A 115,343-nucleotide genomic window follows, 5' to 3' on the forward strand; every position below is an offset into this window, starting at 1 on the left:
TTAATTTGCAGCAGGGCAATGTGCTATCGGGGTATCCCTCAACAGGGCGAGTTCCGGACTGAGATGAGTCTATCTACATTTCATGGTTAGCCAGAGCTGCACCGCACGTTGATATCACATCATAAAGCGCACCAGAAAAGCAGGCATTATACTGCATTGCCCCTGCCGTCACACCCCGGATATGCTTAGCATTTGATTCGTCGGCCTTTATCGTAGCGTATCGGACCAGATATTTTGTGCCCAGGCTTGGGCAAAACGACCTTCCATTTCGGTGGCAGTCGACGTCGAACCGCCACCGGGCATGGCACTCATCTGCTTGTCTGCTGCATCAAAAGCAAATACCGCGGCGACGTGGCCCGCCCTCTCAGCATCAACATAGCTGTAACAGGTATTGCCGAATTTGGGACTGGCTTCCACCGGTTGCTGTTTCAACAGAGCAATGACAGCGGCGGCGCAGACTTTGGCTTGTGAATTAGCAATATGGCCGGACTTGGGCAGGTTCGAGGCGACGGCGTCACCAATCACATGCACCCCGGCGACCGCAGTAGATTCGTAGCTTCGGAAATCCACTTCACACCAACGTCGATCTACATTAACCGTACCGGCCAGTTCTGCGACTTTGCCGGCCTTCTGTGGCGGGATCACATTGAGCACATCGGCTTGAAAACGATCAAACAGGCTCTCCACCGAAAGACTGTCGACATCCACGGATTCAAGCGCGTTACTCGGGTAATAATCGATGAGGCCCGGATAGTCATCTTCCCAGGCATTCTGAAACAGGGCTTTTTTGGACACGATCCCCCCGTTAGCATCGAGGATAATAAGCTTGCCGGTAGGATTATACTGCTTGAGGAACAGCGCAATCTGGCAGGCGCGCTCATACGGCCCCGGGGGACAGCGATACGGGGTGGGCGGGATTGTCATCACCACTTTACCGCCCTGCGGCATTGCCTTGAGCTGGTTGAATAACAGCTCGGTCTGCGGTCCGGCTTTCCAGGCATGCGGGATTTTGTTATTGACCACATGCGGGGTCAACATCGGCAACGTGTCGTAAATAAAATCGACACCGGGCGCGACAATCAGACGGTCATAGCCAATCTTTGTGCCATCCTTAAGCTTCACGACATGCTTTTCGGTATCTATTGAGGCCACCGTAGCCTGTAAGGTCCTCACCCGATATTGACGTGATAGCGATTGATAATCATGCGTCAGTTGCTGCAGCGTGCGGCTGCCACTCAACACCATATTGCTCTGCGGACAGGAAACAAAATAGCTGCTTTTTTCGATCATCAGGACATCCAGATCGGGCGCCCACATCTTGAGGTATTTCGCGGCGGTGGCACCGGCAAAGCCACCACCAATCACCACCACCCGTTGCCGTTTGCTGTCAGTTTTGGCAGCCAGTTTCAACTGGGGGAATACAGCCAGCGAACTCGCAGCGGCCACTGTCTGTATCAGCCTGCGTCGGTTAACGGCCATGATTCCTCCTGTCTGTTCAGACTGTTGAACACTTGCCCAGTCTATACCAGGCTGTCCCGCTGTGGGATGTTTCAGCCGCCCTCAATATCAGCCAAATTAAGTTCCGTGAACTCATTGTTATCTGTCAGGGCATCGCCCTCGCCAGCCATCAGGACACTTTTTTACCCTGAGCCTGCAGGTCAGCATGATAGGAAGAACGAACCATGGGTCCACTGGCCACATGCTCAAACCCCATCTGTTTGCCCAGTTCGCCCAGTTCATCAAATTCCGCCGGCGTGACAAAACGATCCACCGGTAGATGATGGCGGCTGGGTTGCAGATACTGGCCCAGCGTCAGCATTCGGCAACCGTGATCACGTAAGTCCTGCATCACCTGTTTGACTTCATCCATCCTCTCACCGAGCCCCAGCATCAGGCCGGATTTAGTCGGCACTTCCGGGTGCAGTTGCTGGAAGCGGCGAATCAAATCCAAAGACCACTGATAGTCAGAACCGGGACGGGCTGCCTTGTACAGGCGCGGTACTGTCTCCAGGTTGTGGTTGAAAATATCCGGCGGACTCTGGGTCAGGATGTCCAGCGCGACATCCATACGGCCACGAAAATCCGGGACAAGCACTTCAATATCAGTCGAAGGCGATTGTCGACGCACTTCATTAATACATTGCACAAAGTGATTAGCACCGCCATCCCGCAGATCATCGCGATCCACCGAGGTAATCACGACGTGTTTGAGGCTCATCGCGGCAATCGTTTTAGCCAGATGCGCCGGCTCATTCTCGTCCAGCGGATCAGGCCGGCCATGTGCGACATCACAGAATGGGCAGCGTCGAGTGCAGATATTACCCATGATCAGGAAAGTCGCGGTGCCGTGGGCAAAGCATTCACCCAGATTAGGGCAGGCAGCTTCTTCACAGACGCTGTGCAGATTATGCTCACGCAGCATATCCTTGATGTGCTGAACGCGCGGGTCACCATGCGATTTAGCCCGAATCCACTCCGGCTTGCGCTTGGGCTGAGTGGGCTCAATTTTGATAGGAATACGGGCAACTTTCGATTCACCCTTGAGCGCGCGAACGTCGCGTTTGCCCTCTGCTGTTTCTGTCATGAATTCATACCTGTCTGCATTTGCTGATTAAATGCAGCGATAAATTGTTGTTTGGCGTCGGCCATATCCAGTGCTATACCCAGTGATGTCAGGTCAATCACTTCCAGGCCTGCCTGGCCGCAGGGATTGATATAACTGAACGGGGTCAGGTCCATATCAATATTAAAACTGACACCATGATAACAGGCGCCGCGTTTGACCCGTAAACCCAGTGAGGCAATCTTGCGCTCATCGACATAAACACCCGGGGCATCTTTTCGGGCATAAGCATTGATATCAAAGGCTGCCAGCATGCAAATCACCGTCTGCTCCAGGCGATTGACCATGTCTCTGACACCGGACTGGTGGCGGCGAAGGTCAATCAAGGGATAAGCGACAAGCTGTCCGGGACCATGGTAAGTGACCTGACCACCGCGATCAGTTGCCACCAGCGGAATATCATGCAGATCAAGCACATGTTCAGCCTGACCGTTGGCGCCCTGAGTGAAGACCGGCTGGTGCTCCAGCAGCCAGAGTTCGTCCTCGGTATCGGCGTCACGGCTCAGCGTAAATTCACGCATCTTATCGACCACCGGTTGATAGTCGACAAGCCCCAGGTCTTTAATGATCATCAGAGCACGTATTTGATGCGGTGATGGCTGGTCAGGTCCTGATAAATCGCATCAAGCTGCGGCTTGCTGGTCGCGCGGATGGTCACCGTAATGGAGGTGAATTTACCACCGGAGCTCTGACGGCTGCTAACCGCACCTTCTGAAATATCTTCCACATGGCGACGGATGATTTCTACCACAATCTGGTCCAGATCCTCACTGGTTTCCCCCATGGCTTTGATCGCAAAATCACAGGGGAATTCGAGCAGGGTTTCCTGTTGTTTATCCTGTTCGCTCATACGCTGCCCTCCGTCTTAAAACGCTGGTAAAGCGCATCAAGCTGCTGCCAGACCGGGCCTGGTTTACCATTACCGACCGGCGCATCATCCAGCGTTGTTACCGGCAACAACTCACGGGTGGAACTGCTGATCCAGATTTCATCGGCCTGTTTCAGCTGCTCGGCTGAGACCGCCTGTTCGCGATACGAAACACCGGCTGAACGGGCCAGTTCCAGCACCACATCCCGGGTGATGCCGGGCAGTACTTTCTCGTCTTTGGGCGCGGTATAAATCACGCCATCCAGTACCGCATAGCTGTTGCTGGCAGAGCCTTCAGTCATATAACCATCGCGGATCAGAATGGCTTCCTGGGCACCGGCATCCTGCGCCTGCTGTCTCAGAAGGCTATTGGGTAACAGGGTAATCGCCTTGATGTCGCATTGAGCCCAGCGAATATCCTTGACTGTAATCGCCTTGATGCCATCCTGTTTATACCATTCAGGCAGCGGCTTGATCGGATTGCTCATGACAAAGGCGGTGGGTTCGACGCCTTCTGGGAAGACATGATCACGTGGCGCAACGCCTCGTGTGACCTGCAGATACACCGCCTGATTCTCACCCTCATTGTCTTTCACCAGGCGAGCGATAATCTCGCTCCACTGTTCGATACTGTAGGGGTTAGCCATGCGAACCCCATCCAGACTGCGTTGCAGACGATGTAAATGCTCATTCAGACAGAATGGCAGGCCCTGATAAACCGGGATAACCTCATAGACCCCATCGCCGAGCAAAAAGCCACGATCAAGCACAGAAACCTGAGCCTGATCAGCCGGCAGGTACTCGCCGTTTAAAAATACGGTTCTCACTAGTTAGCCCCAGATCCACAACAGAATGTGGTCAATCAGACGTCGCCACCAGCTCCCCTGCTCGACCGCATTGAGGGCCACCAGCGGTTGTTTGGCAACCACTTCCTCACCCAGGCGAATCTCAACTTCACCCAGCACAGTGCCCGCTTCGATAGGGGCAATCACCGGTTGCTGAATATTGGTACTGGCAACCAGATCATCATACTGACCGCGTGGCACAGTGACTGATAGGCTCTGCGCTAGACCTAAAGCCAGCGTGTCCTGAGCCCCTTTCCAGACCTTGGTGTCAGTGATGCTGGCATTAGCCTGATACAGCTGATGGGTTTCAAAGAAACGGAAACCGTAATTCAGCAATTTCTGAGTTTCCTGAGCACGGGCGTTTTCACTGCGGGTACCGAGCACAACGGTAATCAACCGCATATCACCCCGCTTAGCGGAAGCGGCGAGACAAAACCCGGCTTCTTCGGTGTGGCCTGTTTTCAGACCATCAACACTGTTATCCCGCCACAACAGTTTGTTGCGGTTATGCTGGGTAATCTCGTTATAGGTAAATTCCTTTTCCGCGTACCACTCGTAGTGTTCGGGAAAGTCACGAATCAGTGCCGCAGACAAAGTCGCAATGTCACGCGCCGTAGTGTAATGATCGGGATCAGGCAGTCCGGTCGCATTCATGTAGTTAGTGTTGTACATACCCAGTTGCTGCGCATATTGATTCATCATCTGCGCGAAGACTTCTTCACTGCCAGCGATATGCTCGGCCAGGGCCACCGCGGCATCATTACCGGACTGCACGATCATGCCGCGCAGCAACGCTTCCACTGACACCTTGGTATTCACCTTGATAAAGCTGCGCGATCCAATCATGCGCCAGGCTTTTTCACTGATCAGGACTTCATCGTCCAGCGCGATATTACCGGCATGCAGCTCATGGGATACCACATACGAGGTCATCAGTTTGGTAATACTGGCGGGCGGCAGTTTTTCATCCGGGTTCTCAGCGGCCAGTACTTTGCCACTGTCGTAGTCGATCAGAATATGGGATTTGGCCGCGACCGCCGGTGCCGAGGGCTTAGGCGCAACGACGCCAGCCTGCACCGAAACAAAAGCAGTCAGAAATAAAAAAAATAAAACAACTTTCGTGTTTTTCAGCATGATGAACTCTCAGGAAAAAAGATTTAATCGACGACGATATGGCTGTCGCGAAAGCCGAGTCCGACCAATCTGGCAGCCAGATCATCACCATAAGCCACACTGGCCAACGGTCCTACTCTGACCCGATACAGGGTACCCTGGACACCACTCACCGGCATGATAGTGACGCTGTCCGCGATATCCTGCTGCAGACGGGATTTAACCTGCTCGGCGCGATTGAGACTACTAAATGCCCCCACCTGCAGAAACATCGCGGCTGAGCTCGCCGACTTTACCGGCTGAGACTCCCGCTTGATCGAGGTCACTCTCTTACTGGCACTACCGGGAGTAATTGCCCGCACTTCCACCAAACCAGTGCCTTTAGCAACAATCCCCAGTTTGGTGGCAGCGCTATATGATAAATCAATCAGACGGTTGTCGTGAAATGGTCCGCGATCATTCACCTTCACAACAACCCTGCGGCCGTTTTCAAGGTTGGTGACCTCCACATAACTCGGTAGCGGCAGTGTTTTATGTGCCGCCGTCATTTCATACATATCGTAAATTTCACCGCTGGAAGTCCGGCGCCCATGAAACTTGGTGCCATACCAGGAGGCTATGCCCTTTTCTCGATAGCCTTCAGCGCTGGTTAGCGTGTAATAACTTTTACCGAAAACTTCGTACTGGGCGGGATTACCGTATTTACTGCGCGGCTCGACCTTGGGTACCGCGTCCGGTATCTGACTGATGTCAGGCACCTTACGTGGTGCACCGTCTTTTTCAGAAACACTGCTGCAGGAAATCAACAACAGATAAGCCAGCGTCAGCGCTGCTCTCCGCCAGAAAACGGTCAATCTCATTACAATTCACCGAATTGATGGCGGATAGCCTCCGCCAGCTGAACCACCGCCATCGCATACATACGGCTGTGATTATAGCGGGTGATGGCATAAAAATTCTGCCGACCCAGCCAGTACTCCTCGCCATCGGGCTGCGTCAGGGCAATGACCGATAGTGAGTCATTACCTGCTGGTAACTGTGCCAGCGAAAAACCGGCTGTAGCCAGTTGCTCACGACTGAATGCCGGTTTCAGGTCGGTGCCATTGATGCCCTCTGGCAGTGATGTATCGAGTTCCGTGCGATGCACAATGCTCTCCCCCGGTACCCAGCCATGCACGGCCAGATAGTTGGCGATACTGCCAATAGCATCAGTGGGGTTATTCCAGATATCCCGGTGGCCATCGCCATCAAAATCCACCGCATAGGCCCGATAGCTGCTGGGCATAAACTGGCCCAGTCCCATGGCCCCGGCATAGGAACCGACTGGTTCCAGCTGGGACATCTGTTCTTCACGGGTGAGGATAAGGAAGTTCTCCAGTTCACTGGTAAAAAAGGGACTCCGCGGCGGGTAACGGAAAGCCAGCGTCGACAGGGCATCGATCACCCGGAAACTACCGACATTACCACCGTAACGGGTTTCTACACCCAGAATTGATACGATGATTTCGGCGGGTACACCGTATTGCTGTTCAGCCTCAGCCAGGGCTTCTTTGTGCTGCTGCCAGAATTCTACACCGCCAGCGATACGCGAACCGGTCAGAAAAATATCACGGTACTCATACCAGGGCTTGCTCTTTTCTGCTGGTCTGGAAATCGCCTTAAGGATGCTGTCCTTGACCTCCACTTCAGCAAAAACCCGTTCCAGCTCCGCTTCGTTAAAACCGTGTTCAGTGACCATTTTGTCAATAAACTGAGGCAGATCCGGTAAGTCCGGATTGGCCATAACAGGCAGAGAAGTCAGACACAACAAAGCACTACTGAACACAAACTGTTTCACGGCGACATCATCCTTCGGTGAGTATGAATAGACATCAGGATACCGAAGCCGGCAAGCAAGGTCACCATCGAGGTGCCACCATAACTCACCAGCGGCAGGGGCACCCCGACCACAGGTAATAAGCCGGTAACCATACCGACATTAACAAACACATAAACCAGGAATGTAATCGAGATACTGCCGGCCAGCAGTCGTGAAAAACTGCTTTGCGCCTGACTGGCAATAAACAGGCCTCGTCCCGCAATCAACAGGTACAGGCACAGTATCAAAGCGGCACCGGCAAGGCCAAACTCTTCGGCAATCACAGCGAATATGAAGTCGGTCGAACGCTCCGGCAGAAACTCAAGGTGAGACTGGGTACCCTGCAGCCAGCCCTGACCGAAGGTACCGCCCGAGCCGATGGCGATTTTCGATTGAATAATGTGATAGCCGGCCCCCAGCGGATCATTTTCCGGATTAAGAAAGGTCAGCACCCGACGCCGCTGATAGTCGTGCATGAAGTACCACAACACGGGCGCCGCCGCCGCGCAGGTACTGATAAAGCCGATAATCAGTTTCCAGCTGATCCCGGCCAGAAAAAGCACAATCAAACCAGAGCTTGCAATCAGTATGGCCGTGCCCAAATCCGGCTGTTTGGCAATCAGAAATGCCGGCAGTCCAATCAGTACCAGGCTCATCAGCACGCGTAATGCTGTGGGAGGTAAGGGACGTTCGGCCAGAAACGCGGCCACCAGAATGGGGACTGCCAGCTTGATAATTTCGGAAGGCTGGAACCGGAAAAAGCCAAGATTGAGCCAGCGTTGTGCCCCCTTTCCTTCATGACCGAACAGTAACACCGCGCCCAGTAGTATCAGACCAAATGCATAGAGCCAGTAGGCGCTGTCACGCATCCTGTCCGGATGAATCTGGGCCACTACCAGCATAGCCCCCATAGCGACACCGAGCCTGACCAACTGGCGGATAATCAGTCCCGTATCCTGACCGCCCGCACTGTATAGCATCATCAAGCCAACACCGAGCAACAGCACCAGGCCGAATAACAGCATCGCATCAATATGCAACAGCTGGAATAGCCTTCCCGGTTGCCAGGATGGCCGCTGTGGTCTGTCACTGATCAGGCTGTGGTTCATCCAGTTCCAATCCGAAATGTTCAATCATCATTTTGCGGGCTATCGGTGCGGCAGTCTTACTACCACTCCCACCATTTTCCACCACCACCGCGACCACAAATTCAGGCTTATCGGCCGGAGCAAAAGCAATAAACAACGCATGATCATGCAGCTTTCTTTCCAGTGTTTCCGCGTCGTATTTCTCATCCTGAGCAATACCGAAAACCTGGGCGGTGCCGGTTTTTCCGGCCACCTTGAATGGCATATCTTTGCCGACATGTCTGGCGGTACCGCGCTCTCCGTGAATCACTTCAACCATAGAGTCTACCACCGCTTCCCAATGCTGACTGTCCTGCATCGGCAGGCTTGTAACACGCTCACTACCACGCAGTTCCATCTCACTTTGCCCTGCTTTACGACTGGCACGAACGACCTGAGGTTCCTGCATGACGCCACGCATGGCAAGGGTTGAAGTGGCATGAGCCAGTTGAATCGGTGTGGTCTGATTAAAGCCCTGCCCAATACCCGAGATCAGCGTCTCGCCCGGGAACCAGGCCTGGTTGCGACTGGCCCGTTTCCACTCTCTCGACGGCGACAAACCGCTGCTTTCACTGGGGATATCGATACCGGTCTGGTGACCGAAGCCAAACAGATCAAGAAAGTTGTGCAAGCGATCAATGCCCAGTGCATGGGCGAGATCATAGAAATAGACGTCACAGGACTGGGCCACCGCGGCGTTCATGTCCATCATGCCGTGACCATGGTGTTTCCAGCAGCGGTAGCGATGATCATGGCCGGGTAAGGTATACCAGCCCGGGCAATAGGTTTTGGAGTGCTCTGTGACCACGCCCAGCTCCAGCCCGGCCAGCGCCACAAACGGCTTTAATGTCGACCCCGGAGGATAACTGCCACGCAAAGCCCGGTCATACAAGGGGCGCTCGGGAGAGTCTCTGAGTGCAGCGTAATCTTTACTGCTGATGCCGGACACAAACAGGTTGGGATCAAAGTCCGGTTTACTGACCAGCGCCAGGACGCCGCCGGTCCGGGGGTCCATCGCCACCACCGAGCCATTGAAATCGGTTAGCGACTCACTGGCGACGCGTTGCAGATTAATGTCCAGATTGAGATATAAATCATCACCCGACTGGGACGAGACGGACATCAGCTCACGAACAATACGACCCTGCACATTGGTCTCAACCTGGCGGTATCCGACATCACCATGCAGGATCTCTTCATATTCCTTTTCTACCCCTGTCTTGCCTATCTGCAAGGTCCCTTTGTAATCCTGCTGGTCGATGATCTGCAGTTCACGCTCATTAATCCGCCCCACATAGCCCACTGCATGGGCAAACAGGTTGCCCTGTGGGTAATGACGTATCAGCCGGCCCTGAACATCAACACCGGGAAAGCGGTAACGGTTGGCAGAAAAGCGGGCAACCTCCTCTTCAGTCAGACGTTGTCTGATCACCACCTGTTGGAAGCGACGGTGTCGCTTGAGACGCGTCTGGAAGTCAGCGATATCTTCATCTGTCAGTGCCAGTAGCTGGGATAATTCATCAAGCGTATGGTCTATATCCTCAACTTTTTCAGGCACCATTTCCAGACTAAAGGTGGGGATATTTTCGGCAATAATTACACCGTTCCGATCATAAATCAGCCCCCGCTGTGGCGGCAGTGGCTCGATATCGACACGATTGCGATTGGAGAGTGAATCAAAATGTTCATATTCGAACACCTGCAACACCACCAGCCTGACAACAACCACGCTGAATACCAGAATCGAGAGCAAGGCAGCGACCAGTAGCCGCCCGTTGATTAAGCGGCTTTCACGGAAATGATCTTTCAGCGTGAAGCGTGTCGACATAAGGTCAGCTTACCTGAAATGTACGACGGATTTTACGCAGCAGGGCATACATCACCGGCCACATCAGCGTACTGGTAATGACTGGCATCCATATAATCCAGCTCATATCGGGACCGGCAGCCAGAATGGCAACGAGATGCACCAGCAATACGACAGAAAAGATCGTCAGTGCCTGCTGCCATAGAGGATACTGCCGAAGCTGCAGGTGGAATCGCGCAATCAAATAAACTGCCAGTGCATAGCTGAATGCCATGATGCCCAGCGTGGTACCCATCATCGCATCCATCAGCAGCCCCGTCAGCCAGCCTACCCCGATGCTGACACGATGCGGCAGGGCCATGGCCCAGTAAATCAGGGTCATCACCACCCATTCAGGACGGAAATAACGCGCCAAATCCGGCAGAGGCACCAGCATCAGCAACATGGCGATAACTAGGGTAATCGCAATCACAAAGCCATTTCTGGACTCAGCGGTTGTCGCCATCGACCGCCTCCTCAGTCTGGGACTCAGGTGTTGTGATAATGACTTCATCCGTAGTGGCCCCCGGTGCCAGAGTCGCTTCGGCCTCGGCAGCAGCAGGTTCCTGTGTCAGCAGTGGTTCGGTCTGAATTTTTTCACCCGGCAACACGAGCATCACTTCACGGCTGGTAGAGAGGTTGGCTGCCGGCTCAACTTTGATGTCGGCAAACGCTTTACCTTGTGGAAAATCAACAGAGACGACTTTGCCGACTGGATAGCCGACAGGAAAACGGCCACCCAGTCCGGAAGTCACCAGCAAATCACCCTGTCTGACATCAGCATTATGCGGCAGGAAATCCATCTGCAGCTTTTCGCCCAACCCACGGCCGGTGACTACAGCCCGAAGCCCATTACGGTTGATTTGAACCGGAATGCTATGGCTGGGGTCGGTCAATAACACAACCCGGCTGGACAACGGTGAAGCCTCAGTCACCTGCCCCATTACACCATGGGCATCGAGCACCGGCTGGCCAATGTAAACCCCGTAGTTATGTCCCTTATCGATAATGACCTGCTGTGAGAAAGGATCCAGGTCTACTGTGAGCAGCTCGGCCACCTGCACCCGCTCCTGCAAACGAAAAGAGGAACCGAGCAACTCGCGCAGACGCATGTTCTCACGTTCCAGCGCCTGCATTTTCTGCAGCCGGATATTCTGCAGTTTATTAGCGGCACTCATCACCGTGATTTGCTCCCGCAATTGCTCGCGATCCTGAAAAAAGTCACCGACCCAATCGGCAAAATTAGTCGGTAAAGAGGCCGTCGCCTGTATCGGGTAAACCAGGGTGGATAAGGTCGAACGTACGGGTTTGAAGTAGTCCAGACGCGAGTCCAGAAAAAACAGCACCAGCGACGCCAGCAAAGCCAGCATCATCCGGGTATTCAGAGACGGTGTGTTGGTAAATAACGGTTTAATGGCTAGCGTCCAAAACTAAAAGACCTTCGCAAATAAAACGCATTTGCAAAGGTCTTAATCTAACGTTTATTGAAGATTATTCAAATGTAAAGACGTCTGTTCCCTTCTCATCGATCATTTCCAGCGCCCGGCCACCGCCACGTGCAACACAGGTCAGCGGGTCTTCAGCGATAATCGCCGGCAGCCCGGTTTCTTCAATCAACAGGCGATCCAGATCCCGCAGCAGCGCACCACCACCGGTCAGAACGATACCGCGTTCAGCCACGTCAGCACCCAGTTCAGGCGGGGTTTGTTCCAGCGCCGTTTTCACGGCAGCAACGATACCGGATAGCGGATCCTGCAGTGCTTCCAGAATTTCATTGCTGTTCAGTGTAAAGCTGCGTGGCACACCTTCAGCGAGGTTTCGGCCACGGACTTCCATCTCTTTAACTTCATTACCGGGATAAGCCGAACCGATTTCTTTCTTAATTTTCTCGGCGGTCGACTCACCAATCAGCGTGCCGTAGTTACGACGCACATAGTTAACAATGGCCTCGTCAAACAAGTCACCACCGATACGGACGGAAGCGGAATAAACAATGCCATTCAGAGAAATCACAGCGACTTCGGTGGTACCACCACCAATATCCAGCACCATGGAACCACTGGCTTCATCCACCGGCATCCCGGCACCAATCGCCGCGGCCATGGGTTCTTCAATCAGAAATACATCTCGAGCACCGGCACCGGCAGCAGATTCACGAATGGCCCGGCGCTCCACCTGGGTGGAACCACAAGGGACACAAACCAGGACGCGGGGACTGGGCTTCAGGAATCGACCTTCATGCACTTTGCGGATGAAGTGCTGGAGCATTTTCTCGGTTACGGTGAAATCAGCAATAACGCCATCTTTCAGTGGGCGGATAGCAGTGATATTTCCTGGGGTCCGTCCCAGCATGCGCTTTGCTTCCACCCCCACGGCGGCAATCGAACGGGGGCCGCCCGGTCCTTTATCCTGACGAATCGCCACCACCGACGGTTCGTCGAGCACGATACCTTTACCGCGCACATAAATCAGCGTATTAGCTGTTCCCAAATCGATCGACAGATCGTTGGAAAAAATTCCACGTAAACGTTCAAACATTGAAGAAACCACACCTGAAAGGGGTAAAAACGATACTTTAGCAATGCTCAGGACTGTTGAGCAAGCTGCTAATGATTTAAACTTGGCGCTTTATTGAAGCAATTAACATTTGGAACTGTCGATGAGTTTAGATAAACACGATGTAGAAAAAATTGCGCACCTGGCGCGCCTGTCTATACAGGAAGAAGACATCCCTCATTACGCTCAGGGTCTGAACAACATCCTCAATCTGGTAGAACAAATGAGCGCCGTAGACACCAGTGGTATACAGCCTATGGCCCACCCACTGGATGCGCATCAACGCCTGCGTCCCGATGAGGTGACCGAAGTCGATCAGCGTGAAGCCTTTCAGGCCATCGCCCCTAAAACCGAGGCCGGTGTTTATCTGGTTCCCAAAGTCATCGAATAAAGCGACACAGGCAAACAAATGCATAACAAATCACTCTCAGAACTCTCGACAGCCCTGCAGAAAGGTGACATCAGCAGTGTTGAACTCACTCAGCATTATCTGGATCGCATCAATCAATACAACGGCGATCTGAATGCCTTTATCACCGTGATCGAAGACCGGGCGCTAGAACAGGCTAAATCTGCTGATAAATTACTGGCCAACAAGCAAGGCGGTCCGCTCACCGGGATTCCGCTGGCACACAAAGATATTTTCTGCACCAAAGGTGTTCGTACCAGTTGCGGCTCAAAAATGCTGGACAAATTCATCGCACCTTACGATGCCACTGTGGTCGAGAAAACCGATGCCGCCGGTATGGTCACACTGGGTAAAACCAATATGGATGAGTTTGCGATGGGCTCTTCCAATGAAACCAGTTATTATGGTCCCGTCAAAAATCCCTGGGACACCGATCGTGTACCCGGCGGCTCATCCGGCGGTTCTGCCGCCGCCATGGCGGCGCGTCTGGCCCCAGTCGCTTCCGGGACCGATACGGGGGGGTCAATTCGTCAGCCCTCCTCTTTATGTAACCTGACCGGACTGAAACCCACCTACGGCCGCATTTCCCGTTATGGCATGATTGCTTTTGCCTCCAGCCTGGATCAGGCGGGCCCAATGGCCAACAGTGCCGAAGATGCCGCCTGGCTGATGAATATCATGTCCGGCTTTGATCCGCGTGATTCCACCAGCGTCGACCGTGAAGTGCCTGACTATACCGCCACCCTGAATGATTCACTGGAAGGCCTGACCATCGGTCTGCCCAAGGAATATTTCGGTGAAGGACTGGATCCACGGGTGGCTGAAGTCGTTGAAACTGCCATCAAGCAATATGAATCGATGGGTGCCAAACTCAAAGAAATCACCCTGCCCAATACACATCTCGCAGTGCCTACCTATTATGTGGTCGCGCCGGCAGAGTGTTCATCGAACCTGTCACGCATGGACGGCGTACGTTTCGGCCACCGCGCTGAAGATCCTAAAGATTTGATGGATCTTTACACCCGTTCACGCGGTGAAGGCTTCGGTGAAGAGGTCAAACGCCGCATCATGATCGGCACTTATGCCCTGTCAGCCGGTTACTACGATGCTTATTACCTGAAAGCCCAGCAGTGCCGCCGCCTGATTCGTGATGACTTCCTCAAGGCCTATGAAGAGGTAGACGTCATCATGGGACCATCAGCACCGACGCCGGCCTTCCGTTTCGGTGAGAAAACCGATGACCCGGTCGCGATGTACATGGAAGATATTTACACCATCAACGTTAATCTGGCGGGTCTACCCGGTCTGTCGTTGCCGGCCGGTTTCATCGACGGCATGCCGGTGGGTCTGCAAATCATCGGTAACTATTTCGATGAAGCCCGTCTGCTCAATGTCGCGCACCAGTATCAGCAGCAAACTGACTGGCACACACGCATACCCGATGCGTTCAAATAGATGCTGACATTAAAAGGGGCTTCGGCCCCTTTTTTGTGTTTAACCACAAAGGCACAGAGTCAAAAAGTAGACTATCCGCAGATTACGCAGATGGACGCAGATATTTGAAGCAGAAGAAGAAAATTGTTGGCGGAAATTTAACCGCTGCTGATAAGGCTCCATCTGTATTTTTGGCTGGTTTATTTCATCTGTGAAAATCTGCGTAATCTGCGGATAAAACCTCTGTGCGCTCTGTGCCTCTGTGGTTCATCATTTATAACCAAGCAGAAACCAGACATAAGCCAATCTGCTATCCTTGCTGCACAACGAAATCGGTTATAAGGAAGCCGCTGCATGAAAGCCGCAGAACTGTTTATCAAAGCGCTGGAAAACGAAGGTGTCGAGTATCTGTTCGGTATTCCCGGTGAGGAAAACCTGGATGTGATGGATGCCCTGCTCGACTCCCCGATTCGCTTTATTACCACCCGTCACGAACAGGGCGCGGCTTTTATGGCTGATGTCTACGGCAGGCTGACCGGCCGCGCCGGTGTCTGTATTGCCACGCTGGGGCCGGGTGCGACCAACCTGATTACCGGTGTCGCTGATGCCAATATGGATCACGCCCCCTTGATAGCCGTGGCTGGTCAGGCTTCCACCCGACGGCTGCACAAGGAATCGCATCAGGTACTGGATCTGGAAGCGATGTTCCGGCCGATCACCAAATACGCCACCCGCATTGTCAGCCCGGAAGTGATTCCCGAGATAGTCCGTAAGGCTTTTAAAGTCGCCCAAACAGAGAAAACCGGTGCCTGCTTTATTGAATTCCCGGAAAATATCGCTGAAATGGAAATCGATGATCTGCCGCTGCGAGTCAAACACGCGACACCACCGGAGCCCGCTGCGGAACATATCGAGCGTGCTGCGGAGATCATTTCCAATGCCAAGAATCCCATTATTCTTGCCGGTAATGGCGTGGTCCGGGCCAATGCCAGCGAAGAACTGGCCGAGTTTGCTGAGAAGCTACGAATTCCGGTGGCCAACACCTTCATGGCCAAGGGTGTCATCCCTTTCCGCCATCCTATGGCGCTGGGCAGTGTCGGTCTGCAGTCCAATGATTATGCCAACTGCGGCTTTGCCAGTGCTGATGTGATTATCTGCGTCGGTTACGACATGGTCGAATATCATCCCTACCTCTGGCATCCGTCACGGGATCGCACCATTATTCATATCGACAGCACCCATGCCGAAGTGGATGCCCATTACAGCGTGGTGTTGGGTATCGTCGGTAACCTGCGCCATAGCCTCAATCGACTTGCTGCTCTGACGACACCGCATGAAGGTAAGGCGCTGCGGATCCTGCGTGACAGCCTGATTGAAGAAATGAATCTGCACCGTGACGACACCGAGTTTCCGGTCAAGCCACAGAAAATCATCTGGGATCTGCGTACCGCGATGGATCTGGAAGATATCGTTATCTGTGATGTCGGCGCCCACAAGATGTGGATGTCACGCATGTTCCGCTGTGAGTATCCCAATACCTGCATTATCTCCAACGGTTTTGCCAGCATGGGCATTGCCGTGCCCGGCGCCATTGCTGCCAAGCTCGCTTATCCTGACAGGAAAGTTGTCGCAGTCACCGGTGATGCCGGCTTTATGATGAACTCACAGGAAATCGAGACCGCGATGCGGCTGCATATTCCGATTGTGATTCTGATCTGGAACGACGCCAGTTACGGTCTGATTGAATGGAAGCAGAAAAATGAATTCGGCCGTACCAGCCATGTCGAATTCACCAACCCGGATTTTGTGCAGTATGCGCAATCTTTCGGCGCGTTCGGTGTCAGAGTCGAGAAGACCGAACAGCTGATGCCAGTGCTGCAGGAAGCACTGGAACGCGACACGGTCACCGTGATTGATTGTCCGGTTGATTACCGGGAAAATCTCAAACTGACAGAAACCCTTGGACAACTGACTTTAACAACATGAAACCTGCAATCAGAAATCTGCTTATTGTTGTGATGGCTGGCGTGGCCGGCCTGATGACCTACACCCTGCTGCCGACTTCAGGACAGCCCATGCCTGAAATCAGCTTCAGCGATATCGACGGGGGTCAGCATCAGCTCACTGACTACAAAGGCCAGCCGATTCTGATGATTTTCTGGGCCACCGACTGCCCCGGTTGCATCAAGGAAATGCCGGAGCTCATCGCCCTGCACGAGGAATATGCTGACAAGGGGCTCGCCATGATCAGCGTCGCCATGCCGCATGATTACCCCGAGCACATCAAGGCCATGCGTGAACAGAAAGGTCTGCCTTATCTCATCACCTGGGATGAAAACGGTGAAATCAGTGCTGCCTTTGATAACGTGCGTGTTACCCCGACCCATTTCCTGATTTCGCCAGAGGGCGAGATTGTGATGCGCAAAATCGGCGTCCTGGATATGGAGCTGCTGGAAGACAGACTCGCCATGATGGGACTTACACCGGTACAATCATAAATTCACTACACATCTAAAAGCTTATATGGTATAAAGTCCGGCTTTAATAGATGCAGGCAGGGGCCTTGGTTGGAACCCTGCGAAGAGTAAAGTTCATCAGGAGCAGGTTCTAAAATGGCCAGAGTATGTCAGGTAACGGGCAAACGCCCAATGAGCGGCAACAACGTTTCGCACGCTCACAACAAAACAAAACGTCGTTTTTTACCCAACCTTCAATCTCACCGTTTTTGGGTTGAGTCTGAAAACCGCTGGGTAAAACTGCGTGTCAGCAACCACGGTCTGCGCATCATCGATAAGAAAGGCATCGATGTTGTACTGGACGAAATGCGTGCTCGCGGCGAAAAAATCTAGGAGATAAGACATGCGTGATAAAATCAGACTCGTTTCGTCTGCCGGTACTGGTCACTTCTACACCACCGACAAAAACAAACGCACCATGCCTGAAAAGATGGAGATCAAAAAGTTTGATCCCGTTGTGCGCAAGCATGTGATGTATAAAGAAGCAAAAATCAAGTAACTACTGCTTGAACGCTGCTTAACAAAAAAGCCCGCCGATGCGGGTTTTTTTGTGCCTGAAAACTGATTAAGATTAGGCTGGAAATTCCTGGAAAACAACTCATGAGCGATAGCGATAATTTCTCTGCAGCCATCATAGCGAGGCAGCCCATCCTGAATCGAGAGTGCGAGCTTATTGCTTATGAATTGCTTTTCCGCCGGAACAGTCAGGATAAAAACGCCGATCTCAGCGAGATGTCAGCCGACATCGCGACAAGCCGTGTCATTAATTATGCCTTTCTTGAGTTAGGCATTGAACGTGTCATCGGTGACCACGTTGCTTTTATCAATCTCACCCGCGCGTTTATCCTTAATGACGAACCGATACCAGCCAGCCAGAATAAGGTGGTGCTGGAATTACTGGAAGACATTGAGGTGGACGATGAGTTACTCGAAGGACTGCGCAGGCTGCGGGCATCGGGTTATACCATCGCGCTGGATGATTTCGTTTTCAATGACTCACTCAAACCGCTGGTAGCGCTCGCCAGTATCGTAAAAATAGATATTCTGGCACTCAGTACCGATCAATTACGTGAACATGTTCAGCTGCTACGACAGTATGATCTCAAGCTGCTTGCTGAGAAAGTTGAGACCCAGGAAGCATTCGACCTCTGTGTGGAACTCGGATTTGATTATTTTCAGGGCTTCTTTTTCTGTAAACCGGACATTATTGAGGATAAGCCGATACCGGTTCGCCAGCAGACTGTGCTTGATTTGATTCAACGGCTGCAGTCACCAGATACCGAGTTTGAAGATATAGAGAGAATTATCAGCAATGATGCCGGACTGACCTATAAGCTTCTACGTCTGCTGAATTCCGCGGCGCTGGCGCTACCCCGTCAGATTGATTCTATCAGGGAAGGTCTGGTGAGATTAGGCCTCAAATCCATCACAACATGGACAACGTTGATAGCGATGAGTGAAATCAATTACAAACCCAGGGAATTACTTGATTACTCTCTCGTGCGCGCCAAAATGTGTGAGTCGCTGGCCAGTGCCTATGGCTGCAGTGCCGAGGGGGGCTTTATTGTCGGTCTGTTCTCCACCATTGATGCCATGCTGGATCGCCGGATGGAGGACGTTATTGATCCTCTTCCATTATCGGAAACAACCAAGCAGGCACTGAAAGCACGATCTGGCCCGCTCGGCATCTTGCTCAGTGATGTATTAGATTACGAGCAGGGCCGCTGGGATGAGATCAGCGAGCAATATGCCTCACTGGAGCAGCTCAGCAAGCATTATATTCTGGCCTCAGAATGGACAATCAATACCAGGAAAGCCATCTGAATATTATGAGTAACAAAATACTACTGGAAGCTTCACAGTTATCACGATACTTCGGCAGCAACCTCGCTGTGGATGATGTCAGTTTCAGTATCAGTCAGGGTGAAGTCGTAGGCTTTCTGGGTCCTAATGGGGCTGGCAAGTCGACTACGATGCGTATGTTGACCGGTAACCTGGCACCGGATCATGGTGAGATCCGTATCAATGATATCGATCTGCTGGATCAACCTGGCCTGGCGAAAGCCCACATCGGTTACCTGCCTGAAACACCGCCTCTATACAAGGAACTGACGGTTCGCGAGTTTCTGCGCTTCTGCGCCCGCCTTAACCAGATTGATGGTAAACAGCAGCATGGTGCCGTCGAGACAGCCATGGCCCGCTGTGGATTGAGCTCGGTGGCGCAAAGACTGATTGGCAACCTGTCCAAAGGCTTTCAACAGCGGGTCGGCATTGCTCAGGCTATTATTCACTCGCCCGCAGTCGTGATACTGGATGAACCCACCTCCGGTCTGGATCCAATCCAGATCCGTGAAATCCGCCAGTTAATCCGTCAGATTGCGGATGAGCATAGTGTCATTCTCTCAACACATATCCTGCCGGAAGTACAGATGCTGTGTGACCGGGTGCAGATCATTTCCCAGGGTCAATTACTGTTTAACGACACGATTGATGAGCTGAGCCTGCAGATGCAGGCGCATACTCTGCTGGTTGAGTTTGAGCAGCCATTGGCAGCCGATCTGCTCAAGCAGATTGAAGGCATCACCTCGGTGGAGACTATTCACCCGTCGCGTTATCGACTCCATTACCGTCCTGAGCATAACCCCACCCAGGCCCTGCTCAGCCACGCAGTCAGTAACAACTGGCATCTGACCCTCTTGATGCCGGAACAACGATCGCTGGAGGACGTATTTATGAAGATCATTCAGAAAGAGAATGCCGATGTTTAATATCGCCCGAAATGAACTGCATCGCCTGTTTCTGTCACCACTGGCCTGGGTCATGCTGGCACTGGCGCAAGTGTTGCTGGCCTATCTTTTTCTGACCCATATTGATTACTTCAGCAGCATTCAGGCCCGCATCTCAGCCATCCCCGGTGCCCCCGGTGTCACTGAAATGGTGGCCATGCCATTACTGACTAATGCTGCCATCATTATCCTGCTGATTACCCCACTACTCACTATGCGCAGCTTGGCAGAAGAACGGCGAAATGACACACTGCCCTTGCTGACATCTGCCCCACTCAGCAGTACTCAGCTCGTACTGGGTAAGTATCTGGGCAATCTGTTATTTTTCCTGCTGATAGCGTTGATGACCCTGTTAATGCCGCTTTCGCTCAGTATCGGCACGCAGTTGGACTGGTATCAGCTCAGTGCCGGTATGCTGGGGCTGAGTTTGCTGATTGCCAGCTTCACAGCGATTGGCATTTTTATGTCGTCCCTGACCCGTCAACCGACCATTGCCGCAGTCAGCACCTTCTCATTGCTTTTTCTGCTCTGGATCATTGATTGGGCGGGTAACAGTGCGGGCGATTATTCGGTCTTAAGCTGGCTCTCCCTGCTAAGTCATTTTGAGCCCATGACCCGCGGTCAGGTCAATACGCAGGATCTGAGTTTTTATCTGATTGTCATCGCCGCATTTCTGCTACTGACTGTTCGTCGACTGGAAAGAGAAAGACTGGACTGATCCCCACTCATTATGAAAATCACTCGTCGCACACAACGCTTATTCCGTCTACAACAGGCCCTGTTTTATCTGTTGCTGATCACCGTGGTCATTTTGCTGGGCAAAATGTCTGTGGATCACAACCATCAGTTCGACTGGACTGCTAATGCCCGCCACACCCTGTCAGACACGACTTTGCAAATGCTCGACAATCTGCAGGACCCCGTTCAGATTCAGGTTTTTGTCAGTCCTGATTATGAATACCGCCATGCAGTCGTGGACCTGGTCACTCGCTACCAGCACCATAGTGACAAACTCAGCGTGGACTACGTTGACCCCAATTTTTCACCGGAACTGGTACGTGGATTGAATATTCAGCAACAGGGAGAAATGGTGGTCAGCCGGGGGGAACAGACTCAGCATGTACTGGATTTATCGGAACAGTCGTTGACCAACGCCCTGATTAGTGTCTCCCGTCAGCAACAACAGTGGCTGGTGTTTATCGAGGGCCATGGGGAGCGCAGCTTGTTTGAAAAAAACAGTTTCAGTTTCGCTACCTGGGCCAGACAGCTGGAGAGCCAGGGCTTTAAACTGCAGGCACAGGACCTGATCACCACACCGCAGATTCCGGCCAATACTGCAGCAGTGGTCATCGCCAGCCCCACCGAGGACTGGCTGCCGGGCGAGGTCGAGCTGGTAAAAGACTACCTCAACGGAGGCGGCAACCTGCTGTGGCTGGCTGATCCGGAGCAGAGTGATTCGCTCATGGCGCTGAGTGAAATGCTGGGCATTGAATTCATCACCGGTACGGTGATGGACCCGACCTCACTCAGCCTGGGACTCGAAGACCCACGTTTTGTCCTGATCAGTGACTACGCCAATCACCCGATTGGGCAGGCAGTCGCCAGTGTGTCCCTGCTTGCGGATGCCATTGCTATTCAGGAAACGGAACGGCTTGAACAGAATCAGCCATGGCGCAGTCTCAATCTGTTGAGCAGCCAACCCGGTGCCTGGGTTGAAACTACGCCGATCAATCAGAGCAACCTGGGGTCACAAGCTTATGATGCCGGTGCTGATGTATCAGGCCCCTTGTCTATGGGCTACCTGCTGAGCCGTCCGTTGGCTGACGGCAAACTGGAACAGAGAATCGCTGTGATAGGTGACAGCGATTTTGCCAGTAATGCCTATATCGGCAATGCCGCCAACCTGGACCTGGCCATGGCGCTGGCCAACTGGCTGGCTGCCGATGACAGACTGATTGAGATCCCGGTAAAAACCAGCACCGGTACTCAACTGGATCTGAGCCGCACCCAGACCATCGTGATCGGTTTTGGCTTCCTGCTGGTGATACCATTACTGTTACTGGCTACCGGCCTGGGTATCTGGTGGCGGAGACGACGTCGATGAAAAGCAGCTATCTGACCAATCTGATTTTACTGGCCATCGTGATTGCTTTGTTGTGGCTTTCACAACGTGAGCAAGCGCCTGAGGAAGAGGCTGCCACCCTGTCAACGCTTGAGACGGAAGACATTGAGCTGATTCAAATCGCGCGCGAGGGCAAAGTCAATTTACGGCTTGAACGACAACAGAGCCAGTGGATTCTCACCGCCCCCTTTAATGCCCGTGCCAATCCTACTCGTGTCAATCTGCTTTTGAGTCTGCTCAAGGCGCCTGTACACGGAGAATTCCAACCCATGGATGAGGCGGCATTGCAACAGTTCGGACTCAGCGATCCCGAAGTGATCCTGAGCATGAACAATGAGCAGTTTGCTTTTGGTGGCGTCGAATCAATCAGTGAGAATCGCTATGTTTTACATCAGGGCATGATTTTTCTGGTTCAGGATGATGTCACCCCACTGCTGACTGCCTCTGCCGGGAGCTTTGTTGACAATCGCCTGATTGCTGAAACCAATCGCTTGAACCGTCTGTCACTCCCCTCAACACTTGATAGCGATGACAGGATCAACCTGTCTTTACAGGACGGTCAGTGGCAAAGTGATAACGTTGAACTCAGTGCCGACGCGATGAAAATGCTGGCAGACAGTTGGCAACATGCCTATGCGATGCAAGTACGTTATCTGAATGACATGGCGTTGAGCCGCTTGCAGGAACCACAAGTCAAGCTCTGGCTTGCCGACCATTCAGAACCGGTTCAGTTGTTGATGCGTCAAAACGGCGACACGCTACAGTTGATTAATCCCGCGCTGCGTCTGCAGTATGATTTCCCGCTGGCCATGCTGAGCCAGTTGCTGCCCTCACCACCGACACCCTGAAATGCCTGAATTACCTGAAGTTGAAACCACGCGCCGTGGTATCCAGCCCTTTATTGAGGGTCAATCCATCAACAGCATGACCGTCCGACACCGTGGCCTGCGATGGCCGGTACCGGATGGCCTGGAACAACTCGTGACCGGTCAGACAGTGCACCAGGTTGCCCGCCGCGCCAAGTATCTGCTGCTGCGATGTGACAGTGGCACACTGATGATTCATCTGGGTATGTCCGGCCGGTTACGGGTGCTCGATAATGACGACAACATCGCTAAACACGACCATGTCGATATTTATTTCACTAACGGCAAGGTGCTGCGTTTTAACGATCCGAGACGTTTCGGTGCGATGCTCTGGTCTGAAGACAATACGGATCAGCATCCCCTGATCCATCATCTGGGTCCGGAACCGCTATCAGAGGATTTTGACGGCGACTACCTTTATCAGCGTGCCAAAGGCCGCAGCAGTAATATCAAAAGCTTTATCATGAATGGCGAGATTGTTGTCGGCGTCGGTAATATTTATGCCAATGAAGCCTTGTTCCTATCCGGCATTCATCCGGCCAGGGCGGCGGGCAAAATCAGTAAAGCCAAAATGCAGAAACTGGTAGAGGCTATAAAACTGGTTTTGGAGAAAGCCCTGCTGGCCGGCGGCACTACGCTGCGTGACTTTCGTAAAAGTGACGGCAAACCGGGTTACTTCACTCAGGAACTGCATGTGTACGGACGGCAGGATCAGCCCTGCCTGCTTTGTGAGCAACCGATTATCTGTATTCGTCAGGCACAGAGGGCAACCTACTATTGCCGGCAGTGTCAGCCTCGCTGACATTATTCTATCCACAGATTACCAGGATGGCCGCTGATGAATTGCATGGATTATCGGCATTCTCGCGCAGAGGTTTTATGTTCGGCGCCATCAATGATGTTGCAGCATCGGACCGAAACAGAAACAGCTGCGAATAGAGCCTCTTTTTGATTGCCGCAGCCTTGATCCGGAAATCGCTATGAACCGCTGTAATCTACAGATAAGCTTACTTATGCTTAGCAAAGAAATCGGCCAGTAAGCGGATTTCTTCTTCGCTGTAGCCGCGGGCATGCTGCATCATCACTGTCGCAGGTCGTTCACCACGCTGAAACAACTGCATTTGCTCAATAAAATAGAGCCTGTCAAGGCCGGCAAGACTGGGCATACCGCCGACACTATGGCCCTGGGTACCGTGGCAGGCTGCACAGCTGGAAGCCAGCAGAGCGGCATTGCGATCTTCAGCCTGCAAAGAGACAGAGGTCAGCAGTAAAAAACAGGCCATGAAAAGCCGGGATAACAACATCCTGCACTCCTAATCCAAACTCTATGCCTAGCCTACGTTATAATTACGCTTTAATCACCTGCAATTGGCCGTTTCCGCCCCCCCTACTATGTCCGAAAAAATTCAACTTGATGATGTTATCCCCGAAGAACTCAATGGCATGCGCCTGGATCAGGCCCTTGCCAGAATGTTTCCCGAGTTCTCCCGTGGCCAGCTGACAAAGTGGATTAAAGCCGGTGATGTCACTGTTGACGATAATCAGCTTCGTCCACGCGACAGTGTTTCCGGCGGTGAGCAGGTCACGATTAACACCACCCTGGAAAAACAGGACGACAGCTGGCAGGCCGAAGCTATCTCGCTGGATATTGTCTATGAAGATGGTGATGTCATCATTCTTAACAAACCCGCTGGCATGGTGGTTCACCCCGGTGCCGGTAATCAGCAGGGTACGCTGGTCAACGCCCTGCTGGCTCATGCACCGCAACTGGCCAATATTCCTCGTGCCGGCATTGTGCACCGAATCGATAAAGCCACCACCGGCTTGTTGATGGTAGCTAAAACCCTGCAGGCGCATAACTCACTGGTGTCGCAGTTGCAGGCCCGCACTGTTATACGTGAGTATCAGGCTATTGCGGTCGGCGTCATGACCGCCGGCGGCACGGTGGACGAGCCCATCGGTCGTCATCATATTGATCGCAAACGCATGGCCATCAGTCAGGGCGGTAAACCGGCCGTCACTCATTACCGGGTCGACCAGCGTTTCCGCGCCCATACCTATATCCGCTGTAAACTGGAAACCGGCCGTACCCATCAGATTCGGGTGCACATGGCACATATCCGTCATCCTCTGCTCGGCGACCCGGTCTATGGCGGCCGATTCAAGATTCCCAAGGGTATGTCGGAAAAGTGCCGTGAAGCGATTCAGGGCTTCCGGCGTCAGGCTCTGCATGCCGGTGTGTTAGGCTTCAAACATCCCTCCACCGGAGAGGATGTCAGCTGGCAGGTGGATTTACCGCAGGATATGCAGCAAATCCTGGCCGAGCTGGCTGAAGACGCTGCACGGGATGAGGAATGACAGCAAAAAGACGTTTTCATGAAAAACTGAGCTGGCTACTCGATAACAGCATACCGCTTCCGGGCGGCTACCGAATCGGGCTCGACGGCTTTATCGGTCTGATTCCTGGCTTAGGTGATTTCTTCAGTGGTCTCCTGGCTTCTCTGATTGTGATTAAAGCCAATCAATTGGGTGTGCCGCGTAGCGTACTGCTGAGAATGGTCATTAATGTACTGATCGATACCGGCGTAGGCAGTCTGCCTGTAATCGGGGACCTGTTTGATTTTGTCTGGAAAGCCAACCAGAAGAACAGTGAATTGCTGGCACATTATGAGCAGGCTCCGCAACAAACTGCACGTCGCTCCTTGCTGGAGAATATGCTGTTTATTCTGGCTGTCGTCATCGTTCTTGCCCTGGTCGTGATGTTAGCAGGCTGGCTGATTGGTCTGTTGTGGTCACGTATCCAGGGCTACTGATATTTTTGAAGGAAGATTTTCATGGATTTTATCCGCGTTCTTATTGCGATCTTATTGCCACCACTTGGGGTATTCCTACAAGTCGGACTCGGTGGCGCCTTCTGGCTTAATATTCTCTTGACCCTGCTGGGTTATATTCCGGGAATCGTCCATGCCGTCTGGATCATTGCCAAGCGCTGAACTTGCAGCGCCCTGCCCTGTCTTTACCCGCTAGTACGGTCTAATTAATCGCAGTCTGAGTTCTGGAATATCACAAATGAATAAAGTTTTAATTTCTGTTTTGGGTAGCGACCAGCCCGGCATCATGGCCACCGTAGCCCGCGTCATCAAAGAGCATAACGGCAATATTGAAAATCTCAGTCAAACCCTGCTGGATAACGTATTCGGCGCCCTGCTGATGGCTAATCTGGCTGAGGATGACAATGCCGAACGATTGCAGCAGTCGCTGCAGCAGCAGACTGAGGGGATGAACCTGTATATCCGGGTCCACCCCTGGCAGACAGCTGCCTCAGATTGGCATCAGAACAAGCCCGAGACTCAGCCCTATATTGTTACCGCGATTGGTCCTGATCGTCAGGGACTGGTCGCCGAAATCGCCGGTGAATTATTCCATCATGGCGTCAATATCACCAATATTCAGGCTATTTTCAAAGGCGGTAAAAATCCAATGGATAACCTCATGGTATTTGAAGTCGATGTGCCCCGCGCTACAGTGATGAACGATCTGCGTGATGCGCTCGACTCGATTGCTGCCAGACTGGAGCTGGAAATCAATGTCCAACACCGCAGGATATTCGAATCTGTCAGCAATATTCTCAACTAATCTTCCGTTAAATCAGGACTCAGCATGCTTACGCCAAAAGAGATTATTTCCACCCTGCAAATGGTCCGTGAGGAAAACCTGGACCTGCGTACCGTCACTGTCGGCATTAATTTAACGGACTGTGTCAGCGATGATATTGAGACGTTCAAACGCAAGATTTACGACAAAATCACCCGTACCGCCGGTCAGCTGGTCGCAACCTGCAACCGTATTGAACGCCGTTACGGTATTGAAGTAGCCAATAAGCGTATTTCGGTGAGTCCGATCGGCGTGGTCGGCGCCCCGTTTAATGCTGATCAAATGGTCGAAATCGCGCTGACGCTGGATAAGGCAGCGATTGAGCTGGGCGTGGATTTTGTCGGTGGTTTCAGCGCGCTGGTCGAGAAAGGCATGAGTCACGGCGACCAGGCGCTGATTGAGGCGATTCCACAGGCTTTGACCGAAAGCCAGCGGGTCTGCTCTTCGGTCAATGTCGCCAGCACCCGGGCCGGCCTCAATATGGACGCCATCAAACGCATGGGGGTCGTGATCAAACAGGCGGCTGAAATGACCGCTCATGATGATGGTCTGGCTGCCGCCAAACTGGTGGTATTTGCTAATATTCCCCAGGACGTGCCTTTTATGGCCGGCGCTTACCTGGGTATCGGTGAAGCCGATGCTGTGGTCAGTGTCGGTGTCAGTGGCCCCGGCGTGGTCAAAGCCGCGCTGGAGCGTGCGATGGTGGAAGAAGACAATATGGATCTCAGCCGCGCTGCCGATGTCATTAAACAGACCGCAGCCCGTCTGACCCGTGCCGGTGAACTGGTTGGCCGTGAGGTCGCTGAGATCCTGGGTCTGCCCTTTGGCATTGTCGATTTGTCACTGGCGCCGACCCCGAATGAAAACGACAGTGTCGGTGAGATCTTTGAAGCTATCGGCCTGCCTGCAATTGGTGCACCCGGTAGCACCGCGTTTCTCGCTATGCTCAATGATGCGGTTAAAAAAGGCGGCGCCTTTGCCAGCTCCCATGTTGGTGGGTTGAGCGGTGCTTTCATCCCGGTCTGTGAAGATCTGACCATCGCCCGCTCAGCCGCAGAGGGCACGCTGGCGCTGGAAAAACTGGAAGCGATGACCGCTGTCTGCTCGGTCGGTCTCGATATGATCGCCCTGCCCGGTGATACCTCAGCAGAAATGCTGTCTGCGATTATTGCCGATGAAATGGCGATTGGTGTTATCAACAAGAAAACCACGGCAGCCCGGTTGATTCCGGCGCCGGGCAAACAGGCCGGTGATCATGTCGTCTTCGGCGGTCTGCTGGGTGAAGGCCCGGTGATGGCAGTGAATATGGGCAGCCAGGAAAATCGTTTTGTGCGATTGGGTGGTCGAATCCCGGCACCTATTCAGAGTTTGGTCAATTAGTTATTGGCGTGCAGGCGGGGCATCACGCCCCCCGCCTGTTTTTAACAGTTTCAGCGAATAGTGATAGAGCCTGTCATGCCCAACTCGGCATGTGTCATACCAGAAGCCTCATCATCGACATGACAATGCAGATCAGTCAGCTCACCGGTCTGCACCGGCACAAACCACCATTCAACCCGATGGCCCGGAAACACCTCGACTTCACTGATGTCGCCTTTAATTTCAGCAGTACGGCTAAACCCTTCCCCGCTTTCTTTCATCACCTGTACCTTGCGCGAGAAGACCCGCTTTGCCAAACCATAGGAGGTGAAATAGTGTTTAACGCTGCTGTTGTTGATTAACACCAGCTTGTAGAGCTTACCGGTCTCAAATTCCAGGTGACTGGGTGAAAACTGATGTGCATTACCCACCCCCAGTTGCACTTCCACAGTGATGGGTTCCTGACGGGTTAAATCACCTTCAGCTATGGCAGTGCTCGCTGGTGTTATCAGGCCCAGCAACATGAGCCATGATAAAAATAGACCGGGATGAATGAGTTGGCTTGGGTTCTGGCGAAACATTTTTTTCTCCTTCTGGCTGTTCAGATCACATTGGTGTCATCCCAGTTTTCGACGTGCTATTTGCTACTTAGTTTCTGAGCATGCTGTGCCAGTCTGCCCAAATCCCCAACATCATTTTGCCAGTCATGCGCTGTTCACAACCCTGTCATTACCCGCGTCCGCTAGCTGGCCTCGTTCGGGCTGTCATGTTGGAAGTAGCGAAGGCATGGTCACAACGAAGAATTTATTGCAGGTTTTCAGTGCGGATACGGTCAGAAAATTCACACAGAAACCGATGATAATTTGAAGGCTGTAAGCCAATATCCGGTATATGCAGCAGGCGTAGCGTCGGCACAATTGAAAAAAATCTGGTCGGAGTGAGAGGATTCGAACCTCCGACCCCTGCCTCCCGAAGGCAGTGCTCTACCAGGCTGAGCTACACTCCGAAGCTGATGATTATAAGAAAAGCGATCCCGGATTAAAATATCCCGTTTCGGTTTTGCCATGAATGCGACAGCCCCCGTATGACAATGTGACATCGCCATACGGGGTGTGCTGTTTCCACTCAATCAGATAGGCTTTAATCCAAACCACCCTGTAGTTTGCTGGCTACTTTGGCGACATGCTCCCCCTGGAACCGGGCAATGACGAGTTCGTTATCCGACGGTTGCCGACTACCGTCTCCACCCGCGAGCGTACTCGCACCGTAAGGCGTACCGCCAGTGATTTCATCCATATTGGTCAATTCCGGTACAGAATAGGGTACACCGACCACCACCATGCCAAAGTGGAACAGATTGGTATGAAACGACGTCAGCGTCGTCTCCTGACCGCCATGTTGACTACCCGTAGAAGTGAAGACACTGCCCACTTTGCCTATCAATTTGCCTTTCGCCCAGAGACCGCCGGTCTGGTCCAGGAACTGTCGCATCTGAGCGCACATATTACCGTAGCGTGTCGGGGTGCCGAAGATGATCGCATCATACTCTGCCAACTCATCCGGGCTGGCGACCGGCGCTTCCTGGTCCAACTTGGCACCGGCTTTTTCGGCCTGCTCTTTGGTCATCAGTTCAGGCACCCGCTTGACTGTCACGTCTGTGCCCTGAACCTGTCTGGCACCATCGGCGACAGCTTTTGCCAGCGTTTCGACATGGCCGTACATACTGTAATAAACCACCAGAACTTTTGTCATGTGACCTCCATTAGATTATTGGTTCAACCACTGCAATGCCTGTTTCGGATCGTCGAAAAATTTCACTTCACCGGAAATAAACCAGCTGCTCAGCCTGGCCGCCACCGACTGCCATTTTTTGTAACCATAAATGGCAATCTTTTCGAACTCGTTACCGTGTTTGAGTGCCAGCTTGAAATCATCCCAGACAGCTCTCGGTTCCCAGCCTTCGAGCTCGACGGCATCAATGAAGGCATTCACTTTCGGCGATGTGATTTCAGCCAGCGCCGCTTCGAGCATCGGCGTCATACTCTGATAATCTTCATGAGTCAGTTTGCCGCTGACTTTTAAAGAAAGATAAAACTGATCACCTGAACGCTCCAAACCGATATTCAAGCCATGCCTTGTGAGTTCCATCGCTGCTCCTGAATCAGGCTTCACATTAACTATGGTGCTTATGAACTCGCTTGGTTCCCTTTATTTCGGGCAAAAAAAAGGGCTGATAAAAAATCAGCCCTTTTAATCGTTCAGAAATAATCAGATTATTTCTTGGCAGCTTCGCGTTCCTGAACTTCCTTAATCACTTCATCAGCCACGTTACGAGGACATGCGCTGTATTGCAGGAATTCCATTGAGAACTGACCACGACCCGAAGTCATGGTACGCAGTGTACCAATGTAACCGAACATTTCGCTCAACGGGACGTCAGCCTTGATACGAACACCTGTAGCGCCCGGCTCTTGTGACTTGATCATGCCGCGACGACGGTTAAGGTCACCGATCACATCACCAACATTGTCTTCAGGCGAGAACACATCCACTTTCATGATGGGCTCCAGCAGCTGAGGACCGGCTTTAGGCATGGACTGACGGTAAGCAGCCTGTGCAGCCAGCTCATAAGCCACTGCTGAGGAGTCAACCGCGTGGAAGGCACCATCCTGCAGATTCACTTTAACGTCAAGGCATGGGAATCCCGCCATCACACCGCGGTTCATCATTTTCTTGAAGCCGCTTTCTACTGCCGGCCAGAATTCGCGGGGTACGTTACCACCAGTAACCGTTGATTCGAATACAAAACCGCTGCCTGCTTCACCTGGCTCGATGGTGTAATCAATACGGGCGAACTGACCGGAACCACCGGTTTGTTTCTTGTGGGTATAAGTGTCAGTAACCGGTTTGGTGATGGTTTCACGGTAGGCAACCTGAGGCTCACCGACAATAACGTCAATACCATGAGTCCGCTTGAGGATGTCGACTTTGATATCCAGGTGCAGCTCACCCATCCCTTTCATGATGGTTTCGCCACTGTCTTCGTCGGTTTCCACACGGAATGACGGATCTTCTTTGATCATTTTACCCAGCGCGATACCGAGTTTTTCAGCAGAACCTTTATCCTTCGGCGCGATCGCAATAGAGATAACAGGATCCGGGAATACCATTGGTTCCAGGGTTGCCGGGTTTTTCGGATCGCAGAGTGTATGACCGGTCTGGGTGTCTTTCATGCCGATAATGGCAACGATATCACCCGCATGCGCATAATCGAGTTCATTACGGTCGTTAGCATGCATTTCCACCATACGACCAACACGTTCGGTCTTGCCGGTGAAGGTATTCATGATGGTGTCGCCCTTGCGGATTTCACCGGAGTAAACACGGATAAAGGTCAGGGCACCGAAACGGTCATCCATGATTTTGAATGCCAGTGCACGCAGTGGACCATTGATGTCAACAGTTGCGACTTTACCGGTTTCATTGCCTTCCAGATCGACTTCTGGTTGTGGGTCCACCTGAGTCGGATCAGGCAGATAATCAACAACAGCATCCAGCAAGAGTTGCAGACCCTTGTTTTTGAATGAGCTACCGCAGTAGGTTGGGAAGAAAGACAGATTCAATGTACCTTTACGGATACAGGCTTTGAGTTCATCGATAGATGGCTCTTCACCTTCCAGGTATTTCTCCATCAGATCATCATCCTGCTCAACCGCAGTTTCAATCAGTTTTTCACGCCATTCAGCGATTTGGTCAGCCATCTCTGCAGGTGGCTCTTCAATGTTGTAGTTTTCCGGATCTTTCTCATCAGGCCAGTACCAGGCTTTCTGAGTCAACAGGTCTACCACACCTTTGAATTCGTCTTCGATACCGATTGGCAGCACCATAACCAGCGGAGTCGCGGCCAGAACATCTTCAACCTGTTTGACGACGCGGTAGAAATCGGCGCCCATACGGTCAAGCTTGTTGACATAGATCAGACGCGATACTTCAGATTCGTTGGCATAACGCCAGTTGGTTTCAGATTGGGGCTCAACACCACCACTACCACAGAATACGCCGATACCACCGTCGAGCACTTTCAGTGAACGATAGACTTCGATAGTGAAGTCAACGTGTCCCGGGGTATCGATCACATTCAGACGGTGATCTTTCCATGCACAGGTTGTCGCAGCAGACTGAATGGTGATACCGCGCTCGGCTTCCTGATCCATGAAGTCCATGGTGGATTCACCTTCGTGAACTTCACCTGTCTTGTGGATTTTACCGGTCAGTTTCAGGATACGCTCAGTTGTGGTGGTTTTACCCGCGTCAACGTGCGCGAAGATACCTATGTTTCTGTACTTGGATAAATCGGAAGCCATAATCCTATGTCTCTAAATTGATGTTAATTGAACAGTGTCGTGCAATTACACGGTAGTTAAACCCGCCAATTCTAAACTAGTTCGACGGGACTTGCATCCATAATTGATGAATCTGGTGACAGATTGTTGTCTATTGCCGTCTGAGGGGGTTTTTTCTTTGCCTGACTGACGTTTAGCGACGCTATCTGCGCTTGGCTATTTGAACTTTTTCTGCATTGGCAGCCATTGATAGCGGTACACCACACCGGGCACTGCCAACACCAGGAACAAGCTCAGGGTAGTGACAAAATATTCCCACTGCTGGATGTAAACATCACCGGAAAAACGAATTTCAAAAGCCATACCGATGAGCAGGCTGACAAAATAATACAGCAACAACTCGATCAGCCTGATCCAGACTGGCTTTGGCTGCATCGGATAAATAAAAAACACCCGATTGCCAATCCATGGCAAATTCGCAATCAGTAAAAATAGCGCAAGCATTAACCAGACAGACATGATCTTGTCATCAATCCTCTATACAAAAATCAGCGAACAAATCTTCATCAAAACGCCGGGCACAATACCCAGGCCCAGCACCATCAGCGCATTGGCACTCAGCATGATTCGCATCGCGCTGCTTGCCTCGAGCTTATGTTCGATCACCGGTTTATCAAAATACATGACCTTTATGACACGCAGATAATAAAAGGCACCGATAACAGATGTGATCACAGCGACCAGTGCTACCAGTAACAGATCGACATCAATCACCGCCTTGATCACGCTTAACTTGGCGTAGAAACCGGCCAGTGGCGGGATGCCGGCCATGGAAAACATCAAAATCAGCATCATCAGTGCAAACCAGGGTTGGCGTTCACTGAGCCCTTTGAAATCATCGATATTCTCGGCTTCAAAGCCCTGCCGGCTCAGCAGTAAGATCATACCGAAAGCACCCAGCGTCATCAGGGCATAAATCAGCGTGTAAAACAGCGCTGCCGAGAAACCTTCCTGTGTTCCGGATAATACCCCCATCAGCAGAAAACCGACATGGGATATAGTGGAATAGGCCAACATGCGTTTCAGATTGCTTTGAGCAACCGCCACCACATTGCCCACGATCATCGATAGCACCGCGAGCATCACTAGCATGTCCTGCCAATGGTGCTGCAAGTCTATCAGCCCTTCTGCCAATAATCGAATGATCATGGCAAAGGCTGCGATTTTAGGTGCTGCTGCGATAAACAGTGTCATAGCCGTGGGCGCACCGTGATAGACATCCGGCAGCCACATATGAAACGGCACAGCGCCAAATTTGAACCCCACCCCGATAACCAGGAACACAATGCCAAAGCTCAGGATGGTCTCGTCACCACTGCCACTGGCCACAGCGTGAGCGATATCGTTCATCGACAAACTGCCGGTCACACCATAAATAATCGACATGCCATAAAGCAGCATGCCTGAGGCGATACTGCCCAGAATGAAATATTTCATCGCCGCTTCCGTGGCGACGGCGGAATCACGCTGCATCGCCACCATGGCATACAGACACAGCGACATCAGTTCCAGGCCGAGATAGAGGGTCAGCATATGATAGGCCGAAACCATGATCAGCATCCCCAGTGTGGAGAAGATAGCCAGCACAAAAAACTCGCCCTGTAATAACTGACGCGCCCTGAGATAAGCCGTTGAATACACCAGCACCAGCATGTTGACCACACAGATAAACAGCTTCAGTAAATCGCTGAGACCATCCTTGATATAGGTATCGGAAAACGTCAGGCCACCCTCGCCGATAAACCAGAGCACCACCAAAGCTGTCGACAACAGTGTCAGTTGACTGAGACCGATCACCCACGCTGTTCTACGCGAGCCGGTAAATGCCACTACCAGCAAAATGACGCAGGCCATGCCCAGCATCAGCATCTCCGGTAACGCAAACAGCATATTGGGAACCTGAAACATGAAGTCTGATCCTCTCTCTACAGCTTGGATTGCGACACTTGGGTCAGTAAATGCTCAACCGAGGCATGCATCACCTCCAACAGGGGCGCAGGCCAGATACCGATAAGCAGCACCACCACCGCCAGTGAGGCCAGCATCCAGAATTCACGGCGGTTAATGTCCGACAAAGCTTGAACTTCCTTGTTAGCCACCTCACCGAAAAACACCCGTTTCACCATCCAGAGAGTATAAGCCGCACCCAGAATCAAAGTGGTAGCAGCGAGGAAAGCAAACCAGAAGTTTGCCTGAAACGCGGCCAGAATCACCATAAATTCACCGACAAAACCGGAAGTGCCCGGCAGGCCGGCATTGGCCATGGCAAAAAACACCGCGAACGCCGCAAATTTAGGCATGTTGTTAACCACCCCGCCATAGGCACTGATTTCCCGCGTGTGCATACGGTCATAAAGCACGCCAACCGCAAGGAACATCGCTGCTGAGATAAAACCGTGCGAAATCATCTGCACCATCGCGCCTTCAATAGCCAGCACAGCGCCACTACCCGTTGAGGCATTGGCAAAAATATCAAACACGATAAACAGGCCCAGTGTCACAAAGCCCATGTGCGCAATACTGGAATAGGCAATCAGTTTTTTCAGATCGGTCTGCGCCAGCGCGACAAAACCGATATAGACTACAGCAATCAGCGACAGGGTAATGATGACCCAGTCCAGCGCCAGGCTGGCATCCGGCGCTATCGGCAAGGCAAAACGCAGGAAACCATAACCACCGATTTTGAGCGTAATCGCTGCCAGGATCACCGAACCACCGGTCGGTGCCTCCACGTGCGCATCCGGCAGCCAGGTATGCACCGGCCACATCGGCACCTTGACCGCAAAGGCAATCAGGAACGCCAGTAGCAGCCAGATCTGTTCATCCAGACTCAGTGCGACAGTGTGGAAATCGAGAATGGCAAAACTGTCGCTGACATGGCGCAGATACAGCAACGCCACCAGCAGAAAAACCGAGCCGAAGAAGGTATAGAGAAAGAACTTCAGCGTCGCATAAACCCGGTTCGGACCACCCCAGATACCGATTACCAGAAACAGCGGGATCAGCATGGCTTCGAAAAACACGTAAAACAGCACCGCATCCAGTGCTGAGAACACCGCAATCATCAGCCCTTCCATGATCAGAAAGGCGGCCAGGTACTGACTGGGCCGGTGTTGAATCACTTCCCAGGCGGCAACCACCACCAGCAGCGTCGATATTGTGGTCAGGATGATCAGCGGCATCGAAAAGCCATCAACACCAAGGTGATAGAAAATATTAAATGTCTCTATCCAGGGCAGCTTTTCGACAAACTGCATCTGATGCGTATTACTGTCAAAGCCGGTGTAAAGTCCGAACGACAGCAACATGGTCACGGCAGCGATGCCCAGCGCGAACGGTTTAAGCAGATCCCGCTGGTCGCCCAGCATGATTGCCACAACCCCGCCCAGAATCGGCAGCCAGATAAGTAGACTCAGTAAAGGTAACTCTGCAAACATGTCAGTCCCTTAACCCACAAACAGGGTCAGCAGCAGCCATACCCCCACAATCATGGCAAACGCATAGTGATACAGATATCCCGACTGCAGATGACGTGCGAACCTGGCTAACCAGTACACCGACTTGGCAGAGCCATTCACCATCGCACCATCGATCAGGAATCGATCGCCGACCCGCCACAGCAGACCGCCCAACCCACGTGAACCTCCGGCGAAGACCTTATCATTGAAATCGTCGAAACCATATTTGTTTTCCAACAGGCGGTGTAAGCCGTGTAATTTGTTCTTGAGCATGCCCGGGCTCTCAGGCCGGTAAAGATACAGATACCAGGCCATCGCAACCCCGGCCAAAGCCAGCCAGAACGGCAACGCCTGCAGCCCATGCAGCATAAAGGCCCAGACACCGTGATAATGGCTGCCCAGTTCACTCAGCACATGATGCGGGCCGGCGACAAAGATAGCATTGCCAAAGAAACGGCCGAACACCACGTCACCAATAAAATACCCAGCCAGCACCGAAGGAATCGCCAGCAGAATCAGTGGCACGGTGACCACTTTGGGAGATTCATGCGGCGCATGGCCGTGGCTGTCAAAGCGTTCTTTACCATGAAACACCAGGAAAAACAGCCGGAAACTATAGAGTGCTGTCACAAAGACCCCGACCAATACCGCAAAGTAGGCAAAATCACTGCCGGCGATTTCAGAAGCGTGCACCGCTTCGATAATGGCATCCTTGGAAAAGAAGCCGGCAAATCCCGGGAAACCGATTAAAGCCAACGAACCGATCAGGCTGGTCCAGTAGGTAACCGGCATATACTTTTTCAGTCCGCCCATCTGCCGCATATCCTGCTGATGATGCAGGGCGATAATCACCGAGCCTGCCGCCAGGAATAACAGTGCTTTGAAAAAAGCATGGGTCAGCAGGTGGAACATTCCGGCAGCATAGGCCGATGCGCCCAGCGCCACTGTCATATAGCCAAGTTGTGACAGTGTGGAATAGGCAATCACGCGTTTGATGTCATGCTGCACCAGGCCCAGCAAGCCCATAAACAAGGCCGTGACGGCACCTATTATCAGAATAAAAGACAGCGCGGTTTCAGACAACTCAAACAGCGGTGACATTCTCGCCACCATAAAGATACCGGCAGTGACCATGGTCGCGGCATGGATAAGCGCAGATATTGGCGTCGGACCTTCCATCGAATCAGGCAGCCAGACATGTAAGGGCACCTGGGCCGATTTACCCATCGCACCGATAAACAGCAGGATGCAGGTGACGGTAATCACCGACCACTGGGCATCACCAAACAGGGCTATCGATTTTTCGGCCATGGTCGGAGCCTGGGTGAAAACCTGGACATAATCGAGACTGCCTGCATACATCAGCACCGCTGCAATACCGAGCAAAAAGCCGAAGTCACCGACACGGTTGACCAGAAAAGCTTTAAGGTTGGCATAGATCGCGGTCGGCTTTTTGTACCAGAAGCCAATCAGCAGATAAGACACAAGCCCGACGGCTTCCCAGCCAAAGAAAAGCTGCATGAAGTTGTTAGCCATCACCAGCATCAGCATGGCGAAAGTAAACAGTGAGATATAACTGAAGAAACGGCAGTAACCGTCATCATCGTGCATATAGCCGATGGTGTAGATATGTACCATCAGCGACACAAAGGTCACCACCGTCATCATCACGGCTGTCAGGGAGTCGACCATAAAGCCGATTTCCAGCGTCAGCGATCCGGCCTGCAGCCATTGATAGATACTGTCATTGAAATAAACACCGTCTGCTACCACCAGCTTGAATACCCACAATGACAGCAGGAAGGCGATGCCAACCCCGGCGATAGTGATGCGGTGCGACCAGTCGCGGCCGATCTGCTTGCCGAAAAAGCCGGCAATAATGCTGCCAATCAACGGGGCAAGAACGATGGCGAGCAGCAAACTTTTCATCAACTACCCCTTCAGCCTGTCGAGATCAGCCACATTAATGGTGCTGAGATTACGAAACAGCAGCACCAGTATGGCCAGGCCAATGGCAGCTTCGGCAGCAGCCACGGTCAGAATAAAGAACACAAACACCTGCCCCGCCGGATCGCCGGAGAAATGCGAGAAAGCGATAAAATTAAGGTTCACCGCCAGCAACATCAGTTCGATGCACATCAGCAGAATGATAATGTTCTTACGGTTGAGAAAAATACCGGCGACCGCCAGACTGAACAGCAGTGCCGCAAGGATGAGATAGTCCGACAGCACAATCACGGGGTGTTATCTCCTTCATCCTGTTTTTGACGCAGATTCACCAGACGAACGCGATCTTCACGGCGCACGGCAACCTGTTTGCTGATGTCCTGCAGTTTGCGACTATGTTCGCGCAAGGTCAGAGTAATCGCGGCGACAATGGCGACGGTCAGAATCACCGAGGCAATCTCGAACGGATAGACATAAACGGTGTAAAGCAAGCGACCCAGTTGCTTGGTGTTGCTCTCTTCCACCACTTCCGGCGCGGCGATATTAAAGGCCGGTGCATTGAGTACCGTGATCATCTCCACCACAATCAGCGCCGCCACCAGAATGCCCAGCGGCAGGTAACGGGCAAAGCCCTCTTTCAGCGGTGCCACATCAATATCCAGCATCATCACCACGAACAGGAACAACACCAGTACCGCGCCGACATAGACCAGCACCAGACTGATGGCAAGAAATTCGGCATGCAGCATCAGCCAGATGCCGGCACTGGTGAAAAACGCCAGCACCAGAAACAAGGCCGCTTTCACCGGATTACGCACGGTAATCACCATCACGGCGGCGAACAGTAAAATGGCAGCGAAACTGTAAAAAATCAGCGCATTCATCTAGCGATACGGTGCATCCGCCTCCCTGTCTGCCGCGATTTGTTTTTCATATTTATCCCCGACCGCCAGCAGCTTGTCCTTGGTGATGATGTGGTCACCACGCTCCTCAAAATGAAACTCGAACTGGCGGGTTTCAACGATCGAGTCCACCGGACAGGACTCTTCACAGAATCCGCAGTAAATGCATTTAAACAGATCGATATCGTAGCGTGTAGTGCGGCGGGTGCCGTCATCACGCGGTTCGGTATCAATCGTGATTGCCAGTGCCGGGCAAACCGCTTCGCAGAGCTTACAGCCGATGCAACGCTCCTCACCGTTGGGATAGCGCCTTAAGGCATGCAGCCCGCGAAAACGGGGCGACTGTGGGGTTTTCTCTTCCGGGTACTGCACCGTGACTTTACGGGCAAACAGATAACGGCCGGTCAACCGCAGACCCTGTATCAGCTCCCACAGGAAAAAACTTTTGAAGAAATGGCGTATCTGACGCATCACGCCCCTCCCGCAGCCAATGCTGCTGTTTCTGTAAACCACGGACCAATATCCATCACCTGAGCGATGGAAATAATCACCAGCCACACCAGGGTGACCGGGATAAACACTTTCCAGCCCAGACGCATAATCTGATCATAACGATAACGCGGGAAAGTGGCCCGTAGCCACAGGTAAATAAACAGGAACAAAGCCGTCTTGGCGAGTAGCCAGATCAGGCCCGGCACCCAGGAAAATAAACCTTCCAGCACCGGTATGCCCTCAAACGGCGACAGCCAGCCGCCCATAAACAGCGTCGCCGCCAGAATAGAAATCAGGATCATGTCGGCATATTCAGCCAGGAAGAACACGGCAAAGGCCATCCCCGAATACTCAACATGGAAGCCGGCCACGATCTCGGATTCCCCCTCAGCGATATCAAAAGGCGCCCGGTTGGTCTCAGCGACGCCGGAGACAAAATAGACGACAAACAGCGGCAACAACGGCAGCCAGTACCAATGCCAGAAACCACCACTCTGTGCCAAAACAATCTCACTCAGGTTGAGGCTGCCAGCGGCCACCAGCACGCCCACCAGCGCAAAGCCCATTGCGATCTCGTAGGACACCACCTGGGCTGCACTACGCAGGCCACCAAGAAACGCATAGCGGGAATTGGAGGCCCAGCCGGCAATCACCACACCGTATACACTCATTGAGGTGATTGCCAGCACGTACAGCAGACCGGCATTGATATCGGCCAGCACCAGTCCGGCATCAAAGGGAATCACCGCCCAGGCTGCCAAAGCTGGACCAATGGCCAGGACCGGCGCGATCAGAAACAGATAAAGATTGGAACGGGCCGGAAAAATGACCTCTTTCATCAACAGCTTGAGACCGTCAGCAATCGGTTGCAACAGTCCCCAGGGACCAACCCGGTTAGGCCCGATCCGGGTCTGAATATAACCAATCACCTTGCGCTCAGCATAGGTCAGGTAGGCCACCGCCAGCATCAGCGGCCCCACAATCAGCATGATTTTAAGCAATGTAGGCAGAATATGATCGAGCAATATGTCCATCATTGGGCTCCAGCCTGACGGACCTGAACCTGGCTGAACAGACTGCCCAATTGAGCACTGACCGGAGTCGCCGCAGCCAGATAGATGCAACCGTCAGCAATATTGTTGTCGATTTCCACCGGCACAGTCACCTGACGATCGTCCTGACTGATCACCACCTCATGCTGAGGATCAAGACCACGATGCTCGGCTTCTTTCGCATTGATGCGGGCAAAATCGTTGGCGTGACTTTCCGGTGTGCGCTGCAGCGCTTGACTGTGACGCACCAGACTGTCCGTGTTATACATCGGAATTTCTGATATCAGCATCAAGTCTGATGTCAGTTCCAGCGAATCGGGTATGAAATGCCCCTGCCTCTTTGCGTTTAACTCATGCATGGGACTGTCGATTTCGTCCACCACATCCTGTGAGGAGATATAGTCGAAGCCTTTGAGCTTACTGACATTGCCCAGCACGCGCAGGATCTTCCAGCCGGGGCGACTGTCGCCGCGAGGGGCGACGGCACCGGCAAACTGCTGAGGACGCTCGTCGATACCGATGAAAGTCCCGGATGTCTCGGCAAAGCATGCCATCGGCAGGATCACATTGGCATATTGTCTCAGCCAGTCACTGTCAAAGCTGTTGATAACAACAACAAAGCTGGCCCGGCGCAGCGCATCACGAACAATCGTGGGCTGAGCAGTATCCAGCATGGGATCGAAGCCCATCATCACATAACCGCGTAGTGCACGCTCCCAGCTCTGTCTGGCATTGAGGCCTATGTCACCCGGGATGGTACCGGCTCGCTGATGCGCGTGACTGTTAGCCGAAGTCAGCATCACCAGCTGGCTATCGCTAAGTTCGGCTACCAACCTCGCCAAGGCGCGCAATTTACTGGCCTGAGGCTGGTGATTGATCAGATCCCCCACAAACAGCGTTGGTTTCATCGCATTCGATAACTGCAGCGCAACATTCTGTTCGAACGGGGATGGTGAACGATCAGGGAGTAAATCCTGCCAGGCCTGGACCTCATGTTTCGCGGCGGCCAGCAGGGCTTTGGCAATGCCCGCGAAGGTCTGCAGCATTTGCTCACTGTTCACCGCCAGCTGTCGGTCCACCGGCATCAGCAAATCGCGGTTGAAGAGACTGATACTGCTGACCGTCGCCCCTGCCAGTGCCGCCTGCCGTATGCGGTGTGCAATGATAGGCTGCTCGGCACGGATATTGGTGCCCAGCAACACAATCGCATCGCTGTCATCGATATCCGCCAGTTGCCAGTCTGCGAGGCTGTCATCGACATCGCTGTCTGCAAAATCCTGCTGGCGCAGACGATGATCAATATTGTCGCAGCCAAGGCCACGCAACCACTTCTGGAACAGGTAGGCTTCTTCCAGGGTAGCCGTGGGAGAAATCAGGCCGGCAACTTCTTCGGCACCAAATTTGTTGATGACGCCCTTGAGACCATCCACCGCCTTTTCCAGTGCCGTTTGCCAGTCAACTACCTGCCATTCATCATCGACCTTGATCATCGGATCTCTGAGCCGGGCTTCGCTGCTCAATCCCAGGTAACTGAAGCGATCCCGATCAGACAGCCAGGATTCGTTGACCGCTTCGTTTTCACGCGGAACCACCCGCATCACATCATTCTTGCGGATATGCAGTTCTATATTGGAACCCACGGCATCATGCGGTGCAATGGATGGGCGCGCCTGCATTTCCCAGGCACGAGCCTTATAACGGAAGGGTTTCGACGTCAGCGCACCAACCGGGCATAAATCAATGATATTGCCTGACAGCTCCGACACCAGGCTGTGTTCGACATAGGTACCGATTTCCATATGTTCACCACGGCCGGTGGCGCCCAGTTCTTTGACACCCGCTATTTCCTGGCCGAAACGCACACAACGGGTGCAGTGAATACAGCGGGTCATATCGGTCCGGATCAATGGGCCGATGTCTTTGTCCTTAACCGCGCGTTTGCCCTCGGTGAAGCGACCCAGTCCCTCGCCGTAGCCCATCGACAGGTCCTGCAACTCGCACTCGCCGCCCTGATCGCAGATAGGGCAATCGAGTGGATGATTAATCAGCAGGAACTCCATCACGCTGCGCTGGGCATCAACCGCGATTTTGGAATCAGTGAACACTTTCATGCCATCCGACACTGGGGTAGAACAGGCCGGCAACGGTTTACGCGCTTTGTCCACTTCGACCAGACACATGCGGCAGTTGGCAGCTATCGACAGTTTCTTGTGGTAACAGAAACGCGGAATATCGATCCCGGCCTCATCCGCGGCCTGAATAATCATTTTGGTGGGGTCCACTTTAAGTGGAATGCCGTCAATTTCGATATTAACCATAAATCTAAGCCGTGTTATCCATGCAGCGTCCATGATCGATGTGATACTGGAATTCATCACGGAAGTGTTTGATAAAGCTTATTACCGGCGCTGCTGCGGCATCGCCCAGCGCGCAGATGGTGTTGCCGTTAATGTTTTCGGCCATATCCACCAGTTTGTCCAGATCTTCCTGCCGGCCCTGTCCTTCCTCAATGCGCTTGATAACGCGATAAAGCCAGCCGGTTCCCTCCCGGCAGGGTGTGCACTGACCGCAGGATTCTTCATAATAGAAATAGGCAATACGCTGCAGTGCTTTGACCATGCAGGTGGTCTCGTCCATGACGATAACGGAACCTGCGCCCAGCATCGACCCGCCCTTGCCGATGCCGTCATAGCTCATATCCAGTTCCATCATGCGTTCGCCCGGCACCACCGGCGTGGAACTGCCACCGGGAATCACGGCCTTGATTTTATTGCCGTTACGCATACCGCCGGCCAGTTCCAGCAAATCGGCAAAGGGCGTACCCAGTGGCACTTCGTAGTTGCCGGGTTTATTCACATGTCCGGTCATGCAGAAAATCTTGCTACCGCCGTTATTGGGCGTACCCAGTTCATGGAACCAGTCGGCACCGTATTGCAGAATCACCGGTATCGACGCCAGACTTTCGGTGTTGTTAATGGTGGTCGGTCTGCCATAAAGCCCATAGCCTGCCGGGAACGGGGGCTTGTAGCGTGGCTGGCCCTTTTTGCCTTCCAGCGACTCCAGCAAAGCGGTTTCTTCACCACAGATATAAGCCCCGGCACCGATATGGGTGTGCAACTCAAAATGAAAACCGCTGCCCAGAATATCCCGGCCCAGATAGCCGGCTTCGCGGGCCTCTTCCAGTGCTGCTTCAAAGCGCTCAATGGGCTCAAAGAACTCGCCGCGGATATAGTTATAGCCGGTCTGCGCACCGATGGCGTAACCGGAAATAATCATGCCTTCAATCAGCTGATGCGGGTTGTAACGAAGAATATCGCGATCCTTGCAGGTACCCGGTTCACCCTCGTCAGAGTTACAGACAATGTACTTATCGCCGGGCAGTCTCCGTGGCATAAAGCTCCATTTGAGCCCGGTCGGGAAGCCCGCACCGCCGCGTCCGCGCAGGGCCGAATTTTTAACCTGTTCGATAATCTCTTCCGGCCGCATCTGGTTGTTGAGCACACTTTCCAGCACCTGGTAACCCCCGACGGAGCGGTAGGCCTCCATTGTCCAGGAAGGCGTCAGATGCGAGGTGCGGAAACAAACTTGATCCAGTTTCATCAGCTAAGCCCGTCCAGAATGTCGTCAATTTTTTCCGGCGTCAGGTATTCGTGGTAATCGCGATCCAGCAACATCATCGGTGCCCCCACACAGGCCCCGAGACATTCCACCTCTTTCAGAGTAAACAGGCCATCTTCGGTGGTTTCACCGGGTTTAATATTGAGCTTGTTCTGCAGGTGGTCCATGATTTTTTCCGAGCCACACAGCATGCAGGAAATATTGGTACAGACACTGATTTTGTGTTTGCCGACCGGTTCCAGTTCAAACATGGTGTAGAAGGTCGCCACTTCATAGACGCTGATAGCCGGCATATCGAGATAATCGGCCAGTGCGTCCATAATGCCACGACTGAGCCAGCCGCCATTGGCATCCTGCAGAATATGCAGACAGGGAATCACTGCCGACTGCGCCTGCCCTTCCGGATACTTGGCAATCCACTTATCCATCTGCTCACGCAAATCGTCGCTGAATAATGCTTCTTTGGAGCCGGTCAGTAACATCTGTGTCATCGATCAATCTCACCAAATACGATGTCCATGGTGCCGATGATGGCGACCACATCGGCCAGCATATGGCCTTTGGCCATTTCATCCATCGCCGCCAGATGCGGAAAACCGGGGGCGCGGATTTTGACCCGGTAGGGTTTATTAGCGCCGTCTGAGACCAGATAAATGCCGAACTCCCCTTTCGGATGTTCGACCGTCGCATACACTTCACCTTCCGGGACGCAGTAACCTTCAGTAAAGAGTTTAAAGTGATGAATCATCGCTTCCATATCGTTTTTCATCACATCGCGTTTGGGCGGCACCACCTTACTGTTAGACGCCTGCACCGGACCCGGGTTAGCACGCAACCAGTCGATGCACTGTTTGATAATGCGGTTGGACTGGCGCATTTCCTCGATCCGGACCAGGTAGCGGTCGTAGCAGTCACCCTCACTGCCGATTGGAATGTCAAAATCCAGCTGGTCATACACCGAATAGGGCTGTTTGCGACGCAGGTCCCACTCAATACCACTGCCGCGCAGCATAGGACCGCTGAAACCCAGCTGTAAAGCCCGCTCCGGGCTCACCACACCGATACCGACAGTGCGTTGTTTCCAGATCCGGTTATCGGTCAGCAGGGTTTCATATTCGTCGACACATGTTGGAAAGCGCTGGGTGAAGTCCTCGATAAAGTCGAGCAGGCTGCCTTCGCGGTTACGGTTTTTGTGCTTCACTTCTTTTTCGCTGTGCCATTTGGAAGCCTGGTACTGTGGCATGCGATCTGGCAGATCCCGGTAAACACCGCCCGGACGATAATAGGTCGCGTGCATACGGGCGCCGGAAACCGCTTCATAGACATCCATCAAATCTTCCCGCTCACGGAAGCAATACAGGAAGACGGTCATCGCACCAATATCAAGACCGTGCGCGCCCAGCCACATCAGGTGATTCAGGATGCGGGTGATCTCATCGAACATGACACGGATGTATTGAGCCCGCAGCGGAATTTCCAGCCCCAGCAGCTTTTCAATCGCCATGACATAAGCATGTTCATTACACATCATCGAGACGTAGTCTAGACGGTCCATGTAACCAATGCTCTGGTTAAACGGTTTGGATTCGGCCAGTTTCTCGGTGCCGCGATGCAGCAAACCGATATGCGGATCAGCGCGCTCAATGACCTCGCCGTCCATTTCCAGAATCAGCCGCAGCACGCCATGGGCGGCCGGATGCTGGGGGCCGAAATTCAGGGTGTAGTTTTTAATTTCCGCCATCTCAGTCTTGCTCCTGCCAATAGCGGTTGTCGTCACGGATGACTTTGGGGACCAGCGTACGCGGCTCGATGCTGACCGGTTCGTAGACCACGCGTTTTTTCTCCGGGTCATAGCGCATTTCCACATTGCCAATCAGCGGGAAATCCTTGCGGAAAGGGTGACCGACAAAACCATAATCGGTCAGGATACGGCGCAGATCCTTGTGGCCGTCAAACAGGATGCCGAACATGTCGAAGGCTTCCCGTTCATACCATTCAGCGCTGTTCCAGACATGGGTGACCGTTTCAATAACCGGCATATCGGCGTCAAGCCTGGCTTTGAGACGGAGGCGCTGATTGTGACGAATAGACAGCAGATGATAAACCACAGCGAAACGATAACCACCGTCGACCGGCTCACTGTGTCCAAGACCATCGACTGCCCGGCTGAAGCCGAACTCTGTGGACTGCTTGGTTTCCCAGCTACTGCCCCCGTAGTCCGAATAATCCACCCCGCACAGATCCATCAGTTGTTCAAAGCCATATTCATCGTGCAGACGACGACAGAGGTGGGTGATATGTTCAGCGACGACAATCAGGGTGAGTTCTCCCCGGTCCAGTTCCGCGTCCAGTAGTGCGTCCGCAAAATCCTGTTCCAGTCTGGCTTTCAACTCTTGCATCATCCCGCTCCTGCTCAACCTGCTGCCGGTTTGGCAATAGTATTGGTTCTTTGGATTTTTTTCTGCAGTTGCAGGATGCCGTATAGCAGGGATTCGGCGGTGGGGGGACAACCCGGCACATAAATATCGACCGGTACGATCCGATCACAGCCGCGTACCACGGAATAAGAGTAGTGGTAGTAACCCCCGCCGTTGGCGCAGGAGCCCATCGAAATGACCCAGCGTGGTTCTGACATCTGATCGTAGACCTTGCGTAGCGCCGGGGCCATTTTGTTAACCAGCGTACCGGCGACAATCATCACATCTGACTGACGCGGACTGGGGCGAAACACGATACCGAAACGATCCAGATCATAACGGGCGGCGCCGGCATGCATCATTTCCACCGCGCAGCAGGCCAGTCCAAAAGTCATCGGCCACAATGAGCCGGTACGGGCCCAGTTGATGAGCTTATCGGCAGAGGTGGTCACCACCCCTTTTTCCAGTACACCTTCTATTCCCACTCAAGTGCCCCCTTCTTCCACTCGTAAATAAACCCGACGACCAGGATGGCGAGAAACAGAAACATCGACAGCAGACCGAATACGCCAATTTCATCAAGCACAATGGCCCAGGGAAACAGGAAAGCGATCTCCAGATCAAAAATAATGAACAGGATGGCGACCAGGTAATAACGCACATCAAATTTGCCATGGGTATCTTCGAAGGGCTCGAAACCGCATTCATAGGCAGAGCGTTTTTCATCATCAGGCTTGCGCGGACCCAGAATAAAACCAGCCAGCAACGGCATCACGCCGAAGCCGATGCCGATGATGACAAACAACAATATCGGGAGATAATTCTCCAGCATACTGCCTTCCTTACGGTCAATTCGTCTGAGCATGATTGAACCTATCCATCATGCACCTGAACATACCCTGCGATGGGCAAATATCGAATCCGATACTACACACTCTCGGGGCTGATGAGAAGCCGGGTCACGGCATAAATATCGGCTTTTTGTTTACTTATTCAAACTGGACAGCCAAAATCCTGTTGTGATGCAATTATGGCTTTTGGCCGACAGATGATTTTTTCTCTACATACCAGTGACATTTCAGGCTGCGTCGTGTTCATGCTGATTGGCAAATTCTATCAATACTCGGGGCGCCACCTATCCAGTGAATAAACACCGGCTGTTTTCCAAACCCGTTGCTGTCGCCGCTTTACTGATTCTGGTGGCTATCGGCTGCGCCAGTATCGCCGCAGCTTACCTGTTTTCACTGATTCAGGCTGACGTCAAAAGTCGGCTCACTGACACGCTGGAAGCCTCAATCAACCGCGCTAAAAATGACATCCATACCCACCAGCGCAATGCACAATACTGGTCAGAAAATCTGACCTTACGCCAGATTACCCAGATTCTTGAGGCCGGTGGCGCAGAGGCTATTGATGACGATCTATATCGACAACTCGACATCACCTTGACCGCGATCATCGAATCCGAACATTACCGTGACTACAAACTGTTTAATCTCAATGGTGAACTGTTACTTTCCGGACGCAATGGCGTTGAAAAGACAGCAAAGCCCTTCAACCTGCCGACGTCAGTATTAGCTAAAGCACTCTCTGGCGAGGTTGTCTTTAGTCGTCCTTTCAAAAGCCAGCAACGCTGGCAGGAGCCCGACGGCCATATCCGTGAAGATCTGGCCACCATGTTGTTTGTGGCCCCCGTGCTTGACTGGTATGGAGAAACGGTCGGCTTTTTCGGCTTTGAGATGAATCCTGATCAACTTTTCCTGCCGGCTTTTCATCAGAACCAGGTAGGCAAGACCGGTCAGACCTACGCCATTAACCGTGAGGGCTTACTACTGACTGAGAGCAAATTCAGCGATCAGCTTATTGCGGCAGGACTGCTCAGCGTGTCTTCTCCGCATGCTGAACTCAACCTCACCGCTCGCCGACCCGATAATAACCTGCTTAAAACCGACAATGTGATAACTGCTCGCCAGTACAGCGAACTGCCACTGACGAGAATGGCACAGTCCCTGACCCGGCAGGCATCCGGTATCGACATAGAGGGCTATCATGATTACCGCGGCGTTGAGGTCATTGGCGCCTGGCGCTGGGACGATCAGTTGGATATGGGTATCGCCACAGAAACCGAGGTAGCTGAAGTCTACAAACTTTACCGCTCGCTACTGTTCAGTGTGATTTTCAGTATTGTGGTCGTCATTGCCATGACCGCGATTGGTACCCTGTTGTACCGGCGTTCCACACTGCAGAGAATGGCGACGCTGCAGCAGCGTGACGCTATTATTAATCAGACTGATGATGGTTTTGTCACCATTGATGATGAGGACAAAATCAGCATGGTCAACCCGGCTGTCTGCGCTCTTTTCGGTTATCGCGAAGAGGAGTTGCTGGGCGAGCCAATAGCCATGCTAATGCCGCTGGACGAACATAGTCAGCACGAATATTATCTCGCCAATTTATCAGAGAAAGCACCCAAAATTATCCACCGCACCCGGGCTTTGCGGGGGCGCCGTAAAGACGGCAGCCTGTTCCAGATTGAACTGAATATCTCACCCATGCAGTTCGGTCATCGCCAGTTTTATATCGGCGTGATCCGAGATATTTCGGAACGTCATCAATATCAGCAGGAGCTGATCAATGCGATGCGACAGGCAGAACAGGCTAACCGGGCCAAAAGTGAGTTCCTCGCCAAGATGAGTCATGAATTACGCACCCCGCTTAATGCGATTATTGGCTTTTCTCAGTTACTGAAGCTGGAGTCGCTTGAAGAGGAACAGCGGGAATCGGTCAATATGATTGAAAGCTCAGGCAGTCACTTACTGAGCCTGATTAACGATGTGCTGGATTTATCACGCATTGAAAGCGGCCACATGACAATTTCAGTAGAGGATGTCGCACTCAAACCGCTAATCGATCACTTGTTACCTCTGGTCGAAGTCCAATTGGCCCCCTTATCGCTGACCCTCGAATCCGATTACCCGGATGACATTGAGTCGCTGTTCATCCGCGCCGACTACGTCAAGCTCAAACAGGTACTTCTCAACTTACTGTCCAATGCCGCTAAGTATAACCGGCCGCATGGTCACATCTGGCTCAAAGTCAGTGTACTCGGGGACAAGATCCGCATCACGGTTGAAGACAACGGTTATGGGATTGATGACAAAATGCAATCACGCCTGTTCGAACCGTTTAATCGCCTGGATAAAGAACGATCCAATATACCCGGTACCGGTATCGGTCTCGCTATCAGTCACGAGCTGGTCAAGCTGATGCAGGGCCGTTTCGGCTTTGAAAGTACGCTGGATGTCGGCTCCAGCTTCTGGGTTGAACTAACAAAAGCCTCGGTCAGGCACGAGAGCAGGCAAATGAATATGCAGTCCGCCTCGAATGAACAGCGTCAGGCGGACGCAGCAGGCGTGTGTCATATTCTCTGTATCGAAGATAATCCCACCAACCTGGATTTGCTCAGGCAATATTTCAGTCGGCGCCCTGATGTCAGACTGACAACCGCTGTGGATGCCGAGTCAGGTCTTGAACTCGCCTTCGATATGGAACCGGATATCATCCTGATGGATATCAATCTACCGGGTAAGGACGGCTACGAAGCGCTCAGGCAGCTCAAACAATCGGCTGTCACCCGCTATATCAAAGTCATTGCCCTGTCTGCCAACGCGATGGCAGAGGATATCGACAAAGGGCTGTCAGCCGGCTTTGATCACTACCTCACCAAACCGATTCATTTCGACGAGTTGGAGCAGACCATCGAGCGTATGCTGGATACGCCTCAGCCAAGCTGACTGAGTAACTCCGTCTCGCTGACAGGTTTACTGAAAAAGTATCCCTGCCCATAATCACAACCAATACCCAACAGAAACTCGCACTGCTCTTTTGTTTCCACCCCTTCGGCCACCACTTTCAGCCCCAGGCCTTCAGACATAGCCACAATGGCATTGATTAATTCCTTATTGGCCGGCTTGTCGAAAATCTCATTGACAAAACTGCGGTCAATTTTCAGGACATCAAAGGGATAACTGCGCAGATAACTCAGCGAAGAATAGCCGGTACCGAAGTCATCCATTGCCAGTGTCACGCCCATCTGGTGCAATGCTTCCAGTGTTTCCTTGACTACTGATGAGCCTCCCAGCAGCACCCCCTCCGTGATCTCCAGTTCTATGTTGGAAGGGCGGATTTGATATTGACGGATTAACTGGTTGAGACTGTCAACCAGACCAAAGTCGCGAAACTGCACTGGCGACAGATTAATCGCCATTCGGAAATGCGGTTTACTCAGTTGAATCTGCGCCAGCACTTTCATCGCCTGTTCCAGCACATAGCGGCCGATAGGCAAAATCAAACTGCTTTGTTCCGCCACCGGTATAAACTCTTCCGGTGACACCTGCCCCAACACCGGGTTATGCCAACGTAACAGGGCCTCCGCACCATTGATACCGTGGTCCTGCAGAGCCACCTGTGGCTGATACATCAGGTTCAGTTCCCCTCTCTCCAACGCTGAATGCAGTTGCTCCTCAATGGTGAAACGGCGAGTGACATCCAGGTTCATCGCCCGGGTGAAATAGCTGCAGCTATTGCGACCACTCTCTTTGGCGTGAAACATGGCAGAATCAGCGTTTCGTAAAAGCTCCGTCGCGGTAGTGCCATCATTGGGATAAATGGCCACCCCGATACTGGCCGTCAACAACATCTCGCGCTGATCAATAACGAACGGTCTTCTGAACAGCGCTTTGACGGCTTCAATCATCGCGGGTAATGCATCGCGCTGTGACGTTTGATGCTGAATGATAATAAATTCGTCTCCGCCCAGACGGCCCAGTATCTGTTCGGTACTGAGTACTTCTTTGAGGCGGGTGACGAGTTGCTGCAGTAGCCGGTCTCCGGTGTCATGTCCCAGCGAATCATTAATTTTCTTGAAGTGATCCAGATCCAGCATCAGTACCGCGACGTGTTCACTGGCTTTTTTGGCGACCTTGATCATCGATTCCAGATTTTCCAGTGCACGAAAACGGTTGGGTAAATCCGTCAGCGGGTCATAATAGGCAAGATGCAGAATCTCCTCTTCCTGCGCGCGCGACTGAGTGATATCGGAAATCACTGAAATAAAGCCCGTCAATGCGCCATCACGATCACGCTGGTAATCCCAACTGACCTCCAGTATTCGCTCCTGCCCGCTGCGGGTCTGATTTCGACTGATAATCGTTTCCGGAGCCGGTTGTTGTCTGAGCAGATAAAAAAAGTAATCCTGCATCTGTTTCTGATCGTGCTGATTAACCTGAAAGTCCCAGATGTGATAGCCAACCAGAGAACCGTTGGGATAGCCCAGAATTTTGTGGTGACCGGGATTACTGTATGTGATTCGACCCTCAAGATCATTTTCCTGGATACCGTCTGGAATGGTGTCGAGTATGAGGTTGAGACGTTGCTGATTGTTGCGAAGCGCATTGATGAGCTCAACCTGACGCCGGAAGTAATATTGACCGAGGACAAACACCAGAATCGAGGTGATAAGAACAAAGAACAGACCTTTCCAGGTCTGCAATGCAGAGAGCATATTCTTACTCAGCGAGATGAGGTCAATTGCACGGTCAGAAAAAACAATCCACAGTGCTGCGAACAAAGCATAAATCAGTGCGATTTTCAGCGCTGGCACCCAGGGCCGCTGTCTGTCACGCTCAGGGTGTTGCAATGCCGGGTGTTTTGCCATGTCTGAATCCTTGACTTTTGCGTTGATGATAACGAACTGACCGCTGTTATCTATGGCTGGATTCTACAACGTCTTTGCTAAGAATAGGTTCACAGATTTCAGACACAAAAAAGCCCGAATAATTCGGGCTTTTGAGATTTGGTACCGACGGGCGGAGTCGAACCGCCACGGGCTATGCCCACCACCCCCTCAAGATGGCGTGTCTACCAATTTCACCACGTCGGCTTTGAAAGCGGGTATTTTACGGTAATTCCGGTAAATCTGCAGGCGTTTGTTCCTGAGTTTGTTCTACCGGTACCGACTCAGTCACACTCTTGGCTTGTTCCGGTCTGTCGACGGAGAAATAAGCTAGCGTCAAACTGGTCGCAAAGAAAATCGCTGCCAGTACTGCACTGCTGCGACTCAGGAAGGAAGCAGAACCACGACTGCCAAACAGGCTGCCGGAAGCACCACCACCGCTGGCGCCGCCACCGAATGCCGCACCGGCATCAGCGCCTTTACCGTGCTGGATCAGTACCAGACCGACCAACATCAGACAGACAATAATATGTATCGTCAAAATTAAAGCGTGCATGTAGTTAACCTAATTTTAAAACTGCGGCCTGACAGATTTTGACAAACTCATCAGCGTGTAGCGATCCGCCACCGACCAGTCCACCATCTACATCAGGTTGTAAGAACAATGGCGCAGCATTATCACTGTTTATGCTGCCGCCGTAAAGTATTCTCAAGTTCTGCGCGATTTTCGCATCATGGCTGGCAACGCGCTGACGCATGAAATGATGCACATCCTGAGCCCACTCAGGGGTGGCTGATCGACCGGTACCGATTGCCCACACCGGTTCATAGGCAAGCACCGTATGCGCAAGCCCTTTGACGCCGGAATAGGCTATGACGGTATCGAGCAGACGCGCCACGACTTCTTCAGTGCGGCCCACAGCATGCTCATCCGGGCTTTCTCCGATGCAGATAATCGGGGTGATACCTTCACGAACCGCCATTTCATATTTTTCAGCAACAATGCGATCCAGCACCCGCTGGTCCAAATCCAACTCGGCGTAGAGACAACGCCGTTCTGAATGGCCGATCAACACATAGTGACATCCAAAGTCAGCCAGCATCGCCGCCGAGATTTCACCAGTGTAAGCACCTTGCTTGAACTGGGACAGATTCTGGGTCCCCCAGTAAAGCCCGGTCCCGCTCAGCGTCTGTTGCACTTGTTGCAGGTAAACCGCGGGCGGAAACAAAGCCACATCGACAGAAGCAAAACTCTCAGCCTGGGCAAGAATACCCGTCAGTAAGGCTTTGTTACTCTCGCTAGAGCCGTTCATTTTCCAATTACCAGCAATTAGCGGCTTACGCACGAATACGGTCTCTCGAAAGTAAAAACAGAAATGAATGCGCCCCGGTTAGCACTGCTAATCCTCTGCAGTCCGGGCTGTGCAATAAGTCCATTCATTGTATAACAATTCTTGGTCAGCAAAAACCTGAAAGGTCAGGCTTTGAGTACCTTCTCAATCACATCGGCGAGTTGCTGCGCCAATTGTTTGGTCAGCGGCGCATCGCGACCTTCGACCATAACCCGGATCACCGGCTCGGTGCCGGAAGGTCTCAATAATACCCGGCCATCACTGCCCAGTTGTTTTTCGACTTCGGCCACCGCGTCGCTAATATCCGGATTGGCATCAATGTCGACCATCTTCTCCACCCGCACATTGATCAACTGCTGCGGATACTTGGTGACCACCGAGCGCAGTGAATGCAGACTATTACCGGTCTGCTGAATTTCAGCCAGCACCTGCAGGGCGGCAACGATACCATCACCGGTTGTAGTCTTATCAAGACAGATAATGTGGCCTGATGCTTCGCCGCCAATCTGACCGCCCACTTGCTGCAGCATTTCCATCACATAGCGGTCACCGACTTTGGCACGGTGCAGCGACATATCGTATTCGGCCAGCGCATGTTCCAACCCCAGATTGGTCATCTGAGTGCCGACGACATCGGTATGCTTGTCGCCACTACGTTGACGGGCACGGGCAATAATAAACAGCAGTTCATCGCCATCGACGATTTCACCACGGTGATCGACCATGATGATGCGATCTCCATCGCCATCGAGGGCGATGCCCAGATCCGCTTTATTCTTCAGCACAGCCTGCTGCAGCAATCGAGGCTCGGTAGATCCGCAGTTCTGATTGATATTAAGTCCATCGGGTTCCGCCCCCATCACCACGACTTCGGCGCCAAGCTCTCGAAACACATCCGGTGCCACGTGATACGTGGCACCATTGGCGCAATCAACGACAATTTTGAGTTTGCTCAGATCGACGCCACTGGGAATGGTGCTCTTGCAGAATTCTATGTAGCGTCCGGCCGCATCACCGATACGGTGAGCTTTACCCAGTCGGATCGACTCCACGGTTTGCAGTGGCTGCTCCAGCATCGCTTCGATTTCAAGTTCGATCTCATCCGGTAGCTTGGTGCCCTGGGCAGAAAAGAACTTGATACCGTTATCATGATAAGGGTTATGTGAAGCACTGATCACGATACCAGCCTGGGCATGGAAGGTGCGCGTCAGATACGCCACTGCCGGCGTCGGCATTGGCCCAAGCAGGTAAATATCAACCCCTGCGGCAGATAAGCCGGCCTGCAATGCAGACTCAAACATGTAACCGGAGATTCGGGTGTCTTTACCAATAATCACACGGCTGTTTTTGCCGTTCGCCAGTACCCTACCCACAGCCCAGCCGAGCTTGAGCACAAAATCGGGGGTCACCACCCCATCACCGACCCGACCACGTATACCGTCGGTGCCGAAATAACGTCTTTGTTTAGTCAAAATCTTCTACCTGCTGCACATGTTGTGTCAGTTTCACTGCCTGTGCGGTCTCACGCACATCATGTGTTCTTATCAGTTTAGCGCCTTGCCACACAGCAATGGAAGCCAGTGCCAGGCTGCCAGCGAGGCGTTCTTTGACATCCACTTTGAGCATATCGCCGATGATCGATTTGCGTGATACCCCCACCAGCACCGGATACGGCAGTGCCGTCAATCTCGACAGATGTTTCATCAACCGTAAATTATGCCGTGCTCTTTTTCCGAAACCAAACCCGGGATCGAGCATAATCCGCTCAGCCGGGATGCCCGCCTGTTCACAGACTGAAACCCGTTCCAGTAGAAAAGCTTCGACTTCACTGACCACATCCTGATAGTCCGGTTCTTTCTGCATGGTCTGAGGCGTACCCTGCATGTGCATCAGACAAACCGGCACCTTAAGTTCCGCAGCGGCTTGTAAAGCACCTTCTCCGCGCAGTGCATTGACATCGTTAATCAGACCGGCACCGACAGCAACCGCTGCGCGCATCACCTCGGCCTTCATGGTATCGATGGAAATGGGCACATTGAGCTCTGAACTGATGGCTTCAATTACCGGTGCAATCCGGTCGATTTCTTCCTGTTCTTGAACCGGCGTTGAACCGGGCCGGGTCGATTCGCCACCAATATCAAGGATATCGGCGCCGTCTTCGACCAGTTTTATGGCTTGACGTATTGCTGCATCGCGTGAAAAAAATTTACCCCCGTCCGAGAAGGAGTCGGGGGTCACATTGACGATGCCCATAATGCGGGGAGCGGACAAGTCCAGAGACTTGCCCGCACAATCAAACAGCATCAATAACAGTCCTTTTAGTGCAGTTGATCAGCCGGTTTGCCGGAAGTTGCCTGCTCATCATCAGACTCCGCTGTGGCAGACGGCGGCGTATTGGAGCGGTCATTCCAGTCTTTCGGTTCACCCGGTTCACGGCCTTCCATGATGGCATCGATCTGATCACTGTCGATGGTTTCGTATTTCATTAACAGCTGCGCCATCTTGTGCAGCTTGTCCATGTTTTCATCCAGCAGGGTCTGGGCACGCTGATAGTTACGGTTAATGACCGCGCGCACATCCTCGTCGATCTGCTTCGCAGTCAGATCCGACATTGCTTTATGTTGGGTCACGCTGCGGCCCAGGAACACTTCACCTTCATCTTCACCGTAGGACATCGGCCCCATATTGTCGGACAGGCCCCACTTGGTGACCATATTATGCGCCAGCTCTGTCGCCCGCTGAATATCATTCGAGGCGCCGGTCGTGACGGCTTCCGGGCCGAAGATCATTTCTTCTGCCAGACGGCCGCCATAGAGACTGGAGATCTGACTTTCCAGTTGTTGCTTGGTGAAGCTGTATTTATCCTCGGTCGGCAGGAACATGGTCACACCCAGGGCGCGACCACGTGGAATGATACTGACCTTGTAGACCGGATCATGACCCGGCACCAAGCGACCGACAATGGCATGACCGGCTTCGTGGTAGGCAGTCAGTTCTTTTTCTTTGTCGCTCATGACCATGGAGCGGCGCTCTGCGCCCATCATGATCTTATCTTTGGCCAGTTCCAGTTCTTCCATACCGACCAGACGCTTATTGGCACGCGCGGCAAACAAGGCTGCCTCATTGACCAGGTTCGCCAGGTCGGCACCGGAAAATCCGGGGGTGCCACGTGCAATCACACGGGCTTCCACATCCTCAGCCGCGGGTACTTTGCGCAGGTGAACGTTGATGATTTGCTCACGACCACGGATATCAGGCAGTGGCACCACCACTTGACGGTCAAAACGACCTGGACGCAGCAAGGCCGGATCGAGTACGTCTGGACGGTTAGTTGCGGCAATAACAATCACGCCCTCATTGCCTTCAAAACCATCCATTTCAACCAGCAACTGGTTCAGCGTCTGTTCGCGCTCGTCATTACCGCCGCCGAGACCGGCACCACGATGACGACCGACCGCATCAATTTCGTCAATAAAGATAATGCAGGGCGCATGCTTTTTAGCCTGTTCGAACATGTCACGAACACGCGAGGCACCCACACCGACGAACATCTCAACGAAGTCAGAACCGGAAATGGTGAAGAACGGGACTTTCGCTTCACCAGCAATGGCCTTGGCCAACAGGGTTTTACCGGTACCGGGTGAGCCCACCATCAAAATACCGCGTGGAATACGACCACCCAGTTTCTGGAATTTGCTTGGATCGCGCAGGAAGTCGACCAGTTCAGCCACTTCTTCTTTGGCTTCCTCGACGCCGGCAACATCTTTAAATGTCACCTTCACCTGGTCATCACTGAGCATGCGGGCTTTGCTTTTACCGAATGACATCGGATTTTTGCCGCCACCGCCCTGCATTTGACGCATGAAGAAAATCCACACGGCAATCAGCAGCAGCATCGGGAACCAGGAGATAAAGATCTGCATCAGCAGACTGGTTTTCTCGACCGGTTCAGCCTGAATGCTGACACCGTTATCCAGCAGGTCACCAATCAGGCCCGGATCATAATCCGGACTGTAGGTGATGAACTTACTGCCATCAGTGAGCTTACCCTGGATTTCCCGACCCTGAATTTCGACATTGGACACACCGCCATTTTTGACGTTGCTGATAAAGGTCGAGTAATCCATTTCATTGGACGAACTGCTTTGCGGGCCAAAATTGTTAAACACAGACATCAGCACAATGGCGATGACAACCCACAAAACAATATTTTTCATCATGTCATTCAATGTTTGGTACCTCTGGTTACCATTAAACGCTATTTTAGGCCGCGACCAAGCAGGTAGACTTCACGACTCCTCGCTCTGGACGCATCAGGCTTGCGGGTGACGACTTTATTGAAGCTGTCCCGCATCGCCTTGAGAAATTCATCAAAGCCTTCGCCCTGAAACACTTTGACCAGAAAACTGCCCTGTTTACTCAGATTGGTGACGGCAAAATCCAGTGCCAGTTCCACCAGATGCATGCTGGCCGGCTGATCAATTGATCCTACCCCTGTCATATTGGGGGCCATATCCGATAAAACAAGGTCTATCTGTCGACCATCAAGTACCTTATTGAGTTCATCGAGCACTTCGTCTTCGCGAAAGTCACCCTGAATAAAGTGAACACCGGTCAGCGGCGTCATTTCGAGGATGTCCAGAGCAACCACAGTGCCTTTGTCACCAACCTTGCCCAGCGCATAATCCGACCAACCACCGGGCGCCGCGCCCAGATCAACTACGCTCATGCCCGGTTTGATCAGCTTGTCCTTGTTATCGATTTCTTCCAGCTTGAAAGTGGCACGCGAACGGTGGCCTGCCTGCTGGGCTTTTTTGACATACTGGTCGTCAAAGTGTTCTTTGAGCCAGCCTTGACTGGATTTACTTCTGGCCATAACTCAGGCTTCGTTGGCTGCTTCAGCACGTTTGTCTGAGGTTAATACCAACATTAACCCAAACAGGCTCAACAGCAAATAGAGATTTTCACTCAGCTTATGCAGATCATTGAAACGTTCGATGTTGCTCCCCTGCTCCAGGCCCAGTTGTTTCAACGCCTGCATTTCCGGCTGGATAAAGCCGGCAAAGGCAAGACTCACCAGCAACATCAGCAGAATCAGCCAACTGCGCCAGTAACGGGGAAATGCCCGCACACCGAAAATAAACAAACGGCTGATGAGCAGAATAGTCGCTGACACCACACCGATAATATTGACCGCATAAAACAGTTTGCCGGCATAATTGCCGGCAATATGCACTTCCAGGTTGGCAAAGGCCATGGGCACGGCCAGATAGCCAATAGCCCAGAGACTGCCCACCCAGAGAGTGAGCAGTAAGCGTTCACCACTGTAACCTGAAAACATCTTAGGATTTAGCTCTCGTAGCTGATATCAACAATTTCATATTCGATATTACCGCCCGGTGCCTGCACTGTCACCACATCATCGATTTCCTTGCCGATCAGTGCACGGGCAATCGGTGACGAGACTGAAATCCGGTTCAGCTTAATATCAGACTCATAGTCACCTACTATCTGATATTTCACCTCAGCATCGTTATCAATATTGAGCAAGGTGACGGTGACGCCGAAAACCACACGACCATCTTTGGGCAAAGAAGCCGGATCAATGATTTGTGATTGTGACAGCGTGCCTTCCAGTTCCTGAATACGGCCTTCAATAAAGCTCTGCTGTTCACGGGCAGCGTGATACTCGGCGTTTTCTTTCAGATCACCGTGCTCACGCGCTTCCGCGATCGCAGCCACGACCTGAGGCCGAGCTACCGTTTTCAGTTGTTTCAGTTCGTCCTTCAGTGCTTCGGCACCGCGCGAGGTAATAGGTACAGCCATTAATTTAATTCTCCATGCAAAGATTGCAATCTGTTCACAGAAACAATGTCTTCACTATTGAGGGCTTGCACTGTTGCACGCGCCGCGGCCAGTGTGGTGGTGTAGTTCACCTGATGGTGCAATGCGGCACGACGAATCTCCCGCGAATCGGCAACGGATTGACGTCCTTCGGTGGTGTTAACAATCAGATTGATTTCGTCGTTTTTGATCATGTCAACAATGTGTGGCTGACCTTCAGCCACTTTGTTGACCGGCTCACAGTCGACACCGGCCTCGGCCAGCACTTTCTGTGTACCACGTGTTGCGAGCAAAGAGAAGCCCAGTGCTGCCAAGTCTTTGGCAATCTGCACGACAGCTACCTTATCAGCCTCACGCACGCTGATAAAGGCTGTACCGTCAGTCGGCAGAACCACTGAGGCTGCAAGCTGTGATTTGGCAAAAGCTTCACCGAAGGTCCGGCCCACGCCCATGACTTCACCGGTGGATTTCATTTCAGGGCCCAGAATCGGATCCACGTTCTGGAACTTGATGAACGGGAACACGGCTTCTTTGACCGAGTAGTAGCTTGGAATCACTTCCCTGGTCACATCCTGGTCCAGCAGCGTACGGCCGGCCATCGCACGTGCGGCGACTTTGGCCAGTGGCACACCGATAGATTTCGAGACATAGGGCACGGTACGGGAAGCACGCGGGTTCACTTCCAGAATAAAGATTTCCTCACCCTTGATAGCAAACTGCGTATTCATCAGTCCTTTGACACCGAGTTCCAGTGCCATCTGACGAACCTGCTCGCGCATCTGATCCTGCACGGCATTGCTCAGACTGTAGGGCGGAATCGCACAGGCAGAGTCACCGGAATGCACACCGGCCTGTTCGATATGTTCCATGATGCCGCCAATCAGGACTTCTTTACCATCACAAATCGCATCGACATCCACTTCAATGGCATCGTCCAGGAAGCGATCCAGGAGCACCGGCGAGTCATTGGAGACTTTGACCGCATTGAGCATGTAGCGCTGCAGTTCTTCCTCATTGTAGACAATTTCCATGGCGCGGCCGCCCAGAACATATGACGGGCGGACCACCAACGGATAACCGATTTCGGCAGCCAGGTTCACTGCATTATCGATGGAATGCGCCAGACGGTTAGGCGGTTGTAACAGACCCAGTTTCTCCACCATCTGCTGAAAACGTTCACGGTCTTCGGCATGGTCAATAGCGTCCGGTGAGGTACCGATAATCGGTACTCCGGCGGCTTCCAATGCACGCGCCAGTTTCAGCGGTGTCTGACCGCCGAACTGAACAATCACACCTTTGGGTTTTTCCAGGTCAACGATTTCCAGCACATCTTCCAGCGTCAATGATTCGAAATAGAGACGATCGGAGGTGTCGTAATCGGTAGAGACGGTTTCCGGATTACAGTTGACCATAATGGTTTCGTAACCGTCTTCACGCAAAGCCAGTGCCGCATGAACACAGCAGTAATCGAATTCGATACCCTGACCGATACGGTTGGGGCCACCACCCAGAATCATGATCTTGTCACGGTCGGTCGGCTCGGCTTCGCATTCGATATCGTAGCTTGAGTACATGTAAGCGGTGGTAGTGGCAAACTCAGCCGCACAGGTATCAACGCGTTTGTAGACCGGACGAACCTGCATTTCCTGACGATATTCACGCACCTGCTTTTCGGTTTTCAACAGCAGCTTGGCCAGTCGGGAATCAGAGAAGCCTTTGCGCTTGAGACGGAACATTTCGTTCTGATCCAGATCGTTCAGCGAACGCTCTTTGAGGCTGTTTTCAATCTCAACCAATTCCTGAATCTGCACCAGGAACCATGGGTCGATATGGGTCAGCCGCTGGACTTCCTCAAAACTGAAACCGTAGCGGAAGGCATCAGCCACGTACCAGAGACGATCCGAGCCAGGCAGGCTCAGTTCACGCCGCAGGGTTTCCTCGACACCTTCTTCAGTCAGGTCCAGGATTTCATTCAGACCGTCACGATCAATTTCCAGACCACGCAGCGCTTTCTGCAGCGACTCCTGGAAGCTGCGGCCAATCGCCATGACTTCACCCACAGATTTCATCTGAGTGCTCAGACGGTTATCAGCTTGTGGGAATTTCTCGAAAGTAAAGCGTGGCACCTTGGTAACGACGTAATCGATGGAAGGCTCGAACGAGGCCGGTGTCGCGTTACCGGTGATTTCGTTCTGCAGTTCATCCAGGGTATAACCCACCGCCAGCTTGGCAGCCACCTTGGCAATCGGGAAGCCAGTGGCTTTGGACGCCAGTGCGGATGAACGAGATACCCGCGGGTTCATCTCAATGATGATCAGACGGCCGGTTTCGGGGTTCACCGCAAATTGTACGTTGGAACCGCCGGTATCAACTCCGATTTCACGCAGTACCGCCAGCGAGGCGTTACGCATGATCTGGTATTCCTTATCGGTCAGGGTCTGTGCCGGTGCGACCGTAATGGAGTCACCCGTATGCACGCCCATCGGGTCCAGATTTTCAATCGAACAGATAATGATGGCGTTGTCCTTACGGTCACGCACCACTTCCATTTCATATTCTTTCCAGCCGATGATCGATTCTTCGATCAGCAGTTCATGGGTCGGGCTGAGGTAAAGACCACGCTGGCAGATTTCGACGAAATCCTGCTTGTTGTAGGCGATACCACCGCCACTGCCACCCATGGTGAATGAGGGGCGGATAATGACCGGGAAACCGAATTTTTCCTGCACTGCCAGCGCTTCATCCAGGCTATGGGCAATGTCGGACTGTGGCATATCGAGGCCAATTTTACGCATCGCTTCACGGAACAGGTCACGATCTTCGGCTTTATTGATGGCTTCGCTGTCGGCGCCAATCATTTCCACACCGAATTCAGCCAGAACGCCGTTTTTCTCCAGATCCAGCGCACAGTTCAGTGCGGTCTGTCCGCCCATAGTGGGCAGGATGGCATCAGGACGTTCGGCCTCAATGACTTTCTTGACCGCCTGCCAGTTGATGGGTTCAATGTAGGTGGCATCGGCCATGTTGGGGTCGGTCATGATAGTGGCCGGATTCGAGTTCACCAGGATGACCCGATAACCTTCCTCTTTGAGGGCTTTACATGCCTGAGCACCGGAATAATCGAATTCACAGGCTTGACCGATAACAATCGGACCTGCGCCCAGAATCAGAATACTTTGAATATCAGTACGTTTCGCCATCGTGAATTATTTACCTGTCGCTTGTTCGAGTAAATCGATAAAGTGATCAAAAAGTGGCGCCGCATCTTGCGGGCCGGGGCTGGCTTCGGGGTGTCCCTGGAAACTGAATGCCGGCTTACTGGTGTGATGAATACCCTGAAGGGTACCGTCAAACAGCGAGCGATGGGTGGCGGTCAGTGTCTCAGGCAAAGAGGCTTCATCAATGGCAAAACTGTGGTTCTGACTGGTGATCATCACCAGGCCTGCCAGCAGTTCCTGTACCGGATGGTTAGCACCATGATGGCCGAACTTCATCTTGACACTCTTGGCACCGCAGGCAAGCCCCAGCAGCTGATGGCCCAGGCAGATACCGAAAATCGGCAGATCTTTTTCCAGTAATGTCTGGATCGCTTCAATCGCGTAATCACAGGGCTCCGGGTCACCAGGGCCGTTGGACAGAAACACGCCGTCCGGATTCAAAGCCAGTACCTCTTCGGCAGAAGTCTGCGCGGATACCACGGTGAGTTTACAGCCGCGCTCCACCAGCATGCGCAGAATGTTTTTCTTTGCACCGTAGTCATAAGCGACCACATGGAAGCGGGGCTCAGGAGCTTTCGATTCACCATCCAGGTGCCAAATGCCCTCATCCCAACTGTAGCTTTCCTTGGTGCTGACCACTTTAGCCAGATCCATACCTTTCAAGCCTTCAAAGGACTTGGCCGCTTCGATAGCGGCATTCACATCGATATCATCACCGGCCACGATGCAACCATTCATCGCCCCTTTCTCACGCAGACGACGGGTCAGCGCGCGGGTATCGATGCCGGCCAGGCCGACCACGTTGTGACGGGTCAGGTAAGCGTCCAGGGACTCTTCACTACGCCAGCTGCTGACAACCGGCGACAAATCGCGGATGATCAAACCACTCGCATAAACCTTATCAGACTCTTCGTCTTCCGCATTCACCCCTGTGTTGCCGATGTGCGGGTAGGTCAGAGTCACTATTTGACGGGTATAGGAAGGATCAGTCAGGATTTCCTGATAGCCAGTCATTGCTGTGTTAAAGACAACTTCACCGACTGACTGGCCAATGGCTCCAATCGATTCGCCGTGATAGACCGTGCCGTCTTCAAGAGCAAGTAATGCACTCGTTCGCAAGGGAGACCTCCACCAGATGTAATAAAGGGACGAACATGACGTTCATCCCAGACAAAATCTTTGCAATTTTATCCCATAAGCGACTATCGCGTCCACGCTAAAACGATGACAAGCCCCGCCGCTGCCGGTACCATTGAGGGATTGTTTATTGCTAGCCAAGGCTTAGGAATGTCTCATTCTGTTTTCCCCCAATCGGGTTTCCCCAGGCATAGACCGCGCCGTATGCGCAAAGATGACTTTTCACGGCGGCTGATGCGGGAACATAGTCTGCAGCTTGATGACCTGATTTATCCCTGTTTTGTGCTTGAGGGTAACAATCAGCGAGAAGCGGTCAGTTCCATGCCCGGCGTTGAGCGTCTGAGCATTGACCTGCTGCTTAGGGAAGCCGAAGCCGTTTCTAAAATAGGTGTGCCTGTCATGGCCTTGTTCCCGGTCACCCCGGTGGACAAGAAAACCGAAGACGCGCGTGAAGCCTACAACCCTGAAGGCTTGGCTCAGCGCGCGGTCAGAGCGCTGCGAAATGAATTCCCGGAGCTGGGCATCATGACGGATGTGGCACTGGATCCTTTCACCACACATGGACAGGATGGACTGATTAATGACAGCGGCTACATTCTCAATGATGAAACCGTCGAAGTCCTGATTAAACAGGCTTTATCCCATGCCGAGGCCGGTGCGCAGATTGTCGCCCCCTCCGATATGATGGACGGCCGCATTGGTGCCATTCGGCAAGCGCTGGAAAATGCCGGTCAGATTCACACCCGCATCATGGCTTACTCCGCCAAATATGCTTCCAGCTTTTATGGTCCCTTTCGTGATGCGGTAGGCAGTGCCGGCAACCTCGGTGGTGGCAATAAATTCAGTTATCAGATGGACCCGGCCAACAGTGATGAAGCGTTGCACGAAGTCGCGCTGGATATCGAAGAAGGCGCCGATATGGTGATGGTCAAACCGGGCATGCCTTATCTCGATGTGCTGTACCGGGTCAAACAGACTTTTCAGAAGCCGACTTTTGTTTATCAGGTCAGCGGCGAATACGCGATGCTGAAATCCGCCGTTATTAATGGCTGGCTGACAGAAGACACGATTATGGAGAGCCTGCTCGCGTTTAAACGTGCCGGAGCGGATGGCATTCTGACCTACTTCGCCAAAGATATTGCCCAGAAACTCAAGCAACAGCGTTAAGCCTTTATGACTGACAAATACGCCGTGATCGGCAACCCGATCAGCCACAGTAAGTCGCCTCTGATCCACAGCGAGTTCGCCAAGCAGACGGAACAGGATCTGGAATACACCGCGATTGAGGTACCACAGGACGCACTGGAAAGTAGCCTGAGCCAGCTACGCGACCTGCTTAAACTCAAAGGCATTAATATCACCGTGCCGTTTAAAGAACAGGCCTGGCAATTGGTTGAAAATCAGTCAAACCGGGCCAAGCGGGCTGGCGCTATTAATACTCTGGTATTTAATGATGATGGTTCGATGTATGGCGACAACACTGACGGTGTTGGCCTGTGTCGGGATCTGACCGATAACAACAGCATTGAACTCAGAGGTAAACGTATTCTGCTTCTGGGTGCCGGCGGAGCCGCAAGAGGGGTGATTGAACCGTTGCTGAATTATGACCCGCTCGAACTGTTCGTGGCCAACCGCACAGCCAGTAAAGCCCACGCGCTGGCGGATCTGTTCAGTGACCTCGGTCATATCCGCGGTGGCGGTTTTGAAGACATCAAACCACCCTATGATGTCGTGATTAATGCCACTGCCGCCAGCCTGCAGGGAGAAGTCCCGCCTTTACCCGATAATCTGCTCGCAGACAATGCGGCCTGCTACGACATGATGTACAGCGATTCCGACACCGCTTTTATCGCCTGGGCCAAACAACATGGTGCGGCTAAGACTATTGACGGTCTGGGCATGCTGGTTGAACAGGCTGCAGAAGCTTTCCAGATTTGGCGTGACGTGAGGCCAGATACAAGAAAAGTGATTGAATGGCTTCGAAGCGCCCGTGCCTGAACAGCCAAGCTGATCACCAACGCTGATGATCAGCCAACGTCAGCGCGATTAGCGCCACACTAGCTAATGCCAACGATCCCCATAGAATGTCACCAAAAAAACCCTGGGCAGCATGGCTACCACACTGCCCAGCCTGCAAGCCTGATCAGCTTAAAAAGCCAAGATTCAGACTTTACTTCACTTCCATCGCAAGCTCGGGATGGGTATGGTGCACATGATGTTTCTGATGTACCGGGCGAATGGTCAGATTCGCTAGAAATGCCAGCACCAGAAGTCCGGCCATCGCAAACATAGTGGTGTTATAAAGACTTGGGGTCGGATCCACGGTACCAGGTGGTGCAATTTCCATCAGTTGCGAAATAGTCACAGTCTTCGTTGCGATCAATTGATCCAGATTGCGGATACTGTCACCGAATTTCTGCATAAAGGCGGCCGGATCAACCTTGGCCGCCAGTTCATGCAAGACTTTATTGAGGGAATGCTCGCGCAATTGGGTAATCGCCAGCGGCCCCAGAATGCCGGCGGTACTCCACGCTGTCAGCAGGCGGCCATGGATGCCACCAACATGCAAGGTACCGAAGATATCGGCGAGATAGGCAGGAATCGTCGCAAAACCACCACCATACATGGTGAAAATGATCATGGTCACCGCATAGAACATAACCAGTGCCGTGACGCTGGGATTGATGCTGGCCTGGGTAGCAATAAAGGGAATCGACATGTACAGAACCGCTCCCAGAACAAAAAAGCAGTGATACGTATTCTTACGACCGATGTAATCAGACGCAGATGACCAGAGAAACCGACCGGTCATATTGAATACACTGATCATCAGGACATAGGTGGCGGCAAAACCGGCATCGACAATAGAGGGCAGGCTGGGACTGAAGATATCCGTAATCATGGTTTTCGCTACACCAATCACACCAATACCTGCAGTCACGTTAAAACACAGCAAAATCCAGAGTTGGTAAAATTGCGGCGTTTTCAGCGCCTGGTCAATATGCACGTGATTATCCGTAATCAGGGCATTTTTGCCTTTTTTCTCAGCGGGTTTTGGCGTCCATCCAGATGGCTTCCAGTCTTTCGCCGGAACGCGGAAGCTGAACGCAGCAATCGTCATCACGATAAAGTAAACAATGCCCAGCGTTAGAAATACACTGGTAGCGCCGGTACTACCGGTGCCGACGACGTAGACGCCTTCAGGCCCCACCACCGGTGCTTTGAGCATATCCGAGGCAGAAGCAATAACCACCTCCACCTGCTGCCCGGCCACTTCGGCGTAACGACGGCCTGCTTCGGTGATGAGATTGACATCACTGACTTTCCCAAGATATTCCGGCGCCTGGTAATACAGGCTAAGCAGGTAGGTTTTTAACGGGGCACCAATCATCGCACCGCCACCAAACCCCATAATGGCAATGCCCGTTGCCATGCCACGTCGATCCGGAAACCAGCGAATCAATGTACTCACCGGTGTCACATAAGCCAGGCCCAGACCGCAGCCGCCAATCGCTCCATACCCAAGATAAATCAGCCACAACTGATGGCTGGCAATTCCCAGACTGCCAATCAAAAAACCGCCACCCCAGAGACAGGCTGCGAGAAAACCGGTTGCACGGGGTCCGACTTCTTCCAGCCACTTTCCGCCCACTGCCGCCGCCAGTCCCAGAAAGACGATAGCAGTGGAAAAGATCCATACCACCGCAGAAAAGCTCCAGTCATCAGCCGCACTGGTGACAACACCGAAATGTTTGGTCAAGGCCGGATTGAAGATACTCCAGGCATAGACTGATCCAATGCATAAATGGATGGCAAGTGCAGCGGGGGCAATCAGCCAGCGGTTGAAACCGGGCTTGGCGACAATATGTTTTTTCCCCAGCTTCGAGGAAAGTTGAGCTAACAACGACATCGAAATACCTCCCTGTAATCAAGGTTTATGCTTGGATGATTGATTTGTTCAGTAACAAATAAACCAGAACACCATTTCTATCAATATGTTAGAGAAAGCATATTTCGGCTAAACAGGCTGTAATCAACCAGTCTCGACCAGAGCGATATCGAGCCCTCAATGCTGACAAACCCGAGTGGCGCTGAGTTGTTAGTCAACTGGCTGGCAGAACAAAAGGTATGGAGACGTCAATGAAATCGACAACATTGCTGACTGAGGGCTGAGGGGGCGGAGAAAAATATCCTCATCACTGCTCAGCCATTGTTATTGGTTGATTATGACTGCTTTCACAGTGAATGAGGATAAGGGGAAAAATTAAGCCCCACAGTGTCGATGCGACGGGGGTTCTTGAACCATCGGGTCCAAGAGGGAAACCGCATGAAGCCGGCAAACTTCCCGTCGAAGCGGGCTTGTTTTTCGACTTCCAGATTTTGGTTTCCTAAGCATTTGCTTATCGGCTCAAGACACACAGTGTCGCTGTCGAGCACCGCAGGGACATAACCAAATGATACGCAATATTAATTCACTAAGTTCAAGTTTTTTACAGTTCAAGCTGGCGATCTTCATCCAGAAATGCACTAACCCGCTCTTTAAGTTGCAAAATTTTGTTGTTCACTTTTTCCAGGTCATGATTTTCATCATGCTGGATTTGAATCAGCTCGTGCGCAATATTCAATGCCGCCATCACCGCGATACGATCGACACCAACCACTTTACCGCTGTGGCGGATCTTTTCCATGTTCTCGTGAACCATACGCGCTGAGGCAATCAAGGCCTCTTTTTCTTCTTCCGGGCAGGCTATTTGATATTCCTTACCCAGAATATTGACTGTCACCGGTGAACTCATAATTCGCTATCCAATTCTTTCAGACGACTGACCATTTTTTCAATACGGTGTCGAGCCACATCGGTTTTTTCAATCAGTTGAGCTCGTTCGCTCAGCCAGGCGGCCTGTTGAGATTTAAGCAGCATATTCTCTTCCCGCAAACGGCGACTGGCACGAAGCAGTTCATCGACTTGCTGTTCCAATTGTTGAATCGCGTGTTTATCCATTTAGTATGAGTTCTAGGCTATGCGAGAATAGAGATGATCAATTTACCCCCATCTGAAGGCAGCATCAAACTTCGCCAGCCTGCGGATTGGGGGGTAACTCGGCTATAACTATAGACGCGCCCTGCCAATCGGGTCAACAACTGTCATAATAGACGCCTGCTCAAGGCTAGCGCGTGATTAACATTGCTGGCCGGCTTATTTTCAAAATCAGGACCTTAAGCTTTATGTCACAACTTTATTTCCCTTCGCTGGCCCCCGACAAACAAACCGGTGATGGCCCCGCTACGCTGGCAGAACTGCAGGGTGCGCTATGTGGTCTGCTATGCATGGATGCAATGGCCGATCGCACCAGTTGGTACACTCGTTTATTTGAAGACTTCCACCCAGGCGAGGAAGAAAAACAGGACCTGTCGCATCTTTTTGATGAAACCATGCAGTCGCTCAACAGTCTTGATTTCGAGTTTGAAATGGAACTGCCGGATGACGATGCGCCTTTAGCATCACGTCTATCAGCCATGGCCGACTGGTGCCAGGGACTGGTTTATGGTCTGGGTACCAGCGGCATGACCAATGAAACCGATTTGTCTGATGATTGTCGTGAATTTGTGACCGATGTCATTAAAATCAGCCAGGTCAGTTTTGATGAAATTCAGGACAGCGAACAGGAAAAAGCCAATTTCGAAGAGCTGGTTGAATATTTGAGAATGGGGTTGTTCCTGCTCTATGGTGAGCTGCAACCGGTCGATCCGACTGAAGAAAAAAACACTGAACACTAATGCTAACCGCCGGCCTCACAACTCTGAGGCGGCCACAATAGTTAAACAGGTTTTATGTTGAAAAAAGAATTCGCCAAACGCCGCCAACGTCTGATGGAAATCATGGGTGAGGACAGTATTGCTGTATTGCCCAATGCGCCGGTTGCCCCGCGTAACCGTGATGTCGACTTTCCCTATCGCAGTGACAGTCACTTTCATTACCTTACCGGTTTTGATGAACCGGAGTCGGTAATGGTGTTGATTCCGGGCCGGGAACATGGTGAATTTATCCTGTTCTGTCGTGAGCGGGATCTGGATAAAGAAATCTGGGATGGCTACCGCGCCGGGCAGGAAGGTGCGGTCGAACAGTTCGGTGCTGACGACTCCTACCCCATCAGCGATCTGGATGATATTTTGCCCGGCCTGCTGGAAGGCAAGGAAAAAGTCTATTACACCATGGGTAATCAGCCCGCTTTTGATCAGCATATGGTGTCCTGGCTCAACCATCTGCGTCAGGCAGCCCGCGCCGGTAAACACTCACCACATGAAATCGTCGATCTGGAATACAGCCTCAATGAACTCCGGCTGTTCAAATCCGGTGCTGAAATCAAGGCTATGCGCCATGCGGCAGAAGCCTCGGTCAAAGCCCATATCCGTGCGATGCAGTTCACCCGTCCGGGCAAATGGGAATATGAAGTCGAAGCGGAGCTGATTCATGAATTCATGAAACACGGCTGCCGCTCCCCCGCCTATCCTTCTATTGTCGGTGGCGGCGAAAACGGCTGCATCCTGCATTACATCGAAAACAGCAGCAAACTGAAAAACAATGATCTGCTGCTGATTGATGCCGGTGCCGAATACCAGTGTTACGCTGCGGATATCACCCGCACTTTCCCGGTCAACGGCAAATTTACCGAGCCGCAGCGCCAGCTGTATCAGGTCGTGCTCGATGCCCAGAAATCCGCCATTGCAGCGGTCAAACCGGGCAATCACTGGAACCAACCACATGAAGCCGCGGTTGAAGTACTCACCCGGGGCCTGATTGATCTGGGCTTACTGAAAGGTGAGTTGCAGCAACTCATCGATGATAACGCCTATCGCGAATTCTTCATGCACCGTACCGGTCACTGGCTGGGCATGGATGTTCACGATGTCGGTGACTACAAGATTGATGAACAGTGGCGGCTGCTGGAACCGGGCATGGTGCTCACGGTTGAACCCGGACTGTATATACGCGACCCGCAGCATATCGATAAGAAATGGCATTTCACCGGTATCCGCATCGAAGATGATGTGCTGGTGACCAAAGACGGCTGTGAAGTCCTGACAGAAGCCGCGCCCAAGGAAATTGATGAGATTGAGGCATTAATGGCTGAAGCCTTTTCAGCCTCAGCTGCTTGAATAAAGAGAAAGCCATGAACCAGGCCGACAGCCCGCCCCGTACCAGTGACAAAGACTTCGATCTGCTGATTGTTGGCGGCGGTATGGTTGGCGCCAGTCTCGCTGTCGCACTGGAACAGTCCTCTCTCAATATCGGTCTGGTGGAAGCGCAGCCCCTGCAAAGCAATAGCCAGCCCAGTTTTGATGATCGTGGTATCGCATTAAGTTATGGCTCTCAGCGGATTTTTCAGCGCATGGGGCTGTGGCCTGACATTGCCCCTTTTGCCACCGCTATCAAACATATTCATATCTCCGACCGCGGCCGTTTTGGCGTCACCCGTCTGTCTGCTGACAAAGAGCGAGTCCCGGCATTGGGTCAGGTGCTGACCGCAAGAGACCTGGGCCGGACCTTGAATCAACGCTTACAGCAAATGACTCGACTGAAACTGCTGTGCCCGGCTCAGGTGACGGCACTGGAGCAGGACTCTGATCATGTGACCCTGACCCTGGACAACGGCGAGACGATTCGAACCCGTGTGGTGGTTGCCGCCGATGGCCGCGATTCCACCATCCGCCAGTTGTTGAATTTAGGGGCCTGGCAACAGGAATATCAGCAGACCGCCGTGACTGCCAATATCAGTACCGACAAGTTGCATCAGGGCTGGGCCTATGAACGCTTTACTGACAGCGGACCGATGGCACTGCTGCCAATGTCTGATAACCGTAGCAGTCTGGTCTGGACCGTTCGCAGCGGCGATGAGCTGGACTTACTGAACCTGAGCGGTGACGACTTTCTTGAAAGGCTTCAACAGCGCTTTGGGTACCGGGCCGGTCGCTTTATCCGGGTCGGTCAGCGCCACAGTCATCCTCTGACGCTGATGCAATCCGATATGCCGGTACAGCAGCGTATCGTGTTTATTGGTAATGCCGCACACAGCCTGCACCCGATTGCCGGCCAGGGATTCAACCTGGGGCTTCGTGATGTGGCCGTACTGGCTGAATGCCTGGCAGATGCCGCTGATGATTGCGGTGAGATGACCCTGCTGCAACGCTACCAGAGTTGGCGCCAGAAAGATCAGGATCAGGTGGTGCAGGCGACTGACAAACTGGTGAGGTTGTTCAGTAATGACATCAGCCTGTTGGGTCATCTGCGTGGAGCGGGGCTGGCCCTGCTCGATACGCTGCCTGCAGCGAAGCATCTTCTGGCTCAGCGAAGTATGGGGCTGGGACAGAAACAACCGCGTCTGGGTAGAGGCTTAAGCTTATGAATCAGACTTTTGATATTGTCATTGTCGGTGGCGGCATGGTCGGCGCCACGCTGGCGGTTGCGCTGGCATCAGAACCCGCACTGAAAATCGCACTGGTTGAGGCGCAATTGCCTGAAGCCCCGGCCGCCGGGTCTCCATACGATCTCCGCGTCAGTGCCCTCACCCGCAGCAGCGAGATTCTGCTGACCAGGCTGGGGCTGTGGTCGCAGCTACCGGGAGAGCGCGTGAGTGCTTTTACCGATATGCGGGTCTGGGAAAATGAAGGTAGCGAGCTGCACTTTAACAGTGCCGATCTGGGTGAGCCCTGGCTCGGTCATCTGCTGGAAAACCGGGTGCTGCAAACCATCAGTCTGGCTGAATGTCAGCGTATGCCCAATATCAAAGTTATCAGCCCGGCACAGCCCAGCCATTATGAGCCCTATCAAGTCACCCTGGATAACGGCGATGTGCTGCAGGCCAGGTTGATTGTCGCCGCAGATGGTGCCCAATCGCCGTTGCGTGAATGGGCAGGCATTAAGCTCAAGGGCTGGTCCTATGATCAGAAGGGACTGGTCGCCACGGTGACCACCGAGCACAGTCACCAGCATACCGCCTGGCAGCGATTTTTGAGCGAAGGCCCACTGGCGCTGCTGCCACTGCCCGAGCTGAATCAATGTTCGATAGTCTGGTCACTCAATAGCAGCAGTGCCGATCGATTACTGGCGCTGTCGGAGGCGGACTTCATTGCAGAACTGAACGAGGCCTGTCAGCTCAAACCTGCCCACATCACCACCATCAGTGAACGTGCTGCTTTCCCACTTCAGCTTCGTCATGCTGACAGCTACATCAAGCCCGGGCTGGCTTTAGTCGGTGATGCCGCCCACATTATTCATCCGTTGGCGGGGCAGGGCGTCAATATCGGTTTGCTGGATGCCGCCACTTTGACCGAAGTCGTTTTGAATGCTCACCAGCATGACCGCGATATCGGCAGCCTGCATACCTTGCAGAAATATCAGCGTCAGCGTCATGCTGATAACCTGCTGATGCAGTTCAGCATGGATATGTTCAAACGGGTATTCAGTAGCCGGCTGGCCCCGGTGAGATGGCTGCGTCAATTCGGCTTGCGTGGCGTCAATCACAGTACCTGGCTGAAAAATCTGTTTATGCATCAGGCGGCAAGCCGCCCATTTGCGACTCCGTCTCTGAGCCAGCCCGAACATCGCCACTGACATCGTCTTAGTGTGAACTGACTCTCATCCGGCATTTGACCGTCGGACCTAACAAGCCAATACTGGCTCTCAACTGCAAACGGAGAACATTTATGATTGGCTTTATTTCCCGCCAGTTCCTGACCGGGCTTATCACGATTCTGCCCCTGACATTAACCGCCTATCTGATTTACTGGTTTATCGTTTCGACTGAAAAGGCGCTCGGCGGTGTGATCAAGTTTATTCTGCCCGATTATCTCTATTGGCCGGGAATGGGCTTTATTGCCGCTTTGCTGCTAATTTTTATGATTGGCCTGATGATGCAGTTGTATGTTTTCAAAGCCCTGTTTCGCTATATTGAACAGCTCCTCTACCACATGCCTCTGATTAAATCAGTTTACGGCGCAATTCGTGACTTCTTTCAGTACTTCTCCCCGACCCGCAAAAGTGAGTTCGAACAGGTCGTTGCTGTTAAGCTGGACAATGGCATGGAACTGATTGGTTTTATCACGCTGGACTCATCAGCGTCCTTGCCGATCGAGTCGGAAGACGGCGAAGAGCGGGTGCTGGTGTTTCTGCCGATGAGTTATAACATCGGTGGCTACCCGGTGATGATGCCCAAAAATCGCCTGCGGCCCGTGAATATGTCCATGGAACAGGCGATGCGTTTCGTGTTGACCGCCGGTGTCGCCGGTCACAACGGCAAGGAAGATTAAATTGGCAGGAATACGACGGTTGCAGCCCTGACCACCACGGTTTTGATAATCCGGCCGGTCTTATGCGAGATGATCTCGGCAAGATTATCCTGGGTCGCAATCATCCGGCCAATCAGTCGCTGATAGCTTAGATTGCGCCGCTCGTCGGCAAGGCTGTCACTAAGCATCAACAGATTACCTTCTTTGTCCCGGCTCTTAGCCAGCAACCACGCCGCAATCTCAATATTGCGGGCACTATTGTAGAGTTTCTGTTGATCGATTGAAGTCAGATAGAAAAACTCGGTGTTATTATCATAGGAAGCCATCAGCATCCGTCGCAGGCCGATGATAAAGGCCAGTACCCGGTCGCCTTGATAGCTCTCATCGAGTGCCAGCCTGACAATATCTGTGGGGCGTCGAATCTGACTGAATTCGGCATAGTTATAATTGAACGGCCGCGAAAAGGTCAGCTCGACACTGGCTTTGATATCGCGGAGCTCGCGGTCGTAACGCAGCCCGGGATTTCGCTTATAGAGCTTGACCATCAGCTTTTTCAAATCACGCATTACAACCTGCTGATGCAGCTCAATGACTTCGTCAATATCGCTCTTAGCCAGTCGCTCTATGCTGTTTTTACTGTTGCCCGCGGCGGTCATACAACCGCTCAACAACAGGGCAAAGAACAGCAGACTACACCATCTCATCCAGCAACTGGCCCCTGTCAGTGGAAGCTTGTGTCGGTAGTTCATTGATATACAGGTATTGCTGCACGGCGCGGGGAAGCAATGTCGCTTGATCGTTATCACCGTCAAAGCGGCGATCACTACTGATAAAATTTCTGACGAAGCGGGCCTGCTGACCGTCTTCACTACTGTTAGGGGCGATAACAACCGACGTGTTATTAGCCCGATCCGGCGTCAGTGAGGTGTTGACTTGCTCAACATCAAAAATAACCGGCGCACGTGCACTGTTCCGGTTATCAACCGGAACCAATGGGTAAAAGTCAGCAGGACGATTACTGTTTATCTGCATGTTTGTTTATAGAGGCTGCGGCCTTGCCCTGGCGGTTTCCCGACCGGCGCGGACGACGACGCCTGCCCCCCTCTCTTTTGCCTCGATGCGGCGCGGTTTTTTTCTCGCTTTTGACCGGCGGCTTGGGCTCGATAAGCGTTTCATCGGCGGTCGAAGCAATAGGCAGTTTATGCTTGATATAAGTTTCAATATCGGGCAGTGAAAACACAAACTCTTCACAGGCAAAGCTGATTGCGACGCCGCTGGCACCGGCCCGGGCGGTGCGGCCGGTACGGTGCACATAATCTTCGACATCTTGAGGCAAATCAAAGTTGAACACATGACTCACTGCTGGAATATGCAGGCCTCGGGCAGCCACATCGGTCGCCACCAGAAACGGAAACTCACCGTCCTGAAAATGCTGCAGCAGTCGTTCGCGTTTTTTCTGTGGCACGTCCCCGGATAATAAAGAAGCCTTATGACCATTGCCTTCCAGGTAGCCCCAGACACGATCGGCAACGTGTTTGGTGTTAACGAAAATAATACTGCGTTCAGGCTGCAGCTTCTCAATCAGCGCAAGCAGAAGCGGAATTTTCTCTTCATTGGCCGGATAATAAACCCATTCTTCGATACGATCGCCCATCATTTTTTCGGGCTCGACCTGTACTTTTTCCGGGTTATTCATATGCTCATAGGCCAGTTCGCTGACCTTGTAGCTCAAGGTGGCAGAAAACAGCATGCCCAGGCGTTGTCCCGGTGCTGGGATCCGGCGCAGGAAATAACGGACGTCTTTGATAAAGCCCAGATCAAACATGCGATCGGCTTCATCCAGCACCACCGCCTCGATATATTTCAGGCTGAAAACGCGTTGCTTGTGATAATCCAGCAGTCGTCCCGGCGTGCCCACCAGCACATCACAGCCTTCATTGAGGGCATCGCGTTGTTTCTGGTAATCCTTGCCGCCGTGCGCAATCGCTATGCGCAGATTAGCTCCGGTGTTGAGCAGCTTGGCGTCCTTCATGATCTGGATCGCCAGTTCACGCGTCGGCGCCAGAATCAAAGCCCGGGGCTGTTTGCCATCCCAGTTGTCCAATGGCGGTGTTTGCAGCAGCCGTTGAAAAGTTGCCAGCAGAAAGGCGATGGTTTTACCGGTACCCGTCTGGGCCTGCCCTGCTACGTCTTTGCCCTCCAGCAATAAAGGCAGGGATTGCGCCTGGATCGGGGTACAGAATTCGAAACCTGCCTGGTCCAGGCCAGCCTGCAGTGCAGGATTCAGGGGCAGGGTTTTGAAGGCCTGGTCAGTTAGATGTGCACTCATATAAATACTTGCATTAGCGTTGATGATAGGAAAAAATGTTAGGCTCTATCGCATGGGAGTATATACCTAAGTCGGCCTGAAATGCAGGTTTGAAGATGCAACCTCGCCAGGCCCGGTATAATCCAACGATACTTTATATACCACTGGAGATGAAACATGAGCGATAACGTCACCAACGTGACCGATGGCGACTTTGACAGCCAAGTACTACAGTCCGACATTCCTGTCTTGGTTGACTACTGGGCAGAATGGTGTGGTCCCTGCAAAATGATTGCACCTGTGCTGGAAGAAATCGGCGGTGAATATGCCGGCAAACTGAAAGTGTGCAAACTGAACATTGACGAAAATCAGGACACACCGCCGCGTTATGGTATCCGTGGTATCCCGACTCTGATGCTGTTCAAGGATGGTGAAGTGGAAGCTACCAAAGTGGGCGCGCTGACCAAGTCCCAGTTGGCCGCATTCCTGGACAGCAATCTGTAATGATGTCCCTTCCCCACACCTGCGGGTGTGGGGCTGCCCTGCAGCCTATGCCGCGCGGAACCCCCGCTTGTCTGCGCCAGTCTGTGATACCGTCGTGCCCGTCTGCCAATCCGGCAACGGCCTCATACAAAAGCCAGTGCAAATCAAAGAATGGATGTTTCCGAGCTACTCAATGATCTGAATAAACCTCAGCGTGAAGCGGTGGCCGCCCCTTTGGGCCATGCCCGTATTCTGGCCGGTGCCGGCAGCGGTAAAACCCGCGTGTTGGTGCACCGTGTTGCCTGGCTAATTCAGGCTGAAGGATTCTCACCGGCCAATATTCTGGCCGTCACCTTCACCAATAAAGCGGCTGCGGAAATGCGTGGACGTATTGAAGACATGCTGGGTTATCCGCCCGGCGGCATGTGGGTTGGCACTTTCCATGGCCTGGCGCATCGCCTTTTGCGGGCACACTGGAAAGATGCCGGTTTGCCGCAAAGCTTTCAGATCCTCGACAGCGACGATCAACTGCGCATGCTCAAGCGCATCATCCGCGCCATGGAACTGGATGAAGCCCAGTGGCCGCCCAAGCAGGCACAGTGGTATATCAATGCCCAGAAAGACGAAGGCCTGCGGGCCAAGGATATCCAGGCCGGACACGATCCCTATTCCCAGAAAATGCTGGCCATCTACAAGGCCTATGAAGAAGCCTGCCAGCGTGCCGGCGTCATTGATTTTGCTGAAATTCTGCTGCGCTGTCATGAACTCTGGCTCAAGCGCGCCGATATACTGGCACAGTATCAGCAGCGTTTCAGCCAGATCCTGGTCGACGAGTTTCAGGACACCAACACCCTGCAATATGCCTGGCTGAGATTATTGGCCGGCGACAGTGGCAAGATGTTCATCGTGGGAGATGATGATCAGTCGATTTACGGCTGGCGCGGTGCACGTATTGAGAATATTCAGCAGTTTGACAAGGATTACCACGGCGCGACCACCATTCGGCTCGAACAGAATTACCGCTCCACCGGCAACATTCTGAAAGCCGCCAATGCCGTCATCGCCAATAACAGCGAACGGCTGGGCAAAGAACTCTGGACCGAAGACGACGATGGCTGTCCGATCCAGATCTACAACGCCTTCAACGAACGTGATGAAGCTTCCTACCTGGTCGGTCAGGTGCAGAAATGGGTCGATGATGGCGGCCGTCGCAGTGACTGTGCCGTGCTCTACCGTTCCAATGCCCAGTCAAGGGTGATTGAGGAAGCCCTTCTACAAGTCGCCATGCCCTATCGGGTCTATGGCGGATTACGCTTTTTCGAGCGCGCTGAAATCAAGGATGTGCTCTCTTATCTGCGTCTGATTGCCAACCGTCAGGATGACGCCGCTTTTGAGCGAGTTGTGAATACCCCGACCCGTGGCATCGGTGCTGCCACCCTGACCCAATTACGTCAGTACGCCCGGGAGCGTGATCTGTCGATGTGGCACAGTGCGCTGGAAATGCTGGAGGCCAAGGCTTTTTCTGCCCGCGCCGGCAATGCGCTGGCCGCCTTTTTGACCCTGATAGACTCGCTGACACCGGAACAACCGGATATGCCACTGCATGAACTCACCCAGTTGGTGATTGACGAATCCGGTCTGCGGCAACACTTTGCCAAAGACAAGAGTGAAAAAGGTCAGGGCCGTATCGAAAACCTGGATGAATTAATCAGCGCCACCCGCCAGTTTGTCCGGCCCCAGGATGAGGAAGAGCAAAATCTCACCGAGTTGGATGCCTTCCTCGCCCATGCTGCACTGGAAGCCGGTGAAAACCAGGGTGATCGCTGGGAAGACTGTGTGCAGTTGATGACCTTGCACTCCGCAAAGGGCCTGGAATTTCCCGTGGTCTTCATGGTGGGCATGGAAGAGGGCCTGTTCCCGGGGCAGAAATCCAGTGATGACCCATTGCGGCTCGCCGAAGAGAGGCGGCTCTGTTATGTGGGCATGACGCGTGCCCGCGAGACGCTCTATCTGCTCTATACCGAACAGCGCTTCCTTTACGGACAGGAACTGATTCAGCGACCGTCAAGGTTTCTCGCTGAACTACCGATGGAATGCATCGAGGAAGTCAGAGCACGCAGTAACCGCATTACCCCCGGCCTGAAAACCATCAGTAATGCCGCCGGCGCTGAACTGAGTGAAGCCGGCCTCAGAACCGGCCAGCAGGTGATGCATCAGAAATTTGGGCCTGGCACAGTCATTGATACCGAAGGTGCTGGTAAAAATGCTAGGGTACAGGTCAATTTCAAACATGCCGGCAGCAAATGGCTGGTGCTGGCGTATGCTAAGTTAGATGTCTTATAAGGAAACAACCATGTCGAAGCCTGCTTTTCTGCGTTATCTGCTGCCGGGTCTGCTGGCATTGCTATTAACTGCCTGTGGCCCGGAAGATGAGGCCGGCACAACAACGGCGATCGACAACAGTAAAACCTATAACTGGAAAATGGTGACCACCTGGCCACCCGGTTTCCCTGTCCTGCAGGAGGGTGCGGAGCGCTTTGCCGAGCATGTAAAGGCGATGTCTAATGGCCGCATTAACATCAAGGTCTATGCTGGCGGTGAATTGATTCCAGCCCTGCAGACTTTTGATGCGGTATCACAGGGCACAGTAGAAATGGGCCATGGCAGTGCCTATTACTGGGCTGGCAAAGTGCCGGAAGCCCAGTTTTTCTCCACAGTGCCGTTTGGCATGACGCCCCGCGGTATGAACGCCTGGCTTTATCACGGCGGCGGCCTGGAACTGTGGCGTGAAGTGTATGAGCCTTTTCACGTAGTGCCTTTCCCTCTGGGTAACACCGGTGTGCAGATGGGGGGCTGGTTTAATAAAGAAATCCATTCCGTCGATGATCTCAATGGTCTGAAAATGCGCATTCCCGGTCTCGGCGGTAAAGTTTTTGCCAAGGCTGGCGGTAACCCGGTACTGCTGGCAGGCAGCGAGGTTTATACAGCACTGGAACGCAACACGATTGATGCGACTGAGTGGATTGGCCCCTATCATGATCAGCGCCTCGGCCTGTATCGTGCTGCCAAACATTATTACTATCCGGGCTGGCATGAGCCGGGCACGGTACTCGAACTCACCGTCAATAAGCGTGCCTGGGACAGCCTGACACCGGATCTGCAGGCGATCATCACGCATGCCGCCGAATCCGAGAACGTGCTGATGCTATCGGAAATGGAACAGAAAAACTTATCGGCGCTGAAAGAACTGCAAGCCCGCGATGATATCGAAATCAAACGATTCCCGGACGATGTGCTGGCCAGGCTACAGTCGATGACTGAAGAAACGTTGGCTGAAGAAGCCGCCGCCAACCCCGACTTCAAACGCATTTATGAGGCTTACCAGGCCTTCCGTGAAAAAGACGATGCCTGGACCGCCATTTCCGAAAAGTCCTATCTCGCGATCGAGAACAATTAATGCTGTTTATTATCTTCACGGCTGAAGGACTGCGTGAGGCGCAACAGGAAGTCCTCACTAATCAAGCCGAGCTGTGGCTGAACCCGGGCCTGAAAGATAAGTCTGATTTAGGGCACTTTGAACAAGCTGGTATTTTGGTACATGTGTTACCGGAAGAGACCGATGCCGCTAATGAGAAAGCAGTGATGGCCGCACTGGCCTATGTCGAAAGCCAGAGCCGCGATAAAGACATTTTTGTTGAGTACTTATGAAGAACTATCTAATTGCTTTAATGATGCTGGTCAGTCTGCCACTGGCTGCTGACAGTGAATGGGACAAGGTCCGGAAAGCATTCACCGAGCCGACTCAAATCACGGTTTATCGCAGCCCGAACTGCCAGTGCTGCCACAAGTGGATTGAGCATCTGCGAAAACACGACTTCAGCGTCGACGATCAGGTCACTCACAACCTGGAAGCGATGGCACCACGCCAGAGGGTACCGACCGTGATGCGGTCCTGTCACACCGCCGTCGTCAATGGCTACCTGATTGAAGGTCATGTACCGGCGCAGGATATCAAGCGTCTGCTGCTCGAAAAACCTTCGGTCATCGGTCTGTCAGTACCGGAGATGCCGGTCGGGACACCCGGTATGGAAATGGGCGCCAAGAAGGATGACTTCACGGTCGTGACTTTCGACAAAGACAATCAATTCCGCATTTTCAACCGTTACGAAGTTGGACCCGATCAGCTATATCAAAGCGTTTCCACCGGGGAGTAATCACCATTGGAAATCCTTGTGGTGCTGGGACGCCTGCTGTTCTCGGCGTTTGCCAATGTTTTTCAGAAACAGCTGACGCACCGGGGACTGCACCCCTTCTTCATTGTTTTTGCATCCTATGTGGTACTGGCAGTCATCTGTCTGCCGCTGCTGTTTACGTTTAATCCGTTTCAGCTATCCAGCCAATTCTGGATCAATATCTTTTTTGCCGCCCTGCTCGATATGGCCGGCACCCTGTTTCTGGTGATGTCATTATCGAAAACCGACCTGTCGGTGTTCGGCCCGCTGAATGCCTACAAGGTGGTCATTTCGATGCTGCTGGCGCTGCTATTTCTGGGTGAAGTACCGAGTCTGCAGGGTTTTGCCGGTGTCTTCATCATTGTGGTCGGCAGTGTCTTTCTGTTCCCCCCAAAATCGCATCAGGGCGGTGTCTGGCAACTTTTTTTTCAAAAAGGCGTGCAGTTTCGTTTTCTGTCAATACTGCTGTTTTCGATTGGCACGCTCCCCCTGAAAAATGCGGTGGTCGCCGGCGGTGCTTTGCCTACCACCGTGTTCTGGTGCCTGATAGGTTTGCCCCTGGCGGGGATCGCCCAGTTACTGTTTGTGCATGACAACTTCAAGGCCGATCTGGCTCTCGCCCGCGATCAGGTCTACCCCTTTGTTTATCTGGGTTGTCTGATTTTTCTGATGCAGTACATGACTATGCTGGTCTTTTCGCAGTTACTGGTGGCTTATTCACTGGCACTGTTTCAACTCAGCATGGTCTTACAGGTATTCCTGGGCTACCGGATCTTCAATGAAAAACATGTGTTGAGACGGCTTGCCGCCTGCCTGGTGATGGTTGGTGGCAGCCTGATGGTATTGAGCGTCTGAGCAGTGATGGCAGGTGCCTGTTATGATGCGTCTATCTAGATTAGGGAGGTAATAATGAAACTTCTATCCATCTTGCTGGCCAGCGTGCTCAGCAGCCCACTGGCCCATGCTTCCACGACATTAACGCCAGCCTGGAAAACCACCACTGAGCTGCAGGCCCCGGAGTCGGTCATTTACCATCCGGGCAGTGATGCTTTGTATGTCTCCAACGTCAACGGCGCCCCCGATGCCGTCGATGGTAATGGCTTTATCAGCCAGCTTTCGGATGAGGGAGAAATTAAAGACCTCTACTGGCTGGATGGGCTGGATGCGCCTAAAGGGCTCGCGATTAAAGACGATCTGCTCTATGTTGCTGATATCAATGAGCTTGTGGTTATTGACATCAACAGCCAGAGCATCACCGCACGCTACCCTGCCGAACAGGCAAAATTCCTCAACGATGTCAGCATCGATCAACAGGGCCGGGTGTATGTCAGCGATATGATGACCAACCAGATTTATCGTCTGGCTGACGGAACGTTTTCATTGTGGATGGATGATCCACAACTGGAAGCACCCAACGGTCTGCTGGTTGAAGGCGACAAACTCATTGTAGGCAGTTGGGGCGAAATGACCGACGGCTTTGCCACCGAAGTCCCGGGCCACCTGAAAATCATTGCTCTGGAAACCCGAGCAATTCAGAGCCTGGGCGACGGTACGCCGGTCGGCAACCTGGATGGGATTGAAGCAGATGGCAAGGGTAATTATCTGGTCACCGACTGGATGAATGGTCGTTTGCTTTTGATCAATCCCAATGGCCACAGTGAAACGCTGATTGAATTTGAACAGGGCAGCGCCGATCACACGGTAATGCCGGAGAAAAACCTGGTTATCGTGCCGATGATGATGCAGAACCAGGTACAGGCATTCAGGATTTCCCATCAATGACTTTTGATGACTTGATGCTCGACCAGCCTCTGCTCGAGGCATTGGCTGCGGAAGGATTTACCACCCCGACACCGGTTCAGCAGCAATCCATTCCGCCCCTGCTGGCTGGTGAAGATGTGCTGGCCTGCGCCGCGACCGGTACCGGCAAAACGCTGGCGTTTGTGCTGCCGCTATTGCAGAAACTGCTGGATGAGCCGGCTGACGGCAAACGTGCCGTGGCCCTGATTCTGGCCCCGACCCGAGAACTGGCTTTCCAGACTCAGCATGTGATTGAGCGTCTGGCCAGTGCCATTTCACCGCGCGTTGCGATGATCACCGGCGGCCAGTCACCAGCGGCGCAGGTCGACTACCTGCAACAGGGCTGCAATATTATCATCGCCACCCCGGGCCGCATGCTACAACTGATTGAACAGGAACAGGCCGATTTATCCGCGGTGGAGTATGTTGTCATTGACGAAGCGGATCGCATGCTGGATATGGGCCAGGGCCCCGATGTTGCCAACGTGCTGGCAGCGATAAAAACCGCTTTCCAGACCTCGCTGTTTTCCGCGACACTGGCTGGTGCCGGTGTTGAGCTGTTTGCCAAAGCGCTGCTGCCCGAAGCTCAGCACATCGAGATTGATGCCGCCAACCAGTATGCCCAGCAGGTCAGTCAGAGCGTCTACCTGGCTGACAACAGAGAGCACAAGCTCGCCCTGCTCAAGGCGACAATTCAGTTGCCTGACTGTCAAAGTGCGCTGGTGTTCTGTAATAAAAAAGAACGGGCAATGGAAGTGACTGATTACCTGCAGTCACAGAATATTTCGGCTCAGGCCATACATGGTGATTATTCTCAGGCTGATCGCCGTGAACGCACCCGCAAATTCCGCCAGGGTACTATCAAGGTTTTGGTAGCCACTGATGTCGCCTCTCGCGGGTTGGATCTGCCACAAGTGAGCCATGTCATCAATTACGACGTCCCGTTTCGCGGTGATATCTACATTCACCGTGTCGGCCGCACCGGCCGCGCTGGTCAGACCGGCAACGCGGTCAATCTGGTCGAACCTAATGATCAGAAAAACCTGCAACGAGTGGAACACCACATTGGTCAGGCTTTACCTGTCCGTAAGATGAAAGGTCTCGCCCCCAAAGCCAAACACAATAAGAAAAAGAGCAAGGACAAAGACAAACCGCGTTATATCGCCAAGAAAGATCGTGCCTGACAAGCTGAGTTCTCACCACAAGCTGATTCTGCTGCGCTGGCTGCTCCTTATCAGCACTGGCCTGCTTGTCGCCGGACTGTTTCTGCCGATGCTGACCATCACCCAGCTTATTGTCATCAGCAACGAGTTTTCGGTGATTTCCGGCATTATCGAACTGTGGAAAGCCGGTCAGTACATCCTGTTTATGGTGATTGGCTGTTTCAGTGTACTGATACCATTCGCCAAAATCGGCTTATTGTTCAAGCTGCTGCAATCCGATGAGAAACCGCACCCGATTAAGATGAAACTGCTTGGTCTGATGCATGATTACGGCCGCTGGGCTATGCTGGATGTGATGGTCGTTGCCATGCTGATTGTTACGGTCAAGATGGGCGCGATTGCCAGTATTCAGATCCATCCGGGTTTGTATGTCTTCGGCGCGGCGGTGTTATTGATTATGTTGACCACGCAGTCGACGGTCAGGCTTCTGGAACAGGAGTCCGCTCCCTCAGATTTCAATCCTCGTTCAAACAACTCAGTCTGAACTTTTTAGCTAGACTAAACGATTCTTTCAGACACATTTCAGATGTGTCTTCTAGCACTGATATCTAAGCGAATTTTCGAGGCCGGTTTCGCCTTGATGGCGAGTCAGGGAAGATATTCGCCACATCCCTGTGGCTCAGGTTGCTTCGCAATTCAAAATCGTTCCTGACGATTTTGTGCGCGCCCATTTCCCTAACAACCCCTGGGCGCCCCAATGTGCTGGCCCCCGGCTTCACTGCGTTGCTCAGTTTATCTGGGAATTGAGCAAAACTCGCTACGCTCACAAATTTGTCTGGAACAAATTTGGACGCCAGAGGAGCCCGAAGGGTGAGTGGCAGGGATGCCACGAATCAGACACTGCTCAATCCTTATCCAGATAAACCTGCGCTACTCGTCAGCACATAAGTGGATAAGTGAATCGGAGCATGATTCGACATGCTGAAGTATTTTGATTTCCTCTAAAGTATCGCCAATGAAAGTGTTGTATTTAATATTCCCTGCATCCCCCGTTTGTGCTGACGAGGAATGCTCTTTATTCAGGTCTGAGGGCGGCTAGTGTTTGAGCGTAGCGAGTTTTAGCCGACCGCCTGAATAAAGAGAATGACGAGTGAAGCCGCAGGCCAGCGCATTGGGGCGCCTTTTGTTTGGTTCGTTTATTTTGGGCGAGCAAAATAAATGAACGCCCAGCGGCAGCTCTCCCAACTCCAATTAAGAAACCCAGTTCCAGGAGATTGCCGCGGCCTAACGGCCTCGCAATGACGGATTGCAAAGTCCGGGCAGATACTAAGACTTACCCGGTATTGCGCATCCCCGCCGAAATCGCACTAATCGTCCGTAATAATGGATCCAGCCAGCGCTGACGATCGTCTTCTGACTGAGCACTATCGCGATAACGCTGCAATAACAGAATCTGCATATAGTTAATCGGATCCAGATAAGGTTCGCGCCGTCGCAGCGAGCTTTTCAGAGAAGGCAGTTCAGCTAGCAAAGAATCCGCTTCCACCACCAGCAGTACCTGTTTAACCGTCTTGTGGTATTCCGCCGCAATCAGTTCAAACACCTGCTGACCCTGGAAAGCATCTTCGCAGAGGGCAGCGTAACGGCGGGCGATACTCATATCGGCCTTGGACAATGACATCTGGGTATTGCTGAGCAAAGCGCGGAAAAACGGCCACTGTCTGACCATCTGCCGCAAAATCGCAATCTTGTCTTCATCGCCCTGATGCCAGGCTTCCAGTGCACTACCGATCCCATACCAGGCCGGCAGTGTGTGCCGGGACTGTGCCCAGGAAAACACCCAGCCGATAGCACGCACCGAGGATTTGGAACGGTCACCGGGTTTGCGGTGGGATGGCCGCGAGCCGATATTCATCATGCCGATCTCGGTGACCGGGCAGACTTCGTAGAAATAATCCAGAAAGCCCGGTGTATTCTCAGTGAGTTTACGATAGCTGGCCTCACCGGTTTGAGTCAGCTTATGCATGATGTCGAGATAAGCCGGTTCCACCTGGCCGATTTCAGTGACCAGGCTGCGGGAGGCTTTCATTAACCCGGACACACCCATGCCCAGTTCGTAGGCTGCCGTCTCAACATTACCGTATTTGAACGACAGTACCTCACCCTGCTCGGTGAATTTAATCTGACCATGCACCGTACCCATCGGCTGCGACAAAATGGCATCATGGGTCGGGCCACCCCCACGACCAATAGTGCCGCCACGACCATGAAACATCCGGCATTCGACTTCATGTTGTTGAGTCAACCGGGTGATTTTTTTCTGCGCGTGAAACAGGTTCCAGCCGGAAGCGAGAATACCGCCGTCTTTACAGGAGTCGGAATAGCCCAGCATCACTTCCTGCAGATTGCCCGAATCTGACAGCAGACGCCGGTAAACCGGGTTTTCCAGCAGAGAAGACATGACCGGCTCAATATGACCCAGATCCTCAATCGTCTCGAACAGTGGTGCGACACGGACGTGGCAGAAGCTGTCTCCGTTCTCATCAACACCACAGAGGCCGGCAAAGCGGGCCAATGTCAGTACTTCCAGAATATGGCTGGCCTCATGCGTCATGGAAATCACATAACTGCCAAAAGCCTTGCTGCTGACTTCACTGTGCAGCCGTCGCATCAATGTAAAGACATTAAGGACTTCCTGATTATCGGAGTCCAGTGTCGGTAGCGCGGGCAGACTGGAGTGTGACAGCAGGTCTGTCAGTAATTGCTGACGCCCTGCCTCATCCAGTTGCAGGTAGTCCTGTTCAAGGTCCGTCGCTGCCAGGACCTCGGCCAGGGTCTCGCTGTGACGGGTTGATTCCTGGCGGATGTCGAGGTGATAAAGATAAAAGCCGAAAGTTTCGACCAGACGGATCAAATCATTGAGTTCTGCACCGGCCAGCTCCCTGTCGCCATTTTCCACCAGCGAATCATAAATCAGATTCAGATCGGCAAGCAGCTCATCTTCATTGGCATAGGCCAGACCCAGTGCGGTCGGCTCCAGATCCGGACGGAAATACTGCTGCAGCAGGCGCAGATTGTCTTCCAGCCGGTGACGCATCATGTAGAGCTTGCGGCGGTAAGGCTCATTCAGAAACCGATCCGGCTTGGCACGGAAAGCGCCGGCATAACGCTTTTCCGACTCGGCGATGTCTTCTGCCAGTGCATCACTGATCCAGCATAAAGGCTGGGAGTGGGTCAGGATATAACTGAGCTTGGTGACATCCTCCAGATAGCGACGTATCACGGTGCGCTTTTGCAATTGAATCGCCATTTCAGTGGTTTCGGCGGTGACAAACGGATTGCCATCGCGGTCACCGCCAATCCAGGAGCCGAACTTCACAAAGCCCGGCACTTTGAAAGCCTGGCCGGCTTCTATCTCGTCGCTGTAAACACGACGAATCGCATTTTCCAGATTACGGTAAGTGCGTGGCACTGCGTCGAACAGACTGACATTGAAGTAATACAGGCCGTTTTTAATTTCATCGCGCACGGTGGGCTTTATCGCCCGCACTTCGTCAGTTGACCACAACAGCTGTATTTGTCTTTTGATTTCCTTGCGAGTGCGCTCCTCGTCAAAAGCAGTGAGCGGTTCGTTGGTCAGCTGTTCGTCCAGCAGGAAGATACGGCGCAGAATTTCCATTACGGTGCGGCGTTTGGACTCGGTCGGGTGTGCGGTGAACACCGGCATATAGACCAGTGAATCAAGCAATGGCTGTAACTGGGCCAGCGACACACCCGCCTGTTTGAACTGACGTAGCGTATCCAGGTAGGAACCTTCCCACAGGTCGCCACCGTTACGCAGTTGCGTCATCCGGTTGTGATAATTAAAAGCCTCTTCCGCCGTGTTGAGCAGGCTGAAGTACATACTGAAAGCGCGAATCACTTCCCGCAATGTGGTTTCATCCAGTGTGTTGAGGAAGCCGAGCAGTTCGGTGCGCAAACCGGCGTTGTCATCCTTACGCAGGTTGATAAAACCTTTACGTAACCGTTCCACGGTCTCGTAAACTTCCCGTCCAGCGCGTTCATCAATCACCTCGCCCAGGATATGGCCGAGAAAACGGACATGCTGGCGCAGTTCCTTGTCGCTGAGCAAAGAGAGTTTGTCGACTGTACTGAGTACAGGCTGATAGTCAGTCATAGATTACCGATTCGCAATATGGTGGTAGAGATCAATATAGGTGTTGGCGCTGTTTTCCCAGCTGAAGTCGTGCTGCATCGCAACGAGCATCATACTGCGCCAGATCCGCGGCCTGGCGAACAATGCGACAGCCCGCAGCAGCGCTTGTTCCAGCGCCGTGACCGAGGCTTCATCAAAACAGAAACCGTTGGCTATACCAGCTTTGCGGTTTTCTTCACTGGCGTCAACCACGGTGTCAGCCAGGCCACCGGTGTTGCGCACGATCGGCAAGGTACCGTAACGCAGGCTATACATCTGATTGAGGCCGCAGGGCTCGAAACGCGACGGCATCAGAAACACATCAGCCCCGGCTTCGATTTCATGCGACAGCGCTTCATCGTAACCTATCGTCACAGCAACCCGGTCCGGGTACTTCGCCCGCAGTACCCGCAAATCCTGCTCAAAACCCGTCTCACCACTGCCGAGACAAACCAGTTGCACATCTTTTCCCGCCTCCAGCAGGCGACTCATCGCGGCAATGGCAAGATCGATCCCTTTTTGCGATACCAGTCGACTGATCAGGCCAATCAACAGCGCATTTTTGGTCTCGGGCAGGAAAAACTGTTTTTGCAGGGCAACCTTGTTCTGCGCCTTGTTGCGCAGTTGATTGACCGAAAAACGTCTGGCGATGAAGGGATCTGTTTCCGGATTCCAGATTTGGTAATCAATACCGTTGAGAATGCCGCTCAGTCGTCCCTGATCGCGGCGATGAGCCAGTAAACCCTCAAGGCCGTAACCAAATTCATCAGTGCAGATTTCTTCTGCATAAGTGGGGCTGACAGTGGTGATCTGATCGGAGTAAATCAGTCCGCCCTTCATAAACGACATCAGGCCATAAAACTCCATGCCTTCCATATGCCAGAGGCTGTCAGGCAAATCCAGCGCCTGGAAAGCCTCATAGGAGAACAACCCCTGATAGGCCAGATTGTGAATGGTAAAAACAGTTTGCGGGCGATTTTTTCTGTCTGCTATCAAGGCGGGAGCAAGTCCAGTCTGCCAGTCATTACAATGAAGGATATCGGGTTGCCAGTTAAGGCCCGCTTCATTCATCGCAATCGCGGCTGCAGCACGCGATAACAGCGCAAAGCGCGCCGCATTATCATGCCAGTCACCGCCGCCAGGTTGGCTGTAAGGACCGCCATCACGGTCATAATGAAATGGTGAGTGCAACAGCCACAACGTGACTTCGCTGTCTGGCAGGGTGGTCGCGAGAATATCGACCGGCAGATGATAGCCATCCAGTTTAATCGAAGTGACCTTTTCTATTTGTTCCAGTTGTTTGAGGCACTGACGGTAGGCGGGCATGATGATGCGCACATCCTGACCATGTTCCTGCAGGGCGATCGGCAGGCTGGCAGAGACGTCGGCCAGGCCGCCTGTCTTCATCAGCGGGTGCACCTCGCTACTGGCAAATAGAATTTTTCGCACGCGAATCTCCCAAAAATTGTACAATTCTGCAAATTATATACGGTCAAAGGCTGAGTTATAGCCTGCAACGGGAGAAATCATGCAATCTTGTACAATTGTTATTTTTGGCGCCACCGGCGACTTATCTAAGAAAAAATTGTTACCGGCTCTGTATCACCTCGATGCAGAGAACAGACTGACCGACGATACCCGCATCATCTGCATGGGTCGTCGCGAAGCGGCACAGGAAGACTGGAAACAACAGGTTGTCGAGTTTGTCTCTCCCAAAGCGCGGGATGGTGTCGATGATGCCACCCTGAACAAGTTTCTGGATCGCGTTCACTACTTCAAATGCGATATCAATGATGCTTTCAGCTACCACGAACTGAAAAAGCTGATTACCAAGGAAAACGGCTTTCCGCAAAACATCGTCTTCTACCTCTCAATCAGCCCGGCGCTGTTCGGCGTAGTGGGTGATCAACTGGCCGCTGTCGGCATGAACAAAGAAGAGGACGGCTGGCGTCACCTGGTGGTTGAAAAACCTTTCGGTTTCGACCAGAAAAGTGCCGAAGAACTGGAAGGCGTGCTGCGCAAAAACTTCACCGAAGAGCAGACTTACCGCATCGACCATTACCTGGGTAAAGGTACGGTTCAGAACATTTTTGTATTCCGTTTTGCCAACCTGCTGCTGGAACCATTGTGGAACCGCAACTACATCGATCATGTTCAGATTACTCACGCCGAACAACAGGGTGTGGGTGGCCGTGCCGGCTACTATAATGATTCCGGTGCGCTGCGTGACATGATTCAAAGCCATTTGATGCAGGTCATGGCCCTGGTCGCGATGGAACCCCCAGCCGATCTGGATGACGAGTCACTGCGCGATGAGAAAGTGAAAGTACTGAAAGCGATCCGCCCTATCACCGAAGACATCGTCGATCAGCACGCTTTCCGCGGCCAGTATGCCGCCGGTGAAGTCAACGGCAAACCTGAACCCGGCTACCTGGAAGATGAAGAAGTGCCTAATGACAGTGTCACTGAAACCTATGCCGCAATGAAGGTTTACATTGATAACTGGCGCTGGCGCGGTGTCCCATTCTACCTGCGTACCGGTAAGTGTATGCCGGAATCCAAAGCCATGATCGCGATTCGCTTCAAGAAGCCGCCGCAGGAGCTGTTTAAAGACACCAAGATCGGTGACAGTCACGCCAACTGGATCGTGATGGGTCTGCAGCCAGACAACACCCTGCGTATCGAACTCCAGGCCAAGCAACCCGGTCTGGAACTGAAAAATCACACCGTGGCACTGGAAACCGTCGAATCAGACGAAACCAAGCACCGTCTGGATGCTTATGAAGCGCTGATCCTGGATGCAATCCAGGGTGACCGTTCTTTGTTCCTGCGTTCCGATGAAGTGAATCTGGCCTGGAAAGTCGTGGATCCGGTTCTCAACAAATGGGCCAAGGACAAAGACTTTATTCACACCTACCCGGCTGGTACCTGGGGTCCGGAAGAAGTCAGCCGTATTCAGGATGATTCCTGTCACGTCTGGCGTAATAACGTCTGAGTGCAAACCGACTGAAACAAAAAAGCCGGCTAACCGCCGGCTTTTTTATGCCTGTTGTTTTCTCCTGAGCCATTTTTCCAGCTCTACCAGCCACAAAATGACCGAGGCAACCAGCACGATTTGCAGCCAGCTGTGCGCATCAATGGCGGCGCTGCCGAACAGGAAATGCATGGCTGGCAGGTAAGTAAAGCCCAACTGGAAGACCAGCAACACCGCCACCGCCAGCAGCGCAATCCGGTTGCCCAGCAGGCCTGCCTTGTTAAGCACCGGTGCAGTCAGAAAGCGGGTATTAAACAGATAAAACACCTCAAACATGACCAGTGTGTTCACCGTCACGGTGCGGGCAGCTTCCAGACTGTGGCCGGAGTCGATATGCAACACAAAAAGAGCAAAGCTGCCCAGCATCATGACCACCGACACAAAAACAATACGGCGGATAAGGTCCATCGTCAGTAAGGGCGTCTGCCTTGCCCGCGGCCTGCGTGCCATCAGGCCTGGCTCGGCAGGTTCAAAAGCCAGTGCCAGTCCCAAAGTGACCGCAGTTATCATATTGACCCAGAGGATTTGCACCGGCGTTATCGGCAGCATGACCCCCATCACAATCGCTGCAATGATAATCAAAGCTTCGCCGGCACTGGTGGGCAGGATAAACAGAATCGCCTTGGTCAGGTTATCGTAAACCGTGCGTCCTTCCTCGACCGCATCCACGATGGAAGCAAAATTATCATCCGCCAGCACCATATCCGAAGCGTCGCGGGCAACTTCAGTGCCGTTGCGGCCCATGGCCGTGCCGATATCGGCACGCTTCAATGCCGGCGCATCATTGACGCCATCACCGGTCATCGCCACCACTTCGTCATTCTCCTGCAGGGCTTTGACCAGTTTGAGTTTGTGTTCCGGCGTCGCTCTGGCAAACACGGACTTGTCTCTGACCACCTGTTGTAAGGCAGCGTCATCCAGTTCTTCTATGTCTCTGCCGCTGATGACCGCTGAGGTCATGCCCATTCTTTCTGCTATGGCGGCGGCGGTATCACTGTGGTCCCCCGTGATCATTTTGATTTCAATGCCGGCATCCTGACACAGTCTGACTGCCTGTACTGCATCCTCCCGCGGCGGGTCCATCATCGCTACCAGCCCGAGCAGCGTCAGCCCCTGCTGGACATCATCAAAATCGAGTTCAGTCTTCTGCCCCTCAAAATCCAGGCTCGCCAAAGCCAGCACGCGCTGGCCTTTAGATGCCAGTAGCTTGACCTGCTGCTGCCAGTGCGCCAGATCCAGCTCATCTCCATGATGCTGATAGCGACACATTTCCAGCACCCGTTCCGGCGCACCTTTGAGATAACAGAAATGGCGGCCCTGATGATCATGATGCAGTGTGGCCATGAATTGATGCACTGACTCGAAAGGAATCACGTCCAGTCTGGGCTGCGCCTCTTCTTCATAATCGCTTTCAAAACCGGCTTTGGCAGCCAGACTGAGCAGCGCGCCTTCAGTGGGGTCGCCTTCACACTGCCAGCGCTCATCCTTGAATATCAGACGGGCATCGTTACATAACAGACCAGCTCTGATCAGCTGTTGCAGTGCTGAGTCTGATTCGACCTCGACCGTTTTATCGCCCTGCCGAACATCGCCATGCGGGTCATAACCACTGCCAGTGACTTGATAATCCTGTCCGGCGGCGGTCAGCATTTCGGTGACCGTCATTTCATTGCGGGTCAGAGTGCCGGTTTTATCGGTGCAGATAACAGTGACCGATCCCAGTGTTTCCACCGCCGGCAGACTGCGGATGATGGCTTTTTTGCTTGCCATTTTCTGCACACCGATGGCGAGGGTAATGGTCATGATGGCCGGCAAACCTTCCGGAATCGCCGCCACAGCCACACTGACCGCCGCCATGAACATGCTGCTCAAGGAAAATTGATGAACGAGGATACCCACCAGCATGGTCAGCACCGCAATCAGCACGATCATGATGCTGAGCTGTCGACTGAATAAGGCGATTTGCCTGAGCAGCGGCGTGGTGATTTCCTGTACTTCTGAAAGCAGGCTGCTGATTCGGCCCAACTCGGTATCTGCCCCGGTCGCGACCACTACGCCGCAGGCCTGACCGAAAGTGACCAGGGTGCCGGAATAAAGCATGCACTGGCGATCGGCAAGTTGTGTGGATTCAGCCATCGTCTCGGCGGTTTTATCTACCGGCATTGACTCACCGGTCAATACCGCTTCCTGCAGTTGCAGGTTTTTTGCTTTCAGCAGCCTCAAATCCGCCGGCACCTTGTCACCCGCCTGCAGAAATACAATATCACCGGGCACAAGCTGGTCGGCTTTTAAAGTGGTTTTACTGCTATCGCGTTTGACTACGGCATTGGCGGTGAGCATCTTACCCAGCGCAGCAATCGCATCTTCCGCCTTACCTTCCTGAACCATGCCAATCAGGGCATTAATCAACACCACCGCCGTGATGACGATGCCGTCCACCCAGTGACCAAGCAGAAAAACAATGATGGCAGCAGCAATCAGCACATAGATAAGTACGTTGTTACACTGCGCCAGGAATCGCTGCCACAGGCCGCGACGAACGCCCTCGGGGAGACGGTTAGGGCCGAAGCGGGTCAGGCGCTCGTCAGCCTGCGCCGCCGACAGGCCCTGTTCATCAGTATCCAGACGCTGCAGGACTTCAGCCACATCCAATGCATGCCAGGCCATTTGTCTGGACGACGTTATATCGGCATGTGGGGGCTGAAGATGTGCCATCTTAATTCATGGCTTGTCCGAGTTTGATGATATCCCCCGCCTGCCAATGGGACTGGAAGGCTTTCATGCCAGGCGGGAGCAGTAGAATCACTGTTGATCCCATATTGAAACGCCCCATTTCCGCCCCCTTAGTCAGACGAATTGATTGTTCATCAGCATAACGCCATTCCTTTATCGCGTCACCGTAAGGCGGAGTGATCTGGCCGGCCCAGACGGTTTCCATACTGCCGACAAATATTGCTCCCACAAGCACCTGCACCAGCGGTCCGAACTCAGTATCAAATACCGTGACAACACGCTCATTACGGGCAAACAGACGGGGTACAGCCCTTGCCGTGCGAGGATTGACTGAAAACAGCTTGCCCGGCACATAACGCATGCTGGTTAAGGTACCCGTCAGTGGCATATGAATACGGTGATAATCGCGCGGCGAGAGGTAGATGGTGGCAAACTGACCGTCAGCGAATGCCTGCGCCAGTGATTGATCGCCAGCCAATAATTCTTCCACCGTGTAGTCACGTCCTTTGGCCTGAATGATGCGTCCATCGGTGACCGGACCCAGTTGACTGATTGCCCCATCGACCGGTGAAACCAATACATCATCGCCTTCAGCAACAGGCCGAATACCAGCCCTGAGTGGTCGGGTAAAAAACGCATTAAAACTGGGGTAATCTTGCAGGTCCGCTGACGTCGCCTCACTGATATCGACTTTAAACCACCAACTGATGAAGCGAATAAAAGCATTTTTGAACCAGCCCACCCGGCTTTGCGTCAGGCGATGCATCAGCACCGACAGCGTATGCTGAGGCAACAAATACTGCGGTACTGTCAGGATACGATCCAGCCAGTTACAGCGCCGTTCTTTTGTGTCGGGTCTGTCAGCCACGTCTTATCCCCTTTAACCTATAGTCCAAGCTTGTCATAATCAACGGCATTATTTCCATTCTTAACAAAAGCGGGAGTATAGCAAGCAATGATTCAGCCCCTCATCTCTATCTGCCTCGCATTGTGCCTGATGCTGTCCTTGCCGCTGAAAGCAGCCGAATCGGCTGATGCTGCGGTTTCACCCTATTTCGCGATTGAAGATCCCTTCACCATTAACTTTCTCAAACAAAGTGATGACAAAATGCGCTACCTGCAAATCAAGGTCGCATTGAAATCTGACGATCCCGCGATCATTCAGAGCGCGCAAACCCATTTGCCGATGATTCAGGACTCACTCAGGTTACTGTTCACCGATCAAAGCTACACCACTATTACCTCGGTGGCGGGCAGAGAGCTGTTACAACAGCAGGCACTGGAACGAATTCGTGGTCTGCTGGCAGAGGAAACCGGCAATGACTCACTGGAACAGGTGTACTTCACCCGCTTTATTCTGCAATAGCGGCATACTCCTTGCTAATTAAAACTAAACTTGTATATGGAAAGCGCTCATGGCTGAAAAACAAGACGATATTGAAGTCGCCGAAGAGAAAAATACTAAAACTACCAAAATCCTGGTTGTTGTCATTGCCATTCTTTTACTGGCTATCATTGGCCTCGGCGTCTTTTTGTTTATGGGTAACGGTGAGGAAGATGCTGCTGAAGTGACCGAACCCGTCAAGCAGCCACCGGTTTACTACACCATCGAAGAACCGTTTATTGTTAATTTTTCTGAGCAAAGTGACGGCCAGGTTCGCTACATGCAGGTCAAAATGAAAGTGATGGCAAGAGACCAGGCAGTCATTGATGCGGTTCAGACCCACTTACCGGCTATACAGCACGAGTTGCTGATGCTGCTGTTCAGTCAAAATTATGACGGCTTATTGACCAGCGAAGGCACTCAAGCATTGCAACAGGCCTGCCTGGAAACAATCAACCGGATTCTGCAATCCGAAACTTCTCTGGAGAATGAGTTGGAAGCCGTGTATTTCACCAGCTTCCTCATGCAATAACCATGGCTGTCCACGACATACTCTCACAAGATGAAGTCGATGCCCTGCTGAATGGCCTGGGCGATGGCGAGCTGGAAACCAGTTCGAATATCGACCCTGAAACCGGCAAGCCTCGGCCATATGACTTCGGCAACGAAGAACGCATTATCCGCGGCCGTATGCCGACGCTGGAAATGATCAATGAACGTTTTGGTCGTTACCTGCGTATCAGCCTGTTCAATATGCTGCGGCGCTCGGCGGAAATTTCGGTGGGTGGTGTGCAGGTGATGAAGTTCTCTGAGTACGTGCATACCCTGTTCGTGCCCACCAGCCTGAACCTGATCCATCTACACCCGCTACGCGGTACCGGCCTGATTGTGCTGGAACCGAAACTGGTGTTCACCATTCTGGATAATTATTTCGGTGGTGAAGGTCGTTTTCAGGCCCGTATCGAGGGCCGTGAATTTACCGCGACCGAACTGCGCGTGATTAACATGGTGCTGAACCTCTGTTTCCGTGACTTGACCGAAGCCTGGTCACCCGTGATGGAAGTCGACTTTGAATTTGTTAATCATGAAGTGAATCCACAGTTCGCCAATATTGTCAGCCCCAGTGAAGTCGTGGTTATTTCAACGTTTCATGTCGAACTCGATGGCGGCGGCGGTGATGTCCATGTCACTTTCCCCTACTCCATGCTGGAACCGATTCGTGAGCTACTGGATACCGGGCTGCAGAGTGATCGTTCCATGGACGATGGCCGCTGGGCCAAGGCATTACGTGAAGAAATAAAGATTGCCGAGGTGGAGCTGTGGGCGAACCTCGCACAGAGCACTTTAAGTCTGGAACAGATTATCAAGCTTAAACCGGGCGATATCATTCCCATCGATATGCCCAAACATGTGGTGACCATGGTAGAGGATGTGCCGATGTTTCGTGCCAGCTATGGTGAGCACAGCGAAAAAGCCGCGTTGAAAATTCAGGAAATTATCGAACATCCTAAAGATCACACACCGACGTACCAGTTGAAGAAAGGTAAGAAAAAATGAGTGATGATACCCAACAAAAAGATCAGGAACTGGCCGATGAATGGGCCGCCGCACTGGAAGAACAGAGCGACGAAACCAGCGGCGAAGAAGACAATGATCCCTGGGCTGAGGCACTGCAGGAACAGGCTGAATCTGAAGATAAGCAACAGAAAGCTAACCCGGCGCCGGTCGCCCAGTTGGATGACGATGCCAAACCGCGCCAGGATGTGGATCTGGACATGGTCATGGACATTCCGGTCACCATCTCCATGGAAATCGGCCGCACCCGCATCAGCATTCGTAATCTGTTACAACTGAGCCAGGGTTCAGTGGTAGAACTGGATCGCCTCGCCGGTGAACCCATGGATGTGCTGGTCAACGACACACTGATTGCCCACGGCGAAGTGGTGGTGGTTAATGACAAATTCGGTATCCGCCTGACTGATGTCATCAGTGCGGCAGAACGCATCAAGAAGCTGCGCTGATGAAAATGCCATGCTTACTCGGCAGCAGTCTCTGGCTACTGTCATTCCCGCTTTATGCCGCTGAGCAACAGGAGAGTGCCAGGACCCTGAGTCAATCGCCTTTGTCTGCAATGAGCCTGTTACAGACCGTGATGGGGCTGGTTCTGGTACTGGGTTGCATCGTACTGGTGGCCTGGTTGTTAAAACGCACCACCAGTTTTCATACGGCTGCTAACGGAAAAATGAAAGTGATTGCCGGTCTGCCTCTGGGCACCCGCGAGCGAGCGGTGCTGGTGCAGGTTGGAGATGAGCAACTACTGCTCGGGGTGACACCACAACAGGTCAACCTGCTCTATAAACTGGATACCCCACTTCCGACTGGCAATACTGAGCGTGCCGATTTTGCCGGGAAATTACGTCAAATTATGCAACAGCGGGGGGAACGCTGATGCGATTCCTGCTCACTTTGATTATGTTACTGTCTCCGATGCTGGCCATCGGTGCCGAACAGGGTATTCCAGCCTTGACCGTCACTGATACCGAAGGCGGCGAAAGTTACAGCCTGACCCTGCAAATTCTGGCATTGATGACCGTGCTGACCCTGCTACCGGCAGGGTTGATGATGATGACGTCTTTTACCCGCATCATCATTGTGCTGGCCATATTACGTCAGGCCATGGGGGTGCAGTCGACCCCGTCTAACCAGATCCTGATTGGTCTGGCACTATTCCTGACTATCTTTATCATGCATCCGGTTTTCGGTCAGGCATACGAAGAGGCCGTCGTGCCGTATATGGACGGTGACATTGAAGTGACCACTGCCTTTGAGCGGGCCGGCGCTCCGTTCAAAGCCTTTATGCTGGCCCAGACCCGGGAAACTGACATCGAACTGTTTGCCTCAATCGGTGGCTACGAGGAAATGCAGACACCGAAGGATATCCCTTACAGCCTGTTATTACCCTCTTTTGTCACCAGCGAACTGAAAACAGCCTTTCAGATCGGCTTTTTGATCTTTATTCCGTTTCTGATCATCGATCTGGTGGTTGCCAGTGTGTTGATGGCGATGGGGATGATGATGTTGTCACCGATGCTGATTTCACTGCCGTTCAAACTGATGCTGTTTGTATTGATTGATGGCTGGGCGCTGCTGATGGGCACGCTCGCCTCGAGTTTTTACCTATGACGCCGGAAACTGTTCTTACCGTGATGCAACAGACGCTACAGATCATTTCTGTATTGATCGCAGCGATTCTGTTACCCGCCCTGTTCATCGGCCTGCTGGTCAGCATGTTCCAGGCCGCGACCTCGATTAACGAACAAACCCTGACCTTTATTCCCAAGCTGTTTATCACACTGCTGGTCCTGATGGTGGCCGGTCCCTGGATGCTGAGTATGCTGATTAGTTTCAGCCGGCGTTTGTTTGAAGATATTCCTTTCCTGATCGGCTAGGCCGCGACAGTATGGAATTCAGCATAGCTGAAATCACCGGCGCGCTGGGCAGTTATCTGTGGCCCTTTTTCCGCATCGCCGCGATGGTGATGGTGGCACCGATTTTCAGCAGTAACTTTGTCAGTGCCCGTGCTCGTCTGCTGCTGGCTCTGGCCGTCAGCATGGTGATTATTCCCGGCATCTCTACCGATATGCCGGTGGTCGATCCTTTGAGTGCTACCGGTCTTTTAATCATTGCCCAACAAATTCTGATTGGCGCCTGTATGGGCTTTATTCTGCAGTTACTGTTCAACGCTTTTATTGTCGCCGGTCAGATCATCGCCATGCAGATGGGTCTGGGTTTTGCCTCAATGGTCGACCCGCAGAATGGCGTGATGGTGCCGGTGATCAGTCAGCTATACCTGGTGATGGTCACCCTGATCTTTGTCACCATCGACGGTCATCTTGTGCTGATTCAGGTGATGTCTGAGAGCTTCAGCACGATGCCGGTCGGCCCCAATGGACTGACTGCTACCGATTTTCGTGATGTCGCTGCACAGGCCAGTTGGATGTATGCAGCTGGTGTCATAATTGCATTACCGGCGATAGGTTCCCTGATGATGGTCAACCTGGCGTTCGGAATTTTATCGCGGGCAGCACCGCAGATCAGTCCCTTCTCCATCGGCTTCCCGATGACCATCATTCTGGGTTTTGTGATCATCATGGTGACTTTGCCGCTGGTCGGCGAGCACATTGTTGATATGAGTGACACGATGCTGCAAACCGCGCGTTTGCTGGTAACGCAGGATGGCTGAAGAGAGCGGACAGGAAAAAACAGAAGAGCCCACGGCCAAGCGCCTGGAAGAGGCGCGAGAGAAAGGCCAGGTTCCCCGATCCCGTGAATTGACGACTGTACTGGTGATGATTCTGAGTGCGGTGACGCTGTTCTTCGTCGGTGAAAATATCATCGCTGATCTGGCTGAGGTGATGGCGCTGTCATTCAGCCTGACCCGCAAGCAGCTGTTTGACACCGATGCGATGGTCAATACCTTCATCCAGAGTGTCGAAATCATGGCTTTTGATATCGGCATATTCCTCGCCGTGACACTGGTTGCAGCACTCGCCGCACCAGCCTTGATCGGCGGCTGGAATTTCTCGGGGCAGGCCATGGCGCCCAAGGGTGAGCGGATGAGCCCACTCAAAGGATTGAAACGCATATTCGGTCCACAAGGGTTAATTGAACTAGCCAAGGCCCTGGCCAAATTTATTCTGGTCGGTGCCATTTCCACGGCGATCCTGTGGGGGATTCGTGACCAATTATTGACACTGGGCCGCCAGGAAGTTGAAGTGGCGATGGCTGATCTCGGCTATCTGACGCTGTGGGTGTTTCTCGCCATCACCGCCAGTCTGATTCTGATTGCGGTGGTGGATGTCCCCTTCCAGATCTGGAATCACAGCCGTCAACTGCGGATGACCAAGCAGGAAGTCAAAGACGAGATGAAGGACAGCGAGGGTAACCCCGAAGTCAAGGGCCGTATCCGCCGCATGCAGGTACAGCTGTCGCAGCAGCGGATGATGCAGGATATTCCGTCGGCCGATGTCGTTATCACCAACCCCACCCATTATGCCGTGGCGTTGAAATACGATCAGACCCAATCCGGCGCGCCGGTGGTGGTCGCCAAGGGGGCTGATCTGATTTCTCAGCAAATCCGCATGGTGGCTGAACACAATGAAGTGCCCATTCTCTCTGCGCCGCCACTGACCCGGGCGGTCTACTACTCGACTGAAATCGGCGATGAAATTCCATCTGGTCTGTATATTGCAGTAGCCCAGGTATTGGCATTTGTCTTCCAATTACGTCGCTACCGCAAACAGGGTGGCAACAAACCGCATCTGGACACCGAAGACCTGCCAATACCTGATGATTTAAGACGTGATGCATAACCTACTCTAAGCCGGTCAAAGCCGACCGGTATTGAGGCATCCCGACTGACTGCTTGAAAGGAAATTGGATGGAAAACAACGTACTGGCTGCCCGTTTTCGCTCTGTGGTAAACGGACACTTAGCGACGCCGATGCTGCTGGTGGCCCTGCTGGCCATGGTAATCCTGCCTCTGCCGGCTTTCATGCTGGATATGCTGTTTACCTTCAATATCGCCCTGTCACTGGTGATCGTACTAGCCAGCATCTACATGCTTAAACCGCTGCATTTCGCAGCGTTTCCCAGTATTCTGCTGATTGCCACCCTGCTCAGGCTGGCCCTCAACGTCGCCTCCACCCGAATTATTCTGCTGGAAGGTCACACCGGCACCGCGGCTGCGGGTAATGTGATTGAAGCCTTTGGTGAGTTTGTCATCGGCGGTAACTATGCTGTCGGCTTCGTGGTGTTTGCCATTCTCGTCATTATCAACTTTGTGGTGGTCACCAAAGGTGCCACGCGTATCGCCGAAGTCAGTGCCCGCTTCACCCTGGATTCCATGCCTGGTAAACAGATGGCGATTGACGCCGACCTGAATGCGGGCCTGATTGATCAGGATGAAGCCCGCCGCCGTCGTGAAGAAATCATGCAGGAATCCGATTTCTACGGTTCGATGGATGGTGCCAGTAAATTTGTCCGTGGTGATGCCATCGCCGGGATTCTGATCCTGTTCATCAACATCATCGGTGGTTTCATTATCGGTGTCGCCCAGCATGAGCTGACCTTTGCCCAGGCTGCCCAGTACTACACGCTACTCACCATCGGTGATGGTCTGGTGGCCCAGATCCCATCCCTGCTGCTCGCCGCTGCTGCCGGCCTGCTCATTACCCGTTCCACCAAGGAACAGGATATGGGTGAGCAAATCATCGGACAGCTCACCAGTAATCCCAAAACCCTGGCGATTACCTCCGCCATCATCGGCGGCATGGGCCTGATTCCGGGCATGCCCAATATTCCATTCCTGATTCTGGCCGCGATAGGTGGTAGCACCGCCTGGTACCTGCATCAACGTCAAAAAGCTGCCACCGCTGCGGAAATCGCCGCCCAGCAACCGCAGCAGGAAACACCCCGTGAGCAGCGTGAACTGAGCTGGGATGACTTGAGCCCGGTGGATCCGATTGGGCTGGAAGTCGGCTATCGTCTGATTCCTCTGGTGGATAAAAACCAGGGCGGTCAGTTAATGAACCGAATCAAAGGCATACGCAAGAAAATTTCCCAGGAAATGGGCTTTTTGATTCCACCGGTGCATATCCGGGATAATCTGGATCTGGCACCGACTGCCTATCAAATTACCCTGTTCGGCGTCACTTTCGGTGAAGCCGAAGTCTATCCCGACCGGATGCTGGCGATTAATCCGGGTCAGGTTTTTGGCGCCCTGGATGGCATTAATACCCAGGACCCGGCCTTTGGTCTGGATGCCGTCTGGATCGAAACCAGCCAGCGTGAACATGCTCAGGCCCAGGGCTATACCGTGGTCGATGTCGATACCGTCATCGCCACCCATCTGAGCAAGATTCTGAACAACCACGCCCATGATCTGCTGGGCCGTGAAGAAGTGCAGCACCTGCTGGATAACCTGGCTAAATCTGCGCCCAAGCTGGTTGAAGGCCTGGTCCCTGACACCGTGCCGCTGGGCACGGTGCAGAAAGTGCTGCAGAACCTGCTGGAAGAAAATATCCCGGTTCGCGATATCCGCACCATTACCGAATCGATCTCGGAACAGGCGGCACGTAACCCGGATCCGGAAGCCATTACCGCGGCCACCCGCATGGCGCTGAGTCATTCGATTATCCAGCATATCAATGGCACCTCGAATGAACTGCCAATTATCACCCTTGATCCAGAACTGGAACAGATTTTGCTCAAAACATTGCAGGCATCCGGTGAGGGTGGCGCAAGCCTCGAACCTGGTCTGGCGGAGAACATGCATAAGAATCTGCAGGAAGTGACGCAAAGACAGGAAATGACAGGGGATGCAGCCATCCTGGTAGTACAGGCGGGCTTGAGAAGCTGGATTTCCCGCTTTATCCGCCACTCGATTCCGGGCCTGAACGTGTTGTCCTACAACGAAATACCGGACGACAAACAAATCAGGATTGTGGCCAATATCGGCCGCTGAATGTGACAGATTGAGGTTGTGATTTATGAAAATCAAACGTTTCCAGGCTGCTGACGTCCGTCAGGCTATTCGTGAAGTCCGGGAAGTACTGGGACCCGATGCCGTGATCCTGTCCAATACCCGTGTCGACGGCGGTATTGAAATCGTTGCTGCCACCGACTACGACGAAAGCCAGTTCCGACGTCAGTCGCAGCCACTGATGGATGAACCTCCACAACAACCGAAAGTGGAAATCAATCCATCTGCGGAAACACGCTACCAAGCCCCTCAACCTGCGCCCAAAGAAAATATCTGGTCGCAGGAACCGACCCTGGTACAGATGCGCCGGGAAATCGCCAGCCTGCGTGACATGCTGCAGAATCAACTTTCAGACCTGACCTGGAAAGACATGGAGCGCCAGAGTCCGACCCAGATGCAGTTGCTGAAACGCTTCCTGCGCATGGGGGTCGATGTTGAGATCGCCAAGACCATCACCGCCCAGATGGCTGGCTTCGATGATCTGGAAACCGCCTGGCGTCAATCCATGGGCCGTCTTGCCAGCCAGCTGCGTCTGACTAATGAAGACTTTCTGTCGCAGGGAGGTATCTATGCGCTGGTGGGGCCCACCGGGGTCGGCAAAACCACTACGATTGCCAAACTGGCCGCGCGCTGCGCCCTCAAGCACGGCGCCCGTCAGGTGGCACTGGTTACCACTGATTGCTACCGCATCGGTGGCCAGGAACAGTTGCGCAGTTATGCCCGTATTCTGGGCGTGCCTATCCGGGTTGCCCGAACGCACGCCGAACTCTCGCAAACCCTGTCCGACCTGCTTGATCGCCGCTTTATCCTGATAGATACTGCGGGAATGAACCAACGGGATATGCAACTGACCGAAAAATTTGCCCTGCTCAAACAGCAGTCTCCCCGGGTGAAAACCTTGCTGACCTTATCTGCCAACACCCAGAGCAGCGGTATGGATGATATTATTAAGGCCTTTTCGCACCTTGATCTGAGTGGCTGTATTCTGACCAAAACTGATGAGGCCAGCAGCCTGGGTGGCGCACTGTCGGCGATGATTCGTCATCAGATGCCGCTTGCCTTTGTCGCCAATGGTCAACAGGTGCCGGAAGATTTGAGCCTGGCTCGACCTAATACCCTGGTCAATCAGGCCAGTGAACTGATGAATGATGAACAACAACTGGACCCGCAAACATTGTCCAGTTACGGAGGTTTTGCCGCCTATGGCTGATAATTCCCAGGATCAGGCTGCCGGCCTGCGACGCCAGCTCAATCCCCCGCGTCCGGTCAAGGTTATTGCCATCGCCAGCGGTAAGGGGGGTGTCGGCAAAACCAATGTGACCGTGAACCTGGGTGTCGCCATGGCGTCTCAGGGTAAGGAAGTTGTGTTGCTCGACGCCGATCTGGGACTGGCCAACATTGATGTCATGTTGGGACTGCACCCGCAATTCAACCTGTTACATGTACTGGATGGCAGCAAAAGTCTCAGAGAAATCATTGTCGAAGGCCCGGCAGGGCTGAAAATCATTCCTGCCGCCTCCGGCGTTCAGAAAATGGCCGAACTCAGCACCGCTGAACATGCCGGCATGATTCAGGCTTTCAGCGAAATGGATCAGCATATTGATGTACTGCTGATAGACAGCGCCGCCGGTATTGCGGATAGTGTGGTCAGCTTCAGTAAAGCCGCTCAGGAAGTGATTGTCGTGGTCTGTGATGAGCCGGCTTCGATTACCGATGCCTATGCACTGATCAAACTGTTAAGCCGCGAACATGGCGTGGAGCGTTTCCATGTTATCGCCAACATGAGTCGCAGCGTGCAGGAAGGTCGTGAACTGTTCGACAAGATTGCGCTGGTCTGTGAGCGTTTTCTCGACGTGACGCTCGACTTTATGGGGATTGTGCCTTTCGATGATGATTTGCGCAGCGCCGTCAAGAAACAACGCAGCGTGGTCGATGCCTATCCGCGCAGCAAGTCCGCCACCGCGTTTGCCCATCTGGCCAAGAAAATCGAATACTGGCCGGTACAGAAACAACCGCGTGGGCATATGGAGTTTTTTGTCGAACGACTGATTCAGGCAAGTATGGAAATGGCATGAACAGCGGAGCTGCCATGTACGCATCAGGACAATCAAAATCAGAACTGGTCGAACAGCATGCGGCACTGGTCAAACGTATCGCCTACCACCTGATCGCGCGCCTGCCTCCTTCGGTTGACGTTGAGGATTTGATTCAGGCCGGCATGATCGGCCTGCTCGATGCTTCACATCAGTTTGATGCGACTCAGGGAGCCAGCTTTGAAACCTATGCCGGTATTCGCATCCGCGGTGCGATGCTGGATGAAATTCGTCGAAATGACTGGGCGCCGCGATCGGTGCACAAAAAAGCCCGTGACATTGCCGAAAAGATGCGTGAAATCGAACAGAACAAGGGCCGTAACGCCACCGATGCAGAAGTCGCTGCGGCAATGGGGCTCAATCTCAGTGACTATCACCAGCACCTGCAGGATTCGACTGGGCATCAGTTATTCAGTCTGGATGATTTCACCGATAACGATGAAACCCAGGCCCACCCACTGACTGCCACGCCGTCCTCACCAGATGACGAAGTCCAGGAAGATGATTTCCAACTCGCTCTGGTACAGGCCATTGATGGTCTGCCGGAGCGGGAACGGCTGTTAATGAGCCTGTATTATAATGATGAATTGAATTTGAAGGAGATCGGAGAAGTCCTGGGCGTCAGTGAATCCCGGGTCAGCCAGATACACAGTCAAACAGTGATCCGGCTCCGTTCCAAACTTCGTGACTGGATGATGTAAATTTTGGAGGTTAGTTTTGGATAAGAATATGAAAATCCTGATTGTGGATGACTTCTCCACAATGCGACGGATTATAAAAAACCTGCTACGCGATCTCGGCTTCAACAATACCCAGGAAGCCGATGATGGCACGACTGCCCTCCCGATTCTGCAGGCAGGTGGCATTGATTTCCTGATCACTGACTGGAACATGCCGGGCATGCAGGGGATTGATCTGCTCAAGGCCGTGCGTGCCGACGAAAAATTGTCGACGCTGCCAGTACTGATGGTGACCGCTGAGACCAAGCGTGAACAAATCATTGAAGCAGCACAGGCCGGCGTCAATGGTTACATCGTCAAACCATTCACTGCTGCGACACTAAAGGAGAAAATCGAAAAGATTTTCGAACGAATCAACGCACAATAAGGAGCTTTCCCGCTCATGGCTTCCCGGAACGAAACTACTCAGCTCGATGCTGCCCGCGCACTTGTCACTGCACTGGAAAACAACGATGACAAAGCCGTCAACCAGCAACTGGCCCTCCTCACCGAGTCACATGAAAGTCAGCTATTTCAGGAGGTCGGCAAGCTCACCCGCGAACTGCATGAAGCCCTGAACAACTTCAATGTCGACTCGCGCCTGATTGATCTGACCGAAAACGACATCCCCAACACGCGAGACCGGCTCAATTATGTGATCACCACCACTGAGGAAGCCGCCCACAAAACACTGAGCCATATTGATGAAACACTGCCTTTGGCTCAAGAACTTCGCCAAACTGCCGAAAAGATAGATGAAAGCTGGCAACGTTTCCGCAATAAGGAAATGACGGCGGATGAATTCCGGCAACTGGTGAAAGAAATCGAAGCCTATTTGCCCACCGTCAAAGGCCATGCCGACCAGGTACATGCCAACCTGTCGGAAATGATGCTGGCCCAGGGATTCCAGGATTTGACCGGACAGGTGATTCGTCAGGTCATCAATCTGGTGGAAGAAGTGGAAGACAACCTGGTGCAGTTGGTCAAAGTGGCCGGTAAGCACCAGCAGGAAACCAAACAAAAGAAAGAAACTGACCCTATTAAAGCCGAAGGTCCACAGATAAACGCAAAGGACAACCCCAACGTGGTCAATGACCAGGACGATGTGGATGACTTGTTATCTAGCCTCGGCTTCTGAGGAACTGATGCATGACGCTGGATACCGATGACGAAATTCTGCAGGACTTTCTGGTCGAAGCCGAAGAAATACTGGAAGGCCTGAACGAGCAACTGGTCGAGCTGGAAAACAGCCCGCAGGATAAAGACCTGCTCAATTCGATTTTCCGCGGCTTCCATACCATCAAGGGTGGCGCCGGCTTCCTGAGTCTGGAAGCCATGGTCAACCTGTGTCACAAGGGTGAGGATGTGTTCAACCTGCTTCGTCAGGGTGAACGTTTTGTTGATGCCGATATGATGGATACCTTCCTCAAGGTCCTCGATATTCTCAACACCATGTTCGATGAGCTCAAGTCGGGTCAATATCCTACTGCGGCTGATCCGGCCATTTTGTCGCAACTCGCCGCGTACCTGGATAATGACAGTGTTGCTTACACCCCACCTGAACAGGCACCTGCTGAGCCCGAACCTGAACCTGAGCCCGAAGTCACTCCTGCTGCCGATGAGGACACTGCCGCCGCGTCGGCCGATGATGAAATCACCGATGATGAATTCGAAGCGCTGTTGGATCAGTTGCACGGTAATGCCCCGCCAGGCAGTCACAACGCACCGGCAGAGCCGGAAAAACCGGCAGTATCTGCGCCACAAGCTGAAAATAGTGACAGCGACGATATCACAGAGGAAGAATTTGAGGCCCTGCTGGATCAATTGCAGGGTAAAAATCAAAAACCTGCGGGTACCAAACCTGCTGCGCAGCCTGCTTCATCACAACCACCAAAACCTGAGCCGGCACCACAACAGCCGGCGGCTCCGGCAAACAATGCAGACAATGCGGCGGACGCCAAGCCGGAATCCAAACCTGAACCTAAACAGGAACCCGCTGCTAAGGCTGCCGCACCTGCCAAACAGGCTGATACCAGTGTGCGTGTGGACACCAGCCGTCTTGATGACATTATGAACATGGTCGGCGAACTGGTGCTGGTGCGTAACCGCATCAGTACGCTGGAAGCTGCGTTTGAAAACGAAGAGATGGCGAAAGCGGTCAACAACCTGACGGTGGTCACCGGTGATTTGCAGACGGCAGTGATGAAAACCCGGATGCAACCGATTAAAAAAGTATTCGGTCGTTTTCCGCGTGTGGTACGTGACCTGGCCCGCAGCCTGAAGAAAGACATCAACCTGGAATTACGCGGGGAAGAAACCGACCTCGATAAAAATCTGGTGGAAGCCCTCGCTGATCCGCTGGTGCATCTGGTAAGAAACGCCGTCGATCACGGTATCGAAATGCCGGATGCACGCGAAGCCGCCGGCAAACCGCGTCAGGGTAACATCGTGCTGGCCGCAGCGCAGGAAGGTGACCACATCCTGCTGACTATTGCCGATGACGGCGCCGGTATGAATCCGGAAGTACTGCGCCGTAAAGCGGTGGAAAAAGGCATGATGGATGAAGACACCGCTGCGCGGCTGACCGAATCAGAGTGCTTCTCGCTGATCTTCTCCCCCGGCTTTTCCATGAAACAGGAAATCTCCGATATTTCCGGTCGCGGCGTTGGCATGGACGTAGTAAAAACCAGTATTTCCAAGCTCAACGGCGTTATTGATATCAAGTCGGAAATCGGGGTCGGTACCACTTTATCGATTAAAGTGCCGCTGACACTGGCGATTATGCCAACGCTGATGGTGATGCTGGGCGATCAGATTTTTGCCTTCCCGCTGGTAAGCGTGAACGAGATTTTCCATCTGGACCTGTCTAAAACCAATGTCGTTGACGGCCAGCAGACCATTATGGTGAGAAACAAGGCATTACCCCTGTTCTACTTACGCAAATGGCTGGTGAAACATTACAACCCGACAGAAGAGACTGACTCTGATATCGAACACGTGGTCATCGTCAATGTCGGTACCCAGCGCGTCGGTTTTGTGGTCGATCAGTTGCTGGGGCAGGAAGAAGTCGTAATAAAACCTTTAGGTGCCCTGCTGCATGGCACCAAGGGTCTGGCTGGTGCCACCATCACCGGTGACGGGCGTATTGCGCTGATCCTCGACTTCCCCGAGTTGATGAAAGCCTATGCCAACCGCGGATATTAGGAGCCACTGTGACCGTTAAGGTTCTGATTGTCGACGACTCCAGTTTTTTCCGAAAGCGACTGAGTGAAATCATTGATGCCGATCCACGGCTTCAGGTTGTGGGCACTGCAAGCAACGGTCAGGAAGCCATTGATCAGGTGCAGAGCCTACGTCCGGATGTCGTCACTATGGATCTGGAAATGCCGGTGATGGACGGTATCAGCGCGGTGCGTAAAATCAAGACGCTACGACAGACACCGATATTAATGCTCTCCACCTGGACTACAGAAGGTGCCAGGTCAACACTGGATGCTCTAGAGGCCGGCGCTACAGACTTTCTGCCCAAGCGCTTCGAAGATTTATCCGCTGACCGCAGTGAAGCCCAGACAAAACTGTGTCAGCGTATTTATCAGCTGGCCAGTGGCTTTCACGCCAGCCTGGAAAAACCCTTACAACCGGCTGCAACACCAGCAGCACCGCGTTCCCGTGACAACAAACAGATTGAAATACCCGGTCTGGTCGCCATTGGTACATCAACCGGCGGCCCCGTGGCCCTTCAAAAGGTGTTGACGCAATTACCCGCCTCTTTCCCCAGCCCGATTGTGATGGTGCAGCACATGCCTGCCAGCTTCACTCCATCGTTTGCGGAACGTCTCGATAACCAGTGTCGAATTCATGTCAAACAGGCTGAACATGGTGAAACACTGAATCCGGGTACGGCCTACCTTGCGCCTGGCGGTCAGCAGATGCTGATCAAGGGCCGCCCTGGCAGGCTTTATCTACATGTTGAAGCGGGTGATCCGGCGCAGACCTACAAACCCTGCGTCGACCTGACTTTCAATTCTATCGCCCGCGTGTGTGCCTCAGATACCCTGGCGATTATCCTCACCGGTATGGGCAGTGACGGCCGCGACGGTTGCAAGGCCATCAAACAACTGGGTGGAACTATCTGGGCTCAGGATCAGGCCAGCAGCACCATTTACGGTATGCCGATGGCGGTCGCAAAAGCGGGTATTGCCGATAAAATTCTGGATGTCAGCGATATTGGACAGCAACTGGCGGAACTGCATTAATGGATATCCTCAGCGTCCTCGGTCTTATCGTCGGCTTTGGCGCCATTCTGGTGGGGCAACATCTCGAAGGCGGTCACCTCGATACCATCCTGAACGCCGTGGCAATGCTGATTGTACTGGGCGGCACGCTGGGCGCGGTGATGCTGCAAACCCCCATGAACACCTTTCTGCGAGCACTGCGCCGCACCTCCTGGGTATTTATGCCACCCAAAATGTCAGCCAGTGAACAACTTGAGAAAATTCTGGCGTGGAACCAGGTGGCCCGGCGTGAAGGGCTGGTCAGACTCGAATCGATGGCCATGGACGAAACTGACTTGTTTACCCAGAAAGGGCTACAGCTGATTGCGGATGGGGCTGAGCCGGAAATGCTCCGTGAGGTACTGGAAAGCGATCTGGATCTGGAAGAAGAAGACGATATTCAGGCGGCTAAGGTTTATGAAGCGATGGGCGGCTACTCCCCCACCATCGGTATTATTGGTGCCGTGATGGGGCTGATTCATGTGATGGGAAATCTTGCAGATCCTTCATCACTGGGCTCAGGCATTGCGGTGGCCTTTGTCGCCACTATTTATGGGGTGGGCCTTGCTAACCTGCTGTTCCTACCTATCGGTAACAAGCTGAAAGCCGTGGTGGCAAGCCGCACCCGTCTTCGTATGATGTTAATTGAGGGATTGATTGGCGTCGCGGATGGTGAAAATCCGCGTAATATCGAAAGTCGACTGCAGGCTTACCTGAATTGAGGTAGCGATGGCGCGCCGTAAGAAACACGAAGAACATGAGAATCATGAACGCTGGTTGGTTTCCTACGCCGACTTCATCACGCTGTTGTTTGCGTTTTTTGTCGTGATGTACTCGATTTCCGCGGTTAATGAGGGCAAATACCGCGTGTTGTCGGAAACCCTGAAAGCCGTATTTTCTGAACCGGTGCGAAGCGAGAACCCCATCCAGGTTGGTGAAATCAGTCGAGGCGTGGGTCCGGAATCCCCTTCACCCGGCGATCCGTTGGAACCGGAATACCAGATTGAACTCCCTATAGTTGAGAGTGTGCCCCCTCCAGCCAGTGCCGAGGATGTCAAAACCATCAATGACCTGTCCCAGCAGTTTAGCTCTGCACTATCTGACCTGATTGATTCAGAGGATGTCATTATCAAGCAGGGTGATGACTGGCTGGAGTTGGAGATCAAATCCCGGGTTTTGTTTGAAAGTGGTGAAGCCCGACTTGAGCGGGCCGCCGTGCCCATCATCGGTGAAATCGCCGATATCCTGCAGAGTTCTGCCAACCCAATCCAGGTCGAAGGTTTCACCGATAATAATCCCATCAACACACCCCGCTTCCCATCCAACTGGGAGTTATCCGCTGCCCGCGCCGCCAGTGTGGTGCATTTGCTGGATCGCTATGGTGTGCAGCCGGGTCGGATGTCTGCTGCCGGCTTCGGCGAACATCGTCCGGTCGCCGATAACGACACGGAAGAAGGCCGCCAGAAAAACCGTCGCGTGGTTTTGGTGGTATTGGGCCGTGATGCCAGTCGCCGCAGCATGGAACTGTTCAATGCCGCCAACCCGCAACAGGCTGATGCTGACAATGAAGATATGACAGCCGGTGATGTTCCCATGACCAGCGGCGAGGCTACGCCATGAGCATCTGGGCAGTCTGTAATCAGAAAGGCGGGGTAGCCAAAACCACCACCGTGATTTCGCTGGCCAGTATACTGGCACAGCGTGGCGAGTCGACCCTGATTCTGGACTTGGATCCACACGGCTCAATGACGACTTATCTTGGCTACGACCCTGATGCGATTGAAACCAGCATCTATACCCTGTTTCAGAAACTGGATGAAACACCCAAAGAGGCGATTTTCCAGAGCCTGAAAAAAACACGCCATGACAACATTTTCCTGTTGCCGGCTTCGACGGCAATGGCAACATTGGATCGCCAGTTAGGTGCCACGCAGGGCAAGGGCCTCGTTATCCGTAAAACTCTGAGCTTTTTCAAAGACCGCTTCCAGCATGTGTTTATCGATTGCCCACCGATGCTTGGTGTCCTGATGATCAATGCGCTGGCCGCCTGTGACCGCCTGTTGATTCCGGTTCAGACTGAATTTCTGTCAATGAAAGGCTTGGAGCATATGCTGCATACGGTGTCGATGATCAATCATTCCCGCCGCAGTTCACTGCCCTATTTCATCATTCCCACCATGCATGACAGTCGATCCAGGGCAGCCAGTGATATTTTGCAGCAGTTGCATGACCAGTATAAAGGACAGGTCTGGAATGATGTGGTGCCGGTCGATCCGGCATTCCGTGAAGCCAGTAAACGGGGGCTCCCCCTGCCAGAAATGGAGCCACAGGCAGAAGGCAGCCTGGCTTACCAGCGTCTGCTGGACCAGTTGATACAAACCGAGGCGCAGCGCTCCCATGGCTAAGACACAAATCTACCAGCAGAAAGACGCGCTATCAGTCTATTTCCGGGATATGCTGGCTGAAACCAGGCATGTGGACGAGATACCGGCGCCCGTGACCGACAAGTCCCCTGCAGACATTAAGTCTGGTGCAGATACAGAGGCAACGCCCACAACGTCAACGCATGAAGCGGCTGCCTCCGAGGTCGATTCTGCACTGGGCCAGGAGACGACATCCGTCGTTTCAAGCCATAAATTACTGCTCTGTCAAGTTGCCGGGATCAAACTCGCTTTTGAAGTCTCTATGCTGAGTAATATTGTGCATTGGCCAAAATCAGGCCTGAACCAACTACCGGGTCGACAGGATTGGCAACTGGGTTTGTTCCGTGATCGTGAGCGATCAGTCGAAGTCATTGATATTCGTCACCTGCTGCAGTCTGCCCCGTCTCCTGTCGAACAGCCCAGTTTCATTTTATTGATGGCTGAACGCCATATTGGCATTGCCTGTGACGGCATCAACCAGATTATCAATATAGACAATGACCAGATTAACTGGCGCCGTGATACAACACAGCGCCCCTGGTTCAGCGGTGTTATTGCCGACTCCATGCATAGTATTCTTGACCTTCCCGCGCTCTTTACGGCACTGGAAAAAGGCGAGATGGCATGAAGTCTGCTTTGTATTCAACAAGATTAGCGAAGACTGTCAACAAACTGACGTTGCAGGCAAAAGGTTAGGGCCATGAGCGAAAAAGACAATACAGCGGAAGATCCGGTACTGCAGTGGGTCACCTATCAGTTAGAGGATGAATATTACGGCATCAATGTCATGCAGGTGCAGGAAGTCCTTCGGCTATCGGAAATCGCCCCTGTACCAGGCGCGCCAAGCTACGTTCTGGGTATCATTAACCTGCGCGGTAATGTCGTGACCGTGATTGATACCCGTGCCCGCTTTGGTCTGCCCCAGCAGGAAGCGACTGAAAATTCACGCATCATTATTGTTGAAGTGTCGGGACATGTGATTGGCATGCTGGTCGACTGCGTTGCCGAAGTGGTTTACCTGCACCAATCTGAGATTGACACAGCGCCCAATGTGAGTGATGACAGTTCACGATTCATTCAAGGTGTCTGTAACCGTGACAAGTACCTGCTGATCCTGGTCGACGTGAACAAACTCCTGGATCAGGAAGAAATCACCGACATTGCCGGGTTCTAGTGGGCTGAAGTCATCCGATGGCGGACGAAATCAGACCCACCATGCCGATTCCCCCGAGTCCTCCGGTGGCTCCCCCGCCGGAGGACAAGCGGCGTGAACGGCAAAAACCGTCAGAAGATGAACATGAAGCCGAGGATAAACCGGCAGAAAAAGCCCCTGATGATGACAAAGGGGGCCACATAGATGAATATGTTTAACTGCGCCGCATTGGCGTAAGGAGCCGCAAATGACTTTAGTCGTTGTGATAACTGTGATGAGTGCTGTGTTTCTGGTGATCGGCCTGGCGACTATGCACTTGATGAAACTGTACAAGCTGCAATCCGAGCGGATCCATACTCTGCAGAATCAACTCTCGGCCCTGTGTGAAGGCGCGGCTGGAACCGATGACCGTATTCTCCGGTTTGAACAGACGCTGGCTAAGATCCGTGATCATCAGCATGCTATTGATCTGACCGCTAACAGCCAGCCGGCTTATGATCACGCCATTCGCCTCGCACGCAAAGGCGCTGCCATCAATCAGTTGATTGATAACTGTAATCTCAGTGATGAAGAAGCTCATCTGATCAGTCGGCTGCACGGCCGCCAGGACAATCAGGCGGGCATGCACTAGTTTTTTATTTTGCCGGGAGAGATATCTGGCTGAGGTTTACCGACCAGATAGCCCTGCACAAAATCGACGCCATAGCCCCGCAATAGCTCCATCGTGCTCTCACGTTCAACGAACTCCGCCACCGTTTTCTTACCCAGGCTGTGAGCGATATCAATCATCGATTTAACCAGTAACTGATCCACCGGGTCACTGTCCAGATCGGTAATAAAGCCACCGTCGATTTTCAGAATATCAACCGGAAAATGCTTGAGATAACTGTAGGAATTAAAACCGGCACCGAAGTCATCCAGGGCAAAACGACAGCCAAGCGAACGCAGGCTGGTCACCATACGCTTGGTTAAATCAAAATTGGAAATGGCTGAGGTTTCGGTGATTTCAAACACCACCCGCTCCGGATCAATACCCGTCTGCTTGAGTTTGTTCTGCACCAGCGGGTAAAGCTTCTCATCCAGAAAGACGTTGCCGGACAGGTTTATCGCAAAAGCAATGTGTTCGGGCATCGCGCGTAACAGATCCAGCGCATGGTCAACGACCCAGAAGTCAATCTGATGAATCAGCCCCATTGCCTCGGCGACAGGAATGAATTCTTTCGGATAATACAGCACACCACCCTCGCCGCGCATTCTCAACAGGCATTCATAATGCGTGACCTCGGCACTCTCCAGCGCGAATATCGGTTGAAACTCAAGTAGGAAATGGCCTTCTTTCAGCGCCGCACGGATTCGCGGAGCCCATTGAACACTGTGGCGCAAGGTATGCATTTCCCGATCTTCCGGGTTATAGAAATGGACCCGGTTACGGCCGCGTTTTTTAGCGGTATAGCAGGCCTGGTTGGCATGCGACAGAATTTCGCCGACGGTGGTGATTTCACCCTGTGTGATCATTTTCACCCCGACACTCGCCGACAGGTGGTAGTGGTGACCATGGTGTTCAAAACTGTAACCATCAAACAGGTTTTTCAACCCTTCCGCCTGCTTGTGAACTGTTGTCTCATCGGTGTTATCCACCAACACAGCGAACTCATCAGAACCAATTCGCACCAGGGTATCGTTGACCCGGAAAAAGCGACGCAGGGTATTGGCCACCTGAACCAGCAGATTATCACCGGCTTCATGGCCTTCGGCATCATTGAGCACTTTGAAGCTGTCGAGATCGATGTAAAACAGGGCGCTAGTGCTCATAAAATTACGCACCTGAGTCAGGCTCAAATCCAGAGACTGTTCCAGTCGGCGCCGGTTAGCAAGACCGGTTAAATCATCGTGACTCACTGAAAACTGGAGTCTGGCTTCCATCACCTTGAGATTGGCCAGCTCGTCTTCCAGCTGCAACTGA

General features: G+C 52.8%; 114 protein-coding genes, 2 tRNA genes and 1 other RNA gene (1 of these 117 cut by a window edge). 59 read left to right on the top strand and 58 right to left on the bottom strand.

The window, feature by feature from the left end:
- Positions 1–207: 207 nt before the first annotated feature.
- The 13 genes from OMQ46_RS10140 to OMQ46_RS10200 form a co-directional block, all read right to left on the bottom strand.
- Positions 208–1,479 carry an FCSD flavin-binding domain-containing protein gene (locus OMQ46_RS10140; protein WP_266236678.1) on the bottom strand — a complete coding sequence of 424 codons (1,272 nt, stop codon included), beginning with the start codon at positions 1,477–1,479 and terminating at the stop codon, positions 208–210.
- 148 nt (positions 1,480–1,627) lie between these two features.
- Positions 1,628–2,584 (bottom strand): lipoyl synthase, encoded by a 957-nt coding sequence (gene lipA / locus OMQ46_RS10145; protein ID WP_266236680.1) that lies wholly within the window; start codon positions 2,582–2,584, stop codon positions 1,628–1,630.
- Positions 2,581–3,195 (bottom strand): lipoyl(octanoyl) transferase LipB, encoded by a 615-nt coding sequence (lipB, locus tag OMQ46_RS10150; RefSeq protein WP_266236681.1) that lies wholly within the window; start codon positions 3,193–3,195, stop codon positions 2,581–2,583. Before lipB ends, lipA begins: the two co-directional genes overlap by 4 nt.
- Positions 3,195–3,473 (bottom strand): YbeD family protein, encoded by a 279-nt coding sequence (locus OMQ46_RS10155; RefSeq protein WP_266236683.1) that lies wholly within the window; start codon positions 3,471–3,473, stop codon positions 3,195–3,197. Before OMQ46_RS10155 ends, lipB begins: the two co-directional genes overlap by 1 nt.
- Entirely contained in the window at positions 3,470–4,318 is an 849-nt protein-coding gene (dat, locus tag OMQ46_RS10160) for a D-amino-acid transaminase (RefSeq protein WP_266236685.1), read from the bottom strand. Before dat ends, OMQ46_RS10155 begins: the two co-directional genes overlap by 4 nt.
- A gap of 3 nt (positions 4,319–4,321) precedes the next feature.
- Positions 4,322–5,470 (bottom strand): D-alanyl-D-alanine carboxypeptidase family protein, encoded by a 1,149-nt coding sequence (locus OMQ46_RS10165; protein ID WP_266236686.1) that lies wholly within the window; start codon positions 5,468–5,470, stop codon positions 4,322–4,324.
- A gap of 23 nt (positions 5,471–5,493) precedes the next feature.
- Positions 5,494–6,309 (bottom strand): septal ring lytic transglycosylase RlpA family protein, encoded by an 816-nt coding sequence (locus tag OMQ46_RS10170; RefSeq protein WP_266236688.1) that lies wholly within the window; start codon positions 6,307–6,309, stop codon positions 5,494–5,496.
- Entirely contained in the window at positions 6,309–7,286 is a 978-nt protein-coding gene (gene mltB / locus OMQ46_RS10175; RefSeq protein ID WP_266236689.1) for a lytic murein transglycosylase B, read from the bottom strand. The genes OMQ46_RS10170 and mltB overlap by 1 nt, the downstream gene beginning before the upstream one ends.
- Entirely contained in the window at positions 7,283–8,416 is a 1,134-nt protein-coding gene (gene rodA / locus OMQ46_RS10180; protein WP_266236691.1) for a rod shape-determining protein RodA, read from the bottom strand. Before rodA ends, mltB begins: the two co-directional genes overlap by 4 nt.
- Positions 8,394–10,262, bottom strand: coding sequence for a penicillin-binding protein 2 (gene mrdA, locus OMQ46_RS10185; RefSeq protein WP_266236692.1), 1,869 nt, complete (start codon positions 10,260–10,262; stop codon positions 8,394–8,396). Before mrdA ends, rodA begins: the two co-directional genes overlap by 23 nt.
- Before the next feature lie 4 nt (positions 10,263–10,266).
- On the bottom strand, positions 10,267–10,746 hold the full coding sequence (mreD, locus tag OMQ46_RS10190; RefSeq protein ID WP_266236695.1) for a rod shape-determining protein MreD: 480 nt from the start codon (positions 10,744–10,746) through the stop codon (positions 10,267–10,269).
- Positions 10,730–11,695, bottom strand: a complete 966-nt coding sequence (gene mreC, locus OMQ46_RS10195) for a rod shape-determining protein MreC (protein ID WP_266237044.1) — start codon at positions 11,693–11,695, stop codon at positions 10,730–10,732. The genes mreD and mreC overlap by 17 nt, the downstream gene beginning before the upstream one ends.
- Before the next feature lie 76 nt (positions 11,696–11,771).
- Complete coding sequence (locus OMQ46_RS10200; RefSeq protein WP_008291235.1) at positions 11,772–12,818, bottom strand: rod shape-determining protein; 1,047 nt, start codon at positions 12,816–12,818, stop codon at positions 11,772–11,774.
- Positions 12,819–12,939: 121 nt separating this feature from the next.
- Between OMQ46_RS10200 and gatC the strand changes: the two genes are divergently transcribed.
- From gatC to mutM, 12 genes are all read left to right on the top strand, one after another.
- Positions 12,940–13,227: an Asp-tRNA(Asn)/Glu-tRNA(Gln) amidotransferase subunit GatC gene (gatC, locus tag OMQ46_RS10205; RefSeq protein ID WP_266236696.1), complete on the top strand. Its 288-nt coding sequence runs from the start codon at positions 12,940–12,942 to the stop codon at positions 13,225–13,227.
- 18 nt (positions 13,228–13,245) lie between these two features.
- Positions 13,246–14,700 (top strand): Asp-tRNA(Asn)/Glu-tRNA(Gln) amidotransferase subunit GatA, encoded by a 1,455-nt coding sequence (gatA, locus tag OMQ46_RS10210; RefSeq protein WP_266236697.1) that lies wholly within the window; start codon positions 13,246–13,248, stop codon positions 14,698–14,700.
- A 333-nt stretch (positions 14,701–15,033) separates the two neighbouring features.
- Positions 15,034–16,665 (top strand): acetolactate synthase large subunit, encoded by a 1,632-nt coding sequence (locus tag OMQ46_RS10215; protein WP_266236698.1) that lies wholly within the window; start codon positions 15,034–15,036, stop codon positions 16,663–16,665.
- Positions 16,662–17,177: a peroxiredoxin family protein gene (locus OMQ46_RS10220; RefSeq protein ID WP_266236700.1), complete on the top strand. Its 516-nt coding sequence runs from the start codon at positions 16,662–16,664 to the stop codon at positions 17,175–17,177. The genes OMQ46_RS10215 and OMQ46_RS10220 overlap by 4 nt, the downstream gene beginning before the upstream one ends.
- A gap of 114 nt (positions 17,178–17,291) precedes the next feature.
- The gene (gene rpmB, locus OMQ46_RS10225; RefSeq protein ID WP_266236701.1) at positions 17,292–17,528 is read left to right on the top strand and encodes a 50S ribosomal protein L28; all 237 of its coding nucleotides are present in this window, start codon (positions 17,292–17,294) and stop codon (positions 17,526–17,528) included.
- Between the two features lie 10 nt (positions 17,529–17,538).
- On the top strand, positions 17,539–17,694 hold the full coding sequence (gene rpmG, locus OMQ46_RS10230; RefSeq protein WP_266236702.1) for a 50S ribosomal protein L33: 156 nt from the start codon (positions 17,539–17,541) through the stop codon (positions 17,692–17,694).
- 101 nt (positions 17,695–17,795) lie between these two features.
- Positions 17,796–19,019, top strand: coding sequence for an EAL and HDOD domain-containing protein (locus OMQ46_RS10235; RefSeq protein WP_266236703.1), 1,224 nt, complete (start codon positions 17,796–17,798; stop codon positions 19,017–19,019).
- 5 nt (positions 19,020–19,024) lie between these two features.
- Positions 19,025–19,963, top strand: coding sequence for an ABC transporter ATP-binding protein (locus tag OMQ46_RS10240; protein ID WP_266236704.1), 939 nt, complete (start codon positions 19,025–19,027; stop codon positions 19,961–19,963).
- Positions 19,956–20,699 (top strand): ABC transporter permease, encoded by a 744-nt coding sequence (locus OMQ46_RS10245; RefSeq protein WP_266236706.1) that lies wholly within the window; start codon positions 19,956–19,958, stop codon positions 20,697–20,699. Before OMQ46_RS10240 ends, OMQ46_RS10245 begins: the two co-directional genes overlap by 8 nt.
- A gap of 12 nt (positions 20,700–20,711) precedes the next feature.
- On the top strand, positions 20,712–22,085 hold the full coding sequence (locus OMQ46_RS10250) for a GldG family protein (RefSeq protein WP_266236707.1): 1,374 nt from the start codon (positions 20,712–20,714) through the stop codon (positions 22,083–22,085).
- Positions 22,082–22,951, top strand: a complete 870-nt coding sequence (locus OMQ46_RS10255; protein ID WP_266236708.1) for a DUF4340 domain-containing protein — start codon at positions 22,082–22,084, stop codon at positions 22,949–22,951. Before OMQ46_RS10250 ends, OMQ46_RS10255 begins: the two co-directional genes overlap by 4 nt.
- Before the next feature lies 1 nt (position 22,952).
- Complete coding sequence (mutM, locus tag OMQ46_RS10260) at positions 22,953–23,771, top strand: bifunctional DNA-formamidopyrimidine glycosylase/DNA-(apurinic or apyrimidinic site) lyase (RefSeq protein WP_266236710.1); 819 nt, start codon at positions 22,953–22,955, stop codon at positions 23,769–23,771.
- A gap of 205 nt (positions 23,772–23,976) precedes the next feature.
- Here mutM and OMQ46_RS10265 read toward each other — a convergent pair whose 3' ends face one another.
- Positions 23,977–24,273, bottom strand: coding sequence for a c-type cytochrome (locus tag OMQ46_RS10265; RefSeq protein ID WP_266236712.1), 297 nt, complete (start codon positions 24,271–24,273; stop codon positions 23,977–23,979).
- Positions 24,274–24,361: 88 nt separating this feature from the next.
- On the opposite strand from OMQ46_RS10265, the gene rluD reads away from it, so the two are divergent.
- The 5 genes from rluD (at position 24,362) to OMQ46_RS10290 (ending at position 28,003) form a co-directional block, all read left to right on the top strand.
- Complete coding sequence (gene rluD / locus OMQ46_RS10270) at positions 24,362–25,327, top strand: 23S rRNA pseudouridine(1911/1915/1917) synthase RluD (RefSeq protein WP_266236714.1); 966 nt, start codon at positions 24,362–24,364, stop codon at positions 25,325–25,327.
- A complete protein-coding gene (locus OMQ46_RS10275; protein ID WP_266236716.1) occupies positions 25,324–25,782 on the top strand; it encodes a DUF4112 domain-containing protein in 459 nt (152 codons plus the stop codon). Before rluD ends, OMQ46_RS10275 begins: the two co-directional genes overlap by 4 nt.
- Positions 25,783–25,803: 21 nt before the next feature.
- Positions 25,804–25,962, top strand: coding sequence for a YqaE/Pmp3 family membrane protein (locus OMQ46_RS10280; RefSeq protein ID WP_266236718.1), 159 nt, complete (start codon positions 25,804–25,806; stop codon positions 25,960–25,962).
- Between the two features lie 76 nt (positions 25,963–26,038).
- Positions 26,039–26,605 (top strand): glycine cleavage system protein R, encoded by a 567-nt coding sequence (locus OMQ46_RS10285; protein WP_266236720.1) that lies wholly within the window; start codon positions 26,039–26,041, stop codon positions 26,603–26,605.
- Positions 26,606–26,629: 24 nt separating this feature from the next.
- Complete coding sequence (locus tag OMQ46_RS10290; RefSeq protein WP_266236722.1) at positions 26,630–28,003, top strand: PFL family protein; 1,374 nt, start codon at positions 26,630–26,632, stop codon at positions 28,001–28,003.
- A 50-nt stretch (positions 28,004–28,053) separates the two neighbouring features.
- On the opposite strand, the gene OMQ46_RS10295 is transcribed toward OMQ46_RS10290, so the two are convergent.
- The 20 genes from OMQ46_RS10295 to OMQ46_RS10390 form a co-directional block, all read right to left on the bottom strand.
- Positions 28,054–28,563 carry a hypothetical protein gene (locus tag OMQ46_RS10295; RefSeq protein WP_266236724.1) on the bottom strand — a complete coding sequence of 170 codons (510 nt, stop codon included), beginning with the start codon at positions 28,561–28,563 and terminating at the stop codon, positions 28,054–28,056.
- Positions 28,564–28,911: 348 nt separating this feature from the next.
- Positions 28,912–28,988 (bottom strand) — tRNA-Pro (locus tag OMQ46_RS10300).
- Positions 28,989–29,122: 134 nt separating this feature from the next.
- Positions 29,123–29,734, bottom strand: a complete 612-nt coding sequence (gene wrbA / locus OMQ46_RS10305) for an NAD(P)H:quinone oxidoreductase (protein ID WP_266236726.1) — start codon at positions 29,732–29,734, stop codon at positions 29,123–29,125.
- Positions 29,735–29,749: 15 nt separating this feature from the next.
- Positions 29,750–30,130, bottom strand: a complete 381-nt coding sequence (locus OMQ46_RS10310) for an STAS/SEC14 domain-containing protein (protein WP_266236727.1) — start codon at positions 30,128–30,130, stop codon at positions 29,750–29,752.
- A gap of 125 nt (positions 30,131–30,255) precedes the next feature.
- Positions 30,256–32,346, bottom strand: a complete 2,091-nt coding sequence (fusA, locus tag OMQ46_RS10315; RefSeq protein WP_266236730.1) for an elongation factor G — start codon at positions 32,344–32,346, stop codon at positions 30,256–30,258.
- 195 nt (positions 32,347–32,541) lie between these two features.
- On the bottom strand, positions 32,542–32,844 hold the full coding sequence (locus OMQ46_RS10320; protein WP_266236732.1) for a DUF2818 family protein: 303 nt from the start codon (positions 32,842–32,844) through the stop codon (positions 32,542–32,544).
- A gap of 18 nt (positions 32,845–32,862) precedes the next feature.
- Positions 32,863–34,293 (bottom strand): NADH-quinone oxidoreductase subunit NuoN, encoded by a 1,431-nt coding sequence (gene nuoN, locus OMQ46_RS10325; RefSeq protein WP_266236734.1) that lies wholly within the window; start codon positions 34,291–34,293, stop codon positions 32,863–32,865.
- A gap of 17 nt (positions 34,294–34,310) precedes the next feature.
- Positions 34,311–35,822: an NADH-quinone oxidoreductase subunit M gene (locus OMQ46_RS10330; RefSeq protein WP_266236736.1), complete on the bottom strand. Its 1,512-nt coding sequence runs from the start codon at positions 35,820–35,822 to the stop codon at positions 34,311–34,313.
- A gap of 9 nt (positions 35,823–35,831) precedes the next feature.
- A complete protein-coding gene (nuoL, locus tag OMQ46_RS10335) occupies positions 35,832–37,772 on the bottom strand; it encodes an NADH-quinone oxidoreductase subunit L (RefSeq protein WP_266236738.1) in 1,941 nt (646 codons plus the stop codon).
- Between the two features lie 3 nt (positions 37,773–37,775).
- Positions 37,776–38,081 carry an NADH-quinone oxidoreductase subunit NuoK gene (gene nuoK / locus OMQ46_RS10340; RefSeq protein ID WP_323135155.1) on the bottom strand — a complete coding sequence of 102 codons (306 nt, stop codon included), beginning with the start codon at positions 38,079–38,081 and terminating at the stop codon, positions 37,776–37,778.
- A complete protein-coding gene (locus OMQ46_RS10345) occupies positions 38,078–38,674 on the bottom strand; it encodes an NADH-quinone oxidoreductase subunit J (protein ID WP_266236740.1) in 597 nt (198 codons plus the stop codon). The genes nuoK and OMQ46_RS10345 overlap by 4 nt, the downstream gene beginning before the upstream one ends.
- Entirely contained in the window at positions 38,675–39,163 is a 489-nt protein-coding gene (gene nuoI / locus OMQ46_RS10350) for an NADH-quinone oxidoreductase subunit NuoI (RefSeq protein ID WP_266236742.1), read from the bottom strand.
- Positions 39,163–40,221 (bottom strand): NADH-quinone oxidoreductase subunit NuoH, encoded by a 1,059-nt coding sequence (gene nuoH / locus OMQ46_RS10355; protein ID WP_266236743.1) that lies wholly within the window; start codon positions 40,219–40,221, stop codon positions 39,163–39,165. Before nuoH ends, nuoI begins: the two co-directional genes overlap by 1 nt.
- Entirely contained in the window at positions 40,218–42,554 is a 2,337-nt protein-coding gene (nuoG, locus tag OMQ46_RS10360; protein ID WP_266236746.1) for an NADH-quinone oxidoreductase subunit NuoG, read from the bottom strand. The genes nuoH and nuoG overlap by 4 nt, the downstream gene beginning before the upstream one ends.
- A gap of 4 nt (positions 42,555–42,558) precedes the next feature.
- The gene (gene nuoF, locus OMQ46_RS10365) at positions 42,559–43,836 is read right to left on the bottom strand and encodes an NADH-quinone oxidoreductase subunit NuoF (RefSeq protein WP_266236748.1); all 1,278 of its coding nucleotides are present in this window, start codon (positions 43,834–43,836) and stop codon (positions 42,559–42,561) included.
- Entirely contained in the window at positions 43,836–44,345 is a 510-nt protein-coding gene (gene nuoE / locus OMQ46_RS10370) for an NADH-quinone oxidoreductase subunit NuoE (RefSeq protein ID WP_266236750.1), read from the bottom strand. The genes nuoF and nuoE overlap by 1 nt, the downstream gene beginning before the upstream one ends.
- Positions 44,342–45,595 carry an NADH-quinone oxidoreductase subunit D gene (locus tag OMQ46_RS10375; protein WP_266236752.1) on the bottom strand — a complete coding sequence of 418 codons (1,254 nt, stop codon included), beginning with the start codon at positions 45,593–45,595 and terminating at the stop codon, positions 44,342–44,344. Before OMQ46_RS10375 ends, nuoE begins: the two co-directional genes overlap by 4 nt.
- A 1-nt stretch (position 45,596) precedes the next feature.
- Positions 45,597–46,256, bottom strand: a complete 660-nt coding sequence (locus tag OMQ46_RS10380) for an NADH-quinone oxidoreductase subunit C (RefSeq protein ID WP_266236753.1) — start codon at positions 46,254–46,256, stop codon at positions 45,597–45,599.
- A gap of 11 nt (positions 46,257–46,267) precedes the next feature.
- Positions 46,268–46,756: a NuoB/complex I 20 kDa subunit family protein gene (locus OMQ46_RS10385; protein ID WP_266236755.1), complete on the bottom strand. Its 489-nt coding sequence runs from the start codon at positions 46,754–46,756 to the stop codon at positions 46,268–46,270.
- The gene (locus tag OMQ46_RS10390) at positions 46,747–47,103 is read right to left on the bottom strand and encodes an NADH-quinone oxidoreductase subunit A (RefSeq protein WP_266237047.1); all 357 of its coding nucleotides are present in this window, start codon (positions 47,101–47,103) and stop codon (positions 46,747–46,749) included. The genes OMQ46_RS10385 and OMQ46_RS10390 overlap by 10 nt, the downstream gene beginning before the upstream one ends.
- A gap of 310 nt (positions 47,104–47,413) precedes the next feature.
- Here OMQ46_RS10390 and OMQ46_RS10395 point away from each other — a divergent pair, with 310 nt between their 5' ends.
- Positions 47,414–50,065, top strand: a complete 2,652-nt coding sequence (locus OMQ46_RS10395) for a PAS domain S-box protein (RefSeq protein WP_266236757.1) — start codon at positions 47,414–47,416, stop codon at positions 50,063–50,065.
- Here OMQ46_RS10395 and OMQ46_RS10400 read toward each other — a convergent pair.
- From OMQ46_RS10400 to carA, 12 genes are all read right to left on the bottom strand, one after another.
- Positions 50,053–51,987 carry a putative bifunctional diguanylate cyclase/phosphodiesterase gene (locus OMQ46_RS10400; protein WP_266236759.1) on the bottom strand — a complete coding sequence of 645 codons (1,935 nt, stop codon included), beginning with the start codon at positions 51,985–51,987 and terminating at the stop codon, positions 50,053–50,055. The two genes, OMQ46_RS10395 and OMQ46_RS10400, sit on opposite strands and share 13 nt — an antisense overlap.
- A gap of 139 nt (positions 51,988–52,126) precedes the next feature.
- A tRNA-Leu gene (locus OMQ46_RS10405) sits at positions 52,127–52,212 on the bottom strand.
- A gap of 16 nt (positions 52,213–52,228) precedes the next feature.
- Entirely contained in the window at positions 52,229–52,561 is a 333-nt protein-coding gene (gene secG / locus OMQ46_RS10410; protein WP_266236761.1) for a preprotein translocase subunit SecG, read from the bottom strand.
- 4 nt (positions 52,562–52,565) lie between these two features.
- Complete coding sequence (tpiA, locus tag OMQ46_RS10415) at positions 52,566–53,351, bottom strand: triose-phosphate isomerase (protein ID WP_266236763.1); 786 nt, start codon at positions 53,349–53,351, stop codon at positions 52,566–52,568.
- A 131-nt stretch (positions 53,352–53,482) separates the two neighbouring features.
- The gene (gene glmM / locus OMQ46_RS10420; RefSeq protein ID WP_266236765.1) at positions 53,483–54,829 is read right to left on the bottom strand and encodes a phosphoglucosamine mutase; all 1,347 of its coding nucleotides are present in this window, start codon (positions 54,827–54,829) and stop codon (positions 53,483–53,485) included.
- Positions 54,822–55,661 (bottom strand): dihydropteroate synthase, encoded by an 840-nt coding sequence (gene folP, locus OMQ46_RS10425; RefSeq protein ID WP_266236767.1) that lies wholly within the window; start codon positions 55,659–55,661, stop codon positions 54,822–54,824. The genes glmM and folP overlap by 8 nt, the downstream gene beginning before the upstream one ends.
- Before the next feature lie 14 nt (positions 55,662–55,675).
- Positions 55,676–57,577 (bottom strand): ATP-dependent zinc metalloprotease FtsH, encoded by a 1,902-nt coding sequence (gene ftsH / locus OMQ46_RS10430; RefSeq protein WP_266236769.1) that lies wholly within the window; start codon positions 57,575–57,577, stop codon positions 55,676–55,678.
- 38 nt (positions 57,578–57,615) lie between these two features.
- Positions 57,616–58,233: a 23S rRNA (uridine(2552)-2'-O)-methyltransferase RlmE gene (gene rlmE, locus OMQ46_RS10435; protein WP_266236771.1), complete on the bottom strand. Its 618-nt coding sequence runs from the start codon at positions 58,231–58,233 to the stop codon at positions 57,616–57,618.
- 3 nt (positions 58,234–58,236) lie between these two features.
- Positions 58,237–58,698, bottom strand: a complete 462-nt coding sequence (locus OMQ46_RS10440; RefSeq protein ID WP_266236773.1) for a DUF4149 domain-containing protein — start codon at positions 58,696–58,698, stop codon at positions 58,237–58,239.
- An 8-nt stretch (positions 58,699–58,706) separates the two neighbouring features.
- Positions 58,707–59,183, bottom strand: coding sequence for a transcription elongation factor GreA (gene greA, locus OMQ46_RS10445; protein WP_266236775.1), 477 nt, complete (start codon positions 59,181–59,183; stop codon positions 58,707–58,709).
- On the bottom strand, positions 59,183–62,401 hold the full coding sequence (gene carB, locus OMQ46_RS10450; protein ID WP_266236777.1) for a carbamoyl-phosphate synthase large subunit: 3,219 nt from the start codon (positions 62,399–62,401) through the stop codon (positions 59,183–59,185). The genes greA and carB overlap by 1 nt, the downstream gene beginning before the upstream one ends.
- A 6-nt stretch (positions 62,402–62,407) precedes the next feature.
- Complete coding sequence (carA, locus tag OMQ46_RS10455; RefSeq protein ID WP_266236779.1) at positions 62,408–63,538, bottom strand: glutamine-hydrolyzing carbamoyl-phosphate synthase small subunit; 1,131 nt, start codon at positions 63,536–63,538, stop codon at positions 62,408–62,410.
- 168 nt (positions 63,539–63,706) lie between these two features.
- On the opposite strand from carA, the gene hemB reads away from it, so the two are divergent.
- Positions 63,707–64,723, top strand: a complete 1,017-nt coding sequence (gene hemB, locus OMQ46_RS10460) for a porphobilinogen synthase (protein WP_266236780.1) — start codon at positions 63,707–63,709, stop codon at positions 64,721–64,723.
- A 6-nt stretch (positions 64,724–64,729) separates the two neighbouring features.
- Positions 64,730–65,554 carry a shikimate dehydrogenase gene (gene aroE, locus OMQ46_RS10465; RefSeq protein WP_266236781.1) on the top strand — a complete coding sequence of 275 codons (825 nt, stop codon included), beginning with the start codon at positions 64,730–64,732 and terminating at the stop codon, positions 65,552–65,554.
- A gap of 172 nt (positions 65,555–65,726) precedes the next feature.
- Here aroE and OMQ46_RS10470 read toward each other — a convergent pair whose 3' ends face one another.
- The 4 genes from OMQ46_RS10470 to OMQ46_RS10485 form a co-directional block, all read right to left on the bottom strand.
- Entirely contained in the window at positions 65,727–67,466 is a 1,740-nt protein-coding gene (locus OMQ46_RS10470; protein ID WP_266236782.1) for an OFA family MFS transporter, read from the bottom strand.
- Positions 67,467–67,820: 354 nt separating this feature from the next.
- Positions 67,821–68,004: non-coding RNA, 6S RNA (ssrS, locus tag OMQ46_RS10475), on the bottom strand.
- 42 nt (positions 68,005–68,046) lie between these two features.
- Positions 68,047–68,352, bottom strand: coding sequence for a cell division protein ZapA (locus OMQ46_RS10480; protein ID WP_266236784.1), 306 nt, complete (start codon positions 68,350–68,352; stop codon positions 68,047–68,049).
- Positions 68,349–68,558, bottom strand: a complete 210-nt coding sequence (locus tag OMQ46_RS10485; RefSeq protein WP_266236786.1) for a TIGR02449 family protein — start codon at positions 68,556–68,558, stop codon at positions 68,349–68,351. The genes OMQ46_RS10480 and OMQ46_RS10485 overlap by 4 nt, the downstream gene beginning before the upstream one ends.
- Positions 68,559–68,782: 224 nt before the next feature.
- Between OMQ46_RS10485 and OMQ46_RS10490 the strand changes: the two genes are divergently transcribed.
- The 5 genes from OMQ46_RS10490 to OMQ46_RS10510 all read left to right on the top strand — a co-directional run bounded on the left by OMQ46_RS10490 (position 68,783) and on the right by OMQ46_RS10510 (position 73,864).
- Complete coding sequence (locus OMQ46_RS10490; protein WP_266236788.1) at positions 68,783–69,334, top strand: UPF0149 family protein; 552 nt, start codon at positions 68,783–68,785, stop codon at positions 69,332–69,334.
- 54 nt (positions 69,335–69,388) lie between these two features.
- Positions 69,389–70,714 carry a Xaa-Pro aminopeptidase gene (gene pepP / locus OMQ46_RS10495; protein ID WP_266236790.1) on the top strand — a complete coding sequence of 442 codons (1,326 nt, stop codon included), beginning with the start codon at positions 69,389–69,391 and terminating at the stop codon, positions 70,712–70,714.
- Positions 70,715–70,728: 14 nt separating this feature from the next.
- Complete coding sequence (ubiH, locus tag OMQ46_RS10500; protein ID WP_266236792.1) at positions 70,729–71,961, top strand: 2-octaprenyl-6-methoxyphenyl hydroxylase; 1,233 nt, start codon at positions 70,729–70,731, stop codon at positions 71,959–71,961.
- Positions 71,958–73,169, top strand: coding sequence for a UbiH/UbiF/VisC/COQ6 family ubiquinone biosynthesis hydroxylase (locus OMQ46_RS10505; RefSeq protein ID WP_266236794.1), 1,212 nt, complete (start codon positions 71,958–71,960; stop codon positions 73,167–73,169). Before ubiH ends, OMQ46_RS10505 begins: the two co-directional genes overlap by 4 nt.
- A 92-nt stretch (positions 73,170–73,261) precedes the next feature.
- Entirely contained in the window at positions 73,262–73,864 is a 603-nt protein-coding gene (locus tag OMQ46_RS10510) for a DUF502 domain-containing protein (RefSeq protein ID WP_266236796.1), read from the top strand.
- Here the strand turns inward: OMQ46_RS10510 and OMQ46_RS10515 are convergent.
- Genes OMQ46_RS10515 through rhlB form a run of 3 tightly spaced genes read right to left on the bottom strand, consistent with a single transcriptional unit; the run spans position 73,861 to position 76,172 of the window.
- Positions 73,861–74,547 carry a hypothetical protein gene (locus tag OMQ46_RS10515; RefSeq protein ID WP_266236798.1) on the bottom strand — a complete coding sequence of 229 codons (687 nt, stop codon included), beginning with the start codon at positions 74,545–74,547 and terminating at the stop codon, positions 73,861–73,863. The two genes, OMQ46_RS10510 and OMQ46_RS10515, sit on opposite strands and share 4 nt — an antisense overlap.
- Positions 74,534–74,875: a hypothetical protein gene (locus OMQ46_RS10520; RefSeq protein WP_266236799.1), complete on the bottom strand. Its 342-nt coding sequence runs from the start codon at positions 74,873–74,875 to the stop codon at positions 74,534–74,536. Before OMQ46_RS10520 ends, OMQ46_RS10515 begins: the two co-directional genes overlap by 14 nt.
- Positions 74,859–76,172, bottom strand: a complete 1,314-nt coding sequence (gene rhlB, locus OMQ46_RS10525; protein WP_266236802.1) for an ATP-dependent RNA helicase RhlB — start codon at positions 76,170–76,172, stop codon at positions 74,859–74,861. The genes OMQ46_RS10520 and rhlB overlap by 17 nt, the downstream gene beginning before the upstream one ends.
- A gap of 156 nt (positions 76,173–76,328) precedes the next feature.
- On the opposite strand from rhlB, the gene trxA reads away from it, so the two are divergent.
- The 9 genes from trxA (at position 76,329) to OMQ46_RS10570 (ending at position 84,373) form a co-directional block, all read left to right on the top strand.
- Positions 76,329–76,655, top strand: coding sequence for a thioredoxin TrxA (gene trxA, locus OMQ46_RS10530; protein WP_266236804.1), 327 nt, complete (start codon positions 76,329–76,331; stop codon positions 76,653–76,655).
- 150 nt (positions 76,656–76,805) lie between these two features.
- Positions 76,806–78,977 carry a DNA helicase II gene (gene uvrD / locus OMQ46_RS10535; protein ID WP_266236806.1) on the top strand — a complete coding sequence of 724 codons (2,172 nt, stop codon included), beginning with the start codon at positions 76,806–76,808 and terminating at the stop codon, positions 78,975–78,977.
- A gap of 10 nt (positions 78,978–78,987) precedes the next feature.
- Positions 78,988–80,091, top strand: coding sequence for a TRAP transporter substrate-binding protein (locus OMQ46_RS10540; RefSeq protein WP_266236807.1), 1,104 nt, complete (start codon positions 78,988–78,990; stop codon positions 80,089–80,091).
- Positions 80,091–80,342, top strand: coding sequence for a hypothetical protein (locus OMQ46_RS10545; protein ID WP_266236809.1), 252 nt, complete (start codon positions 80,091–80,093; stop codon positions 80,340–80,342). The genes OMQ46_RS10540 and OMQ46_RS10545 overlap by 1 nt, the downstream gene beginning before the upstream one ends.
- Positions 80,339–80,848: a DUF411 domain-containing protein gene (locus OMQ46_RS10550; RefSeq protein ID WP_266236810.1), complete on the top strand. Its 510-nt coding sequence runs from the start codon at positions 80,339–80,341 to the stop codon at positions 80,846–80,848. Before OMQ46_RS10545 ends, OMQ46_RS10550 begins: the two co-directional genes overlap by 4 nt.
- Before the next feature lie 6 nt (positions 80,849–80,854).
- Positions 80,855–81,721, top strand: a complete 867-nt coding sequence (locus OMQ46_RS10555) for a DMT family transporter (RefSeq protein ID WP_266236811.1) — start codon at positions 80,855–80,857, stop codon at positions 81,719–81,721.
- Positions 81,722–81,775: 54 nt separating this feature from the next.
- Complete coding sequence (locus tag OMQ46_RS10560; protein ID WP_266236812.1) at positions 81,776–82,648, top strand: SMP-30/gluconolactonase/LRE family protein; 873 nt, start codon at positions 81,776–81,778, stop codon at positions 82,646–82,648.
- Positions 82,645–83,850: a DEAD/DEAH box helicase gene (locus OMQ46_RS10565; protein ID WP_266236814.1), complete on the top strand. Its 1,206-nt coding sequence runs from the start codon at positions 82,645–82,647 to the stop codon at positions 83,848–83,850. Before OMQ46_RS10560 ends, OMQ46_RS10565 begins: the two co-directional genes overlap by 4 nt.
- Positions 83,843–84,373, top strand: a complete 531-nt coding sequence (locus OMQ46_RS10570; RefSeq protein WP_266236816.1) for a paraquat-inducible protein A — start codon at positions 83,843–83,845, stop codon at positions 84,371–84,373. Before OMQ46_RS10565 ends, OMQ46_RS10570 begins: the two co-directional genes overlap by 8 nt.
- A 789-nt stretch (positions 84,374–85,162) precedes the next feature.
- Here OMQ46_RS10570 and ppc read toward each other — a convergent pair.
- Both ppc and glgA read right to left on the bottom strand, forming a co-directional pair.
- Positions 85,163–88,006 (bottom strand): phosphoenolpyruvate carboxylase, encoded by a 2,844-nt coding sequence (gene ppc, locus OMQ46_RS10575; protein WP_266236817.1) that lies wholly within the window; start codon positions 88,004–88,006, stop codon positions 85,163–85,165.
- 3 nt (positions 88,007–88,009) lie between these two features.
- On the bottom strand, positions 88,010–89,473 hold the full coding sequence (gene glgA, locus OMQ46_RS10580; protein ID WP_266236818.1) for a glycogen synthase GlgA: 1,464 nt from the start codon (positions 89,471–89,473) through the stop codon (positions 88,010–88,012).
- A 79-nt stretch (positions 89,474–89,552) separates the two neighbouring features.
- Here glgA and zwf point away from each other — a divergent pair, with 79 nt between their 5' ends.
- Positions 89,553–91,019 carry a glucose-6-phosphate dehydrogenase gene (gene zwf / locus OMQ46_RS10585; RefSeq protein ID WP_266236819.1) on the top strand — a complete coding sequence of 489 codons (1,467 nt, stop codon included), beginning with the start codon at positions 89,553–89,555 and terminating at the stop codon, positions 91,017–91,019.
- Positions 91,020–91,064: 45 nt separating this feature from the next.
- Here the strand turns inward: zwf and OMQ46_RS10590 are convergent, their stop codons facing one another.
- Complete coding sequence (locus OMQ46_RS10590; protein WP_266236820.1) at positions 91,065–93,773, bottom strand: cation-transporting P-type ATPase; 2,709 nt, start codon at positions 93,771–93,773, stop codon at positions 91,065–91,067.
- A 1-nt stretch (position 93,774) separates the two neighbouring features.
- On the bottom strand, positions 93,775–94,659 hold the full coding sequence (asd, locus tag OMQ46_RS10595; RefSeq protein ID WP_266236822.1) for an archaetidylserine decarboxylase: 885 nt from the start codon (positions 94,657–94,659) through the stop codon (positions 93,775–93,777).
- An 87-nt stretch (positions 94,660–94,746) separates the two neighbouring features.
- Between asd and OMQ46_RS10600 the strand changes: the two genes are divergently transcribed.
- From OMQ46_RS10600 to OMQ46_RS10715, 24 genes are all read left to right on the top strand, one after another.
- Positions 94,747–95,157 (top strand): flagellar basal body-associated FliL family protein, encoded by a 411-nt coding sequence (locus tag OMQ46_RS10600; protein WP_266236824.1) that lies wholly within the window; start codon positions 94,747–94,749, stop codon positions 95,155–95,157.
- A gap of 49 nt (positions 95,158–95,206) precedes the next feature.
- Positions 95,207–95,707 (top strand): flagellar basal body-associated FliL family protein, encoded by a 501-nt coding sequence (locus OMQ46_RS10605; RefSeq protein ID WP_266236825.1) that lies wholly within the window; start codon positions 95,207–95,209, stop codon positions 95,705–95,707.
- Between the two features lie 2 nt (positions 95,708–95,709).
- Complete coding sequence (fliM, locus tag OMQ46_RS10610; protein ID WP_266236826.1) at positions 95,710–96,732, top strand: flagellar motor switch protein FliM; 1,023 nt, start codon at positions 95,710–95,712, stop codon at positions 96,730–96,732.
- The gene (fliN, locus tag OMQ46_RS10615; protein WP_266236827.1) at positions 96,729–97,196 is read left to right on the top strand and encodes a flagellar motor switch protein FliN; all 468 of its coding nucleotides are present in this window, start codon (positions 96,729–96,731) and stop codon (positions 97,194–97,196) included. Before fliM ends, fliN begins: the two co-directional genes overlap by 4 nt.
- Positions 97,196–97,624, top strand: coding sequence for a flagellar biosynthetic protein FliO (gene fliO / locus OMQ46_RS10620; RefSeq protein WP_266236829.1), 429 nt, complete (start codon positions 97,196–97,198; stop codon positions 97,622–97,624). The genes fliN and fliO overlap by 1 nt, the downstream gene beginning before the upstream one ends.
- Positions 97,624–98,358, top strand: a complete 735-nt coding sequence (fliP, locus tag OMQ46_RS10625; protein WP_323135156.1) for a flagellar type III secretion system pore protein FliP — start codon at positions 97,624–97,626, stop codon at positions 98,356–98,358. Before fliO ends, fliP begins: the two co-directional genes overlap by 1 nt.
- Positions 98,355–98,624, top strand: a complete 270-nt coding sequence (gene fliQ / locus OMQ46_RS10630) for a flagellar biosynthesis protein FliQ (protein ID WP_266236830.1) — start codon at positions 98,355–98,357, stop codon at positions 98,622–98,624. The genes fliP and fliQ overlap by 4 nt, the downstream gene beginning before the upstream one ends.
- A gap of 11 nt (positions 98,625–98,635) precedes the next feature.
- Entirely contained in the window at positions 98,636–99,418 is a 783-nt protein-coding gene (fliR, locus tag OMQ46_RS10635) for a flagellar biosynthetic protein FliR (RefSeq protein ID WP_266236831.1), read from the top strand.
- Complete coding sequence (gene flhB / locus OMQ46_RS10640) at positions 99,411–100,547, top strand: flagellar biosynthesis protein FlhB (protein ID WP_266236833.1); 1,137 nt, start codon at positions 99,411–99,413, stop codon at positions 100,545–100,547. The genes fliR and flhB overlap by 8 nt, the downstream gene beginning before the upstream one ends.
- 68 nt (positions 100,548–100,615) lie before the next feature.
- Positions 100,616–102,700, top strand: coding sequence for a flagellar biosynthesis protein FlhA (flhA, locus tag OMQ46_RS10645; protein WP_266236834.1), 2,085 nt, complete (start codon positions 100,616–100,618; stop codon positions 102,698–102,700).
- 25 nt (positions 102,701–102,725) lie between these two features.
- Positions 102,726–103,928 carry a flagellar biosynthesis protein FlhF gene (gene flhF / locus OMQ46_RS10650; RefSeq protein WP_266236835.1) on the top strand — a complete coding sequence of 401 codons (1,203 nt, stop codon included), beginning with the start codon at positions 102,726–102,728 and terminating at the stop codon, positions 103,926–103,928.
- Complete coding sequence (locus OMQ46_RS10655) at positions 103,921–104,793, top strand: MinD/ParA family protein (protein ID WP_266236836.1); 873 nt, start codon at positions 103,921–103,923, stop codon at positions 104,791–104,793. The genes flhF and OMQ46_RS10655 overlap by 8 nt, the downstream gene beginning before the upstream one ends.
- Positions 104,790–105,512: an RNA polymerase sigma factor FliA gene (locus OMQ46_RS10660; RefSeq protein ID WP_266236839.1), complete on the top strand. Its 723-nt coding sequence runs from the start codon at positions 104,790–104,792 to the stop codon at positions 105,510–105,512. The genes OMQ46_RS10655 and OMQ46_RS10660 overlap by 4 nt, the downstream gene beginning before the upstream one ends.
- A 16-nt stretch (positions 105,513–105,528) precedes the next feature.
- A complete protein-coding gene (gene cheY, locus OMQ46_RS10665) occupies positions 105,529–105,918 on the top strand; it encodes a chemotaxis response regulator CheY (RefSeq protein WP_266236841.1) in 390 nt (129 codons plus the stop codon).
- 15 nt (positions 105,919–105,933) lie between these two features.
- The gene (locus tag OMQ46_RS10670; protein ID WP_266236842.1) at positions 105,934–106,668 is read left to right on the top strand and encodes a protein phosphatase CheZ; all 735 of its coding nucleotides are present in this window, start codon (positions 105,934–105,936) and stop codon (positions 106,666–106,668) included.
- An 11-nt stretch (positions 106,669–106,679) separates the two neighbouring features.
- Positions 106,680–108,734 carry a chemotaxis protein CheA gene (locus tag OMQ46_RS10675; RefSeq protein ID WP_266236843.1) on the top strand — a complete coding sequence of 685 codons (2,055 nt, stop codon included), beginning with the start codon at positions 106,680–106,682 and terminating at the stop codon, positions 108,732–108,734.
- 8 nt (positions 108,735–108,742) lie between these two features.
- Positions 108,743–109,786, top strand: coding sequence for a protein-glutamate methylesterase/protein-glutamine glutaminase (locus OMQ46_RS10680; RefSeq protein WP_266236844.1), 1,044 nt, complete (start codon positions 108,743–108,745; stop codon positions 109,784–109,786).
- Complete coding sequence (locus OMQ46_RS10685; RefSeq protein ID WP_266236845.1) at positions 109,786–110,526, top strand: flagellar motor protein; 741 nt, start codon at positions 109,786–109,788, stop codon at positions 110,524–110,526. Before OMQ46_RS10680 ends, OMQ46_RS10685 begins: the two co-directional genes overlap by 1 nt.
- Positions 110,527–110,533: 7 nt before the next feature.
- Positions 110,534–111,424, top strand: coding sequence for a flagellar motor protein MotD (motD, locus tag OMQ46_RS10690; RefSeq protein WP_266236847.1), 891 nt, complete (start codon positions 110,534–110,536; stop codon positions 111,422–111,424).
- Complete coding sequence (locus OMQ46_RS10695) at positions 111,421–112,209, top strand: ParA family protein (protein WP_266236849.1); 789 nt, start codon at positions 111,421–111,423, stop codon at positions 112,207–112,209. The genes motD and OMQ46_RS10695 overlap by 4 nt, the downstream gene beginning before the upstream one ends.
- On the top strand, positions 112,202–112,855 hold the full coding sequence (locus OMQ46_RS10700) for a chemotaxis protein CheW (RefSeq protein WP_266236850.1): 654 nt from the start codon (positions 112,202–112,204) through the stop codon (positions 112,853–112,855). Before OMQ46_RS10695 ends, OMQ46_RS10700 begins: the two co-directional genes overlap by 8 nt.
- Positions 112,856–112,927: 72 nt before the next feature.
- A complete protein-coding gene (locus OMQ46_RS10705) occupies positions 112,928–113,401 on the top strand; it encodes a chemotaxis protein CheW (RefSeq protein WP_266236851.1) in 474 nt (157 codons plus the stop codon).
- A gap of 17 nt (positions 113,402–113,418) precedes the next feature.
- Positions 113,419–113,598: a hypothetical protein gene (locus OMQ46_RS10710; protein ID WP_266236852.1), complete on the top strand. Its 180-nt coding sequence runs from the start codon at positions 113,419–113,421 to the stop codon at positions 113,596–113,598.
- A gap of 29 nt (positions 113,599–113,627) precedes the next feature.
- Positions 113,628–114,011, top strand: coding sequence for a DUF2802 domain-containing protein (locus tag OMQ46_RS10715; RefSeq protein WP_266236853.1), 384 nt, complete (start codon positions 113,628–113,630; stop codon positions 114,009–114,011).
- Here OMQ46_RS10715 and OMQ46_RS10720 read toward each other — a convergent pair.
- Positions 114,008–115,343: the 3' portion of a putative bifunctional diguanylate cyclase/phosphodiesterase gene (locus OMQ46_RS10720; protein ID WP_266236854.1), read on the bottom strand. Its footprint extends 515 nt past the window's final position; only the last 1,336 of its 1,851 coding nucleotides appear in the window; its start codon lies off the right edge, out of view — the gene reads right to left on this strand; it ends in the stop codon at positions 114,008–114,010. The genes OMQ46_RS10715 and OMQ46_RS10720 overlap by 4 nt on opposite strands.

The organism is Methylophaga sp. OBS1, assembly GCF_026319365.1.

Excerpts from the sequence above, each read along its gene's own strand:
- OMQ46_RS10140 (WP_266236678.1), bottom strand. The coding sequence starts at position 1,479 with ATGGCCGTTAACCGACGCAGGCTGATACAGACAGTGGCCGCTGCGAGT.
- lipA (WP_266236680.1), bottom strand. The coding sequence starts at position 2,584 with ATGACAGAAACAGCAGAGGGCAAACGCGACGTTCGCGCGCTCAAGGGT.
- lipB (WP_266236681.1), bottom strand. The coding sequence starts at position 3,195 with ATGATCATTAAAGACCTGGGGCTTGTCGACTATCAACCGGTGGTCGAT.
- OMQ46_RS10155 (WP_266236683.1), bottom strand. The coding sequence starts at position 3,473 with ATGAGCGAACAGGATAAACAACAGGAAACCCTGCTCGAATTCCCCTGT.
- OMQ46_RS10165 (WP_266236686.1), bottom strand. The coding sequence starts at position 5,470 with ATGCTGAAAAACACGAAAGTTGTTTTATTTTTTTTATTTCTGACTGCT.
- OMQ46_RS10170 (WP_266236688.1), bottom strand. The coding sequence starts at position 6,309 with ATGAGATTGACCGTTTTCTGGCGGAGAGCAGCGCTGACGCTGGCTTAT.
- rodA (WP_266236691.1), bottom strand. The coding sequence starts at position 8,416 with ATGAACCACAGCCTGATCAGTGACAGACCACAGCGGCCATCCTGGCAA.
- mrdA (WP_266236692.1), bottom strand. The coding sequence starts at position 10,262 with ATGTCGACACGCTTCACGCTGAAAGATCATTTCCGTGAAAGCCGCTTA.
- mreD (WP_266236695.1), bottom strand. The coding sequence starts at position 10,746 with ATGGCGACAACCGCTGAGTCCAGAAATGGCTTTGTGATTGCGATTACC.
- OMQ46_RS10200 (WP_008291235.1), bottom strand. The coding sequence starts at position 12,818 with ATGTTTGAACGTTTACGTGGAATTTTTTCCAACGATCTGTCGATCGAT.
- gatC (WP_266236696.1), top strand. The coding sequence starts at position 12,940 with ATGAGTTTAGATAAACACGATGTAGAAAAAATTGCGCACCTGGCGCGC.
- gatA (WP_266236697.1), top strand. The coding sequence starts at position 13,246 with ATGCATAACAAATCACTCTCAGAACTCTCGACAGCCCTGCAGAAAGGT.
- OMQ46_RS10215 (WP_266236698.1), top strand. The coding sequence starts at position 15,034 with ATGAAAGCCGCAGAACTGTTTATCAAAGCGCTGGAAAACGAAGGTGTC.
- OMQ46_RS10220 (WP_266236700.1), top strand. The coding sequence starts at position 16,662 with ATGAAACCTGCAATCAGAAATCTGCTTATTGTTGTGATGGCTGGCGTG.
- rpmB (WP_266236701.1), top strand. The coding sequence starts at position 17,292 with ATGGCCAGAGTATGTCAGGTAACGGGCAAACGCCCAATGAGCGGCAAC.
- rpmG (WP_266236702.1), top strand. The coding sequence starts at position 17,539 with ATGCGTGATAAAATCAGACTCGTTTCGTCTGCCGGTACTGGTCACTTC.
- OMQ46_RS10235 (WP_266236703.1), top strand. The coding sequence starts at position 17,796 with ATGAGCGATAGCGATAATTTCTCTGCAGCCATCATAGCGAGGCAGCCC.
- OMQ46_RS10240 (WP_266236704.1), top strand. The coding sequence starts at position 19,025 with ATGAGTAACAAAATACTACTGGAAGCTTCACAGTTATCACGATACTTC.
- OMQ46_RS10245 (WP_266236706.1), top strand. The coding sequence starts at position 19,956 with ATGTTTAATATCGCCCGAAATGAACTGCATCGCCTGTTTCTGTCACCA.
- OMQ46_RS10250 (WP_266236707.1), top strand. The coding sequence starts at position 20,712 with ATGAAAATCACTCGTCGCACACAACGCTTATTCCGTCTACAACAGGCC.
- OMQ46_RS10255 (WP_266236708.1), top strand. The coding sequence starts at position 22,082 with ATGAAAAGCAGCTATCTGACCAATCTGATTTTACTGGCCATCGTGATT.
- mutM (WP_266236710.1), top strand. The coding sequence starts at position 22,953 with ATGCCTGAATTACCTGAAGTTGAAACCACGCGCCGTGGTATCCAGCCC.
- OMQ46_RS10265 (WP_266236712.1), bottom strand. The coding sequence starts at position 24,273 with ATGTTGTTATCCCGGCTTTTCATGGCCTGTTTTTTACTGCTGACCTCT.
- rluD (WP_266236714.1), top strand. The coding sequence starts at position 24,362 with ATGTCCGAAAAAATTCAACTTGATGATGTTATCCCCGAAGAACTCAAT.
- OMQ46_RS10275 (WP_266236716.1), top strand. The coding sequence starts at position 25,324 with ATGACAGCAAAAAGACGTTTTCATGAAAAACTGAGCTGGCTACTCGAT.
- OMQ46_RS10280 (WP_266236718.1), top strand. The coding sequence starts at position 25,804 with ATGGATTTTATCCGCGTTCTTATTGCGATCTTATTGCCACCACTTGGG.
- OMQ46_RS10285 (WP_266236720.1), top strand. The coding sequence starts at position 26,039 with ATGAATAAAGTTTTAATTTCTGTTTTGGGTAGCGACCAGCCCGGCATC.
- OMQ46_RS10290 (WP_266236722.1), top strand. The coding sequence starts at position 26,630 with ATGCTTACGCCAAAAGAGATTATTTCCACCCTGCAAATGGTCCGTGAG.
- OMQ46_RS10295 (WP_266236724.1), bottom strand. The coding sequence starts at position 28,563 with ATGTTTCGCCAGAACCCAAGCCAACTCATTCATCCCGGTCTATTTTTA.
- wrbA (WP_266236726.1), bottom strand. The coding sequence starts at position 29,734 with ATGACAAAAGTTCTGGTGGTTTATTACAGTATGTACGGCCATGTCGAA.
- OMQ46_RS10310 (WP_266236727.1), bottom strand. The coding sequence starts at position 30,130 with ATGGAACTCACAAGGCATGGCTTGAATATCGGTTTGGAGCGTTCAGGT.
- fusA (WP_266236730.1), bottom strand. The coding sequence starts at position 32,346 with ATGGCTTCCGATTTATCCAAGTACAGAAACATAGGTATCTTCGCGCAC.
- OMQ46_RS10320 (WP_266236732.1), bottom strand. The coding sequence starts at position 32,844 with ATGTCTGTCTGGTTAATGCTTGCGCTATTTTTACTGATTGCGAATTTG.
- nuoN (WP_266236734.1), bottom strand. The coding sequence starts at position 34,293 with ATGTTTCAGGTTCCCAATATGCTGTTTGCGTTACCGGAGATGCTGATG.
- OMQ46_RS10330 (WP_266236736.1), bottom strand. The coding sequence starts at position 35,822 with ATGTTTGCAGAGTTACCTTTACTGAGTCTACTTATCTGGCTGCCGATT.
- nuoL (WP_266236738.1), bottom strand. The coding sequence starts at position 37,772 with ATGAAAAGTTTGCTGCTCGCCATCGTTCTTGCCCCGTTGATTGGCAGC.
- OMQ46_RS10345 (WP_266236740.1), bottom strand. The coding sequence starts at position 38,674 with ATGAATGCGCTGATTTTTTACAGTTTCGCTGCCATTTTACTGTTCGCC.
- nuoI (WP_266236742.1), bottom strand. The coding sequence starts at position 39,163 with ATGCGTCAGATACGCCATTTCTTCAAAAGTTTTTTCCTGTGGGAGCTG.
- nuoH (WP_266236743.1), bottom strand. The coding sequence starts at position 40,221 with ATGATGGACATATTGCTCGATCATATTCTGCCTACATTGCTTAAAATC.
- nuoG (WP_266236746.1), bottom strand. The coding sequence starts at position 42,554 with ATGGTTAATATCGAAATTGACGGCATTCCACTTAAAGTGGACCCCACC.
- nuoF (WP_266236748.1), bottom strand. The coding sequence starts at position 43,836 with ATGAAACTGGATCAAGTTTGTTTCCGCACCTCGCATCTGACGCCTTCC.
- nuoE (WP_266236750.1), bottom strand. The coding sequence starts at position 44,345 with ATGACACAGATGTTACTGACCGGCTCCAAAGAAGCATTATTCAGCGAC.
- OMQ46_RS10375 (WP_266236752.1), bottom strand. The coding sequence starts at position 45,595 with ATGGCGGAAATTAAAAACTACACCCTGAATTTCGGCCCCCAGCATCCG.
- OMQ46_RS10380 (WP_266236753.1), bottom strand. The coding sequence starts at position 46,256 with ATGATGCAAGAGTTGAAAGCCAGACTGGAACAGGATTTTGCGGACGCA.
- OMQ46_RS10390 (WP_266237047.1), bottom strand. The coding sequence starts at position 47,103 with ATGCTGGAGAATTATCTCCCGATATTGTTGTTTGTCATCATCGGCATC.
- OMQ46_RS10400 (WP_266236759.1), bottom strand. The coding sequence starts at position 51,987 with ATGGCAAAACACCCGGCATTGCAACACCCTGAGCGTGACAGACAGCGG.
- secG (WP_266236761.1), bottom strand. The coding sequence starts at position 52,561 with ATGCACGCTTTAATTTTGACGATACATATTATTGTCTGTCTGATGTTG.
- folP (WP_266236767.1), bottom strand. The coding sequence starts at position 55,661 with ATGCTGTTTGATTGTGCGGGCAAGTCTCTGGACTTGTCCGCTCCCCGC.
- ftsH (WP_266236769.1), bottom strand. The coding sequence starts at position 57,577 with ATGATGAAAAATATTGTTTTGTGGGTTGTCATCGCCATTGTGCTGATG.
- rlmE (WP_266236771.1), bottom strand. The coding sequence starts at position 58,233 with ATGGCCAGAAGTAAATCCAGTCAAGGCTGGCTCAAAGAACACTTTGAC.
- OMQ46_RS10440 (WP_266236773.1), bottom strand. The coding sequence starts at position 58,698 with ATGTTTTCAGGTTACAGTGGTGAACGCTTACTGCTCACTCTCTGGGTG.
- greA (WP_266236775.1), bottom strand. The coding sequence starts at position 59,183 with ATGGCTGTACCTATTACCTCGCGCGGTGCCGAAGCACTGAAGGACGAA.
- carB (WP_266236777.1), bottom strand. The coding sequence starts at position 62,401 with ATGGCGAAACGTACTGATATTCAAAGTATTCTGATTCTGGGCGCAGGT.
- hemB (WP_266236780.1), top strand. The coding sequence starts at position 63,707 with ATGTCTCATTCTGTTTTCCCCCAATCGGGTTTCCCCAGGCATAGACCG.
- aroE (WP_266236781.1), top strand. The coding sequence starts at position 64,730 with ATGACTGACAAATACGCCGTGATCGGCAACCCGATCAGCCACAGTAAG.
- OMQ46_RS10470 (WP_266236782.1), bottom strand. The coding sequence starts at position 67,466 with ATGTCGTTGTTAGCTCAACTTTCCTCGAAGCTGGGGAAAAAACATATT.
- OMQ46_RS10480 (WP_266236784.1), bottom strand. The coding sequence starts at position 68,352 with ATGAGTTCACCGGTGACAGTCAATATTCTGGGTAAGGAATATCAAATA.
- OMQ46_RS10485 (WP_266236786.1), bottom strand. The coding sequence starts at position 68,558 with ATGGATAAACACGCGATTCAACAATTGGAACAGCAAGTCGATGAACTG.
- OMQ46_RS10490 (WP_266236788.1), top strand. The coding sequence starts at position 68,783 with ATGTCACAACTTTATTTCCCTTCGCTGGCCCCCGACAAACAAACCGGT.
- pepP (WP_266236790.1), top strand. The coding sequence starts at position 69,389 with ATGTTGAAAAAAGAATTCGCCAAACGCCGCCAACGTCTGATGGAAATC.
- ubiH (WP_266236792.1), top strand. The coding sequence starts at position 70,729 with ATGAACCAGGCCGACAGCCCGCCCCGTACCAGTGACAAAGACTTCGAT.
- OMQ46_RS10505 (WP_266236794.1), top strand. The coding sequence starts at position 71,958 with ATGAATCAGACTTTTGATATTGTCATTGTCGGTGGCGGCATGGTCGGC.
- OMQ46_RS10510 (WP_266236796.1), top strand. The coding sequence starts at position 73,262 with ATGATTGGCTTTATTTCCCGCCAGTTCCTGACCGGGCTTATCACGATT.
- OMQ46_RS10515 (WP_266236798.1), bottom strand. The coding sequence starts at position 74,547 with ATGAGATGGTGTAGTCTGCTGTTCTTTGCCCTGTTGTTGAGCGGTTGT.
- OMQ46_RS10520 (WP_266236799.1), bottom strand. The coding sequence starts at position 74,875 with ATGCAGATAAACAGTAATCGTCCTGCTGACTTTTACCCATTGGTTCCG.
- rhlB (WP_266236802.1), bottom strand. The coding sequence starts at position 76,172 with ATGAGTGCACATCTAACTGACCAGGCCTTCAAAACCCTGCCCCTGAAT.
- trxA (WP_266236804.1), top strand. The coding sequence starts at position 76,329 with ATGAGCGATAACGTCACCAACGTGACCGATGGCGACTTTGACAGCCAA.
- uvrD (WP_266236806.1), top strand. The coding sequence starts at position 76,806 with ATGGATGTTTCCGAGCTACTCAATGATCTGAATAAACCTCAGCGTGAA.
- OMQ46_RS10540 (WP_266236807.1), top strand. The coding sequence starts at position 78,988 with ATGTCGAAGCCTGCTTTTCTGCGTTATCTGCTGCCGGGTCTGCTGGCA.
- OMQ46_RS10545 (WP_266236809.1), top strand. The coding sequence starts at position 80,091 with ATGCTGTTTATTATCTTCACGGCTGAAGGACTGCGTGAGGCGCAACAG.
- OMQ46_RS10550 (WP_266236810.1), top strand. The coding sequence starts at position 80,339 with ATGAAGAACTATCTAATTGCTTTAATGATGCTGGTCAGTCTGCCACTG.
- OMQ46_RS10560 (WP_266236812.1), top strand. The coding sequence starts at position 81,776 with ATGAAACTTCTATCCATCTTGCTGGCCAGCGTGCTCAGCAGCCCACTG.
- OMQ46_RS10565 (WP_266236814.1), top strand. The coding sequence starts at position 82,645 with ATGACTTTTGATGACTTGATGCTCGACCAGCCTCTGCTCGAGGCATTG.
- ppc (WP_266236817.1), bottom strand. The coding sequence starts at position 88,006 with ATGACTGACTATCAGCCTGTACTCAGTACAGTCGACAAACTCTCTTTG.
- zwf (WP_266236819.1), top strand. The coding sequence starts at position 89,553 with ATGCAATCTTGTACAATTGTTATTTTTGGCGCCACCGGCGACTTATCT.
- OMQ46_RS10590 (WP_266236820.1), bottom strand. The coding sequence starts at position 93,773 with ATGGCACATCTTCAGCCCCCACATGCCGATATAACGTCGTCCAGACAA.
- OMQ46_RS10600 (WP_266236824.1), top strand. The coding sequence starts at position 94,747 with ATGATTCAGCCCCTCATCTCTATCTGCCTCGCATTGTGCCTGATGCTG.
- OMQ46_RS10605 (WP_266236825.1), top strand. The coding sequence starts at position 95,207 with ATGGCTGAAAAACAAGACGATATTGAAGTCGCCGAAGAGAAAAATACT.
- fliM (WP_266236826.1), top strand. The coding sequence starts at position 95,710 with ATGGCTGTCCACGACATACTCTCACAAGATGAAGTCGATGCCCTGCTG.
- fliN (WP_266236827.1), top strand. The coding sequence starts at position 96,729 with ATGAGTGATGATACCCAACAAAAAGATCAGGAACTGGCCGATGAATGG.
- fliO (WP_266236829.1), top strand. The coding sequence starts at position 97,196 with ATGAAAATGCCATGCTTACTCGGCAGCAGTCTCTGGCTACTGTCATTC.
- fliP (WP_323135156.1), top strand. The coding sequence starts at position 97,624 with ATGCGATTCCTGCTCACTTTGATTATGTTACTGTCTCCGATGCTGGCC.
- fliQ (WP_266236830.1), top strand. The coding sequence starts at position 98,355 with ATGACGCCGGAAACTGTTCTTACCGTGATGCAACAGACGCTACAGATC.
- fliR (WP_266236831.1), top strand. The coding sequence starts at position 98,636 with ATGGAATTCAGCATAGCTGAAATCACCGGCGCGCTGGGCAGTTATCTG.
- flhB (WP_266236833.1), top strand. The coding sequence starts at position 99,411 with ATGGCTGAAGAGAGCGGACAGGAAAAAACAGAAGAGCCCACGGCCAAG.
- flhA (WP_266236834.1), top strand. The coding sequence starts at position 100,616 with ATGGAAAACAACGTACTGGCTGCCCGTTTTCGCTCTGTGGTAAACGGA.
- flhF (WP_266236835.1), top strand. The coding sequence starts at position 102,726 with ATGAAAATCAAACGTTTCCAGGCTGCTGACGTCCGTCAGGCTATTCGT.
- OMQ46_RS10655 (WP_266236836.1), top strand. The coding sequence starts at position 103,921 with ATGGCTGATAATTCCCAGGATCAGGCTGCCGGCCTGCGACGCCAGCTC.
- OMQ46_RS10660 (WP_266236839.1), top strand. The coding sequence starts at position 104,790 with ATGAACAGCGGAGCTGCCATGTACGCATCAGGACAATCAAAATCAGAA.
- OMQ46_RS10670 (WP_266236842.1), top strand. The coding sequence starts at position 105,934 with ATGGCTTCCCGGAACGAAACTACTCAGCTCGATGCTGCCCGCGCACTT.
- OMQ46_RS10675 (WP_266236843.1), top strand. The coding sequence starts at position 106,680 with ATGACGCTGGATACCGATGACGAAATTCTGCAGGACTTTCTGGTCGAA.
- OMQ46_RS10685 (WP_266236845.1), top strand. The coding sequence starts at position 109,786 with ATGGATATCCTCAGCGTCCTCGGTCTTATCGTCGGCTTTGGCGCCATT.
- motD (WP_266236847.1), top strand. The coding sequence starts at position 110,534 with ATGGCGCGCCGTAAGAAACACGAAGAACATGAGAATCATGAACGCTGG.
- OMQ46_RS10695 (WP_266236849.1), top strand. The coding sequence starts at position 111,421 with ATGAGCATCTGGGCAGTCTGTAATCAGAAAGGCGGGGTAGCCAAAACC.
- OMQ46_RS10700 (WP_266236850.1), top strand. The coding sequence starts at position 112,202 with ATGGCTAAGACACAAATCTACCAGCAGAAAGACGCGCTATCAGTCTAT.
- OMQ46_RS10705 (WP_266236851.1), top strand. The coding sequence starts at position 112,928 with ATGAGCGAAAAAGACAATACAGCGGAAGATCCGGTACTGCAGTGGGTC.
- OMQ46_RS10710 (WP_266236852.1), top strand. The coding sequence starts at position 113,419 with ATGGCGGACGAAATCAGACCCACCATGCCGATTCCCCCGAGTCCTCCG.
- OMQ46_RS10715 (WP_266236853.1), top strand. The coding sequence starts at position 113,628 with ATGACTTTAGTCGTTGTGATAACTGTGATGAGTGCTGTGTTTCTGGTG.